This is a genomic window from Rothia similimucilaginosa (assembly GCF_029850875.1).
Lineage (GTDB): Bacteria > Actinomycetota > Actinomycetes > Actinomycetales > Micrococcaceae > Rothia.
The window spans coordinates 346,028-428,399 of record NZ_JAOVAM010000001.1 but is presented as its reverse complement, the minus strand read 5'-3'; the positions used below and the strand labels follow the sequence as shown (position 1 = coordinate 428,399).

63 protein-coding genes and 7 tRNA genes (1 of these 70 only partly in view) are annotated in these 82,372 nt (G+C 59.3%); 41 read left to right on the top strand and 29 right to left on the bottom strand.

Features of this window, described 5'->3' with window-relative positions; all coding sequences use genetic code 11:
• Window positions 1-93 precede the first annotated feature (93 nt).
• The 8 genes from QFX05_RS01645 to QFX05_RS01615 all read right to left on the bottom strand — a co-directional run bounded on the left by QFX05_RS01645 (window position 94) and on the right by QFX05_RS01615 (window position 10,058).
• Window positions 94-1,035, bottom strand: a complete 942-nt coding sequence (locus QFX05_RS01645) for an inositol monophosphatase family protein (RefSeq protein WP_279740357.1) — start codon at window positions 1,033-1,035, stop codon at window positions 94-96.
• A gap of 80 nt (window positions 1,036-1,115) precedes the next feature.
• Window positions 1,116-2,243 (bottom strand): ribosome small subunit-dependent GTPase A, encoded by a 1,128-nt coding sequence (gene rsgA / locus QFX05_RS01640; RefSeq protein WP_279740356.1) that lies wholly within the window; start codon window positions 2,241-2,243, stop codon window positions 1,116-1,118.
• Window positions 2,244-3,728 (bottom strand): 3-phosphoshikimate 1-carboxyvinyltransferase, encoded by a 1,485-nt coding sequence (gene aroA / locus QFX05_RS01635; protein ID WP_279740354.1) that lies wholly within the window; start codon window positions 3,726-3,728, stop codon window positions 2,244-2,246.
• Between the two features lie 262 nt (window positions 3,729-3,990).
• Window positions 3,991-4,314, bottom strand: a complete 324-nt coding sequence (gene rsrA, locus QFX05_RS01630; protein WP_279740352.1) for a mycothiol system anti-sigma-R factor — start codon at window positions 4,312-4,314, stop codon at window positions 3,991-3,993.
• Window positions 4,315-4,403: 89 nt separating this feature from the next.
• Window positions 4,404-5,108 (bottom strand): sigma-70 family RNA polymerase sigma factor, encoded by a 705-nt coding sequence (locus tag QFX05_RS01625; protein WP_279740350.1) that lies wholly within the window; start codon window positions 5,106-5,108, stop codon window positions 4,404-4,406.
• A 157-nt stretch (window positions 5,109-5,265) separates the two neighbouring features.
• Entirely contained in the window at window positions 5,266-5,340 is a 75-nt protein-coding gene (locus tag QFX05_RS08380; RefSeq protein WP_095343185.1) for a 50S ribosomal protein bL37, read from the bottom strand.
• Window positions 5,341-5,570: 230 nt separating this feature from the next.
• On the bottom strand, window positions 5,571-6,170 hold the full coding sequence (locus QFX05_RS01620) for a GDSL-type esterase/lipase family protein (protein ID WP_005505446.1): 600 nt from the start codon (window positions 6,168-6,170) through the stop codon (window positions 5,571-5,573).
• Between the two features lie 219 nt (window positions 6,171-6,389).
• Window positions 6,390-10,058, bottom strand: a complete 3,669-nt coding sequence (locus QFX05_RS01615) for a multifunctional oxoglutarate decarboxylase/oxoglutarate dehydrogenase thiamine pyrophosphate-binding subunit/dihydrolipoyllysine-residue succinyltransferase subunit (RefSeq protein WP_279740346.1) — start codon at window positions 10,056-10,058, stop codon at window positions 6,390-6,392.
• Between the two features lie 589 nt (window positions 10,059-10,647).
• Here QFX05_RS01615 and QFX05_RS01610 point away from each other — a divergent pair.
• The 5 genes from QFX05_RS01610 (at window position 10,648) to QFX05_RS01590 (ending at window position 16,222) form a co-directional block, all read left to right on the top strand.
• Complete coding sequence (locus tag QFX05_RS01610; RefSeq protein WP_279740344.1) at window positions 10,648-11,982, top strand: hemolysin family protein; 1,335 nt, start codon at window positions 10,648-10,650, stop codon at window positions 11,980-11,982.
• Window positions 11,979-13,061 (top strand): hemolysin family protein, encoded by a 1,083-nt coding sequence (locus tag QFX05_RS01605; RefSeq protein WP_279740342.1) that lies wholly within the window; start codon window positions 11,979-11,981, stop codon window positions 13,059-13,061. The genes QFX05_RS01610 and QFX05_RS01605 overlap by 4 nt, the downstream gene beginning before the upstream one ends.
• A gap of 339 nt (window positions 13,062-13,400) precedes the next feature.
• A complete protein-coding gene (locus QFX05_RS01600) occupies window positions 13,401-14,405 on the top strand; it encodes a metal ABC transporter solute-binding protein, Zn/Mn family (RefSeq protein WP_279740340.1) in 1,005 nt (334 codons plus the stop codon).
• Window positions 14,406-15,305: a metal ABC transporter ATP-binding protein gene (locus QFX05_RS01595; RefSeq protein ID WP_279740338.1), complete on the top strand. Its 900-nt coding sequence runs from the start codon at window positions 14,406-14,408 to the stop codon at window positions 15,303-15,305.
• Entirely contained in the window at window positions 15,302-16,222 is a 921-nt protein-coding gene (locus tag QFX05_RS01590; RefSeq protein WP_279740337.1) for a metal ABC transporter permease, read from the top strand. Before QFX05_RS01595 ends, QFX05_RS01590 begins: the two co-directional genes overlap by 4 nt.
• A 265-nt stretch (window positions 16,223-16,487) precedes the next feature.
• Here the strand turns inward: QFX05_RS01590 and QFX05_RS01585 are convergent, their stop codons facing one another.
• Window positions 16,488-16,952, bottom strand: coding sequence for a Fur family transcriptional regulator (locus QFX05_RS01585; RefSeq protein ID WP_279740336.1), 465 nt, complete (start codon window positions 16,950-16,952; stop codon window positions 16,488-16,490).
• A 157-nt stretch (window positions 16,953-17,109) separates the two neighbouring features.
• Here QFX05_RS01585 and QFX05_RS01580 point away from each other — a divergent pair, with 157 nt between their 5' ends.
• Window positions 17,110-17,787: an MBL fold metallo-hydrolase gene (locus tag QFX05_RS01580; protein ID WP_279740334.1), complete on the top strand. Its 678-nt coding sequence runs from the start codon at window positions 17,110-17,112 to the stop codon at window positions 17,785-17,787.
• A gap of 54 nt (window positions 17,788-17,841) precedes the next feature.
• Window positions 17,842-18,270 (top strand): HIT family protein, encoded by a 429-nt coding sequence (locus tag QFX05_RS01575; protein WP_279740332.1) that lies wholly within the window; start codon window positions 17,842-17,844, stop codon window positions 18,268-18,270.
• A gap of 94 nt (window positions 18,271-18,364) precedes the next feature.
• On the opposite strand, the gene budA is transcribed toward QFX05_RS01575, so the two are convergent.
• The 5 genes from budA to lipB all read right to left on the bottom strand — a co-directional run bounded on the left by budA (window position 18,365) and on the right by lipB (window position 24,366).
• Window positions 18,365-19,114 (bottom strand): acetolactate decarboxylase, encoded by a 750-nt coding sequence (gene budA, locus QFX05_RS01570; RefSeq protein ID WP_279740331.1) that lies wholly within the window; start codon window positions 19,112-19,114, stop codon window positions 18,365-18,367.
• A 660-nt stretch (window positions 19,115-19,774) separates the two neighbouring features.
• Complete coding sequence (gene glnA, locus QFX05_RS01565) at window positions 19,775-21,199, bottom strand: type I glutamate--ammonia ligase (RefSeq protein ID WP_279740329.1); 1,425 nt, start codon at window positions 21,197-21,199, stop codon at window positions 19,775-19,777.
• Between the two features lie 314 nt (window positions 21,200-21,513).
• Complete coding sequence (locus QFX05_RS01560) at window positions 21,514-22,230, bottom strand: DUF4191 domain-containing protein (RefSeq protein ID WP_279740327.1); 717 nt, start codon at window positions 22,228-22,230, stop codon at window positions 21,514-21,516.
• A 208-nt stretch (window positions 22,231-22,438) separates the two neighbouring features.
• Window positions 22,439-23,446 (bottom strand): lipoyl synthase, encoded by a 1,008-nt coding sequence (lipA, locus tag QFX05_RS01555; RefSeq protein WP_049354315.1) that lies wholly within the window; start codon window positions 23,444-23,446, stop codon window positions 22,439-22,441.
• A 164-nt stretch (window positions 23,447-23,610) separates the two neighbouring features.
• Window positions 23,611-24,366 (bottom strand): lipoyl(octanoyl) transferase LipB, encoded by a 756-nt coding sequence (gene lipB / locus QFX05_RS01550; protein WP_279740324.1) that lies wholly within the window; start codon window positions 24,364-24,366, stop codon window positions 23,611-23,613.
• A gap of 142 nt (window positions 24,367-24,508) precedes the next feature.
• Here lipB and QFX05_RS01545 point away from each other — a divergent pair, with 142 nt between their 5' ends.
• Complete coding sequence (locus QFX05_RS01545) at window positions 24,509-26,170, top strand: peptidase (RefSeq protein ID WP_279740322.1); 1,662 nt, start codon at window positions 24,509-24,511, stop codon at window positions 26,168-26,170.
• A gap of 177 nt (window positions 26,171-26,347) precedes the next feature.
• On the opposite strand, the gene sucB is transcribed toward QFX05_RS01545, so the two are convergent.
• The 3 genes from sucB to QFX05_RS01530 form a co-directional block, all read right to left on the bottom strand.
• On the bottom strand, window positions 26,348-28,003 hold the full coding sequence (gene sucB / locus QFX05_RS01540) for a 2-oxoglutarate dehydrogenase, E2 component, dihydrolipoamide succinyltransferase (protein WP_279740320.1): 1,656 nt from the start codon (window positions 28,001-28,003) through the stop codon (window positions 26,348-26,350).
• A gap of 191 nt (window positions 28,004-28,194) precedes the next feature.
• Window positions 28,195-29,580 (bottom strand): dihydrolipoyl dehydrogenase, encoded by a 1,386-nt coding sequence (gene lpdA, locus QFX05_RS01535; protein ID WP_279740318.1) that lies wholly within the window; start codon window positions 29,578-29,580, stop codon window positions 28,195-28,197.
• 432 nt (window positions 29,581-30,012) lie between these two features.
• Window positions 30,013-31,509: a leucyl aminopeptidase gene (locus tag QFX05_RS01530; RefSeq protein WP_279740317.1), complete on the bottom strand. Its 1,497-nt coding sequence runs from the start codon at window positions 31,507-31,509 to the stop codon at window positions 30,013-30,015.
• A 449-nt stretch (window positions 31,510-31,958) separates the two neighbouring features.
• Between QFX05_RS01530 and QFX05_RS01525 the strand changes: the two genes are divergently transcribed.
• The 3 genes from QFX05_RS01525 (at window position 31,959) to QFX05_RS01515 (ending at window position 36,750) form a co-directional block, all read left to right on the top strand.
• Window positions 31,959-32,864, top strand: coding sequence for a PAC2 family protein (locus tag QFX05_RS01525; RefSeq protein WP_279740316.1), 906 nt, complete (start codon window positions 31,959-31,961; stop codon window positions 32,862-32,864).
• A 281-nt stretch (window positions 32,865-33,145) separates the two neighbouring features.
• The gene (locus QFX05_RS01520; protein ID WP_279740314.1) at window positions 33,146-35,011 is read left to right on the top strand and encodes a metal-dependent hydrolase; all 1,866 of its coding nucleotides are present in this window, start codon (window positions 33,146-33,148) and stop codon (window positions 35,009-35,011) included.
• A 392-nt stretch (window positions 35,012-35,403) separates the two neighbouring features.
• Entirely contained in the window at window positions 35,404-36,750 is a 1,347-nt protein-coding gene (locus QFX05_RS01515) for an RNA polymerase sigma factor (RefSeq protein ID WP_279740312.1), read from the top strand.
• A gap of 360 nt (window positions 36,751-37,110) precedes the next feature.
• Here QFX05_RS01515 and QFX05_RS01510 read toward each other — a convergent pair whose 3' ends face one another.
• Window positions 37,111-38,256 carry an ADP-ribosylglycohydrolase family protein gene (locus QFX05_RS01510; protein ID WP_279740310.1) on the bottom strand — a complete coding sequence of 382 codons (1,146 nt, stop codon included), beginning with the start codon at window positions 38,254-38,256 and terminating at the stop codon, window positions 37,111-37,113.
• A 207-nt stretch (window positions 38,257-38,463) separates the two neighbouring features.
• Between QFX05_RS01510 and QFX05_RS01505 the strand changes: the two genes are divergently transcribed.
• From QFX05_RS01505 to QFX05_RS01495, 3 genes are all read left to right on the top strand, one after another.
• Window positions 38,464-39,669 (top strand): exonuclease SbcCD subunit D, encoded by a 1,206-nt coding sequence (locus tag QFX05_RS01505; RefSeq protein WP_279740308.1) that lies wholly within the window; start codon window positions 38,464-38,466, stop codon window positions 39,667-39,669.
• On the top strand, window positions 39,666-42,965 hold the full coding sequence (locus QFX05_RS01500) for an SMC family ATPase (RefSeq protein ID WP_279740306.1): 3,300 nt from the start codon (window positions 39,666-39,668) through the stop codon (window positions 42,963-42,965). Before QFX05_RS01505 ends, QFX05_RS01500 begins: the two co-directional genes overlap by 4 nt.
• 62 nt (window positions 42,966-43,027) lie before the next feature.
• A complete protein-coding gene (locus tag QFX05_RS01495) occupies window positions 43,028-44,617 on the top strand; it encodes an MFS transporter (protein ID WP_279740304.1) in 1,590 nt (529 codons plus the stop codon).
• 137 nt (window positions 44,618-44,754) lie between these two features.
• Here the strand turns inward: QFX05_RS01495 and QFX05_RS01490 are convergent, their stop codons facing one another.
• The 8 genes from QFX05_RS01490 to bcp all read right to left on the bottom strand — a co-directional run bounded on the left by QFX05_RS01490 (window position 44,755) and on the right by bcp (window position 54,180).
• Entirely contained in the window at window positions 44,755-45,402 is a 648-nt protein-coding gene (locus QFX05_RS01490; protein WP_279740302.1) for an MBL fold metallo-hydrolase, read from the bottom strand.
• Window positions 45,403-45,411: 9 nt separating this feature from the next.
• The gene (locus tag QFX05_RS01485) at window positions 45,412-46,503 is read right to left on the bottom strand and encodes an S-(hydroxymethyl)mycothiol dehydrogenase (protein WP_279740301.1); all 1,092 of its coding nucleotides are present in this window, start codon (window positions 46,501-46,503) and stop codon (window positions 45,412-45,414) included.
• A gap of 189 nt (window positions 46,504-46,692) precedes the next feature.
• Window positions 46,693-47,757, bottom strand: a complete 1,065-nt coding sequence (locus QFX05_RS01480; RefSeq protein ID WP_279740299.1) for an alpha/beta hydrolase — start codon at window positions 47,755-47,757, stop codon at window positions 46,693-46,695.
• Window positions 47,758-47,898: 141 nt separating this feature from the next.
• Complete coding sequence (locus QFX05_RS01475) at window positions 47,899-49,182, bottom strand: YihY/virulence factor BrkB family protein (protein ID WP_279740298.1); 1,284 nt, start codon at window positions 49,180-49,182, stop codon at window positions 47,899-47,901.
• Window positions 49,183-49,445: 263 nt separating this feature from the next.
• On the bottom strand, window positions 49,446-50,927 hold the full coding sequence (locus QFX05_RS01470) for a malate:quinone oxidoreductase (protein WP_279740297.1): 1,482 nt from the start codon (window positions 50,925-50,927) through the stop codon (window positions 49,446-49,448).
• A gap of 209 nt (window positions 50,928-51,136) precedes the next feature.
• Window positions 51,137-53,284 (bottom strand): ABC transporter substrate-binding protein, encoded by a 2,148-nt coding sequence (locus QFX05_RS01465; protein ID WP_279740296.1) that lies wholly within the window; start codon window positions 53,282-53,284, stop codon window positions 51,137-51,139.
• 152 nt (window positions 53,285-53,436) lie between these two features.
• Window positions 53,437-53,518, bottom strand: a tRNA-Leu gene (locus QFX05_RS01460).
• A gap of 185 nt (window positions 53,519-53,703) precedes the next feature.
• The gene (bcp, locus tag QFX05_RS01455; RefSeq protein WP_279740294.1) at window positions 53,704-54,180 is read right to left on the bottom strand and encodes a thioredoxin-dependent thiol peroxidase; all 477 of its coding nucleotides are present in this window, start codon (window positions 54,178-54,180) and stop codon (window positions 53,704-53,706) included.
• Window positions 54,181-54,360: 180 nt separating this feature from the next.
• Here bcp and QFX05_RS01450 point away from each other — a divergent pair.
• A tRNA-Lys gene (locus QFX05_RS01450) sits at window positions 54,361-54,433 on the top strand.
• A 438-nt stretch (window positions 54,434-54,871) separates the two neighbouring features.
• Here the strand turns inward: QFX05_RS01450 and QFX05_RS01445 are convergent.
• Window positions 54,872-55,411 (bottom strand): hypothetical protein, encoded by a 540-nt coding sequence (locus QFX05_RS01445; protein WP_279740292.1) that lies wholly within the window; start codon window positions 55,409-55,411, stop codon window positions 54,872-54,874.
• Between the two features lie 490 nt (window positions 55,412-55,901).
• On the opposite strand from QFX05_RS01445, the gene QFX05_RS01440 reads away from it, so the two are divergent.
• From QFX05_RS01440 to QFX05_RS01400, 9 genes are all read left to right on the top strand, one after another.
• Window positions 55,902-57,704 (top strand): acetolactate synthase large subunit, encoded by a 1,803-nt coding sequence (locus tag QFX05_RS01440; RefSeq protein ID WP_279740291.1) that lies wholly within the window; start codon window positions 55,902-55,904, stop codon window positions 57,702-57,704.
• Window positions 57,704-58,204: an acetolactate synthase small subunit gene (gene ilvN / locus QFX05_RS01435; RefSeq protein ID WP_279740290.1), complete on the top strand. Its 501-nt coding sequence runs from the start codon at window positions 57,704-57,706 to the stop codon at window positions 58,202-58,204. The genes QFX05_RS01440 and ilvN overlap by 1 nt, the downstream gene beginning before the upstream one ends.
• 284 nt (window positions 58,205-58,488) lie before the next feature.
• On the top strand, window positions 58,489-59,517 hold the full coding sequence (gene ilvC, locus QFX05_RS01430) for a ketol-acid reductoisomerase (RefSeq protein WP_005508646.1): 1,029 nt from the start codon (window positions 58,489-58,491) through the stop codon (window positions 59,515-59,517).
• A 212-nt stretch (window positions 59,518-59,729) separates the two neighbouring features.
• Window positions 59,730-59,802, top strand: a tRNA-Lys gene (locus tag QFX05_RS01425).
• Window positions 59,803-60,143: 341 nt separating this feature from the next.
• Entirely contained in the window at window positions 60,144-61,688 is a 1,545-nt protein-coding gene (metG, locus tag QFX05_RS01420; RefSeq protein WP_279740287.1) for a methionine--tRNA ligase, read from the top strand.
• Window positions 61,689-62,088: 400 nt separating this feature from the next.
• Window positions 62,089-62,856 carry an ABC transporter ATP-binding protein gene (locus QFX05_RS01415; protein WP_279740285.1) on the top strand — a complete coding sequence of 256 codons (768 nt, stop codon included), beginning with the start codon at window positions 62,089-62,091 and terminating at the stop codon, window positions 62,854-62,856.
• Between the two features lie 3 nt (window positions 62,857-62,859).
• Window positions 62,860-65,616, top strand: coding sequence for an ABC transporter permease (locus QFX05_RS01410; protein WP_279740282.1), 2,757 nt, complete (start codon window positions 62,860-62,862; stop codon window positions 65,614-65,616).
• Between the two features lie 157 nt (window positions 65,617-65,773).
• Window positions 65,774-66,091: a nucleotidyltransferase family protein gene (locus QFX05_RS01405; protein WP_279740281.1), complete on the top strand. Its 318-nt coding sequence runs from the start codon at window positions 65,774-65,776 to the stop codon at window positions 66,089-66,091.
• The gene (locus tag QFX05_RS01400; protein WP_279740280.1) at window positions 66,088-66,447 is read left to right on the top strand and encodes a HepT-like ribonuclease domain-containing protein; all 360 of its coding nucleotides are present in this window, start codon (window positions 66,088-66,090) and stop codon (window positions 66,445-66,447) included. Before QFX05_RS01405 ends, QFX05_RS01400 begins: the two co-directional genes overlap by 4 nt.
• 95 nt (window positions 66,448-66,542) lie before the next feature.
• Here QFX05_RS01400 and QFX05_RS01395 read toward each other — a convergent pair whose 3' ends face one another.
• Complete coding sequence (locus tag QFX05_RS01395; protein WP_279740279.1) at window positions 66,543-67,382, bottom strand: response regulator transcription factor; 840 nt, start codon at window positions 67,380-67,382, stop codon at window positions 66,543-66,545.
• A gap of 41 nt (window positions 67,383-67,423) precedes the next feature.
• The gene (locus QFX05_RS01390) at window positions 67,424-68,824 is read right to left on the bottom strand and encodes a histidine kinase (RefSeq protein ID WP_279740277.1); all 1,401 of its coding nucleotides are present in this window, start codon (window positions 68,822-68,824) and stop codon (window positions 67,424-67,426) included.
• Between the two features lie 7 nt (window positions 68,825-68,831).
• Here QFX05_RS01390 and QFX05_RS01385 point away from each other — a divergent pair, with 7 nt between their 5' ends.
• The 17 genes from QFX05_RS01385 to QFX05_RS01305 form a co-directional block, all read left to right on the top strand.
• Window positions 68,832-68,978 (top strand): hypothetical protein, encoded by a 147-nt coding sequence (locus QFX05_RS01385; protein WP_279740275.1) that lies wholly within the window; start codon window positions 68,832-68,834, stop codon window positions 68,976-68,978.
• 100 nt (window positions 68,979-69,078) lie between these two features.
• Window positions 69,079-69,210, top strand: a complete 132-nt coding sequence (locus tag QFX05_RS01380; RefSeq protein WP_279740274.1) for a hypothetical protein — start codon at window positions 69,079-69,081, stop codon at window positions 69,208-69,210.
• Window positions 69,211-69,439: 229 nt separating this feature from the next.
• Entirely contained in the window at window positions 69,440-70,495 is a 1,056-nt protein-coding gene (locus QFX05_RS01375) for a 3-isopropylmalate dehydrogenase (RefSeq protein WP_279740273.1), read from the top strand.
• 360 nt (window positions 70,496-70,855) lie between these two features.
• The gene (locus QFX05_RS01370) at window positions 70,856-71,953 is read left to right on the top strand and encodes a branched-chain amino acid aminotransferase (protein WP_279740271.1); all 1,098 of its coding nucleotides are present in this window, start codon (window positions 70,856-70,858) and stop codon (window positions 71,951-71,953) included.
• Between the two features lie 235 nt (window positions 71,954-72,188).
• On the top strand, window positions 72,189-72,941 hold the full coding sequence (locus tag QFX05_RS01365; RefSeq protein WP_279740269.1) for a fumarylacetoacetate hydrolase family protein: 753 nt from the start codon (window positions 72,189-72,191) through the stop codon (window positions 72,939-72,941).
• A 57-nt stretch (window positions 72,942-72,998) separates the two neighbouring features.
• A complete protein-coding gene (gene gltX, locus QFX05_RS01360) occupies window positions 72,999-74,510 on the top strand; it encodes a glutamate--tRNA ligase (protein ID WP_279740267.1) in 1,512 nt (503 codons plus the stop codon).
• A gap of 2 nt (window positions 74,511-74,512) precedes the next feature.
• Window positions 74,513-74,893, top strand: a complete 381-nt coding sequence (locus tag QFX05_RS01355; RefSeq protein ID WP_279740265.1) for a hypothetical protein — start codon at window positions 74,513-74,515, stop codon at window positions 74,891-74,893.
• Window positions 74,894-75,278: 385 nt separating this feature from the next.
• Window positions 75,279-75,354, top strand: a tRNA-Gly gene (locus tag QFX05_RS01350).
• Between the two features lie 518 nt (window positions 75,355-75,872).
• A tRNA-Gln gene (locus QFX05_RS01345) sits at window positions 75,873-75,944 on the top strand.
• A gap of 22 nt (window positions 75,945-75,966) precedes the next feature.
• A tRNA-Glu gene (locus tag QFX05_RS01340) sits at window positions 75,967-76,042 on the top strand.
• Between the two features lie 196 nt (window positions 76,043-76,238).
• Window positions 76,239-76,313, top strand: a tRNA-Val gene (locus QFX05_RS01335).
• A gap of 108 nt (window positions 76,314-76,421) precedes the next feature.
• Entirely contained in the window at window positions 76,422-77,270 is an 849-nt protein-coding gene (locus QFX05_RS01330; RefSeq protein WP_279740263.1) for a PD-(D/E)XK nuclease family protein, read from the top strand.
• Window positions 77,271-77,535: 265 nt separating this feature from the next.
• Complete coding sequence (gene def, locus QFX05_RS01325; RefSeq protein WP_279740262.1) at window positions 77,536-78,132, top strand: peptide deformylase; 597 nt, start codon at window positions 77,536-77,538, stop codon at window positions 78,130-78,132.
• Window positions 78,133-78,138: 6 nt separating this feature from the next.
• On the top strand, window positions 78,139-79,107 hold the full coding sequence (gene fmt / locus QFX05_RS01320) for a methionyl-tRNA formyltransferase (RefSeq protein WP_279740260.1): 969 nt from the start codon (window positions 78,139-78,141) through the stop codon (window positions 79,105-79,107).
• A complete protein-coding gene (locus QFX05_RS01315; RefSeq protein ID WP_279740258.1) occupies window positions 79,104-81,086 on the top strand; it encodes an RsmB/NOP family class I SAM-dependent RNA methyltransferase in 1,983 nt (660 codons plus the stop codon). Before fmt ends, QFX05_RS01315 begins: the two co-directional genes overlap by 4 nt.
• 54 nt (window positions 81,087-81,140) lie before the next feature.
• Complete coding sequence (gene rpe / locus QFX05_RS01310; protein ID WP_279740256.1) at window positions 81,141-81,836, top strand: ribulose-phosphate 3-epimerase; 696 nt, start codon at window positions 81,141-81,143, stop codon at window positions 81,834-81,836.
• A gap of 366 nt (window positions 81,837-82,202) precedes the next feature.
• On the top strand, window positions 82,203-82,372 hold the 5' portion of the coding sequence (locus tag QFX05_RS01305) for an iron-siderophore ABC transporter substrate-binding protein (RefSeq protein WP_279740254.1). The gene runs 904 nt beyond the window's last position; the window shows 170 of its 1,074 coding nt (coding positions 1-170); it begins with the start codon at window positions 82,203-82,205; the stop codon falls past the right edge of the window.

Sequence of the window (82,372 nt, the reverse complement as noted above, 5' to 3'; positions counted from 1 at the left end):
GGCTGGCATCTGCGAATACGAGACAGGCTTTCCACTTACCGGAAAGCCGCCGCCTCGCTATATTGTCACCACTACCGGGGAGGGGAGTGCAGACTAGGGTCGGGGTGCGAGCGCCTCCAGCACCTGCTGCTGGACCGCCGCCGTATTACTTGCCACCAGGGACACCGGGCGCACACCGGCGGCAGAAACGCCCGCATGCTCGGGCAAATCGCCCTCCAGGGTGGAGGCAACGCCACCAGCCTCACGAATCAGCGGCAGTAGCGCCGCCACCTCGTAGAAAGACAGGGATGCGTCCACGACGGTGTCCACGGCACCCTCAGCGAGCATACACGCCGCCCAGAACGAACCGTACGCGCGGGAACGACCCACACAGCCCAGAAGCTGTACGAGTTCGTCTGAGCGGTCCACAGCGCCTTCAGAGGCCGCCTTCCAGGAGGAGAGGTCGGTGTACGCGGCAGACAGCTGATCCAGCTGAATCAGCGAAGACACCTCAAGACGAGTCGCCTGCGCCAAGGACTTACCCGTGTACGCGCCCGAACCGCGAGCAGCCCACCAGCGGCGACCCAGCGCGGGTGCAGACACCACACCCACCACCGGCTCACCTTGATCCAGCAAAGCAATCAGAGTCGCCCACACCGGCACGCCGCGGCGAAAATTATCCGGCTCAGCAATCGGCGCAATCACCCACTGGCGCGCCGCCTGACCGTTATAGCCGGCATGCTCACCGGCAATACCGTCACGAGTACGCACACGCGACAGCTGCGCGCGCAGAAGCTCCTCAACCTCCTGAGCTACACCCCAGGCGTAATCGGCAGGCTCCTGCACCGGTGCCGGCGGCTCCGCGGGCTGCTGAGTAGCCTGCTGCCACGGCGCCACCGGTGCCGCAGCGGGTGCCGCCTCGGCGGACTCTACCACCTCGGATGCGGGGGAGAAGACCGGGCGGTCACGAAAACGCATGGCGCTCACACGATCGACGCTATCGGCAAGAATATGCGCAAGACGCAAATCGTCGGTGTACTGCTGGGGACGGCTCATAGTAATGCTCTTCTTCAGTATCGGTGAGGTAGTCAGCAAAAATGTGTGTGCAGTGCTGTGTGTAATGCAGGGCAGAGAACCTAGACGAGAGCGCCCAGTTCCTTCTCCGAATCGCCCTCTTCAGGAGTCAACAGCAGCAGCTTACGCAAGGACTCCAGGCGGGCGGGACCGCTCTGACCGGCATGACCGGCAGCAACGTACGCCTCCAGGCCGCACTCGGGAGCTTGTGCCGCGTGAGTACACGCCTTCGGGCAATTCGCCGCACCCGGCGCCAGATCCACGAACGCCTCCACCACGGTCTCCGGCGGCACATGCGCCAGACCGAAAGAACGAATACCCGGAGTATCAATAATCCAGGTGCCCGGCTCCATCGGATCCCCATTCGCATTCACCGGACGCAACGCCAACGCCGACGAGGAAGTGTGGCGGCCACGGCCCGTCACCGCGTTCACATGGCCGGTTGCACGCTCAGAGCCGGTCAGCGCATTCACCAGGGTCGACTTACCCACACCCGAATGGCCCAGAAGCACCGACACCTGACCCAGCAGCTCCTGCAGAAGCTCCTGAACCGGCGCCGACTCCAAACCGGCAGCGCCCTCCTGACTCGGCGCCAAACCATCCGAAGACGAAGACAGCACAATCTTCAAACCGCTCGCCGCATAGTAATCCAGCAGGTTCTGCGGGTACCGCACGTCGGTCTTCGTAATGCACAGGATCGGCTCAATCCCGGCATCAAACGCCGCCACCACGGCACGGTCAATGAAGCCGGTGCGCGGCTCCGGGTTCGCCGCAGCAACCACAATCACCAGCTGCTGAGCATTCGCCACGACCACGCGCTCCGACGGGTCGGTGTCATCGGCGCTACGGCGCAGAATCGAGGTGCGCTCGCCCAGACGCACAATGCGCGCCAGGGTATCCTTCGCACCGGAGGTGTCCCCCACCAGGTCCACAAAGTCACCGGTCACAATCGCGGTGCGGCGCAGCTCCTTAGCGCGCGCCGCAATGAGGGTACGCTCCTTCTCGGTACCCTCATCCACGACGACCGACCAGCGGCCGCGGTCCACCGTAATGACCCTGCCACGAATCGCTTCTTTGAAGGTCGGGCGGTCCTTCGTGCGGGGGCGGGAGCCCTTCTTGTTCGGGCGCACGCGCACATCCGATTCATCCCATTCGGAGAAATCGCGCACGTTCATGCGGGAAGAACCCATTTAGAAGACCTCCTGGTCGGCGGTAACGGTGGAAGCGCCGGTCTGCCATTGCACCAGCATATCCTCCCACATTGCGGTAAATTGGGGCATGGTCTTAGCCACGGTGGCCACATTCTGCACCACCACGTTGGGGCGGCGCAGACCAATAATCGCTGCGAAGGTCGCCATACGGTGATCGTCGTAGGTGCGAGCCAGAACCTGTGCAGCCTCAACGGTAGCGGGGATGGGCGCCTTAATCACCAGCGAATCGGCGGTGTCGTGGGCGCTGCCTCCCAGACGGTTAATCTCAGCGGCGAGCGCGGCAAGGCGGTCCGTCTCATGACCGCGCAGATGCGCAATACCGGTCAGCTCCACGCGACCCTTCACGAAAGCACAGGCAGCCGCCATAGTCGGCGCCAACTCACCACCGGCAGACAGGTCAAAGGAGAAATCACCCTCGGGAAGCTGCACCGGACCGGTTACGGTCAGACGGCCCTCAGAGTAGCGAACCTGTGCACCCAGTGCGGGCAGAAGCTCACGCCACATATCGCCCACCTGGGTCGTGCCCGCCGAAGAATCAGCCGCGGGTTCCGGCCAGTGGGGAATAGTTACCGACTCGCCGGTAACCACGGCAGCGGCAAGGAACGGACCGGCATTCGACAGGTCCGGCTCAATGGTCATCTCAAAGCCGGGGAAAGAACCGGGGTGAACCGTCCAACGGTACTCGCCACCTTCTGCTTCGTTGCCTTGGCTCGGGTAGTGCTCCTGAACCTCGATGCCCATCTGACGCAGTGCCTCCACGGTCATCTGAATGTGCGGGATGGACGGCACCGAAGAGCCCTCGTGCACCAGCACCATGCCCTGCGGCAGGCGAGGGGCCATCAACAGCAGAGCCGAAACGAACTGAGACGAGGTCGAAGCATCAATACGAACAACGGGCGCCTCAGAGACACCCTCCGCGCTCGCCAGACCGGGGGAGCGTAGCACGAAGGGCAGAGCGTTCTCGCCCTGCTCATAATCCACCTGCACACCCAGCTGACGCAGACCCTCTAGGACAGGACCCATCGGACGCTGACGGGCATGCAGGTCACCGTCAAAAGCAAACTCACCCGGCAGCAGTGCCGCCAGAGCGGGTACAAAACGCATCACGGTACCGGCAAGACCGCACTCAATCGACACCGCCTGCGGCTGTATGGAATCTGCCTGCGCAAAGTTGAGGGGAGTGACCTTGATATCCGGACCAAACGGCGAATCGGTCGGCACCAGCTCAATACCCGCCCCTAGCTGACGCAGCGCCTCAATCATCAGCGCCGAATCGCGCGAATGTAGAGGCGCACGAAAATACGAAGGGGAATCGGCCAAAGCAGCAAGCAGCAGATAACGGTTCGTGAGCGACTTAGAACCCGGAATATGCACCAGCGCGTTCTTGCCAGCGGTTTCGCTGGAGGCGGGCACCAGGGGAGCGGGCCAATCGCCGGGGGAAAGTTGCACTGCTGCGTCGCTCATACATCCTCTTCTGGTTCAAATCATGGGGGGCGCAGACTCAGAGACGCTGTGCCCGTTGACGTCTACCACTATTCTACCGGTTGAGGGTTTGCGAGCCGCTGAGGGCTCCAGCGCTGAGATATGCGGCCCGAACGAACCAGGTAACACGAGCTATACAGCGTGAACTAACCAATACGCGTAAAGGCGGCGCACCGTCATTGGTGCACCACCTTTACTCATCATTCGATTTCTGTACCTCAGCGGGACAACAACTTGGGGCAGTTTAGAGGTTCGCTTTGGCGCAGAAATTCTGCACATCCTGCAACAGTCTCACCTTCAACTGCTCGGGCGCCTGCTGAGCGCACGAAGAACGCATCTTCTCACGCACCATCAGCTCAAAGTCCTTTACATCCGCGCACTCGGGGCAGGCATTCAGATGCGCCTGAATTGTGTGTAGCTGCTCGGGGCTCAGCTCCCTATCGAGGAATTCGTAGAGGCGCTTGAGGGTCGATGAGCAGGGCTGGCCTCCGCAATCCTCTAGCGGCTCAGAAGCTACGGAAGCTGCAGGGGTTTGGGGGACGGAAAAATTCTTGTCTGTGCTTGACATCGGGGGTTCCTTTCACACGGAAGGTATAAAGCGTTAGGGGAAGTCTAGCCATAACCTCATGGGGCTATCTCACCGGTAGAAGAACGGAGTTAAGAATCCGCAGGCACCTCGGAACGAGAGCTCGCCGGCGGAGACTTTACGCCCTTGGCTGTGGTAGCCTTAGCCGGCTGCGCCTTAGCATGTGTCTTCGCTGCTACCTTTGCGATAGTCGAAGGGCGCAGACCATTCTCTCGCGCATAATCGAGTAGCTTTTCACGCAAAATCCGGCGGCCACGATGCAGACGAGACATCACCGTGCCCATGGGGATATCCAGAATCTCCGCAATATCCTTGTACGCGAAACCCTCCACATCGGAGTAGTACACCACCATGCGGAAATCCTCAGACAGCTCGTTCAGAGCCTCACGAACCTCGGTATTCGGCAGGGCGCTCAGCGCCTCCGCCTCAGCAGAACGCAGACCTACCGCATCATGCTCGCCGGCCTGAGCTAGCTGCCAATCCTCCACCGTCTCACCTTGAGACTGCTGTGGCTCACGTTTACGCTTACGGTACAGATTGATGTACGTATTCGTCAGGATGCGGTACAGCCACGCCTTCAGGTTCGTACCCTCGGTGAACTGGTGGTACGAGGCAAAAGCCTTCATATAGGTTTCCTGCACCAAGTCTTCAGCATCGGCAGAGTTGCGGCTCATCCGCAGGGCGGCAGCGTAGAGCTGATCCACATACTGCATAGCATCCGCGGTAAAGCGTTCGCGCAGCTCGCGGGTATCCGCCGCGGTGTTGGTTTCAGCCATGTTTCTCCTCTACAGGAACGCGCCAGGCGTTCACATCCATAACGTAGAATTCTTCTCTTTATTCCGCAGAACGCCCACAAACATCTACGGGTAAAGCAAAACCCCGGGTCCGAATAATATCCGAAACGCCGGGGTTTTAAAGTGTATACAAGATACCTTATGCGTTGGGGCGCTTACCGTGGTTTGCGCCGCCCTTACGACGGTCCTTGCGCTTACGACCGCGCTTGCTCATCAGAGCCTCCTTATAGTGTTCATGGATGCACGCCCCACCTTCGCGGTGCGCGCTCCCTATTACCTGCCCTAGCAGAGGCGGCCACCGAAAACCGGTGGCCCACGCTATAAGGGCAACGCCGTCTATTTTTTCATAGAAACGGCATGATTGCATCTTGGAACCGGGATATGAGCTAAAAAACACGAACTTTCTTCGCATCAACTCGCAGTCCCAGCCGGGGGAGCAGGCTCTTAGCCGTGCTCAGGAATGTTCAGCCAGTTGTACCAACCGCGGTGCAGAACCAGCCACGCCATCAGACCGTAACCGGACTGACCCGGGCGACCATCATTTGCAGCAAGATCGTTGCGCCACTGCTCATGGTGAAGCAGCGGGTTGAACGTATCCACGTACACGTGGTTACGGCGGGTCACCACATCCGCGTATGCCGCCGACAGGTCAGCGATACGGCGGTTACGCTCAGCGTCCAGGGTCGGCGGCGGACCAACAACCAGAACCTTAATGTTGTTCTGCGACGCCATGTCCACAATGTTTGCCAGGTTCAAACGCGAACGAGCGCTGGTCAGACCCAAATCAATGTCAAAGGTCGACGGAGCAATAATGAGGCGGTTATCAGCACCGGGAACGAAGCGGCGGCGCGCCTCCTCAAACCAGCGTGCATTCAGCTGCTCGCTACCTTCATTGGGCGCGGCAAGGTTATATGCCGCAATGGATGCAGTGGTCTGCGGGGTGCGCGCCATAACACGGCCAAACCAGCCGAGGGTACGGGGGTCGCCAACACCGGCGAGCAGGTCATCGCCGACTGCCACAATTCGAATATTGCGTTGCTCCACGGAATTCTTTCTTCAGCAGGATGCGCCCGCCGTAGAGGCGGCAAGGCACGTGAGTAATAGTCTTCATATCTAGGATAAGCGCTATTGAGCCTCTTTTCGAACTTAATATCCTCTCCGGTAAGTATCTGAGACTAAAAAACCCGTCTTCGCACCAGAAACATCTGATGGGAAGACGGGTTTTGAAGAGCTAAAACCTTAGCTGCTTAGCCGCAGAAGACCTTAGCCTTCGAAGACCTGGTTGAACAGGGCCTCAGCCTCAGCAGTGTGCAGCTTACCGGTACCAGCAGCCGGGGAAGCCGCAGCAGCACGGGAAGCAAGACGCACGCGGCGGTCCAGCAACGGCAACAGGTTCACTGCCATGAACGGCCACTGACCCTGGTTAGCGGGCTCGTCCTGAGCCCACACAATGTCGGTAGCGTTCGAGTACAGAGCCAGCTGCTCCTTGATCTCCTGCTCGGGCAGCGGGTACAGCTGCTCCACCGAGACAATAGCGGTCTTGGTGTCGCCGCGGCGCTCGCGCTCTGCCTCCAGATCGTAGTAGAGACGACCGGAAACAAAGACCAGACGCTCAACCTGAGCCGGGTTGATGCCCGAACGGTCACCAATCACCGGCTGGAACGAACCCTCAGTGAAGTCCTCAATCGAGGATGCAGCAGCCTTCAGACGCAACAGCTGCTTGGGGCTGATCACCACCAGCGGCTTGTACGGACGGTGCTGAGCATGACGACGCAGCAGGTGGAAGTGCGAAGCCGGGGTCGACGGGCAAGCCACAGTCATGTTGTTTTCAGCGCACAGCTGCAGGTAACGCTCAACACGAGCCGAGGAGTGGTCAGGACCCTGACCCTCGTAGCCGTGAGGAAGCAGCATAACCAGCGAGGAACGCTGACCCCACTTCTGCTCGGAGGAGGACACGAACTCGTCAATGATGGTCTGAGCACCGTTTGCGAAGTCACCGAACTGAGCCTCCCACACCACGAGCGAGTCGGGGCGCTCTACCGAGTAGCCGTACTCGAAGCCGAGAACGCCGTACTCAGAGAGGAAAGAGTTGTAGATACGGAACTTGCCCTGATCCTCAGAGAGGTGCTCCAGCGGCGACCATTCCTCATCAGTGATGTGGTCGTGCAGAACAGCGTGACGCTGAACGAAGGTACCGCGCTGAACATCCTGACCGCTCATACGAACGTCGGTGCCCTCCATCAGCAGCGAACCGAAGGCGAGCAGTTCGCCCATACCCCAGTTCACGTTGCCGCTACGGCCCATCTCAACGCGCTGGTCCATGAGCTTCTTTAGCTTCTTGTGGATGGTGAAGCCCTCGGGAGCCTTACCGAACGCGTCAGCGATGTGCTGCAGAGTGTCGCGGGAGATTGCAGTCTTACCGGAGTGAACGACCTCGGTATTCTGCTGGGATGCGGGCAGTTCCAGACCGGAAACATGTGCGCCAGCAGGAGCCGGTGCCGAAGACTGAGTCTCGACGAAGATAGCGTCCAGCTTCGAGTGGTAGGAGTTCAGAACTTCGTCTGCCTCTTCCTGAGAGACATCGCCACGACCGACCAAATCCTGTGCGTACAGGGTGCGGGTCGAGGGCAGGACGTCAATATCCTGGTACATCTTCGGCTGGGTCATCGACGGATCGTCAGCCTCGTTGTGACCGCGGCGGCGGTAGCAAATCAGGTCAATGACAACGTCGCAACCGAAGCGCTCACGGTACTCGAATGCCAGGCGTGCGGCGCGAACTACAGCATCTGGATCATCAGCGTTGACGTGGAAGACCGGAGCCTTGGTCATACGCGCAATGTCGGAGGCGTGGGTTGCGGTGCGGCCATCGTTCGGCAGGGTAGTGAAGCCAATCTGGTTGTTCACCACAACGTGCAGGGTGCCGCCTGTGGTGTAGGCCTTCAGACCAGCCATCTGCAGGGTCTCCATGACGATGCCCTGGCCCGCGAACGCTGCGTCACCGTGAATCAGGATCGGCAGGACCGGGTGGCCTTCAATGCCCTGCTCGCGGTAGACGTCCTGCTTAGCGCGGACGATGCCTTCGAGTACGGTATTTGCAGCCTCAAGGTGCGAGGGGTTAGCAGCCACGTACACCTGGGTCTGCTTACCGGAATCGGAGGTGAAGACACCCTCGGTACCGAGGTGGTACTTCACGTCACCGGAGCCGCCCTCGTAAGGTGCTGCGGTGCCGGAGAACTCACGGAAAATCTGAGCGTAGGACTTACCGGCAATGTTGGTCAGCACGTTCAGGCGACCGCGGTGTGCCATACCAATCGCAACGCCCTTTAGGTCGTTGTTAGCGGCCTTGTCCAGAACAGCGTCCAGCAGCGGAATCAGGGACTCGCCGCCCTCCAGGGAGAAACGCTTCTGGCCCAGGTACTTGGTCTGCAGGAAGTTTTCAAACGCCTCAGCCTCAACCAGCTTGGAAAGAACACGCAACTGCTCCTCACGGGTGGGCTTAGCGGCACCGCGCTCCAGACGTTCCTGGAACCATGCACGAACCTCGGGGTCCTCAGAGTACATGTACTCAACGGACAGAGAACCGGAGTATGCCTCGTGCAGGCGCTCCAGGATGGTGCGCAGCGGCAGACGCTCAGAACCGCCAAAGCCACCGGTCGGGTAGACGCGGTCCAGATCCCACAGGGTCAGACCGTAGTTCTCCAGCTTCAGGTCCGGGTGCGAACGCATCTTGTAACCAACGGGGTTGGTTGCTGCGGTCAGGTGGCCGTGCACACGGTAAGCGTGAATCAGCTGCTGAATACGTGCAACCTTGGAAATTTCCTGAGCGTCATCGACGTGGTTGTCGCGGGCCCAACGAACCGGCTCGAAAGGAACCTTCAGGTCGCGGAAGATTGCATCGTAGAAGTCGTCGCCGCCGAGTAGGTAGTGCTCAACCAGCTTCAGGAACTCACCGGAACCTGCACCCTGAATGACGCGGTGGTCGTAGGTGCTGGTCAGGGTGATGATCTTGGATAGGCCCTGCTGAGTGATGAGCTTCTCGGACAGGCCGCGGAACTCAGCCGGGTACTCCAAAGCACCCACACCAATGATGGCCGCCTGGCCCTTGGAGAGGCGGGGCACCGAGTGGACGGTACCAATACCACCGGGGTTGGTCAGCGAAACAGTGGTGCCGCGGAAGTCCTCAATGGTCAGCGCGCCATTACGGCCACGCTTAACGATGTCGTTGTACGCATCCCAGAACTCGCGGAAGCTCAGCTGTTCAGCACCCTTCAGGTTCGGAACAACCAGGTTGCGGGAACCATCGGGGCGGGGCAGGTCAATAGCCAGACCAAAGTTCACGTGTGCGTTGTGGATTGCAACGGGCTTGCCCTTCTCATCCACACCGTAGGTCACGTTCATCGAAGGCATCGCTGCTACCGCGCGAATTACTGCGTAACCGATGATGTGAGTGAAGGAGACCTTGCCGCCACGGGTACTTGCCAGGTACTTGTTGATGGCAGTGCGGTTCTCAATGAGCAACTTTGCGGGGACCGCACGAACGGTGGTTGCGGTGGGGACAGTCAGCGACTCTTCCATGGTCGTGACGACTGCCTTAGCAGGGCCGCGGAGGGGGACAATCTTGTCTTCAACAGGTTCCACAGGTTCAGCCTTCTTGGTAGCAGCGGGAGGGGTGGGGGTAGCAGGCGCAGCCGCAGGCTTCGGTGCCGCGGGAGCTGGAGGTGTTACAGGTGCAGCAGGTACAGCGGGTGCCGCAGCAGGAGCTGCACTAGTGGTACCGGCGCCTCCCAGCGCCTTATCGATGGTCTCAAAAATGGGCCACCATGAATGGTCCACGAGGTTCTTGTCCTTCTGGTAACGCTCGTACTGTTCTTCAACGAACCATTCGTTACCGGCAAATTCCTCAGGAACCAGATGTTCTGGCAGATTTGGCACGTTATAACGCCTCTTCCAATTAGTGTGAATTTATCCGTCGCGTCCGGGGCTCGCCCGGCATAGACGACCCGCGTCTTCGAGGGGCGAATCATCACGCTGAGCATGTGCGCATCGCCTTTGGTGGCTGTTGTGTGTGCGGGTGTGCACCGTACCAACCTGCCTAGCGTGCCGTGAACGTCGGGGTTCATCCGCTTGCATGGCGGCACACTCATGCTCCTATGTATAAGTGTAAAGAGAAGCACGGTGAACTTTCCAGCTCATCGCGCTATATCCGCAATGCAATTTTTTACTCTTGCTGATTTGCTATGAGCCGCATGCATAACAATCTCAGTCTTGCACTTGTGAGCAGGCGCTCTAAGGCGTCTGGAAGAGACGAAACCTTCGCTAAAATATGGGGTATGGATGACCCTTTGAGTAAGACTCTGACTACTAGTCAATGCAGAATACTGCCAGCACACGCTGTGCCCTATGGCATCAGCGCACCCGAAAATAGCCCCTCCTCGGGCGCTCAGCATCTGGACAAGATGCCTGTTGAATCTCTACGCCAGAACCAGCACAGCGCAAATCACCCCGCGGAGGCGGTGACTGCGTGGATCTGATACTCCTACTCATCGGTCTACTCCTCATCCTGGGTACCGGCTTCTTTGTCGCCGTAGAGTTCTCCCTCGTGGCACTCGAAACTGCGACCGTGCAGCAGGCAAAAGACTCCGGCGATAAAGCCGCAGACGCTGTCCTGCGTTGCCTCAAAACCCTCTCCACTCAGCTGTCCAGCTGCCAGATTGGCATCACCATCACCACGCTGCTGACCGGCTACACTCTCGATTCCGCCATCAAGGCGCTCACCACCGGTGTAATCAACAGCATGGGGTTGCCCAGCAGCGTGACCGATATGCTCACCCTGCTGCTGGCAATGCTCGTCGCAACCCTGCTGTCCATGATTATTGGCGAGCTGTTGCCCAAAGGCCTCGCCATTGCTGCCCCCTACACCGTGGCACGCCGAGTTGCCCCCGCACAGCTGGCATTCACCCGGGTCATGTCCCCACTCGTGCGCCTCATGAACGGCTCCGCCAACTGGATCCTCGGACGCTTCGGCATGGAAGCCAAAGAAGAACTCTCCGCGGCACGCACCCCAGAAGAGCTCTCCTCCATGGTGCGCCGCTCCGCGGAAGAAGGCACCCTTGACTCCGACACGGCACGTTTTGTGGACCGCACCCTGCGCTTCTCCGAGCTGACCGCCTCCGAAGTGATGACCTCGCGCGGGCAGGTCGCCATGCTCGAAGACACCGCCCCCGTTACCGAAGTCATCAAGCTGGCACGCTCCACCGGCCACTCCCGATTCCCCCTTTACAAGGGCGACCACGACAACATTGTGGGCGTCGTGCACGTGAAGAAGGCAGTCGGTGTGCCCCCGGAGGTCCGCGAAACCCTTGAAGCCGGCGCCCTCGCAGAAGACGTGCTGCAGGTGCCCGAAACCCTGCACCTGGACGCGCTGCTCACCCGGCTGCGCCAGGGCGCCCTGCAGCTTGCCGTGGTCCTCGACGAATACGGCGGAACCGCGGGCATCGCAACCCTTGAAGACCTCGTCGAAGAAATCGTCGGCGAAGTCTCCGACGAACACGACCGCGGCCGCACCGAACGCCCCCTACGCTACGGCAACGGCGACTGGGTGTTCTCCGGTCTGCGCCGCCCCGACGAAATCAACACCCTTATCCCCGGGCTCGAGGTTGAGGAAAGCCCCGAATATGAAACCGTCGGCGGCTTTATGATGGAACGGCTCGGTCGCATCCCCGAAGTAGGCGACAGCGTCCCCGTGCCCGGCGGCACCCTGCGCGTGGACACCCTCGAAGGCCGCCGCGTGGACCGCATCCGATTCACCCCCGCACCTAGTGCGCAGGAACAGACCGAAAAGGGAGGCAACGCATGAACGACTGGGTAGCCATAGTACTGCTCATCATCCTGCTCGCCGGAAACGCCTTCTTCGTCGCCGGTGAATTCGCCATTATGTCCACCCGACGAGCACAAATCGAACCGCTCGCCGAAGAAGGCAATAAACGAGCGCAGACCGTCATCTACGCGCTAGAAAATGTCTCGCTCATGCTCGCCACCTGCCAGCTGGGCATCACCATCTGCTCCCTGCTGATCCTGAACGTTTCAGAACCGGCGCTGCACCACATGCTGGAGGTGCCCCTGCACCTGGTCGGCTTGCCCCACACAATCGTGGATGTGCTCGCCTTCGGTATCACCCTGATCCTGGTCACCTACCTGCACGTGATTTTCGGCGAGATGGTTCCCAAGAACGCCGCCGTGACCCTCGCCGCCCGCGGTGTGGCTCTCTGGATCGTGCCGACTCTGGTGACCGTCTCCAAAATTTTCGCCCCCGTGGTTGCCCTGCTGAACAATCTGTCCAATAAGCTGTTGGCGCTCATGAAGGTCGAAGCGAAGGACGAAGTCGCCTCCACCTTCACCCTGGGTGAGCTGCAGACCATCGTGGCAACCTCAACCGCGGAAGGCACAGTGGAAGACGACGCAGGCGTGATTGAAAGCGCTCTCGAATTCACCGAGAAGGACGTCTACGAAATCATGGTGCCCGGCGATAAACTCGTCACCCTGCCCTTCGGCAGTACCCCAGCCGAGCTGGAACGTGCCGTGGCACGCAGCGGCTACTCCCGCTTCGTCATTGCCGACAGCGACGGAACTTACATGGGCTACCTGCACGTGAAGGACGCCCTCGCCATCGCCTCCGAACGGTTCGATGAGCCCTTCCCCTGGTACAAGCTGCGTTCCCTGGACACGCTCACCCCGACCACCGATATTGATGACGCGCTCGCCTCCATGCAGCGTAGCCGAACCCATATCGCGCAGGTTATGGATGAGCATGGCGTAACCCTCGGCGTGGTCTTCCTCGAAGATGTGCTGGAGGAGCTCGTCGGCGAAATCAACGACACCACCCAGGACGCGGTGCGTGAGCGTGTGCGCCGACAGCAGTCGCGTAAAGCCCAATAACCGCATCGTGAGATACCCCGAGTAAAACAGGGGAATCTTGAACACACAGCCCGCCCGGCACTCTCGTGAAGAAGAGCGCGGGGTGGGCTGTTTTACTGCCAAAAACGGTTGATGGTGGTACGTAAGAGGTAGTCTCAGGGGGCGGTATGAAGCGGCATTGGGGGAGCGGAATGGGCCTGGCTATATATCCCTGCTCCATAAGCTCCTGACAGAGAAATGAGCCGCCCAACATCACCTCAATGAGACCAATAATGAGACCAATAAAGAGTTGTTTATACGGGTGTGCTCATGATGTAGTTAAGAAACCTACAGAACAGAACGAAGCGAAAGAGAGCCCATATGTCGTACCCGAAGATTACCCGTAAGCACTTCCTCACCGCAATGGGCTCACTCGCTGCATCCTCCCTGCTGCTGGCAGGCTGCGCAACCGAGAACAACACCTCCTCCAGTTCATCCTCCTCGGCTGGTTCCAAAGGCAAGGTCAAGGTTGTCGCCTCCACCGACGTCTACGCAGATATCGCTAAGCAGATTGGCGGCGAATACATTGAGGTGACCGCGCTGATTGCCTCCACCAGCACCGACCCCCACTCCTATGAAGCCACCAGCGCCGACCGCCTTAAGGCAAAGGACGCATCCCTAATCGTCATCAACGGCGCAGGCTACGACCTGTTCCTTGAAGACCTCGCGGGCAAGGATAACACCTCCCAGAAGATTGTGAACGCGGTCAAGATCAGCGGTAAGCTCACCGACGCCGAATACACCCACCTGGTCGAGGACCACCGCGGCGGTGAACATCACGAAGACGGCGACGACCACGCCCACGCACACGAATTCAACGAGCACCTCTGGTACGACTTCGAAACCATGAAGAAGATCGCCCAGCAGATCGCTGAAGAGCTTGCAGGCCTCGACTCCGCACATGCTGAGGTGTTCCGCACCAACGCATCCACTTTCGCCAAGGAACTGGACGCACTGGATGCAGCAGCTAAGGCAATCGCCGGCGAGGGTAAGAAGTACCTGTCCACCGAGCCTGTGCCGGACTATCTGATTTCCTCCACCGGCGCAGAGAACGCAACCCCCAGCGAATTCGTTGAGGCGGCCGAAGCCGGCAACGACGTTCCCGCCCTCGTCCTGAAGGAAACCAAGGACATGGTCACCGAGAAGAAGGTCCATCTACTCGCATACAACGAGCAGACCTCTACCTCCCAGACCAATGAGGTGCTACAGGCAGCTAAGGACGCCTCGGTGAACTACGTATCCTTCACCGAAACCCTGCCGGAGAACACCAACTACCTGGCATGGATGAAGACCAACGTCAGCAACCTCGAAAAGGCGCTCTCCTAAGTGACTGGTAATAATAACGGTGCCACCCCCGCGATTTCTATTCGCGGGGGTAACCTCGCTTTCGGGGCCCGCACCCTCTGGAAAGATCTAACCCTCGACATCGGTGCAGGCGAATACTTCGCCGTGCTCGGACCCAACGGCTCCGGTAAGTCCACCTTCCTCAAAGTTGTTCTCGGTCTGACCGGACTCAACGCCGGCGAAATCTCTGTGCTCGGCAAGCCCGCACGCCTGGGCAACGCCGGAGTCGGCTACGTACCGCAACAGAAGTCCATCCCTACCTCCACCCCGATGCGCGCCCGCGACCTGGTGGGACTTGGCGTGGACGGGCCCCGCTGGGGCATCCGCCTGCACGGCCGAAAATACCGCGCCAAGGTGGACGAGCTCCTCGAAGCCGTCGGCGCGACCGAATACGCGAACGTGCCGGTGGGCCTTCTCTCCGGCGGTGAGCAGCAGCGCCTGCGTATTGCTCAGGCGCTCGCGAACGACCCGAAAATTCTGCTGGCTGACGAGGCACTCCTCTCCCTGGACCTCAACCACCAGTACGCGGTGGCTGAGCTGATTCACCGTTTCAATCGTGAACGCGGCGTGGCGGTAGTGTTCGTGACCCACGAGATTAACCCCATCATTGAGCATGTGGATCGTGTCCTCTACTTGGCGAATGGCCGTTTCACGGTCGGCTCGGTGGAAGAGGTTATGACCAGCGAGACCCTCACTTCCCTGTACGGAACTCCGGTGAGCGTGCTCAAATCCAACGGCCGCTATGTGGTGGTGGGTGAGACTCACGCCAGCGACCACTGCCATCTTGTGGGCACCGACCAGAACATTCATGGCTCTCACCTGAAGTCTGGTCTTTCTGAACCGCAGCGCACCCTACACCTTCCGGGAGGAACCACTCGATGACCATTCTTGCTTTCCTCCCTGCTCTGGCTCCGGTTGCCGTCGCGCAGAATGATTTGCTCTCCCGTATCTTCGTCTTTGACCGCTACGGTGAGCTGCTGCAGATGCTGCAGAACTCTATTTTTGCTGGCGCTGTTCTGGGCCTTATCGGCGGTTTCGTCGGTATTTTCGTGATGATGCGCGACCACGCCTTTGCGGTGCACGGCATCTCTGAAATGTCTTTCGCTGGTGCCGCCCTTGCCCTGTTGCTCGGCTATGACGTGGTGACCGGCTCCATGGTTGGTTCGATTGCCTCGGCTCTGCTGATTGCCTTTTTGGGCTCTAAGGCGAGTAACTCGAACTCGGTGATTGGTGCACTCATGCCGTTCGGCTTGGGCTTGGGTATTCTCTTCCTCTCCCTGTACCAGGGTCGTAGCGCCAATAAGTTTGGTCTGCTGACCGGTCAGATTGTGTCTGTGGATGCTGACCAGCTGCACACCATGATTATTGGTGCGGTGGTTATTATTTCCCTGCTGGTGATGGTGTGGCGTCCGCTGAGCTTCGCCTCCCTGGACCCGGAGGTCGCGCGCGCTAAGGGCGTGCCGATGCGCTTTTTGTCCCTGGTGTTCATGGTGATTCTGGGTATTGCTGTGGCGCTGTCGGTGCAGGTAGTCGGTTCGCTGCTGGTGCTAGCGCTACTGATTACTCCGGCGGCTGCGGCGATGCAGGTGACTGCCTCTCCGGTACGCACCCTGATCCTGTCGGTGCTGTTTGCGGAGGCGTCCATTGTGGGGGGTATTCTGCTGGCTCTTGCCGGTTCCCTGCCCATTAGCCCCTACGTGACCAGTATTTCCTTCCTAATTTATGTGGTGTGCCGTGTGATTGGTGGCGTGAAGCGTCGCCATAGCGCGTCGGGCCGTCAGCTGACTGAGAAGGCATAGAACCTATAAGAAAGAGCCCCGCCTCAGGAATGAGGTGGGGCTCTTTCATTGTCGTGCATGGGTGCCGCGGTGAAGGGGGGGGGGTGTCCCGGTGCGGCGGGGGCTTAGTATGTGTGGTGTTGTCTTGTACAGATGCCCTGTGTGTCGTGCTGTCGCGGCGTCAAAGATCTTTGAAGGCGCCGTTTCCTTCGTTGAGAAGGTTTTCCCTGGATGGGGATAGCTCCTCAGAATGAGGGGCTTAGAGGTTGCGGCTTAGCCTGCAACATTAGCGTGCAGCGCCGCCCTGCGATTCTTCCTGGCGACGTGCTAAAGTGCAGTCCGGGCAGTAGCCGGTCACTTCTACCACATGCTCCAGCTCCGAGAAGCCGTATTGCTTGCCCATCGCCAGCGCCCAGTCCTCGAGGGCGGGTGCTTCCAGCTCAATGGCGGTGCCGCATCGGCGGCAGAGCAGGTGGTGGTGGTGATCTTTCACCTGGCAGTGGCGGTACAGGGTCTCACCTTCAATGCCCTTGACCGAGTCGATCTCGCCGGCGTTAGCCAGCGACTGCAGTACACGGTAGGTGGTTGCGAGAGAGACCTGTTCCTTGCGGTTCGCGAGGATCAGGTGCAGATCCTGTGCTGAGATGAAATCACCGAGCTCTTCCATGGTCGCTTTGATGATGCGACGCTGGCGGGTATTTCGGGCTTCGGCGGGCTTCGTAATTCTCCGTACGGGAATATGAGTGTCCATTGCTGAACCTTTCGGGGCGGACCTCCGCCCCATTGTGTGGTCGATCTTGTCTTACGACTTTACACTAGAGGCGTTCAAAAGGTGAGTGATTTGCGCTTTATTCCAAAAGGTGAAGTCACCAACAGGCATGAATGAGAGTTAACGGTAGACTAAAACTATGAAAATGACGAAGTACACCCACTCATGTATCCGCCTTGAGAATGAGGGGCACACCCTCGTTCTTGACCCCGGTAACTTTGCTGCTGAAGGCGAACATGTCACCGTGCTGGAAGGCGCGGATTACCTGTTCGTGACTCACGCGCATCCGGACCATTTTGATGAACCGTCGGTGCTGCCGCTGATTGCTCAGCGCGCCGAGTCGCAGAACCCGTTGAAGATTTGGGCTCCCGAGGCTGTCGCCCAGGTTATTAATGAGGCTGTGCCTGCTGCCGAGGTTACCGTTGTTTCCTCTGATTCTGAGTTCAGCATCCCCGGTTTTGAGGTGAAGACCTACGGCGGTCAGCACGCCCTGATTCACCCGCTGATTCAGATGATCGCCAATGTTGGTTACCTGATTAACGGTGCCGTGTACCACCCGGGTGATTCACTGGTGGTTCCTCACCGGGTGCGTGCAAATACCGTCCTGGTGCCGATTCATGCCCCCTGGTCGAAGGTTCAGGAAGTCATCGATTTTGTGATTGCGACCGGCGCGCAGCGTGTGGTTCCGATTCACAACGGCATGATTAACCAGAACGGTACCGGCATTATTGAGGGCCTGGTGACGAATTTCGGTGCGAAGTACGGTACTGAGCTGAAGCATCTAAACCCCGGTGAGAGTATTGAGGTTCAGGCATAGAGTCTGAATTTTGAGATTCAAACGCGCTGATGACGGCGCATGAAGGAGAGTATCGTGAGCACGATTTTTACTAAGATTATTGATGGCGAAATCCCGGGTCGTTTCGTCTGGAAGGATGACCAGTGCGTGGCGTTCATGGATATCATGCCTCTGTCGGAAGGTCACCTACTGCTCGTTCCCCGCGCTGAGATTGACCGTTGGCCCGATCTGCCGGCTGAACTGGCAGCGCACCTGTTTGCTGTAGCGCACAAGATTTCTGGTGCCCTGGATCAGGCGTTTGATAAGGACCGTGTAGCTCTGATGATTGCGGGCTTCGACGTGCCGCATACCCACATCCACCTGTTCCCAGCTGACGGCATGGCTGATTACGATCCGGCTAATGCAAAGAAGGACGCAACCACTGAAGAGCTGGATGCGGCCGCCGAGAAGGTGCGTGCCGCCCTGCGCGAGCGCGGTTACGGTGAGTTCGTGCCCGAGGCGTAAGCGCCGTTTACAGTGCATATAAACACGAAGGGGCTGCCCTCTACAGATCTGTAGAGGGCAGCCCCTTCGTTGCTATATCCCGGGGGGGGGGAGCTTAGTGCTTTTCAGCCTTAGAAATCTGCTCTGCCAAATCCTCAGGGGAGAGATTAGCGGAGGAGAACTCAGAGGTCAGCGGCAGGTGCAGCTGCAGACCGGTACCGGGGCAAATCTCGACCTTTGCGGAGCGCAGCTTGAAGTCGACCACGTGGCCGCCGCGGGTGCGGTCGTCGTCGATGAAGTGAGCGTGGCAGCCCGGCACCGAAATACCCTGCTCGTAGATGGGTGTACGGAAACCAACAATCGTACCGGTCACGTTGTCAAACTGGACGATGTCTTCATTTTCGGTTGCGTCTACCATCTTCGGGTAGGGCTTTTCCTGCTTCTTCACGGTGCGGGTGCGGACCCATTCGAACTCGCCGTAAATCTTGATGGCGTACATGTAGTTCTTGGAGACGGTGAAGTCATCCAGAATCTGCGAGGCAGACTTACGGAGCAGGTTCTGCGGTAGCTCACGCTTAATCATGGGCACAAAATTAGTGACCACGGCGTAGGGGGTCTGCTGAGTCAGATCCGGCATAGATACGGAACCATCGTGACGCACCTGGTAGCAGACTCCGTCGAGGACGACCATTTCGCCGTCGAGACCGTTGAAGGTACCTACACCGAAGCTGCCGTGGCTCAGGAGTTCACCGATGGTCATCTCACCGTCGTAAATACCGTCCAGCAGCTGGGACATAAGACCGGTCTGAAAAACTTCGTTACGGAAGACAGTTTCACCGTTTAGGATGGTCGGCTGGTAAGCCATGAGAATTCTCCTTGTTGACATTGGAAGTAGCGTCAGACGGGTCGGTCGGTCATCGGCGATACTAGCTTTGGTGTATGAAAAACCCGGATACCTAGTCGAGAGAACACGGCCATGTGATGTCGCTTCTCGCGGAATTCGGAGGTGCCACCGGCCGGACGCTTGCACTTTCATTGTACGCCTGTCTGCGAAAAATTCCGGGACCTGCAAAGATAGTATCTTATAGTATGCTCTCATGCTCTTTGCGTCCGCTATGAGATTTTAGAGCTTCAACAGCATCTCCACATGCTCGATACCGACCTCTGTCCTGCCCACCTCTGCCAATATTTATTAGGTGGGAGCTGACGGCATAAAAAGACTGATGTTTCCTTCGGTTGCAGAACAAAAAAGGGAGGGACCGCCAGCATCAACAGCTTAGCCCTTAGAGCGACTCCAAGCGCAACTAAGACACACGAAGCTCATCGAGGAAGATAAATATTAGACACGAACCGTCACCAAAATGGTTCGGTGAGCCTGCACTCCACAGAATCCCTGCAGATACCCATCAGAACACACAACAATGGCCTATATGCTCCCCCAAGGGAACATATAGGCCATTGCATACTATTCGGAACGTAGCCCTATGCGGGGCCGGGCTCAGAGCTCAAATCTAGAAGCCTGGAATTAGACGCCGTAGTACAGCTGGTACTCAAGCGGGTGCGGAATCAGCGAGAGCGGCTCCAGCTCGTTCTTACGCTTGTAGTCAATCCACGCCTGAATCAGGTCCTCGGTGAAGACACCGCCCTCGAGCAGGAAGTCGTGGTCAGCCTCCAGAGCAGCCAGTGCCTCCTCCAGGTTAGCCGGAGCCTTCTTGATGTCCTTAGCCTCTTCAGCGGGCAGCTCGTACAGGTCCTTATCGATCGGTGCCGGCGGCTCAATGCGGTTACGGATACCGTCCAGACCAGCCATCAGCTGAGCAGCGAACGCGAAGTAGGGGTTAGCGGAGGGGTCCGGTGCACGGAACTCCAGACGCTTAGCCTTCGGGTTGGTACCGGTAATCGGGATGCGGATACCGGCAGAACGGTTACCCTGCGAGTACACCATGTTGATGGGAGCCTCGTAGCCGGGAACCAGACGCTTGTACGAGTTCACGGTCGGGTTAGTGAATGCCAGCACAGCGGAGGAGTGCTCAATCAGACCGCCAATGTACCAGCGTGCAGTGTCAGAGAGGTTAGCGTAGCCGCGCTCATCGTAGAAGAGAGGCTCACCGTCCTGCCACAGCGACTGATGGCAGTGCATACCGGAGCCATTATCGCCGAAGACGGGCTTAGGCATGAAGGTTACGGACTTGCCCCATGCGTCTGCGGTGCCCTTGATGACGTACTTGAACTTCAGCAAATCGTCAGCTGCCTTGGTGAGGGTATCGAACTTGTAATTGATTTCTGCCTGGCCGGCTGCGCCCACCTCGTGGTGGCTACGCTCAACCTCAAGACCAACCTCGTCCATTGCTACGCACATTGCGTCACGCAGGTCAGCCTGCTTGTCGACAGGGGAGACGGGGAAGTAGCCGCCCTTGACGGGGGTCTTGTTGCCCAGGTTGCCGCCCTCTTCCTTGCGGCCGGTGTTCCAGGGAGCCTCGTCGGAATCAATCTTGTAGAACACAGAATTCGGCTCAACCTGGTAGCGGACATCCTCGAAGACAAAGAATTCAGCCTCGGATGCGAAGAACGCGGTATCTGCAATGCCGGTGGACTGCAGGTAAGCCTCAGCGCGCTCAGCAACGCCGCGGGGGTCACGGTGGTAGGGCTCGCCGGTGCGGGGGTTCACGATGGAGCAGATGATGACCAGGGTCTTCTCAATGCGGAAGGGGTCAACGTACGCAGACTGAACATCGGGGATCAGCTGCATGTCAGACTCTGCAATGCCCTGGAAGCCGCGGATAGAGGAGCCATCAAAAAGCTGGCCGTTGATGAAGAAATCGTCATCAATTGCCTTAGCGGGCAAGTTGAAATGCTGCTGCACGCCGGGCATGTCGGTGAATCGGATATCAACGAAGACTACTTCTTCGTTCTTGATAAAGTCGAGAACTTCCTGGGGGCTGGTAAACATGAGGACTGCTCCTTGTGCGATTGAACGTAGGGGAGGGTATCTCCCGAGTAACGCGTCAATCTTTGATGTTAGTGTTGGTCGCGGGCAAAACCCTGTGACATATCCAGGATAGTGGTTATTTTTTGCGTATGCGTGACTATCGTGTTTCGGTAATGTTACAAATCTTGGAAAGCTGTTGCGTCAAAGGCAAACCCACAGTGCAAGGCACCAGATAGACACCCTGATTGCGAGAACAATCACTGGACATGGTAAAAGGCTCCGGAGTTTCCCCGAAAGGAAAAACCAGAGCCTTCACACTTACATAAAATCCTCAATTAGCGGCCGCGCATTGCACGACGGTCAGGACGAGCACGCATCGGGTCAACGCCCTTAGGCAGTCCATTCATCGGGTTACGCATCGTGTTCAGAGTGCTCAGACGACCCGAAATAACCTGCATCTCCTGCTGAGTCAGCGCCTTCGGAAGCTTGTTCATAGTCTTCACAACGTCCTTGAGCTCAACCTGACCTTCTTCGTGACCAGTCTCAATCACGTGAACCGGAACGCCGGGAGCTACACGGTTCAGGTGCTTTTTCTCGGTGTTAACCAGGGAACTCACACGGCTGTGAGGACCCTCGGTCACCAGCACAATACCGGGACGGCCCAGCGCACGGAACACTAGATCCTGGTTGCGGTTCGCAGCAACGGGCTGCTCCTCAACAATCCAGCCGCGGCGCACCGAGTTCATCGCCGCACCACTACGACCGGGCTGGTTCTCAATCTGAGCAAAAGCTGCAGTCTGCGCGCGCCGACCCAGCAGAAGCATCGCCACGATAGCGGCAACGCCCAGACCCAGAATCAGGAAAGTAATCCAGTTATTCAGGGCAATACCGATGAGGAGGAAAACCAAAAGGGTACCCAAAGCCGACAGAGTCAGAATCCAACCGATATTCGGGTCGGATTTCTTGGTCATCTGGTAGACCTGCTTCATCTGGGCGAAAGTGCCCGGAGTGCGTTCCTTCTTCTTTTTCTTCTCTTCGCGCTTATCTGCCACGATTCTTCCTCGGCTGGTTCTTCCGCGGCCCCGAGAAGCGCCTCAAACGCTCACGGAACCATAGTGACGTAACGATGCAGTGTAGCCTGCAATTTTTCTAGTTTACCGTACCCACACAAGGTACGGGGCATAAAGGGAGGCTCCTTGAACACCGAACGAACATCGGGTTCGAGGAGCCTCAACGCTCTCAGAAAGATTCTGAAAAGGCTTAGTAGCCTGCAGCCACCAGGGAGGAGGCTTCCTGCAGGGCTGCGCCCTCACTCTCAATGTGGGCAAGGTTCTCGGGGATCGGGTAGCCGTTCTTACGCATTGCACGAGCCCACAGGCGACCTGCACGGTACGAAGAACGAACCATCGGGCCCGCCATAACGCCAGCAAAACCAATCTCCTCAGCCATGTTCGCGAAGTCCACGAACTGCTGTGGCTTCACCCAACGCTCAATCGGGTGGAAGAGCGGACCGGGGCGCAGGTACTGGGTGAGGGTAATGATGTCACAGCCAGCATCGTGCAGATCGCACAGCGCCTCGTAAATCTCGTCGTCGGTCTCGCCCATACCCAGAATTAGGTTGGACTTGGTGACCATGCCGCCTTCCTTCGCCTGAGTAATAACATCCAGGGAACGCTCGTAACGGAACGCTGGGCGAATCTGACGGAAGATGCGGGGGACGGTCTCCAGGTTGTGCGCGAATACCTCAGGCTTAGCGTCAATCACCTTCTGAACATGCTCGGGAACACCCTTGAAGTCAGGGACGAGCATCTCAACGCCGGTGTTCGGGCACATCTTGTGAATCTGGCGGGTGGTCTCTGCGTACAGCCACGCGCCGCCGTCTTCCAGGTCGTCACGAGCAACACCGGTCACGGTTGCATAACGCAGACCCATGACCTTCACGTTCTTAGCAACCTTGAACGGCTCAGCGTAGTCAACAGCGACGGGCTTGCCGGTTGCAATATTGCAGAAGTCGCAACGACGGGTGCACTCGGAGCCACCAATCAGGTAGGTTGCCTCACGGTCTTCCCAGCATTCGTAAATATTGGGGCAACCAGCCTCTTCACACACGGTGTGCAGACCCTGACCGCGAGCCAGCTCGCGCATCTCGTTGTATTCGGGGCCAACAATAGCCTTGGTCTTAATCCAGTGAGGCTTCTTCTCAATGGGAACCTCAGCGTTGCGGGCTTCCACACGCAGTAGCTTGCGTCCTTCAGGTGCGGTGCTCAAAAGTCTTCTCCTTGGTCTCGGTGTGCCCTCTGTGCAGGTGGGCCACCTTTTATTTTACGCCCGCTTGGGCATAGGTGAAACTGATTGTCGTATATGACGAACAAAGCCGGACGCGTTACGTGTATGGCCCGTTCGATGCTTATTGGCTGCGTCTAACTCTGTGTTTAGTCCTGCGCCGCCACGGGTTCGAAGGACTCCGCCAAGCGGTTCTGATACTTCAGAAGCTCCGCCTCCAGCGGCACCAAAATATCGGCGGGGGTGACAGTGCGGCCCAGCTGCTCCGAAATGGTGGTAACACCAGCATCGCTAATACCGCAGGGAATGAACTGCTGGAAAGGTGCAGTGTCATTGCAGCAGTTAATTGCGAAGCCGTGCATGGTGGTGTTACGCGAAACGCGCATGCCCAGTGCCGCAATCTTCTTGTCCTGGGTGATGCCGTCGCCCAGAATCCACACGCCGCTACGGCCCTCAACGCGCTCACCCTTAATGCCCAGACCAGCCAGGACGTTAATGATGATTTCCTCGATGATACGCACATACGCCACCACGTCAATGGGCTCGGGCAGACGCAGAATCGGGTAGCCGGTCAGCTGGCCGGGGCCGTGCCAGGTCAGCTTGCCGCCGCGGTCAATCTTGACGACGGGGGTGGACTTGTCTGCGGGATACTCGTGGTCTTCCGTGCGTTTACCGGCGGTAATCACTGCCTCGTGCTCAAGTAGAAGAATCGTATTCTGGCGGGTGCGGTTAGCCACCTCATCGTGGATGCGGTACTGCTCGTCAAGGCACTCAACATAGTTCACATAGTTCGGGGCGAAGCCCACGCGTTCAATCGTCACAGACATACTTTCTACCTTAGTACTGCTAGTGGAGGGAAGAAAATTAGGGCGCCCTGAATCACGTGATGAGCGAACACCTCGCAATGTTACATGAGGGTGTGCTTAGGGGCAGGAGGGTTGAAGAGGTAGATAAATACCTGAATCCACCTATAAGATTCTTTGGAGTTCTTGAAGTATTTTAGCGTGATTAAAGATATTATTTGATATGTTTTGATAACATAATGGTATGATAAGCAAAGAAGCACACGTTCTGGAAAGCATCGCCAACCCGGCTCTACCCACTCTGCAGATTGTCGAGTACCGGGGTGAAGCTACCGAGAGTGCGCCCTCCGTAATCTCTGCGCACTCCGGACGCTACACTCTGCGCACCATTCCTCAGCCAGCCCTGTCCGCTCCCGCTCTACGGCCGGCACTCAACGGGTATGGATTCGAGGAAAACACGGATGCATCTGCTCAGGGGCACGCCCAGACCCCGCAGGTAGCCGCCGCCCTACGTAATGCGCCCGGACTCGCCAAGCTCCACGCCGTTACTGGTGACCGCGCCGATAGCACCGATCGACTGTGCCTCTGGTACGAACCCCTCGACGCGGGCACCCTCGACAAGCTCCTGCGCGCTCGCACCCTGACACCCGCCGAGATCATGACCCTGGCGCGAACCCTGCACCGGGCGCTCGGCACCCTCAAAAAGGTAGGGGAGGGGCGCGCCGAACTCAGCGCCGAATATATTGCTCTGAGCGCCTCCGGAGTGCCCAAACTTCTGCTTCCTGATGCGGCCTATCGTGCAGCGACTCCTCAAGATATGGAACAGCTCACCGCCGCTCGGGGCAACTACGCCCGCACCGCAGCAGCCCTGCTCTGGCAAGCCGCATGCGGACACACACCGGAACCCTCCGCTGCCCGCATACCCCTCTCACTGCGCATGGTGTCACTGCGGATGGGAGCCACCGGCACCGCACCCGAAGGAGCACCCAGCAGCGAGTGGATTGAGCGCCTCGGTAGAGCCCTCGAATACCTGCTTGACGCACCCGACCAGGAGGCGGCGCTCGCAGGGCTCAGCTCCGTGGTCGCCCTCGCGGAGGAGGTGCCGCCTCGTCCACTCAACGTGTACCTGAGCTGTTCAGAAAGAGCCCGCGCCCTAATTCCCGCAGCTGTGGAGCCTGCGCCGGTGCAAAAGCTCTCAAAGGCTCAGAAGGCGCAACGCTACCTGTCGGAACCTTTGCTTCGCGTGAAGAAGCTGGGGCTCGCAGCTGTCGCAGGTTCTAAACCATTGAGCTCTGCAACGAGCTCCGGGGCTAGCCTTACAAAGAACCCTGTAAAGACTACACCCGCCCCAAAGAAAGCAAATGCGACGGATGCATCCCGCCTGATGATGCTACGTGGTGCGTTCACCCGCCCCACCGAGCGATTGGGACTGGCTGCGTGGCTGGGCATCGCTGTGCTCGTGCTGGGGGCTATCATGCTGCCTCTTGGGTTTACCCTCTACGGTCAGAACGCCCCGGCAACGGCACAGCCCGTATCCTCTCAAACCATGAACGCAGCGGGGGAGCAAGCACCCGGCGGCATGGCAACACAGAATCAGAGCGCGCAGGACAAGACAACGAAGGGCGAACAAATCCTACGAGCCCTCATCGATCAGCGGAACCACGAACGGCGCATGCGAGGCGGCGCAGAACTCACCCTAGATACAGCCGAAGAACTCAGCCGCGATAGTGAGAATATCCGCGTGATAGCGGTGGTCTCCGCATCCGGCTACCGCGCCAATAAAACTGAGCAGGAAGCCCGTAAGCTCAGCGAAGAAAACGGCGTCACTCGCCAGAAAGTCATCTTCGACCTGCACCGCGGGGAGAAAGGTTGGGAGATAGCCCGTGCCGAACCCATCCAAGCATAGCTGACACCGCGTAACTGACACTGCGAGAACCGCGGACACAACAAAAGCGGCGGCCCCACCCACCGAAATGGATGGAGCCGCCGCCTTTTGCTCGCTGTCCGGCAAATCCCGGAAAGTTACGCTTGGCTACCCATCAGGGTACCCCCACAAGGAAACTTCCTTGAGTCTTTGCAGGTCTTAGAGACCCAGCTCAGACTCGAAGTTTGCCTCCTCCAGGCGGGTCTTGAGGGTGTGGAGGAAGCGACCTGCGTCTGCACCGTCGACCACACGGTGGTCGTAGGTGAGGGACAGGTAGCACATGGAGCGGATAGCGATAACGTCGTTACCGTCAACATCCTTAACAACCATGGGGCGCTTCACGATGGAACCGGTACCGAGGATTGCAACGTTCGGCTGGTTGATGATCGGGGTGTCGAACAGTGCACCGAAGGAACCAATGTTGGTGATGGTGAAGGTCGAACCCGACAGCTCCTCGGGGGAGATGTCACCGGTACGTGCGCGGCCACCCAGGTCGCCAATAGCCTTTGCCAGGCCAGCAATGCCCAGGTCAGAAGCATTCTTGATGACCGGAACCAGCAGACCCTTGGGGGTGTCCACAGCAATAGCGATGTTCTCGGAGCCGTGGTAAGTGATCTGCTTGTAGTCCTCAGTCATGGAAGCGTTCAGAGCGGGGTGCTGCTGCAGAGCCTCAGCAGTTGCCTGGACGAAGAAGGGCAGGAAGGTCAGCTTAGCGCCCTCACGAGCAGCGAAGCCGTCCTTAGCCTTTGCACGCAGCTGAACAACGCGGGTCACGTCAACCTCGGTGACCTGGGTCAGCTGAGTGGAGACGTCCAGGGACTCACGCATACGCTTTGCAATAACCTGGCGGATACGTGCGGTCTTCTCGACGGTGCCACGCTTGGGGGAAACCTCGAAGGTGTGCGGTGCCTTTGCGGAACCAGCAGCCGGAGCAGCAGCTGCAGCGGGTGCAGCAGCGGCGGGAGCAGCGGAACCCTTAGCAGCGATAGCAGCCTGAACATCCTGCTTGCGGATGCGGCCACCAACACCGGTGCCCTTGACGGTGGACAGATCGATGCCGTTGTCCTTAGCGAGCTTACGGACCAGCGGGGTCACGTATGCTTCGCCCTCAGCAGCTGCCGGAGCGGCAGGTGCAGCGGGAGCAGCAGGAGCGGCCGGAGCAGCAGTGGGTGCTGCGGGAGCCTCAGCAACCGGAGCGGGTGCAGCGGGAGCAGCCGGTGCAGCAGCAGCGGAAGCGTCGCCGATGATAGCCAGAACCTGGCCAACCTCTGCGTCCTCATCCTCGGGGATGCGAATCTCGAGCAGGGTACCTGCTACGGGGGAGGGAACCTCGGTGTCAACCTTGTCGGTGGAAACCTCAACCAGGGGCTCGTCAACCTCAACCTGCTCGCCAACTTCCTTCAGCCAGCGGGTAACGGTGCCCTCGGTGACGGACTCGCCCAGTGCGGGCAGCAGAACCTCGGTGCCTGCAGCAGCAGCTGCGGGAGCAGCCGGTGCAGCAGCGGGTGCTGCGGGAGCTTCAGCAGCCGGAGCGGGAGCAGCAGCAGCTGCGGGAGCAGCCGGTGCAGCAGCGCCGGAACCGTCGCCAATGATAGCCAGAGCAGCGCCGACCTCGACGTCCTCATCCTCGGGGACGAGAATCTGCTCAACAACGCCTGCTACGGGGGAGGGAACCTCGGTATCAACCTTGTCAGTGGAAACCTCAACCAGGGGTGCGTCAACCTCAATGGTGTCGCCGACCTCTACGAGCCAGCGGGTAACGGTACCCTCGGTCACGGACTCGCCCAGTGCGGGCAGTACTACGGTGTGGGACATAATCTTTCCCGTTCTCCTTGTGAATGCTTGAACTAGAAAAATGTGAGCGGCGACCCGGATGCGCGCCGTATGCATCGAAGCACGTCGACGCGCATCTGGATAGGGGGCGTTGTTCAGCGGATACGCCCGCAACCGCTAACGACCAACGGTCGTCAATACTAAGCTGACGCGCTAACGCCAGTCAGCAAAATTTATGCGCTGTGCAGCGGGGTGCCGTTCAGGACCATTGCTGCCTCACCCAGGGACTCGTTCTGAGTCGGGTGTGCGTGGATGAACTTAGCGACGTCCTCGGGGAATGCTTCCCAAGCAACCCACATCTGAGCCTCACCAATCTGCTCACCCATGCGCTTACCAATAGCGTGAACACCAACGATGGGGCCGTCCTTCTGGCGGACAACCTTCACGATGCCGGTAGCACCGAGGATAGCGGACTTACCGTTACCAGCCAGGTTGTACTCAGCGGTCTCAACGTTCTCAGCGCCGAACTTCTCCTTAGCCTTGGGCTCGGAGTAACCAACGGAAGCGATCTCCGGGTCACAGAAGGTGACCTTGGGGATGTTGACATCTTCAACGATGGTGGGGTTCAGGCCAGCGATCTCTTCTGCAACGAAGATACCCTGCTGGTAACCGCGGTGAGCCAGCTGAACGCCGGGGACGATGTCGCCAACAGCGTAGATGTTGCCAACACCGGTGTGCAGGCGCTCGTTAGCCAAGACGAAGCCGCGATCCATGGGGATGCCCTGCTCCTCGTAGCCCATGTTTGCAGTGTTCGGGCCACGACCAACAGCGACCAGGACAATCTCTGCCTCGAAGACCTTGCCGTCAGCCAGGGTGACCTTAGCACCGTTAGCGTCCTGCTCAACCTTCTCGAAGAGGGTGCCGGTGTTGAACTTGATGCCGCGCTTCTTGAACGCACGCTCCAGAACCTTGATGATGGCTGGATCCTCGTTGGGAACCAGGTTCGGCAGGCCCTCGATGATGGTGACGTCAACACCCATAGCGTTCCACATGGATGCGAACTCGCAACCAATCACGCCGCCACCGAGCACGATAGCGCTCTTGGGCAGGTAGTCCATCTCCAGCGCCTCAGTGGAGGTCAGAACGCGACCCTCAATGGGCAGACCAAAGGTCTTGGAGACCGAGCCGGATGCCAGGATAATGTTCTTACCCTTGTACTCAACACCACCGACGGTAATGGTGTCCTGAGCGGTCAGCTTACCCTCGCCGGGGATAACCTCTACGCCCTTCATCTTCAGCAGGCCCGCAAGACCCTTGAACTTACCGGAGACGATGCCGTCCTTGTAATCGCGAACCTTGCCCATCTCGATGGACTGCAGTACAGCGTTAACGCCAACCTTGGACGCCTCGCGTGCCTCTTCAGCCAGTTCAGCAGCGTGCAGGTACGCCTTGGTGGGGATACAGCCGGTGTGCAGGCAGGTGCCGCCGACCTTTTCCTTCTCGATCAGACCGACGGTGAAGCCTAGCTGGCGTGCGCGAATAGCTGCCGAGTAGCCAGCGGAACCGCCGCCGAGGATGAGGATGTCGAATTCTTGAGCCACGATATTGCTCCCTTGCATAGTTGTTGGGGCTGAAACCCCTGCAATGAGTTCTTTACCAATTTACTGGTAGGTTCCTCAGCATGCGCGAAAGGCCCGCGAGCTCGAAAAACTTGCGCGCCTCTCCGCGCACGCAGAAAAACACTTAATACAACAATACCCCCGTTGAGGGTCGTTTAAGTTCACTCAGGGCGGTTTTAGCCGATTAATCGCCTAAACACCGCAAATTTTTCACCACGCAAGAAAAGGGCGGGTCATAAAACAGTCAGATGACAGCACCACCACAGTCGGAACATATAACGCAGTCAAGAACAAGACAAAACAAAGAGGAGGGCTCCCCGATAGAAATACAGGAAAGCCCTCCTCAGATCTGCTCTATGCTGTGCGGCCGTGCACCAGATAAGGAGCACCAGTTAGGATGCGCCAGCTAGGAGCCACGCCTAGCCAAGCAGACTACCTAGCGTACGACTCGATGAAGTTCACCAGGGTAGCGGTACCGAAACCGGTGCCTTCCTTCGGAGTGAAGCCGTACGGGGACTCCTCATTGAACGCGGGGCCTGCAATATCCAGATGAGCCCAGGGGATGCCCTCGCCCACAAACTCCTTCAGGAACAGGCCCGCAGTCAGCGCGCCACCGTAGCGGGAACCAATGTTCTTCAGGTCGGCAACAGGGGACTCCAGGCTCTTTCGCAGATAGGACTCTAGCGGCATCGGCCAGTAAGACTCACCCGCAGCAGCGCCGGCTGCAATCACGCGGCCACGAATCTCCTCGTCACCGAGCAGAGCAGCAGTGCGCAGACCCAGAGCAGCCATAGCGGCACCGGTCAGGGTAGCGATGTCCAGGATGACGTCCGGGTTCGACTCAGAAGCCAGAGCGATACCATCAGCCATGACCAGGCGACCCTCAGCGTCAGTGTTCAGCACCTCAACGGTGCGACCATCACGCATGGTGATAATGTCCTCCGGGCGCAGTGCATGACCGCCGGGCATATTCTCAGCCAAGCACAGGTAACCGGTCACAGCAACCGGAATATCCAGCTCCGCGGAAGCAACCACAGCGCTCAGAACCGATGCGGCACCAGCCATATCACACTTCATGGTCATCATCGAAGCGGCAGGCTTCAGCGAGTTACCACCGGTATCGAAGGTGATGCCCTTACCAACCAGAGCAACGTGAGCCTTCGGGTTCTCCGGGGTGTACTTTACAACGGCAAGAACCGGCTTGCGCGGTGAACCCTGACCAACACCGGAAATGCCGCCAAAGCCCTCCTCGGCCAGGCGGTCGTGGTGGAAAAGCTCAATCTCAATGTTCGAGTAATCCTCAGCAACCTCAGCAGCGAACTCAGCGAAAGTCTCCGGGTACAGGTGCGACGGAGGCAGGTTCACCAGTCGGCGAGCGTCCTTAGCGGTCTCGCCCAGAACTAGGCCGTGCACCAGAGCCTCTTCAGCCTCATCCTGATCAATCGACGAAACAATCAGAATGGAATCGAGCTCTTCCTTGACCGAATCCTTAGTCTTGCCGCGCAGACCCTCCTCAACGAAGTTACCCAGCACAGCGCCGTGAGCAATAGCCTCAATTTCCTCTACCGAAGAAACACCGAAATCAAAAGCAATCTCCTCAGCAGAACCAACCAGCTGACGAGCCGCAGAACCGGCAGCATAACGCAGAGCATCCAGGCGCTCCTGACCCTCAGCAGCATCAGAGCCCAGGCCCGCCAGCGCCACAATGCCGGCCCCGGTGTCCTCAAGGCCGGGCAGACGCAGCAGCTGATCGGGGGCACCCGAAGCGCCCAGCGCCTCCAACAGCTCGTTAATACCCTCAAAAGAGTCCTCAGACAGGGAGCTCGGCGCCAGGTACGGGCCGTCCGAACCCTTCAGAACGCCCAGAACCAGAACGTCTGCTTCAAGCGCCTCAAGGTCAGTGCTGTGAATAGACAGAGACAGAGACATCGTTACTCCTTTGCGTATGTCTTCTCAAAATAATGGGGGGACACATCCTCGCGCCCGAATCCTCGCGCCCGAAAAACTCAACTGTAGGCCCGCGACGAGTGAGGATGAATACCGCCGCGCAAAGCCGCGCGGACTACTGCTTCTACTCTACACGGATATGTAGGAGGGTGTGAGGTTCAGCTCTCACCCTGAACAGCTGGCAGAACAGAAAAATGCACAAGAAGCGGAGCTGCGGCGCTTTAAGAACGTCGACGAGACACCAAACAAGTTCACCTACTGCGAGAAAAGTCCGCACACTGTCGAGACAGGGCGGTAGTGGCATAAAATGAAAGACTACGGAAAGCGTCAGATAACAGAAGACGCCCCTTCGCCCCAATACCTCGGGTGCCGGCAGAAACACTAACCCCACCCCGAACACGGTGCGAACTAGACAGAAGTGAGGAGGCGTAATGCTCAACCCCGAAGATCTCTACTTAGCCAACACCAAAATATTGGACGACCCCAGGATGCACGGGCTAACCCTCATCATCGCCCTTTCCAGCCCGCAAGACGCAGGCTCCACGGCAGGCCAGCTCGGACAGGTGCTGCTCAGCGAACTCAAAAATATTGAAATCGTCGAGTTCGACAGCGATCAGTTGCACAACTACCGTGCCCGCCGCCCCTACATCCGCTACGAAAAAGACCACTTCGAAAAGCCGCAATACCCGCAGCTGAAGCTCTACGCCGCAGAAGATAGCCTCGACAAGCCGTTCCTGTTGCTCACCGGCGCCGAACCGGATCTGCAGTGGCAGCGCTTCGAAAAGGCGGTGCTGACCATCGCCCAGCGGGTCAAGCCCTCCCTGGTCGTGCTGGTCTCCGCATTCCCCATGCCGGTGCCGCACACCCGCCCCTTCCCGATTACCGCGCACGGCTCCCGCAAGGACCTGATTCGCGGCATCTCCCCGTGGAAGCCCAGCGCGGACGTACACGCAACCGTCACCAACCTGCTGGAAGTGCTCTTCACTGAAAACGGAATCGACACCGTCGGCTTCGGAGTGAACATTCCCCAGTACATTTCGGAGGCGGACCTGCCGCAGGGCACCCTAACTGCCCTCGAACACGTGGGTATGGCAGCGCACCTCTCCCTACCCACCGAGAACCTGCGCGAAGCCGCACGCCACGTACATAGTCAGATCAACGATCAGGTCAAGCAGAACCCCGAAATCGGTCGGATGATTACGACCATGGAAGAGAACTACGACGAGAACTTCCGCACCTCCGACATTGCGGTTCCCCTCTCGCGACGCGATGCGCACAACGTGCCCAGCCGCGATGAGATTGGTGCGCTCTTCGAACGGTTCCTCGACGAACAATAGGTGCGTCCAGTAGGGGAGACTGCGGGGGCGCGAGTCATAGGGGAGTGGAGGGGTACCCGCCACGAACCTGGCTCAGGGCTACCATCTGGCCCTTCGAATACCGCCCGTCAGATAGTGTGTGACAGATTATGACGCGGCACCCCGCACCGCTGTGGACAAACCTCGGTGCACAAACGAACAATACGAATAAATCTGTGGAACCTTCGGACACATGAACCGAAGTATCCACAGAATTATTTGTATGATCTGCGCACCCACGTAAACCATGCCACCGTGAAAGCATGAACGCAAACAACATCTCCAGCGGCAATACCCCTAACAACAACCACCTCCACGGCAGCTACGACACGCCCCCGCCCATCCGCAACGAATACGATGTGCTCAGCTGCGCCCTCCACCAGCACGGCTACTGGCCCGACCGCTCACTCATCATCCTCACCGCAACCGACAACACCCTCGGCCCCAGCCTGCGCGTCAACCTACCCGACGAACCCTGCCCCCACAGTGAACGCGCCGACTTCCTGCACGAAACCTTCACCAAACTCCCCACCTGTCACAACGGCGAAACCCTCACCCGCTTCTACGCCATCATTATCGACGGCGACAACACTGTACGCCAACGGCAACTGCACTCCAAGACCGCACAACTGGCCGCCATTGAAGAAATCCAACAGGACGTCGACACACAAACCCCCATCAATGCATGGCTCCACCTGCTCCACGACCCTCGCATCGTCAGCGAACTACGCTGCGAAGACGTCATCTACGCAGGCGGCGCCAGTATCTGGGCGCTTAACCCCGAACAGCAAGCGCTCACCCTCCTCGCACCCATCGAAGAAATCCGCCACAGCAACTACTACACCTGGCTCACCCGCCACGGCGACACCATCGCAGACACCGCCCAACACAACTACGCCCACAGCCCTTGGGATACCGACCCCACAACCAACCCTGAAACCCGCCACGACTGGGAAAACGCCGTAGAACTCTGGGACCAGACCCACACCACCCGCCATGACGAAGCCCGCCAGAGCATCCGCACCATCTACCGCCAAGCCCAAATCGACCTGTGCTACTGGGACGCCGCCATCAACGCCGCCGCGCATCTGCTCGCCACCCACCCGGTCGATAACACCGGCAACCCCACCACCAGTGACGTGCCCACCATCGGTGATACACTCCGTGAACTCATCCCCGCCGAAGTCGCCGGGCACCTACGCGCCTCCATCGCACCGGTAACTCTCAACCCCATCACCGCCGAAATGCTCACCTACCTCGCCAGCTACAGGCTGAACCACGCCCAAAAAGCGCTCGCCTACCTGCACTACTCCGCCCAATACACCTACCACGCCTTCGGCGGCGAATACCCCAGCACTAGCCCCAACCCCGCGCCGCTCGAACCACCCCACTACGGCACCCGCATCACCCGCAAAACCTATATACCCGCCAGCTTCACCCATGCACTCAGCACCGCCCCCGGCATCGAACAGGCATACGTACGCGCCGTGCCCGAAAAATGCGTGCAATGGCAAGACTGGATCCGCCGCACCCACCGTACTATCCAACAGAGCGGCACCATTCAGCAGAACCGCAGCATCAAGCACACCAACCTCAACGACTGGGCACTCGAAAACCTCACCCCCGCCGACCACGCCAGCGCCGCCAAACTCAACGCCATCAGCCGCGACGTGCTCCCGCGCCTCGACGAACACCCCAACGACCACAACAAACTCGAAAACCTCCAACAACGAATCGACGAAAGCTGCACCACCAGCGAATACCTCACCAAACACCACGCCGCCTACACCCACTACCTCAATGCCCTCAAAGGAAAACTAGACAGCCCCTACTGGGCACGCCTCAACGCACTCGAACTACTAACCAGCCTGCTCACACCCCACAGCACCGACGGAGAATACGCCGCACTACGCAACACTCAAGCCTGGACCAACTGGTACAAGGGCTACAGCACCTACGCCCGCCTACTCCGCCATGAAGCTTGCCGCCACACATTCGGAAAGGACCTCAATATCCTCGATGTACACCTCAACGCAGGAAACCTACCAGACTGGATCAAACACACCATCTGCGGCGAACCCGGAACACGACGCGAACCTATCAGTGCCCTCAAACCCCGAAAACCCTAAAGCTGGTACCTAAAAGCGAGGTGCAAACAGGGGAGGGGCGCGCCACCGGGCACGCCCCTCCTATTGATTCCTCCCTCCCACAACCGCACCCACCCAAAACCAGGTCCACAAGCCACCCAAACAGCGCGTCAAGTTGAAAGCCACCAAAAATCTGCAATACTTATATATTGACCCCGTACAGTCAATGCGCTACAACGCGCCCTCAAACCGCTCTACACAACGAGCAACGGAACCCTGCAAACCGCCCAACGCACGCGGAATAAAACCCGCCCCCACAGCGTTAAACCGGACAAACGCAGCAAACACCCTGACCGAGGACGCCAGCGCAGACTTGACAGGGTCTTAGGTGTTTTGCAGACAAAGCACCCCACCACAAGCCAGAAAGGGTTCTAGTGGCACCTGCAACCAGCAAGAAGACCGCGACCGGCGACGCAACCGAAGAAACTGTCGCAAAAACCACCACCAAGACCACCCGCACCAAGAAGGCAACCACCAAAGCCGCAGCGGCAACCGAAGACACCACCGGTGCAACCGCCGAAACCGAGGCAGACAAGCCCAAGCGCACCCGCAAAACTACCACCAAAACCGCAACCAAGCGAAAGACCGGTGGCCGCCGCAAAAAGAGCGACGATGACGAATTCGACCTCGGACTCGACGAAGAACTCGAAACCACCGACGGCGAAGACGAAATCGACGAAGAAGACGAAGAAACCGCAGCCAAAATAGAAGAAAAGAAGGCCGCAGAAGCAGTAGCAGCCAAGGGCTCGGGCTTCGTCCTCACCGCAAACGACGAAGACGACGCACCCGCACAGCGCGTCGTCACCCCCGGCGCAACCGCTGACCCCGTCAAGGACTACCTCAAGCAAATCGGCAAAGTCTCCCTGCTCAACGCACAGCAGGAAGTCGACCTCGCCATGCGAATCGAAGCAGGCCTCTACGCCGAACACAAGCTAGCCGAAAACCCCGACATGGACAAAGACCTCCAAAAAGCCCTGCGCTGGGTCATCCACGACGGCAAGCGAGCCAAAAACCACCTGCTAGAAGCCAACCTGCGACTCGTTGTCTCCCTCGCCAAGCGCTACACCGGCCGCGGCATGCTCTTCCTCGACCTCATCCAGGAAGGCAACCTCGGCCTCATCCGCGCTGTCGAAAAGTTCGACTACTCCAAGGGCTTCAAGTTCTCCACCTACGCAACCTGGTGGATCCGTCAGGCCATCACCCGCGCAATGGCAGACCAGGCTCGCACCATCCGCATCCCCGTGCACATGGTAGAGGTCATCAACAAGCTCGCCCGCGTGCAGCGCCAGATGCTCCAGGACCTCGGCCGCGAACCCACCCCCGAAGAACTCGGCAAGGAACTCGATATGACCCCCGAAAAGGTCATCGAAGTCCAGAAGTACGGCCGCGAACCTATCTCCCTGCATACCCCCCTCGGTGAAGACGGCGACTCCGAATTCGGCGACCTCATCGAAGACTCCGAAGCAGTCGTACCCGCAGACGCAGTGTCCTTCACTCTGTTGCAGGAACAGCTCCACTCCGTGCTCGACACCCTCTCTGAGCGTGAAGCCGGCGTGGTCGCAATGCGCTTCGGCATGACCGACGGCCAGCCCAAGACCCTCGACGAAATCGGCAAGGTCTACGGCGTGACCCGCGAACGAATCCGTCAGATTGAGTCCAAGACCATGTCTAAGCTCCGTCACCCGTCGCGTTCGCAGGTACTGCGCGACTACCTGGACTAGTACTCCGATAACGGTGCACAGGTTCCCGCTCGCGGTACAGCTCCGCATGACCGGCACGCGGACGATGCTCGTCTTCAGCGACTGGAGGCGCTTCGAGGACGGAGCCCCCGCTATGCATGCCCGCTATGCCGTCTAGGTTCAGGTTCGCTAGTTCTAACACATACAGAAAGGGCTCTCCGATATACCGGAGAGCCCTTTCTATGTCTACATTAGGTCGCGAAGGATATTCGTGCGGGTAGGGTTCATAAGACAGCTTGCGGACAATGCTCGCGGAGGAGTGCCCCCTCTGCGGCGCTGAGCGCCTTGAGGACGGAGCCCCCGCGCTGCGCATGTCCGCTACGCCGTTGAGGTTTAGCGCCGCTACAGTCCCAGCTGGTGCAGATAGCGTTCTGCCACCGCCTCCACCTGATCCAAACCACGCACACGACCCAGCGCCTCCGACCAAGCATCAGCCTCATCGCCCCCCACCGGGAAACCAGCCGCCGCCCACAACGCCGCCGTCATCGCACCCACCGAATCAGAATCGGAATCCACCGACACCGCACGGCACAACCCGTCAAACAGGGCACCACGCACCGTCGCATCGTCAGCATCAGCTGGTAGACTCTTCGCGGCATCCGCCGAGCACCAGAACGCCACCCCCAACAGCTCAGGCGCTGTCCACCCCGTACCAAAATACTCCGCCACAGCCTCCGGAACCGGTACCGTACCGCCCTCCAGCAGCTCGATGGCACGACTCAACGCCGCCGCCGTACGCGAAGCATCACCCGGAATCGAATCATCCGCCGCCACTGAACCACACCACGAAACCACACGGCGCGCCGCCTCCAATAACGCACCAAATGTGCCAGACGGAGACGCCAACAGGTCACGAACCAGCAACGCATACGCCGCCGCCGAAGCCAACGCCTCCGGATGCCCATGTGTCAATGCTGCCGCACGCACCGCCAACAAAACCACCGTACGCTCCTGCGCTACCGGCAACACACCCAACGCCGCCGAACGTACCAATGCGCCACTACCCAAAGCATCAGGATTCAACGACTTTGATACCAACTGCATCTCACCCGAACCCAACGCCCGCAACGTCGCCGCACCCGGACCACGATGAGCCGTCAGCTCCGACGAACCATCGATTTCACGATCCAACGAAAACGGTGCAGACTCCGGCAGAGCCCCACCAATACCGCGGAACCACCGCAAATATGCCAACCACAGACACGCTAACTCATCCGCCGCCGCACCCTCATTATTCCACTCCAAAACCTCTGTCAAAGCGTCCAGAGTGAAACAGGTCAGCTGTGTATCATCACTGACCAGTAACTCACCAAACGCCGAATCCCACGGCTTAGGGTCGTGCTCCGCAACCTGCTCCGCCGACAACAACTCCAACGGGTACCCCAACGCATCACCCAACGCAGACGCATACAACAAACCACGCACTCTGCCCCCAAATTTAGCCGAAACCTCAGGTGCATGTGTGAACTCAACAGAAGAAAAACTCATAGGGTGATTATCCCACGGGTAGCTAGGATGCACTGGGGGATGTATCGGGCGGTTTCGTGCTTACGCTCGCGGGGGAGTGTCCCCTCTGCGGCGCGGGATGTCTTGCGGACGGAGCCCCCGCTCCGCATGAGCACCTACGCCGTGGATTGAGTACCAGCGCCGTTGTGGGGCTCTGACCCCTGAATGACGAACTGTGAGGCGCAAAACATGATGCAGTGCGATACTGAAACCATGAAGATTCTGCACACCTCCGACTGGCACCTCGGCCGCACCTTCCACCGCAGCCCCCTTACCCGCGAACACCAGCAGTTCATCGACGAACTGCTCAACTACGTGCACGCCGCAGGCGTTGATACTCTCCTCATCAGCGGCGATGTCTATGACAGCACTATCCCCACCGCCGAAAGCACCACTCTGCTCGACCAAGCACTCACCCGCCTCATGCGCGCCGGCGTGCAAGTCATCCTCAGCTCCGGCAACCACGACTCCTTCCGCCGGCTTAGCTACGGCGCCGCCTTCTTTGAAGCCTCCGGCGTGCACCTGCGCACCACCCTCGAAGACGCCACCCGCCCCGTCGAACTCACTGACGGCACCTTGCGCGTACACGTCTACGCCATCCCCTACCTCGCGCCGCGCCTCCATGCCACCGCCCTCGGCGTAGACCCCACCCATCACGCCGTCCTCGGTGCCGTCACCGACGCCATCCGCACCGACGCCGCAGAACGTCACGCCCGCGGTGAAGGCGCCGACCGCATCATCGTCATGAGCCACGCAACCGTCAGCGACACCACCGGCAGCGCAGACACCACACCCCGCAGTGACTCCGAACGTGACATCAGCGTCGGTGGCATCGACTGGGTACCCGCCTCCCTCTTCGACGGCTTCGACTACGTAGCCCTCGGCCACATCCATAAGCGCTACCCCGTCACCCATACCATCCGCTACAGCGGCTCCCCGCTCGGCTTCTCATTCAGCGAAGAACACAACCGCAACGGCGCCTACCTCATCGAACTCAACCCCGGTGAAGAACCCACAATCAGCAGTCACGAATGGGCAACCCGCGTACACATGAAAACCCTGCGCGGCACCATGGAACAGCTACTCAATAGCCCAGAACACACCGACTACGAGCAGGGCTACTACTGCCGCATCGAACTCACCGACGACACCCTACCCGTCGGTGCCGTCGACCGCCTACGCAGCCGCTACGAAACTATCTCCCACTTCAGCTACCGCAGCACACAACCCGCCGCCGACAAACCCGCCGCCGCACCACCCACCCGCGACGACAACCCCGTGGACGTCTTCGACCAATTCCACCAATACGTACGCAACCGCTCCCTCACCAACGAAGAACGCGACGTCATCACCACCCTCAACGACCACATCACAAGCCACAAGGACAACGCATGATCCTGCACAGCCTCGAATTCGAAGCCTTCATGGCATACCCCAATCGCCAAGAAATCAACTTCGACACCCTCAACAACGCCGGTGTATTCCTACTCAATGGCCCCACCGGTGCCGGTAAAACCACCATCCTCGACGCCATCTGCTACGCCCTCTACGGCGAAACCAGCAGCGACCGTGAATCCGCCAAGCTGCACTCCACCTACGCCGCACACAGCGGCGCCAAACCGCGCGTGCTAGTCGACGTCACCCTCCACGGCAAGCGCCTGCGCATCGACCGCACCCCCGCCTACAACAAGCCCATCACCCGAGGCGCCCGCAAAGGCCAGATGCGTGAAGAAAGCGCCAAAGCAACCCTTGCCGAACTCGCACCCGGCGCCGACCCCGCTGACGAAAAAGCCTGGACCCCCATCTCTAGCAGCGTCGCCGAAGTCAACCGCACCATCGCCGAACGCACCCACCTGACCAAAGAACAATTTCTCAAAGTTGTGCTCCTCCCGCAGGGTCAGTTCGCGCAATTCCTCAAGTCCAAGCCCAAAGAACGCAAAGAACTGCTCAAAAAGATGTTCCCCGTCGAACACTACGAGCAGCTCTTCACCGCGCTCACGGAAGAAGCGAAAACCGCCCAGCAGGAAGTCGCCCAGGACGAAAATACCCAGCGCGGCTACCTTGAACGTGCGCGTGTAGAAATGCTTGCCCTGCAGGCGCTACTGGATGCTGCGGATCCGGATGCTGAAGATGCTGCAGGGGAGGGTGCCGCTACCGAAGGCTCAGCGGATACCGAAGGCTCAGCGGAGGTGGAGACTACCGAACAGCTCACCGCTGAGAACATCACCGCCGAAACCCTCGACGCATGGGTCGCCGGCGGGGTAGAACGCGCCCGAGAAACCTCCGCGCGCGAAAAGCAGGAACAGCAGCGCCTCACCGACGAAGCCGACCGGAACACCCGCCTGCTCGTCGAACGCGCCCAGCTACGGGCCGACTGGCGTGAATACGAGCAGCTCTGCGAGCGCCGCATCCGCCTGACCGAACGCGCTGACGAGTACAAGGCGCAGCGTGAAGAGCTGGCGCAGGCACGTGCCGCCGCACCCCTGTACACACAGTACGCGCAGGTCCATGCCGAATCTCAGGCGCTCGCCGCCCGCCAGCAGGAGCAGACAACCTGTGCTGCCGTGCTGGAGGAGAACGGCAACGCCCTGCTTGCGGCACTGCGCGACCATGACATTTCGCCGGAGGTAAACTTCCCCGAGGAGACGATCTTCGCTGCACTCCCTTCCCTTGAGCCCGCCGAACAGGAACCCAAGCTCGAGGCGCTCCTCGACACCCTGCGCGCCCTGCAGCAGAAGGACGCGCAGCTTACCGAGGAGGAAGCCGCCGCAGCCGCCCTGCTGAAGCAAGCTAACTCCCTCGAACAGGACAAGTCGCGTGCCGAAAAGACACTGAGTGACCTCACCGCCCAAGCCGGGCAGCTCGCCGAAGAACTCGCGGGATACAGCACCGCCGACCAGGAACACACCCTCGCTGCGCACCTGGTCACCGAGACGCAGCAAAAGCATGACGCCGCTCAGCAGATGCAGCAAAAGCTGGATGCCGCCTCTGCCGCGGTCGCCGCGGCCCAGAAACAGATCAACCGCACCGCCGCCGCTGAGCAGAAGGCACTGGAAAAGTGGCAGGCTTCGGCTCAGCAGGCGCTCGCCGTGACGGAGGAGTTCAAGAACCTGCAGGTGCTGCGCCTTGCCCAGGCATCCTCGCTGCTAGCGCGCGAGCTCAAGGACGGTGAACCCTGCGCGGTCTGCGGCTCGGTGGAGCACCCTGCCCCAGCGCAGATTGCCGAGGGCGAGCAGCTGGTTGAGCGCGCCGACCTGGATGCCGCCAAGGAACGTGAAGACAAGGCCCACAAGCAGGCGCGCACCCACGAACTGGCTAAGAACCGGGCGAGCAGGACACACCAGGAAGCCTCCGAGGCGCTTGCCGCCGCCCGCACCCAGTACGAGACCCTGGTTGCTCAGGGCGAGTGCGATATTGAGCAGACTGCCACCCAGCTGCAGCAGGCACAGACCCGCCTCGCGCAGGCTCAGTCACGTGTGACCGCGCGTGACGGCGTGCTGGTGAGGGTAGAGCGGGTGCGGGCCGAGCAGCAGAAGGCTCAGGAGGCGCTACGCACCATCGAGGGTGCGGCGGTTGAGGCTCAGACTCGTCACCGTGACGCTGTGGCGCGCTGTGAGGCAGCTGCGGTTGAGTTGCTGCCTGCTCGTGCGGCGGTGGGTTTTGCGCAGCGTGTTGAGGCTGTGGAAAGCTACCGTGCGGTGCATCAGCGTCTTGCTCGTGCGGTGTTGCTGTTGGGCCAGGACCGTGAGCGTCATGCTTTGACTGCGGCGCAGGCTGAGCGTCTGCTGGCTGAGTCTTCGTTTGAGAGCGCTGAGCTGGTGCAGGCAGCGGTGCGTACTCCCGAGCGTGTTGATGCGCTGGAGCAGGCTGTTGCCACGTATGAGTTGGAGCATGCCTGCCTCCTTGAGGGCTTTGGTCGAGAGGCGATTGTTGCGGTGGTGGCGCGTGTTGCCGCTGGTGAGCAGGCTCCGGATGATCTGCAGGGTGTGCGTGAGCAGGTTCAGCAGTTGCGTGCGGCGGCGCACCGTTTGACTCTTCGTGAGGGTGAACGGGAGAGCGTGATGCGTTCTTTGCAGGTGCTTCGTGGCGAGTATGCGGCGTTCCGTGCGCAAACGGCGCAGCGTTATGACCGTGCGCAGATGCTGGCTAATCTGGCGGCGGCTGCCCGCGGTGACACTCTGGGTGGTTATGAGCATCAGGTTGACCTGGTCAGCTATGTGCTGGGTGCTGAGTTTGAGCGTATTCTGCAGTCGGCGTCGCTGCATCTGGATCGTATGAGTGAGGGCCGCTACGGTATGGTGTTTAGTGATCACCGTGCGAAGGGTAGCCGTTCCGGTGGGGGCCTGAACCTTGAGATTACTGACACTTGGACGGGTGAGCCGCGTGAGGCGTCCTCGCTGTCCGGTGGTGAGTCGTTCTTGGCATCGCTGTCGTTGGCATTGGGTTTGGCTGAGGTTGTTCAAGCGAATAATGGCGGTATCGAGTTGGATACCCTCTTCATTGATGAGGGTTTTGGAACGCTTGATGCTGAAACCTTGGACCTGGTGATGGGCACGATCGAGTCCCTGCGTGATAGTGGACGCACTATTGGCCTGATTTCGCATGTGGAGGAGATGAAGAACCGTATTCCCGCCCAGATTGTGGTTGAAAAGGGTCAGAACGGCTCGTCGGTGAGGGTAAACTCCTATTAGGCATAAATTCGCTTCCGGGTTGCTGTTGTAGCATGTCCGGCGGTTTATTCGTGAAAGAGATGATGACCTCGACATCTCAGGGTAGGGACCCGAGCTCAACGTATCGTGTGGAACCTTCGGCTGATGCGCGCGCTAAGGCATCTGCGCCGGAGGTTCCTCCGCGCACCATGAAGGTGACACCCGCCTCCGATTTGCCGGATAAGTTGCGTGCTTCGGGTACGGGTATTCCTACGGTTCCGGGTACGTCCCTGACGGATGTGGTGCGCAGTAACGACCACGTGTTGCAGGAGTTGCCGCCGCGACCGGTGGCGGCTACGGATGAGGTTAATACGAACGCCTCGTTGCCGGATATTTTGCGTCAGCATTGGGCGTTGTTCCTGCGTGACGGTAAGGAGCAGCGTTACCATCTGCGCGGTGTGCTCCGTGATGAGGGTTTTCCCCGTAATGTGTTGACGATTCTGTTGCACATTCCGGCGGCTTCTTCGGCGTTTGCGCTGTATATTCTGTTGGCGAGCCACCTGGGTAGTGTGCATGATGGAGGCTATGCGGTGGCGGCGTTTGCTAGTGCGTATTCGGTCCAGGTTATGCTCGGCCCGATGCTGGTGCGTGCCCTGGGTTTGAGGGCGTTGCTGGCGATTACGTCGGTGCTGAATATTGCTGCGGTGCTGAATATGTTGGTCATTGGTTGGCGTTTGACGGTTGACCCGAATAACGTGAGTACGATGTACACTGCGCTCTCTTGCGTGGCGATGGGTTTTACGACTCCGCCGTGGACGCCGTTTGCGTTGGAGTCGCTGTACCGCCGCAACTATAAGTACACTGATGTTCGCTTGTCGACAGCTACTTCTTGGGGTACGACGGCGACCCTGTCGATGCACCCGCTGGCTGCTCTGCTGGTGTGGCTGGGCGATGCATATATCACCCCGAATCATGAGTATGCGGGCTTCTGGATCACTATGATTCTGGATGCGCTGCTGTTCACTGTGGTTCTGGCTGCGCCGAGGTGGATGCCGGATATTTCGCGTATTCGCATGTCTTCGCCAAAGAACCTGGTCCGCCCGAATAAGCAGACGGTGGTGCTGATCCTGGGTCTGGTGCTGCTGGGCGCGAATATGGGTGCGGTCGGTTCGGGTCTGCTGGGCTTCTCGCTGATTCATGGTTCGATGAACCTGTTCATGGCGATGGTTGCGACCGGTACCGGCGCGATGGCGCTCGTGTCTTTGCCCGTGGCTTTGGGCGCCCGTTCGATAAACCCGTGGCATGGTTGGTTGGTGAGCGGCGTTCTGCTCATTATGGGTGCCCTGTATCTGCCGGCGAGTGATGATACGTCCACGATTTTCTATGCTTTGGTGTTCTGCGGTGTGGCGCTGGGTGTGGCTTTTGCCGGTCAGGAGCTGTCGTTGAACCGTTCGATCAAGCATATTTCGGATGCTCAGGCGAGCTTCTTTACCCGTTCGATGCTGGGCATTGGTATGGCGTTGGGTAGCATGTGGGGCGGCTATATGGGCGATGCTCCGTATTACCGTAATGCGTTTATGGTTCCGGTGATTATTGCGACTCTGTATTTTGCCTTGGGCCATTTGTTTGGCTATTTGTGGCGTAAGGAGCGTGAGGAGCAGCTGGCTCCTTGGGATCAGCTGGAACGCAATTAGAGCATGTGTAAAGGCGGATGCCCCGCCACCTTCTGCAGGTGGTGGGGCATCCGCCTTGTGCGTACTGCACTCGGTTTGTGGTGAGGAGCCTCAGCCTGAGAGTCTCCGCGCGAGAACCTCAGCGTGAGGCTACCGGTTTAGTGACCGCGCTTAATCCATGCCGGAAGCTCGGGTGCCTCCAGTCCGATGCCGGTGCTGTCGCCGTGGCCGGTGAGGACCGCAGTGGACTCGGGCAGGGTCAGCAGACGGGTCGAAATCGACTCGATGATGGTGTCGAAGTCGCTGTAGGAGCGTCCGGTTGCGCCGGGGCCGCCGTTGAAGAGGGTGTCGCCGGAGAAGACGACGCCTTCGCTGTTCTCCCAGCCGAGGGTGGGGGCGTAGAAGCACACGGAGCCGGGGGAGTGGCCGGGGGTGGTGAGGATCTTCAGCTCGGTATCGCCGATGCGTACTACATCGCCGTCAGCCAGTTCGTGGTCGAAGTCCCAGGAGGGATACACCATTTCCCAGAGCACACGGTCCGCGGGGTTTAGGTAGACGGGTGCGCCGAAGCGTTCTGCCGCTTCCTTTGCGCTGCGGATGTGGTCGTCGTGGGCGTGGGTCAGCAGAATCTTCTCTACGGTGCGGCCTGCGACGGTACGGGAAATCTTGTCGACGTCGTGGGCGGGGTCAATGATGATCACCGAGGAGTCATTGCCGATAATCCAGACGTTGTTGTCGACGTCCCAGCAGCCGCCGTCTAGCGAGAAGGTACCGGAGGTGACGACTCGTTCAATACGTTCGCTCACACTACGCTCCTAGAGTTCCACGACCGAGCGCAGCACGCGGCCGGTCTTCATGGTTTCGAATGCTTCGTTGACGTCTTCGAGGCGGATACGCTCGGAGACGAAGCCGTCCAGGTCGAGGCGGCCGAGCAGGTACTGGTCCACGAATTCGGGGAAGTCGCGGGAGGGCAGAGTGTCGCCGTACCATGCGCTCTTGATGGAGCCGCCGCGGCCGAAGATCTCATCCAGAGGGATGTCCCAGGTGGTGCCGGGGGCGGGCACACCGACGAGGACGACGCGGCCAGCAAGGTCGCGTGCTTCGAATGCCTGCTTGAAGGTGGGGGCGATGCCGACAGCGTCAATGACGAGGTCTGCACCAAAGCCGCCGGTGAGTTCCTTGACAGCCTCGACGGGATCGACCTTGGAGGAGTTCACGGTGTGGGTTGCGCCGTGCTTGCGTGCGCGTGCCAGCTTATCTTCGTCGATGTCGACGGCGATGATGGTGGTTGCGCCACCGAGCTGTGCGCCTGCGATTGCTGCGGTGCCGACGCCGCCGCAGCCGATGACTGCGACGGACTCGCCGCGCTTGAGTTCACCGGTGTTCAGCACAGCGCCCAGACCTGCGGTGACGCCGCAGCCGAGCAGACCGATTGCTGCGTACTGTTCAGGGCTGATGTCAGCGGTGATCTTGGTGCACTGACCTGCTGCGACGAGGGTCTTTTCCGCGAAGGAGCCGATACCCAGTGCGGGGGTGAGCTCGGTACCGTCCTCGAGGGTCATCTTCTGGGTTGCGTTGTGGGTTGCGAAGCAGTACTGCGGCTGACCCTTGCGGCATGCGCGGCATTCACCGCAGACTGCACGCCAGTTGAGGATGACCAGGTCGCCGGGGGCGATGTCGGTGACGTCATCGCCGACAGCCTCGACGATACCTGCAGATTCGTGGCCGAGCAGGTAGGGGAAGTCCTGGCCGACGCCGCCGGTGACGTAGTGGTGATCGGTCTGGCAGACACCACAGGTGAGGACCTTGACGAGTGCTTCGCCCTTGCCCGGGTCAGGTACGTTGATGGTGGTGACGGTGACGGGTGCGTCCTGGGAGAGGGCTACAACAGCCTTAACCTTGTGCATGGTGCTCCTTTGCTGAGGTGCGGTTGAAGCCCAACCGCAGATAAAGGTTTTTTGATACGTTCCCATTCTACGAGCATTGGCGTACCTGGTGCACGATAAAGCTGATAGTGAAGCCCCCATGCGAATTTGACGTTTTATGACGTTGTTGGATACTCCGCCCGGAGCCCGGATACCGTAGCCTGCGGCTGCTTACTCTGCCGTTTCTACCTCTGCCGCCTCCACCTCAGCAGCAAAGGCGAGCGCACCGCGTCGGAACGCACCCGAGGTCAGTGCGTTCACGTGGTCCCGGCCGGGTAGGGGAATAAAACGGTTGAGCGGGTCATCCTCGCGCACCATATCGTAGAGTTCCGCACCGTCGGCGGCGATGGTATCCGCGTCACCGAGTACGACCGCAACGGGTACACGCGGATGTGCGCCGGGGTGGCCCGCCGGCAAGTCCGGGGAACCAGCACGCAGGGCGGGCACGTCGAAGAACGGGCCGAAGGGAATCCGAACGAACTTCAGCAGCGCGTCGGGCTGAATGGGGGACCCGTCAATAATCGAGGTGAAGGAGGCGATCGCCTCATCAGTGGAGTCTGCCGCCGGGGTTTCACTATCCGCCGTGACGCTGGTACCCTCGTGCGCTTCGAGCATGGCGCGCAGGGTGATGAGGTGGTCGTGCAGAGGCAGACCGCCCAGAGTGAGTGATGCGACCGCTTCCGGGTGGGTGAGGGCGAGTTCCCAGCCAACGCGGGCACCGAAGGAGAAACCGATAACGTGTGCGCGGGGCTCCAGTTCAACGCCGAGGTCGTTCTCGGTGGCGACTGTTTGCAGCAACTGGGCGAGCAGGTTGGTGAACAGGTGCATGGGGGGCAGCGGCTGACCTGCAGCATCGACGGAAAGCACCGAATTGAACGGAATTGTGTGGCTGCGCACGCCCGTGTGGTTGGGGAGCTTGCAGTCGATGGCCTGCATGGACTCGGGGTCTTTGAGGTATTCGTCTGAGTGGTAGGGCAGGCCAACGATCAGTACGGGGTATCCGGCGCGCAGATATTGGCGGATCCAGCTGGTGCCGCCGTAGAGCTGTTCGCCGCGGGTGGCGAAGCCGTGAATCATGAGGGTGGGGATACGGCTTTTAAGCTGCTGCGGCTGGTAGAGGGTGTACTCGAGGTCGGGGAGAACAATGGCGGGCGCGGCGGCATTGGGTGCATCAACATTGGACGCAGAGGCGTTGGGTACAGCAAAGGGCGCGGGAGAGAAATCTGCACTGGTCATATGTCTATCTTAGTGACCAGCGCAGGGTTTCTGTCCCACGCCCTTGAAAGATTGAGGTGATATGCGCTTAGCTGAGCTGCCGCTTAGTTCTTCTGTGCCGCACCGGTGGACTTATCGGTGCCCGAGGTCGAAGAGCGCCTGCTACTGAGAGTCAGTCTTCGCCTTATATTCGGTAGCTTCCGCCGTGGTGTCTGCCTCCGCATGCTTGGGCTGCTTCTTACCGCCGGCAAAGAACGTGCGAATCTTGGTGGTGCTGGTGCCCACTGCCTTCTTCACGCGAGCCACAATGGAGGGGCCCTTCGGCTTGGGGAGCATGCCCTGGCCTGCCGCCTGCTGTTGCAGTTCGTGTCCGGCGTACATGAGGCGTTCGCGCTGTTCTTCCAGCGTACGGGACGCGGAGGTGCTGCGCGGCTGAACCTTCAGGCGCCCCTGATCGTCTTCACCGGCGAGGACCTGACGCATGAGCATGATTTCTGCGTCCAAGTGCGCTCCAAAGAGGAGCATATTGTTCATAATCCAGATGAACAGTAGCATCACAATCACACCACCGATGAGGCCGTAGGTGGCGTTGTACTTGCTGAAGTTATTGGTGTAGAGGGTGAAGCCGAAACCGCCCAGGCTCATACCGAAGAGCGCCAGCGCCGCACCGGGGGAGAGCTTCCACTGGTTGAAGTGGCGTACGTTCGGGGTGGCGGCGTAGAGCAGAGTGATCAGGGCGATTGCCATGAACAGGATGAGCACCCAGCGGCCGTTGAGCCAGATGAGCTTGATGAGCTCCATATTGACGGTTTCGGGTAGGTACTGACCAATCAAATCGAGGACGGTTACGCCCAGCAGTATCATGAGGATCATGAGTACCACGAGGATGATAAGCACGGTGGTGACGAAGACATTCAGCGGCTTGAGAATCCAGCCGGGGCGGCCTTCACGTACGTTGTAGACCGTGTTGAGAGCTCGGCCGAATGAGCCGGTGTACCCGGAGGCTGACCAGAGCGCACTGAGGATACCGGTCAACAGCACCAGGCCTGCGCCTTGGTCGCCGGTAAGCTGTTTGATGGGGTCTTCCATAATGGCGTACATCTGGGCGGGCGCGTTGTCCTTGAGGAATGCGAGGATGACTGCGGCGCTTTCCTCACCGTGACCGAATACGCCCAGGAGGGAGACAATCGCCAGCAGGGCAGGGAAGATGGACAGCACGGTGAAGTAAGTGAGCGCTGCCGCCATGTCGCTTGCGCCGTTTGCACCGAATGTGAAGATAGCACGGCGCAGAATGTAGAGGACGCTGCCCTTAGGAAAGTCACGCAGTTTCACGCTTGCGTACTTGGGGGCTGCGGGCTTCTTCTTACGGGAGAAGAGTCCGCGTCGAGCTCCGGCGGATACCTTGGTTGAGGAGGTATCAGTGGAAGAGCCAGTGTGTGCAGACAATAGGGCTCCTTGAATGAGTGGGGTGTACACAGTGGTGCGCCTAGTAGCTTCAGCGTGTGGGGCGCACAGAAGGGACGAGGAGAATAATGAGCTGTCCTTCCCGCCCCTGCGGTGACATTATAGGGTTTTCTAACCCTCCCGCATTTTTCTGCGAGTGCAGATAGCTGACCTGTCGGTCAGTTAGAGAGGGTAACCGCCCCGAAAAGCCTCAAAAAAGGCTTGTCAGCTAGGGTATAAAGCTACCTGCTGAGCCTAACTGAAAACTAGTTGTGAATACCCAGAACCTTAGCGGTGTGAGCCATCAGCTCATCAGCCAGGTCAGGGTTATCGTTGAGCTTCACACCGTAACCGGGGATGAGCTCCTTCAGGTGGGGCTCCCAACTAGCAATCTTGGAGGGGAAGCACTTCGCCAGCAGGTTCAGCATAATCGAAGCCACAGTAGAAGCACCGGGGGAAGCGCCCAGCAAAGCCGCAATGGAGCCGTCCGCTGCAGAAACAACCTCGGTACCGAACTGCAGGATGCCGCCCTTCTTCGGGTCCTTCTTCATAATCTGGACGCGCTGACCCGCCTCGATGAGCTCCCACTCGTCGCCGATAGCCTCGGGGTAGTACTGGTGCAGGGTCTCCAGGCGAGCGTTCTTGTTCTGCAACAGCTCGGTGAGCAGGTACTTGACCAAGGAGACGTTATCCAGACCTGCACGGGTCATGGGGTACAGGTTGTGCAGGCGTAGGGACTTCGGTAGATCCAGTACGGAACCCTGCTTCAAGAAGTTCGTCTTGAAACCGGCGTAGGGTCCGAAGAGCAGGGCACGCTTGCCGTCCACGTAGCGGGTGTCCAGGTGAGGCACAGACATGGGAGGTGCACCCACCGAAGCCTGACCGTACACCTTAGCGTTGTGCTGGTTTGCGGTCGCCTCGTGGGTGTTGCGCAGGAATAGGCCGGAAACGGGGAAGCCGCCGTAGCCCTTACCCTCTTCAATGCCGGACTTCTGCAACAGGTTCAGGGCGCCACCACCGGCTCCGAGGAAGACAAACTTTGCGTTGATGCTCAGGGGCTCATTCTTGTTGATGCGGTTAATCGCTTCAACCTGCCAGGAGCCGTTCGATTCACGGTTCAGGTTGGTGACCTGATATCCATAGCGAACCTCAACACCCTTGGTCTGCAGGTAAGCGACCAGCTGCTCGGTGAGGAAACCGAAGTTCACGTCAGTACCCTCGGGGGACCAGGTTGCTGCCATCGGCTCGTTCTCCTTACGACCCTTGACAGTCAGCGGAGCCCACTCAGCAATCTTCTCGCGGTCGGTGGAGAACTGCATACGCTCAAAGAGTTTCTCCTTGCGGAAAGAGTCGTAGCGTGCTGCGAGGTACTTGGAGTGGTCCTCACCGAAGACCAGGGACATATGGGGGACCGGGTTGACGAAGCTGGTGTCTGTCAGGATATTCTTCTCCACCAGGGATGCCCAGAACTGACGAGAAATCTGGAACTGTTCGTTAATGTTTAGCGCCTTGGCAGCGGAGACAGTACCGTCAGGACCAGCGGGAGCGTAGTTGAGCTCGCACAGTGCCGAGTGGCCGGTACCTGCGTTATTCCAGGGGTTGGAGGATTCCTGAGCAACCTTGTCGAGGCGTTCGAGCAGGATAATATTCCAGGTCGGTTCGAGTTCCTTGAGGAACACACCGAGGGTGGCGCTCATGATGCCGCCGCCGACCAGGACGACGTCGGTTCGTTCAGTACGTGCTACCACTGAATTCTCCCTTAGGGTGAGGGTGCCCGTCCTTGGGCACAATGACTGTGGGGTACATCATCTAGCCTACTCCTTTTAGCGGGGGAGGCATAGCTAGAATCAGCAAATAACAGGAGGGTGTTACAGTTCACACACTAGTTTCTTTGGGGGCATAGACCCTTCAAGGCATGCCAAACACGCGCACAATGCAACACTCAAACCTGAACTGTCTACAACTTACGCAGTTTTCCAAACAGCTCAATCGCATTCTGCTCCGTCTGATAACCCTGAACCTCACGGCTCACAGCCACTTTAGACGTCACATTCAACAACGGAACAGCCGGCATAAACTGACCCAACTGAGACACAACCTTCGCATACAACTCACGCTGCGAATCCACCGAAACAGCAGAATCCGCAGTACGAATCGCCTCCATTACCTCAGTAAAACGAGGCGACGGCGCCACCGCTGCAGCAGTAGGCGACGGTGAAGGAGTCGCCGAAAGGCTCGGTGAAGCAGAAACCTCCTCCGGAGACAACGGATCCGGCGAATAACTCGGCTGCGGGCTCGGAGTCGCAGAAATCTGCACATTCGAATCCGCACCATGTGACGACGGAAAATCAGAATTCTTCTTCGTCAAACCTGTCGTCATATCCGTCGGCGCATTCGTAATCAACGAACGCACCTGATGCTCCGCAATCAACTGCGCCAACACCGGACCAAAGAACGCATACGGGTCACGGTACATGCCGTAGAAACCAGCCAACGTAATACCGCGCTCAGAAGAAACATCACGGCTCTTCTCCAAATACTCAGCCCACGGCAACGGCACCGGTTTAATATTCAGACCCACCTCAATCAGCGAACCCACCATCTCCGAATACACCTTCTGCGGAGTATCCATCCACGGCAGAGAAACATCGGCAGGGTAGTAGCACTCAATTATCTGATTGTCATAACCAGCAGCCGCTAACAGTGAGCGCGCCATATTCTGATTGCGGTCCGTGTAATCCTTCGCATCATTAGCCTTAATACGGAATGACGGCGAAATCAGCGTCTGTGCATCCGAGGTGCCCTGCGGATAATACTGATGTAACGCACCACGATCCACCGCATGCGAAATAGCGCGCCGCACCGAAATATTCTTCAACACCGGATGCGCCGTATTCAACCCCAAATACACCAGCGAGAACGGGTCACGACCAGGAGTCTGATAACCATCACGCGCCAACTGACCCAGATCAGAAGAATTCACCTGATCACACGCATCAATATGACCCTCCATCAGCGCAAAATAACGCTTATCCGACGAAGTGAGGGTCGAAATCTGAATCTCATCCAGCTCAGGTACCGGACCGTCAAAATGGGTGTTCTTCAGCAGGCGCACCATGCCAGCCTCGAATGACTCCACACGGAACGCACCCGTACCCACCGGGTTGCCCGTCAGCTTCTGATCAGCACCAAAAAGCGAAGGATCAATAATGCCGAATGCCTGCTGCGTCAAAATACGCGGGAACGCCAACGAAGGACGCGACAGGGTTACCACCACAGAGTTGCCCTTCGCTACCACCGACGAAACCAACGGCAAAAACGACTGCACCGCAGGCGACTGAGCGGCATTCGCCTTCTGTGCGCTCTTCTTATCATCCGGCAGTGCAGGCTCAGGAACCGATGGAGTAGCGTGCGGAGAATCAGCCGCGGAAGCACTTGGAGAAACAGACGCGCTAGCAGAAGCAGACGGAGTAGTCGCACCCGACGGAGACGCCTGAACAGGCGCAGGCTCCACTGCCGAAGAATCAATAGAACCTGGCTTTGGCACACCAAAACCCCATGCAAATAAAGGCTGAGCAGGCACCGCATGAGCAGAAGTATCCTGCCCCGTAGCTAACGCCTGCCATCTCTGGAAATTCTGCACTACAGCATCCGCAGTCAATGCAACGCCACTACTAAAATGCGCCTCACGCAGCACAAACGTATGCACCAAACGGTCATCAGAAACCGTCCACTCAGCACACAAAGAATCCTGAACCTCAGGATCGCCCGTGTAATGATTCGCCACCAATAACGTCTGCAAAACCTGCGCCGTCACCTGATACGTACTCGCCACAGGAAACAATGCCGGATCCAAACCCAATGGCGCCGCACCCTGTGCAAAACGGAACATACGACGAACATCAGCAGGCGACGCACTCGCCAATGAACTAGCAGACGAACCAGTAGAAGACTGACCAGAACACGCAGAAAGTGCTAAACCAGCACTAAAAAGCGCGCCAAAACGCAAAACGGCGCGTCGACTCAAGCCGCTCGAGCCGACAGTGGCTCGAAGCAGTGCGCCAGAATTGCCAACAGCTGATGATGCATAAGGCTGATGCTGCACGGGAGCGTCCTCTCTTCCGTCGCGGATGCTTACCTCTCAGGATAACGGTTCAACACCCAACCGGGCGAGACACACTCACCCCGGCAAGGCACATACAAGAAAACCCGCCGCCACGAAAACCGTGACGGCGGACCCAACGTAAAATGTGTTTGTGCGCGAGGGGGGACTTGAACCCCCACGCCATAAGGCACAGGAACCTAAATCCTGCGTGTCTGCCAATTTCACCACTCGCGCGTAGCGTCACCCCACATCCGAAGATGTATGCGTCTGAGGCAACAAAAAATTAGTGTACACCAGGAACCAAGGTTCTCCAAGCCGTAAAAGAAGCCCCTATAGGGAAAAAGCCCGAAAATACGCCGAACAGCAGCCCCCTTAAGAAGCATCAGAATGGCGATATGCAAGCTCTAGGAAACATGCCCCTACTTCGGGTCAATACCCAAATCACGACGCAGCTTCGCCACATGACCTGTCGCACGCACATTGTACTGAGCCACAGAAACAATACCCCGCTCATCAATCACAAACGTCGAACGAATCAGACCCTCGTACACCCTGCCGTAATTCTTCTTCTCACCCCAAGCGCCATACGCCTCGGCAACCGCATGATCAGCATCAGATAGCAGTGGGAACGTCAACGATTCCTTTTCCACAAAACGTGCAATAGCCGCCGGCGAATCCGGAGAAACACCCAACACTACGTAACCCAACGACTTCAACGATGCCAAATTATCGCGGAAATCGCACGCCTCCTTAGTACAACCCGGAGTCGACGCCTTCGGATAAAAATACAAAATCACCTTACTGCCCGCATAGTCACCTAGACTATGAGTAATACCAGCCGAATCAACCAACGAAAAAGCAGGCGCCGGAGCACCCGGCTCAAGACGAACACTCATAATAACTCCTCAAAACAACAGGGGAGGGGTGCGGACGCGCCCCACACAGTGTACACACTAGTGTCTCACACACCTCACCCAAACAATGTGTCCAGCCTCACTGTAAATCAACTTGCGTGCACCATGAAAACTCGCGTATAGTATTTTTCTGTTGCAAGGGAGACCTTGAAAAATAAATAAGCGCCTCTAGCTCAATTGGCAGAGCAATTGACTCTTAATCAATGGGTTCTGGGTTCGAGTCCCAGGGGGCGCACATCAAAGAAAATCCCGCTGATTCTTCGGAATCGGCGGGATTTTTGCGTTCCCCTTGAAATACAGTCTTCATGGCTTGAGGTGCATATTATCTTCTTTGCTCCTGCAGGGGACCTGTCCTCGCAGAGCTCGGACACCCTGATGTCGCGACAGAGGATATATGCACCTCCGCGTGTATCGGTATTTGAGGTACGCTCGGTCCCGCCGGGGTTGCGGCAGGTACGCGGTGGTTCACCATGTGCGCCCCGTGCCTAGCAAACTTGGGAGGGGGAGGGCTGTCGCGGTTTGGCGTGTTGCGTGGCGGTTGGGAGTTTTGCATGCGGGGCGGGGGAAGGCTGTCGTGGTTTAGTGTGCTGCCTGGCGGCTTGGCGTTTGGGTATAGGAAAGCCCGCCGCAAACCCAGAGGGGTGCGGTGGGCTTTCCATACGAAAAGTCTTGACTACAGGACCGGCCAAATCCGCGTCACAAACTCACGGAAATCCTCAACATCGCGACCCTGCTCCAAAAGTCCAGTGCCAAAGCGAGTCGAAAGCTCAGCATTATCCTCAAAAGACAAGAAGAATGAGCTACCATTCACCGACTCGATTGTCACCGCATCGTCACCCACACGATACGCATGCAGCGCATTCGTATTATCAATCGTCGTAGCAGTACCCGCAGGCGTCAACGCCGGCAAATTCACCGGAGCAATAATCACCTCATCAGGCGCATCCTGATACCCCACAATAAAATGCTCCTGATCAGGATGCTGATGCAACGCCAAATCAGGATTACGGTACACCGCGCGGCCAGATGCATACACCAAATTGTATGCACCGTAGTTAATAATCTGCTCGTCAAAAACCGGGTGCAGAACCCGAATGAGTTCCTCGCCCGTCAAAAACTCGCTACTCTCAATAGAGTTACGGGGGTCGATAACCTCTGCGTACTTACTTGCTTCGGTCAGCTCATCAGCGACCGTGATAATCGGTTCGGTCATAGAAATCAGTCTACCGGGGCAAAGGAAGAAGGTCACGAGTATTCGCACATATTACGCGCCATGACATCCAAAAAAGCGAGTTTTTCTCACCTGTTCAAAAACCTGCGCTAAAATCCACGTACACACGCAAAGTGTCCACATCATGAAAGAAGAAGAAAGTGTCCACATCATGAAAGAAGAAGGTTGACTTGGGGGTTTCCGTGCAGAAACCGCCACGATACCCCATAGAGATTTGACTCACCCCCGCCCAGGGCTTCATCATGGAAGGGTGAAGACAGCAATGCACCAGCGAATTATCAACCTTGTATTCGTCTCCTAGGGCGAGTGGCAGGGTCTATTCACTGCGACTGAGCGCCCCTACCGCTACCACCAACAGCGAGGGGCATTTTTTATAGCTTGGTACCCCCGGGCATAGGATGCGTGAGGACCACACAATCCTCCTGCAGAACATTGAATATAACGAAGAACCATTAAGACACGAGGCATTTCCATGACCATGGGATTTTCCACTTCTGATGACGCGGTAAACGCTCCCGCAGAACGCATGACCGGTTCTCAGGCAATCGTCCGCACCCTCGAAGATTTGGGTGTGACTGACGTATTCGGCCTGCCTGGTGGAGCTATTCTGCCGACCTATGACCCACTGTATGACTCTAAGAAGGTTCGCCACATCCTGGTCCGCCATGAGCAGGGTGCAGGCCACGCAGCTCAGGGCTACGCGGTGTCCAGCGGCAAGACCGGCGTGTGCATCGCAACCTCCGGCCCCGGTGCAACCAACCTGCTGACCGCAATCGCCGACGCAAACATGGACTCCATCCCGCTGGTCGCAATCACCGGCCAGGTGTCCACCGCGTTGCTTGGCTCCGACGCATTCCAGGAAGCTGACATTGTCGGCATGGCAATGCCCATCTCCAAGCACTCCTTCATGATTACCGACCCGCAAGACATCCCCCGTGCGCTCGCAGCAGCATTCCATATCGCATCTACCGGCCGCCCCGGCCCCGTGCTCGTGGACGTCACCAAGGATGCACAGGTTGGCATGATGGAATACCGCGGTATTCCTGAGGACCTCGAATTGCGCGGCTACACCCCCGTCACTCGCGGCCACTCCAAGCAGATCCACGAAGCCGCAAAGTACATTACCGAGTCCAAGCACCCCGTCTTCTACGTTGGCGGTGGCCTGGTCCGTGCAGGTGCTTCCGAAGAGTTCCACAAGCTGGCTAAGCTCATCGGTGCACCCGTCGTCACTACCCTGAACGCTATTGGCGTGTTCCCCGACTCGGACCCCCAGAATCTCGGTATGCCCGGTATGCACGGTACCGTCCCCGCCGTCGCAGCAATGCAGAAGTCTGACCTGCTGATTACCCTCGGTGCACGCTTCGATGACCGCGTTACCGGTAAGCTTGACTCTTTCGCTCCCGAGGCTAAGGTCATCCACATTGACGTTGACCCGGCAGAAATCTCGAAGATTCGCTTCGCGGATGTTCCGATTGTCGGCGACCTCAAGTATGTCCTGCCTGAGCTGACCGACCTGCTCTCCACCGAATTCGCAGACCAGCTGCCGAACCTCACCGAGTGGTGGAACGAGCTGAATGTTATCCGCAAGGATTACCCGCTCGGCTACCAGAAGCCCACCGACGGTCTCGGCTCGCCCGAATACGTCCTCGAGCGTATTAGCGCTCTGACCGGTCCTGACGCATACTACGTCACCGGCGTTGGTCAGCACCAGATGTGGGGTGCACACTACATTCAGCAGGAGAACCCCCGCCACTTCATTAGCTCCGCTGGTCTGGGCACCATGGGCTACGGCGTTCCTGCAGGTATGGGTGCTAAGGTTGCGCACCCCGAATCCACCGTGTGGATTATTGACGGTGACGGTTGCTTCCAGATGACCAACCAGGAACTGGTCACTTGCGCACATAACAACATTCCCGTGAAGGTTGCCATCATCAACAACTCCTCCCTCGGTATGGTGCGTCAGTGGCAGACTCTGTTCTACAACGAGCGCTATTCCAACACCGACCTGAAGGACGGTCACGGCACCGTACGTATCCCCGACTTCGTCAAGCTTGGTGAAGCATATGGCTGTGCAACTTTCCGTTGCGAGCGCGACGAGGATGTGGATGCCACCATTAAGGCTGCCCTGGAAATCAACGACCGCCCTGTCGTCATTGACTTCACTGTCAGCCCCCACGCCCTCGTCTGGCCCATGGTCCCGGCAGGCGTATCTAATGACAAGATTTGGATTGCGAAGAACACTTCGCCCGAGTTCGATCGTGAGGGAGAGAACTAATGGCTCTGCACACTCTGTCCGTTCTGGTAGAAGATAAGCCGGGCGTTCTCACCCGCGTCTCCGGTCTGTTCTCCCGCCGTCTGTTCAACATCCTCTCCCTGGCTGTGGGCCCCACCGAAAACCCCGGTGTTTCCCGTATCACCGTCGTGACCGAGGGTGACGCCCATACCATCGAGCAGATTACCAAGCAGCTGAACAAGCTCGTTCACGTGCTGAAGGTTGTCGAGCTTCCCGCCGAATCCTCCACCCAGCGCGGCCACATCCTGATTAAGGTTAAGGCGGATGCAGTGGCACGTCTGCAGATCGTCCAGGCGGCAGACCTGTTCCGTGCATCTGTGATTGACGTTTCCCCCGAGTCTGTTGTGATCGAGGCAACCGGTTCTGCGGAGAAGCTCAACGCACTGCTGGACGTTCTGGAACCCTATGGTGTTCGCGAAATTGTTCGCGCAGGCACCATCGCCCTGGCACGCGGCCCGCGCGCCATGAGCGAACGTATCTAGCACGAGTGCATCTAGTGCTCCCCACGCTACCCTTGTAGCAGTCCCGCCCGCACCACCGAAACACACCAGTTCACAGTGCGGGCGGGGGAGTGCCAGGTACTGAAAAGCTCGGTACAGAAAATCCGGCACCGAAAACCCCGGCCCCCCCGATAAAGCAGGGTACAAATACTTTCAGCCAAAATCTGAGAAGCACTCTCGTAAGCCTGCATCCCAAAAGCTATCAAGTAGAATAGTCAATGTTGAGCCCAGCCTGGGCCGCATACCAAACTTACTGAGGAGAAGAAATGGCAGCAACCATTTTCTACAACGACGACGCAGACCTCTCCCTGATTCAGGGTCGCACTGTAGCAGTTATCGGCTACGGCTCCCAGGGCCACGCACACGCACTGAACCTGCGTGACTCCGGCGTGAAGGTCATCGTCGGTCTGTCCGAGGGCTCCAAGTCCCGTGCCAAGGCTGAGGCAGAAGGCCTGCGAGTCGCAACCGTTGCAGAAGCAGCAGCAGAAGCAGACGTCATTATGATTCTGACCCCGGACCAGGTCCAGGCAAAGGTCTACGCAGAAAGCATCGAACCTCACCTGAAGCCCGGCAACGCACTGTTCTTCGCACACGGCTTCAATATCCGCTTCGGCTACATCACCGCACCTGAGGGTGTCGACGTGGCAATGGTTGCTCCCAAGGGTCCCGGCCACACCGTCCGCCGAGAATTTGAAGCAGGCCGCGGCGTTCCCGCCCTGGTCGCAGTTGAGAAGGATGCATCCGGCGAAGCACTCGCACTGGCGCTGTCTTACGCAAAGGGCCTCGGCGCAACCCGCGCAGGCGTCATCAAGACCACCTTCACCGAAGAGACCGAGTCCGACCTGTTCGGCGAGCAGGCAGTCCTCTGCGGCTCCACCTCTCAGCTTGTCCAGTACGGCTTCGAGGTCCTCACCGAAGCTGGCTACCAGCCCGAAATCGCATACTTCGAGGTTCTGCACGAGCTCAAGCTCATCGTTGACCTGATGATTGAGGGTGGCATCGCTAAGCAGCGTTGGTCCATCTCCGACACCGCAGAGTACGGCGACTACGTCTCCGGCCCCCGCGTGATTTCCCCCGAGGTCAAGGAAAACATGAAGGCTGTCCTGGCAGACATCCAGAATGGCAACTTTGCAAAGCGCTTCATGGAAGACCAGGCTGCAGGCGCACCCGAGTTCAAGGAACTGCGCGCAAAGGGCGAGGCACACCCCATCGAGGCAACCGGCCGCAAGCTGCGCGAGCTGTTCTCCTGGAACTCCGTTGACGACGACTACACCGAAGGTTCCGTCGCTCGCTAAACGGTAGCTCAGCAATAGCTTTCTAAGAATCCGGCGTTTCACCTCTCGCCCCACATAGAGGAGGGGTGGAGCGCCGGATTCTTTGCTATTTCAAGCTGAAAAGCACCACCTGGCAAATGTGTGATGCAGTTCATTATTAATTGAGTTGCAGGCATTCATAAAATGCCGTATAGTATTTAATCGTTGCAAGGGAGACCTTGAAAAATAAATAAGCGCCTCTAGCTCAATTGGCAGAGCAATTGACTCTTAATCAATGGGTTCTGGGTTCGAGTCCCAGGGGGCGCACATCAAAGAAAATCCCGCTGATTCTTCGGAATTGGCGGGATTTTTGCGTTCTCCTTGTTCCTACAGGGGGACCTGTCCTCGCAGAGCTCGGACACCCTGATGTCACTACGGACGACACCGATTCCTCAGGTGGTTTCTGCAGGTTGGGCAGGGGCGCGTTATCCCGCCGGTTTGTTGGGGTGCACGGTAGTTTCGTGTGCACCCCGTGCCTAGCGAACCGGGTGGGGAGGGTTGTCACGGTTTGGTCTGTTGCTTGGCGGCTTGGTGTTTGGGCCGTCGCATTTCAGACTATACATAACCAGGGTGAGAGCCTAGCCTAAGACTGCGGTAAACTGAAAGTTATGACTGCAACTCCGTTCTACATCACCACCGCCATCTCCTACCCTAATGGCAACCCGCACATCGGCCACGCCTACGAAACCATCGCAGCCGACGTGCTAGCCCGCTTCAAGCGCCTCGACGGCTTCGACGTGCGCTTCATGACCGGCACCGACGAGCACGGCCAGAAGATGCAGACCACCGCAGAGAAGCTCGGTAAGACCGCTAAGGAACTTGCCGACGAGAACTCCGCACGCTTCAAAGCAATGAACGATGCGTTGAACATTAGCTATGACCGCTTCATCCGCACCACCGACCCCGACCACTACACCGCATCCCAGGCCATCTGGAAGCGCATGGAAGAAAACGGCGACATCTACCTTGACAAGTACGCCGGCTGGTACTCCGTACGCGACGAAGCCTACTACGCAGAAGATGAAACTGAAGTGCGCGACGGCCAGCGCTACGCCATCACCACCGGCACCGAAGTCGAATGGACCGAAGAAGAGTCCTACTTCTTCCGCCTCTCCAAGTACGGTGACAAGCTCCTTGAACTCTACGCTAACGAAGGCTACGTCTACCCCGAATCGCGCCGTAACGAGCTGATCTCCTTCGTCAAGGGCGGCCTCAACGACCTGTCCATCTCCCGCACCACCTTCGACTGGGGCGTACCCGTACCCGGCAACGACAAGCACGTCATGTACGTGTGGGTTGACGCCCTCACCAACTACCTCACCGGCCTCGGCTACCCCGATACCGACAACGAACTGTTCACCAAGTACTGGCCGGCCGACCTGCACCTCATCGGTAAGGACATCACCCGATTCCACTCCATCTACTGGCCTGCATTCCTGTGGTCTGCCGGCCTGGAGCTACCCAAGCGCGTCTTCGGCCACGGCTTCCTGCTCGTGAACGGCGAAAAGATGTCCAAGTCCGTCGGCAACGTCGTCGACCCCGCAAACCTCGTCGACGCATTCGGCCTGGACGCCGTACGTTTCTTCCTCATGCGCGAGGTATCCTTCGGCCAGGATGGCTCCTACTCCGAAGAGTCCATCATCAACCGCATCAACTCCGACCTGGCAAACAACCTCGGCAACCTCGCCCAGCGTTCCCTGTCCATGGTCGCCAAGAACTGCGGCGGAGCGGTGCCCACCCACGGCGAATTCACCGAAGCCGACCGCAAGATCCTCGACGAGGCGGCAGCCCTCTACGAGCCGGTCCGTGCAGACTTCGACGAGCAGGCATTCCACCGCGCTTTGGAACGCATCTGGACTGTGCTCGCAGACACCAACGCCTACTTCGCAGAGCAGGAACCCTGGACCTTGCGCAAGAACGGCGAACTCGACCGCATGAACACCGTACTGTACGTAACCCTCGAAGTCGTACGCAAGGTCGCCCTGCTGCTGCAGCCCGTCATGCCCGACGCAACCGCCAAGCTGCTGACCCTGCTCGGCGTACCCGAAGGCGACGCACGCCAGTTCGCAGCCATCGGTACCGCGCTCGTGCCCGGCACGGAACTGCCCGCACCCGCACCGGTGTTCCCCCGCTACGAAGCGCCCAAGGCATAACAACTGCCTGAACACTAGTGGACAGCGCCTGAGATAGCGCTGCAATGATAGCGCTATAACGGATAGTCTATGAAAGCCTCCGGCTTCCCCGCCCCAGACGGGGGAGGAGCCGGGGGTTTTCGCATATATAGGTGTAGGCGCGGGCAGAGATGGGAGGCAGAGAAGCAGGGCAATGATGCGGGGTAAGGGATGCGGGGCGAGAACGCAGATTGCGCCGCCACTCATCCTTAAGGATGAGGCCAGTACCCCGCCCAGCCCTCCTCAAGCTCATTTCAGCCCGTGGAATGAGTGGGGAACCTTCGCATCCGCAGGTCAAGACCCGGTGAACACCCGCCAAAATCAACCTGGAGGATGAGAAAAACCCTGTAGTCAGCGCCACGCTACGTGAAATAATTGAACTATGACTACGACAACTCATCACGCACAGACGGCACAGCCTGCCGTCTCCGCACGAAACCTTTCCAAAACTTACGGCATCGGTGAAGCCACTGTCCATGCCCTCAACAACGTCTCCGTCGACTTTGAGCAGGGCAAGTTCACCGCCATTATGGGTCCCTCCGGCTCGGGTAAGTCCACGCTGATGCAGACCATCGCAACCCTGGATACCCCCGACCCGAACCCGGCAACCTCGATTCGTATCGGCGGTACCGAGCTCTTCGGCCTGAAGGACAACGCCCTCACCGAATTCCGCCGCGAACACATCGGTTTCATCTTCCAGGCGTTCAACCTGGTCCCCACCCTCACCGCGGGCCAGAACATTGATCTGCCTCTGGGCCTTGCCGGTAAGAAGCCGGACCCGCAGTGGCGCGACTACCTGGTCAAGACCCTCGGCCTGGAAACCCGACTCGACCACCGCCCCGAACAGCTCTCCGGCGGTCAGCAGCAGCGTGTCGCCATCGTGCGTGCCCTGCTTGCACGCCCCGAAGTGGTCTTCGCCGACGAACCAACCGGTAACCTCGACTCCAACTCCGGTGCCGAGGTGCTACGCCTGTTGCGTGCCGCCGCAACCGACCACGCACAGACCATCCTCATGGTTACCCACGACGCAAACGCCGCCTCCTACGCAGACCGCGTGGTCTTCATCAAGGACGGCATGGTCGCCGGTGAAATGATCGAACCCACCTACGACGCCGTCCTTGGCGCAATGGCACAGCTGGAAGGTCGATAAGCCGTGGCAACCACATTGAACACGGTGGCGCGCTCCAACCTGCGCGCTTCCAAAGGAAAATACGTCCTCACGGGCATAGGCATCGCGATCTCATCCTTCTTCATCGCCGCCATTATGATGCTCACCAACTCGCTGCAGGCGACCGTCAACTCCTCCATTGGTGACGTGCTCTCCCGCGCCGAGGCGGTCGTCGCCTCCGCCGCTACAACCAGCGACGGTAAAGACAGCAACGCCATCTTCCTGACCCGTGAGCAGATTATGAAGGTGGAGCAGAGCGACTTGCTCTCCGGCTACTGGGTACAGTATGCCGTTACCGGTACGCTCGGCACTGGTGACCAGAAAACCCAGATGCAGTACAACCAGCTGCCCTCCGATTCTAGCCTCTTCCCGTACAAAGTGCAGGGCAAAATCCCCAGCAGCGACCGTGAAATCATGGTCTCTACCTACTTCGCGAAGGAGCACAACCTTTCGCTGAACGGCAAGGTCACCGGCACCGACGTTGTAGAATCCGTTAGTGCTCCCGGTACTGACAAGACCGCCGAATACACCATCGTCGGTATCTTCGACACCGGATTTGAAGGCTCCACCACTAACCGGGCTGTCTTCGTGGGCGGCACCAGCCTCGGCGAAGCCACCCTGAAAGCAGCCGAGACAGAAAACAGTAGCTCGGCGGCAGGCTACCGTAGCATGGCTGGCGCGAACCTCATCTACCTCAAGTTCAAGGACGGCATAACCGACGCCAAACTCAAGAGCCTGCAGGACTCCCTCAGCAGCGGCGACACTAAGAACGACCCGCGCGTTATGACCGGTCAGAAGCTGCTGGAAGACTTCCAGAAGAGCATCTCTGAGGTTTTCACCTCCATTAGCGTGATCCTGGGTGCCTTCGCGGCCCTGGCGCTGCTGGTTTCCTCCTTCGTCATCTCCAACACCTTTGCGGTGCTGGTCGGCCAGCGCATCCGCGAGCTCGCCCTGCTGCGCACCCTCGGTGCCCGCGGCGGCTCCCTCGTACGGATGCTGCTCGTCGAATCCATTACCGTGGGCGTGGTGTTCTCCCTCATCGGTGCTCTGCTGACCTTCCCGGTCGGCATGCTGGTGGGAAGCATGGTTCCGACCATCATGATTTCGTACTCGATCACCCCGGTGATTATTAGTACCCTGCTGTGCACCATTGTGACGGTGCTGGCGTCGCTCTCCCCGGCACGAAGTGCCCTGCGCATCTCGCCCATTAGCGCAATGAGCGAACACACCAACCGCGAAGTCAGCAAGCCCGGTAAGGTCGGCCCGATCATCGGTGTACTCTTCGCCATCGGTGGCGTGGTCGCTGTTGTGACTGCTCTCGATAAGGCAACCAGCACGAACCGTGACGGTAACTCCGCAATCTTCCTCGGTATGATCGCAGCACTGCTGCTCGGTATTGCGATCTTCCTCATCACCCCGCTGATGCTACCTCCGCTGGTACGCGCCCTCGGCATGGTCACCCGCACCCAGACCGGTAAGCTTGCGCTCGCCAACGCTCTGCGTTCGCCCAAGCGCACCGTCTCCACCGGCCGTGCTGTGCTTGTCGGCACCCTGGTCGTGTCGATTGTGCTGACCGGCTACACGGTTCTGAGCGCATCGTTCGTCAAGGCGCTGGATCAGCAGTACCCGATTTCTGCGCAGGCGAAGTACAGCTCGTATGACCAGTCTGAGGCGGCTTCTACCGTGACCAAGGCGGAGGGAATTGCCTCCAAGGTCAAGGGCATTAAGAACGTTCAGGCATCCGCTGTTGGTTACGCCGCTGGCGTGGTTGACTACACCGTCGAGTACGAAGGCCAGAGTGTCAACCAGAACGCTGACCTGGTGGCGTTGAGCTCCTCCGATCTGAAGGCAATCCTGCCGAACGAAAACTCGAACCTTGCTGACGACACCGTGCTCGTACCTCAGGGACTCTGGAAGTCCGCTGGATTGAATGAGTCCAGCCGTCTGAAGGCGCGCGGCCCGCTCGGCGAACTGGAACTCAAGCCCGTCAAGTCCGAAACCAAGCAGCACCTGCTGATTGTCAACCCTGCCACCGCTGCCAAGCTGCAGGACGCCAAGACCCCGCAGGCAGTTGCCAACCCCGCCGCTGAGGAAGCTCAGAAGCGACTGGAAGAAGCAATCGCGAGCGGCGATCAGGAAGCTCAGACAAAGGCATCACATCTGACCGTCACCAGCCAGGCACGCGGTAACGACACCGTCATTCTGGTGCGTGCGGTATCCCCGCTGACCAGTAGCGAGAACGTGACCCTGCAGACTGAACTGAACCGTGCCAGCCCTGACAGCTCCTTCACCGGTGGCTTGCAGGAACGCCAGACGTTTGACCAGCTGCTGACCGTCATGCTGACCTTCACCCTGGTGATGCTCATGCTCGCAGTGGTTATCTCCATCATTGGTGTGGCGAACACGATGACCCTGTCGGTCAACGAACGCCGCCGTGAGAATGCGATGCTCCGCTCGCTGGGTCTGTCCCGCAAGCAGCTGCGCCGCATGATCTCCATTGAGGCGATTCTGATTACGCTCGCCGCAGTGGTGCTCGGCATGATTGCCGGTACGGTCATCGGTGCGGTCTCCGCGAAGATTGTGATGGCTGCCGTAAGCTCCAGCGCCCCGCTCGTGCTTGACCTGCCGTACATCTGGTACGTGGTCATCCTCATTGTGGGTGTACTCGCCGCGATGCTCGCTTCGGCGCTGCCTGCGGCTCGTTCGGCTCGCATGTCCCCGGTTGAGGGTATGCGCGGCTAACCCGGCATAGTCACAGTACCCGGCAAACCCGGATACTCAGCGTGAGATAGTAAAGCCCCGGAGGGTACCTCGATTAGGAGGCGCCCGCCGGGGCTTTACTGTGCTCTCAGGCGCTTGGAGCAGACCTGTAGCCTGGCTTTGCGCGTATGATGGGTGTATGAGCACTAGCCACCCCAATCTGCGTCGCGGGTACACGCTACCCCATGAAGCGGAGGTTCTTCAGATCCTCCGTGATGCCGGTGTGCGCCGTGCCCGACTCTTCGGCAGCGCTGCCCGCGGTGAGCTGACCGAAACCAGCGACCTGGATTTTCTGGTGCAGATGCCGGGTGTAGCCCCTTTTGATGAGTTCATGCAGATGGTGGATGCTCAGCACCGCATTGAACAACTGACCGGCCGTAGCGTTGATATGGCTACCCAATTGCGCCCCGGCATCTATGCGGAAGCAGAACCGGACATGGTGGAGCTGCCGCTATGAAAAGCTCGCTTGATGACTTCTCTCTGATTCTTGAGTCAGCTCAGCGTATCTACGCTTTTACGCCCGAGCGATATGAAGACCTGATAGACGGCTCAAACGGGGTGGTCCAGGACGCGCTCTGCATGCGCTTTCAGGTCATTGGCGAAACCCTCAATAGAATTCGTTCAAAATACCCAGAAGATTATGAACGGTATGAACGGGCTGAGTGGCAGTACCTCATTGCTATTCGTAACATCATTTCTCACAGCTATGTGAGTGTTGATTTTGCTGTCCTATGGGACGTCGCCCGGAATAAGTTGCCTGATCTGATGAGCGACTTTGAACGAATCATCGACGCGATACAAGAAATCACCTAACTAATAGAGCCCCGGAGGGAGCCTCGATTAGGAGGCGCCCGCCGGGGCTTTGCTGTGTCCTCTAGCTTGCCGTATTCCTATATATTAGGGAACGGCTACTGGGCAATACCCGCCTCATACGCCATAATGACCGTCTGCACACGATCACGCGCACCCAGCTTCGCCAATACATGCGACACATGCGTCTTCACCGTCGCTTCCGAAAGTACCAACTCCCGCGTAATCTCCGCATTCGATAAGCCGCGCGCAATCAGACCCAGCACTTCAAACTCACGCGGTGACAACTGTTCAATCAACTCGCGATGCGGATAATCCGCAACAGGCTCAAAGCGCGCAGAATCAGCCGGAATAAACGTCGCCTTAGGAATCTCAGGACCAGCAGCCGGGGGAGTAGCCTGCACAGACTCGGCGGCAGGATCGGGAGAATCCAGCACCGGAATCATCTGCTCCAACAGGCGGCGAGTCGCAGACGGCGCAATCACCGCATCGCCGCGGTGCACCGTACGAATCGCCTCCAGCAGCTGCTCCGGCGGGGTGTCCTTCAACAAGAAACCGCTCGCACCCGCACGCACCGCCGAATACACGTACTCATCAATATCGAAGGTCGTGAGCATAATAATGCGCACCCGCTCATCCTCGGAAACTTCACGCTCGCCGTCACGCTCCAGGATGCGGCGCGCCGCCTCCAGGCCGTCGCAGTGCGGCATGCGCACATCCATGAGGATGACCTGCGGCGCCTGCCCCTCAGACACCATGCGGTCAAAAACGTCAATCGCCGCCAGGCCGTCATCAGCTTCCATGACGACCTGCAGGTCCGGCTGGGAGTTGACGAGCATGCTCAAGCCGCCACGCACTAGGCGCTGGTCGTCAACGAGCATCACGCGGATTGGCTGGGTGGTCTGTGGTGCAGAAGTCTGTGGTGCAGAAGAGTACATAGTTTCAATCCTAGATCACGAGGTAGTAGAGGGCACGGGTATTAGAGATCGCGGTAGGGCAGCGCCGCCTCAACGAGCCAGCCGCCGTCAGGCTGCAGACCGTAGGTGAGGGTGCCGTGGTAGAGGGCGATGCGCTCGCTCATGCCGCGCAGACCGTTGCCGCTGCCGGGTACCGGGCGGGCAATGTGCTGAGCCGCGGCAGAGGAAACCGGGTCGTTCTGCACCTGCAACTGCAGACCGTCCTTACCCCAGTGAATGGTGACGGTGGTTGCCGCGCCGGGGGAGTGCTTGAGCGCGTTGGTGAGCGCCTCCTGCACGGTGCGGTACGCCGCGAGTTCTGCGCCCTGCGGTAGGGTGCGCGCCATGGTGCCGGTGATTCCGGTGAAGGTGACGGGTAGCCCGGCTCGGCGGCTCTGCTCCACGAGGGAAGGCACATCGCTGAGGGTGGGCACGGGTGCGTAGGCGGTTGCCTCGTCTGTGCGCAGTAGCCCGAGTAGGGAGCGCATCTGAGTGAGGGAGTCGCGCGCCGTGTCTGCAATGAGTTCAAGGGTCTGCTCTGCAATATCCGGTTCGCTCTGCTGAGCCTGACCCGGCTGCTCTGCCTGCTGGGCGCGTGCGGTGCGGGCGCTCGCCGCGGCGTAGCATGCCCCGTCCGCCTGGGAAATAATGCTGGAGAGCGAGTGCGCCACAATATCGTGCATTTCACGGGCGATGCGGGTGCGTTCGTCCTGCGCGGCGAGGCGGCGTTCCTGCTCCTGCTCGTATTCGAGGCGGCGGGCGCGTTCTTTGAACTCTTCGCTGCGCAGTTCGCGCATGCGGCGGGAGTCGCCGAGGAACCAGAAGACGGTGAAGATGGATCCGCAGAGCACGCCGAGCATCAGGGAGATGAAGATGCGGGCGGGCATGTCGTCCCAGTGGTAGAGGAACGAGAGCGAGGCCTGCACGGTAACGGCGAGTGCGCCGACCCAGCCGAGAATGAGGGCGCGGAAGCGGGCGCGGCGGGTCCAGTGCCTGCCGGTGTGGTAGGCGGCGAGGCTGACCGGCGGGTAGCAGGTGATGACGAGTGAATCGGGGAAGGGGGTCACGAGGGTGAGGCAGAGCGCCGCGATGACCACGTAGATGCTGCCGTAGGGGAAGCGGTAGCGGAAGTAGAGCGCGGTGGTGCTGCAGAGCGCGGAGATGAGCGGGATCCAGCCGTAGCCGTTGATGAAGGCAACGGAGAGCACGCAGCAGAAGAACTGCATGTGCGCGACGACGATGAAGTTCATCCAGCCGCGTTTGTCTCTGAGGTAGGTTTGCACGCGGCTGGAGGCGGTGATGGCGTCGGCGGGTAGGTCGCTGTTTTCTGAGCTGCCGCGGGTATTCGTTACGGCGTAGCCGGGTTCGGCTGTTGCTGTGCTGTGTTGTGGGTTCTGCTGGGATTCGGTGTACTTGAGGGGCATATTTCCAGTGTATCGAGGTGGTGTAGCTTACCTGGCGTCCGAGCCCTGCATTGATAGCACAGCGATTTGGCAGACTCGCCCCGCAACCGGCGGTATGGACTACGGCAACGGCGGCGTCGGTGGCGAGCAGCCCCTGCTGTACAGCAAGGGCTAACATCTACGGTGTTCTGAGCTTTACCAGCAGAACAAGCAGGAGCCCTTCAGCTCCTCCACCGCTGGCGATAAGGGTGGCTCCGGCTTCGCACAGTTCGGTGGTGCTGGTGGCTCCTACGTGGCTCCCGGTGTTTTCCGGCGGTACTATCGAGTCCGCAGGCAACGCTCCGACCGCTCGTGGCGCACGTGGTAACGGCTACGTCAAGGTCTCCCTCTGCAAGCGCACCGCGTAATTGCATAGACCCTTAGGGCTCTCACACTGAGTGAGAAATCATAACGATATTCCCCGGCTGATTATTCAGTCGAGGAATATCGTTTTAACCGGTGGGATCTGAACGCCACAAAATCCAGAACCCCCAGAATTCAGGAGGTGTTGCCGGGCAGGGATAGGGATTAGCCCAGAGTCTGAGACCCCGCCCGTACACTCTACCGCCCACCCGCGGCGCGTATTACGGTAGAGGCATGACTGAAGCACGTAGCATCGACCTCGCCGTTATCCCCGGTGACGGCATCGGCCCCGAAATCATTACCGAAGCCCAGCGCATCCTCGCCCGCGCCTGCGAGCTCGAAAATATCACCGTGACCCCCACCCACTACAAGCTCGGTGCTGAGCACTGGCTGGAAACTGGTGAAACTCTGCCCGACTCCACCATGGACGCCCTCAAGCAGCACGACGCGATCCTCTTTGGTGCCATCGGTGCAGACCCGCGCAGCGGCAAGATTCCCTCCGGTCTCATCGAACGCGAAATGCTCCTGAAGCTGCGCTTCGCCTTTGACCACTACATCAACCTGCGCCCCTCCCGCCTGTACCCCGGTGCAGTTTCTCCGCTTGCCAACCCCGGAAACATCGACTTCGTCGTCGTGCGTGAAGGCACTGAAGGGCCCTACATCGGCAACGGCGGCGTTATCCGCGGCGGCACCCCCCATGAAATCGCCACCGAAGTCTCCCTTAACACCGCACACGGTGTGGAGCGCCTAGTGCGCTACGCCTTCGAGCTGGCTTCCACCCGCCGCAAGAAGGTCACCCTCGTGCACAAGACCAACGTGCTCACCCACGCAGGCCGCCTCTACAACCGCTACTTCACCGAAATCGCGGCTGAATTCCCCGAGGTTGAGACCGACTACCTGCATATTGACGCCACCACCATCTTCATGGTCACCGACCCTGCCCGATTCGACGTGATTGTCACCGATAACCTCTTCGGCGACATCATAACTGACCTCGCCGGTGCAGTGACCGGTGGTATCGGCTACGCGGCAAGCGGCAATATTAACGCCGTCGGCGAGTTTCCCTCCATGTTCGAGCCCGTACACGGCTCCGCACCGGATATCGCCCGCCAGAACAAAGCAAACCCCACCGCCGCAATCCTCGCCGGCGCGATGCTGCTGCGTCACCTTGGTCACGATGCTGCCGCAGCCCGCATTGAGGACGCTGTCGAAGCAGATATGCGCGAAAACGGCGCGAGCATGCGCGGAACCGATCAGGTCGGTGCAGACGTGCTCGCACGCCTCGGTTAAAATCCACGCGGCTAAAACTTATCAGCCGTAGCAGCTGAATGCGAAACACCCGTGAAGCCCGGAAGGAACATACCTTCCGGGCTTCACCTGTTCATATCCTGAATGGGAGAAAAGGCGCACATGCGGCAAACGCATCTTTCCGGTACTCTAAAACAGGTCAGGCACACCCGCCCGGCACCTCGGCGGTGGACACCATCCACCACTAGCTTTGATGCATCCGACTAGCACAGACCGCTAGATGCACCATCTGCCCCGTACGACAACGCGCCCGGCGGCACACACTGGTCCCTCGCCCCGCCGCGAGAACCGCCACTCAAAGAACGCCCACAGAGGCAACTAGACGAAGAGGAACGCAGAACGATGGCCATCGAATTCAGCCACGAAGCAAACCAGTCACCCGCCACCGCCGAACGCCGCACTGAAATCCTTGCAAACCCCGGCTTCGGCGACTACTTCAGCGACCACATGGTCACCATCGACTGGGAAGGCGACTACAAGACCGGCGGCACCTGGTACGACGCACGAGTTCATCCCTACGGCCCGCTCGTCCTTGACCCCGCAGCATCCGTCTTCCACTACGGTCAGGAAATCTTCGAAGGCATTAAGGGCTACCGCCACGCTGACGGCTCCGTATGGACCTTCCGTCCCGAGAAGAATGCGGCACGTTTCGCGAACTCCGCACGCCGCCTCTCCCTGCCCGAACTGCCCGAAGAACTGTTCATCAAATCCCTGCGTGAACTCGTGAAGGTCGACGAAAACTGGGTACCCACCGGCGACGGTGAAGCCTTCTACTTCCGACCCTTCATGATCGCAACCGAAGCGTACCTCGGCGTGCGCCCTGCAAAGCACGTGCAGTACCACGTCATCGGCTCGCCCGCAGGTAACTACTTTGGCACCCCCGAACCCGTAGACATCTGGCTCTCCACCACTTACGCCCGCGCAGGCGAAGGCGGCACCGGTGCGGCAAAATGCGGCGGTAACTACGCAGCATCCATGATTGCCCAGACCGAAGGCGAAAAACACGGCTGCAAGCAGGTCATCTTCAAGGACCCACACCGCGGCGACGCCATCGAAGAGCTCGGCGGCATGAACGTCTTCTTCGTCTTCGGCAAGGAAAACAAGATCGTCACCCCCGAACTGACCGGCACCATCCTCGAAGGCGTGACCCGCTCCTCGCTGATTCAGCTCGCCAAGGACCGCGGCATGACCGTCGAAGAGCGCGCCATCACCCTCACCGAATGGCGTGAAGGCGTGGCAAACGGCGACATCACCGAAATCTTCGCCTGCGGCACAGCGGCAGTGGTCGCCCCCATCGGCAAGCTCAAGGCTGAAGACTTCGAAATCCCGGCACCCACCGAGCACTTCGGCGAAATCTCCAAGAGCCTGCGCGAAGAGCTCGTCGGTATTCAGCTGGGCACCGTTGAGGACCGCCACGGCTGGATGACCCGCCTCATCTAAACGTTCAACAAACGTAACCCGCGAAATCCCCGCAGGATGCCCCGCCCGACCCCGCACGTCGCGCGGCGAGTAGCCCGCGGGGATTCGCTGTACCCGGTAAATGCTGTGCCCGGTCAATAGTGCGTGCGGCGTTGCTACCCCGAAGATAGGGGAGGGGAGGCGAACCCCACCGCCGCCCCGCCTCGCTCAGACCCCACCCGCCGCCCCGCCCTCGAAGGCTGGTACCCTAGAAGGTATGCGTATTGCACGATTTACCGTAAATAATGAGCTCCACTTCGGGCTGGTAGAAGGCGATGCAGGCGAAGAAACCCTGCGCGTGCTCGCCGGAGACCCCTTCTACTCGGGTATCGAACCGACCGGCACCACCTACCGCATCGACCAGGTGCGCCTGCTCGCCCCGATCATCCCCCGATCCAAGGTGATTGGAGCGATCGCAAACTGGGCAGGAACCGAAGCACCTGCCTCCCCGCAGTTCTTTCTCAAGCCCAACACCACCGTCATTGGTCCCGGTGACCCCGTGACCCTGCCCGAGTATTCCGAAGCTGTCAGCGCAGAAGGTGAACTCGCCGTCATTATCGGTCGTATCGCCAAGTCTGTGCCTCTTGAGCGCGTGCACGAAGTCATCTTCGGCTACACCGTAGCCAACGACCTCACCGCCCGAGACCTGCTCGAAGACCGCCAGTGGACCCGCGCCAAGGGCTTCGACGGCTCCACCCCGCTCGGCCCCTGGATCGAAACCGACCTGGACACCGACTCGCTGAATATTACCACCTGGGTTGACGGCGACGTCGTGCAGGAAGGCAACACCTCCGAAATGCACTACTCTGTAGCCGAACAGGTTGCCGCAGCCTCCGAAATCTTCACCCTGCTGCCCGGCGACGTACTGCTCACCGGCACCCCCGCCGGCATCAGCGTACTGCGCGACGGCAACGAAGTAGAGGTCGAAGTCGAAGGCATCGGCTCTCTCGTCACCCGCGTGCGCGACTAAGCTGACCGCGCCCAAAAACGTAACGTACATCCTGAAACACACCGTTAAGGAGACATCATGACCGAATACCACGGTCCCGTACTCAACAGCCCCGCAGACACCCGCGTCCGCTTCTGCCCCTCGCCCACCGGCACCCCGCACGTGGGCATGGTCCGTACCGCCCTCTTCAACTGGGCGTACGCGCGCCACACCGGCGGCAAGCTAATCTTCCGCATCGAAGACACCGACGCGGCACGTGACTCCGAAGAGTCGTTCAACCAGGTGCTCGAATCCCTGCACTGGCTCGGCATCAACTGGGATGAAGGCGTTGGCGTCGGTGGTCCCCACGAGCCCTACCGCCAGTCCGAGCGTAAGACCGCAAGCATCTACAACGAGATCTTCGCAAAGCTCGTTGAAGGCGGCTACGTGTACGAAGACTTCTCCACCCCCGACGAGGTGAAGGAACGCCGCAAGGCAGCCGGTCAGGACCCGCAGCTCGGCTACGACAACTACGACCGCAACCTCACCGAAGAGCAGAAGGAAGCCTACCGCGCAGAAGGCCGCAAGCCCGTGTGGCGTCTGCGCATGCCCGATGAGGACATCACCTTCAAGGACCTCGTTCGCGGCGAAATCACCTTCAAGGCAGGCACCGTACCCGACTACGTGGTCGTCCGCTCCAACGGCGACCCGCTGTACACCTTCGTGAACCCCGTCGACGACGCACTCATGGGCATCACCCACGTGCTGCGTGGCGAAGACCTGCTCTCCTCTACCCCGCGCCAGATCGCGCTATACCGCGCGCTCATCGACACCGGCGTGACCAGCTTCATCCCCGAATTCGGCCACCTACCCTACGTCATGGGCCAGGGTAACAAGAAGCTCTCCAAGCGTGACCCCGAGTCGAACCTCTTCCTGCTGCGCGACTCCGGCTTCATCAAGGAAGGCCTGCTGAACTACCTGTCGCTGCTGGGCTGGTCCCTCTCCGCAGACCAGGACGTCTTCAGCATCGACGAGCTCGTCGAGCACTTCGACGTGCACGACGTTGTTGCCAACCCCGCACGCTTCGATGTGAAGAAGGCAGAGTCTATCAACGGCGATCACATCCGTGCGCTCGATCCCAAGGACTTCCGCGACCGACTCATCCCGTATCTGCAGGCCGCAGGCGTACTCGGCGAAACCCTCACTGAGCGTGAAGAGCAGGTCCTCACCGAAGCTGCCCCCCTCGTTCAGGAGCGTATGCAGCTGCTTGGCGAAGCACCCGGCCTGCTCGCATTCCTCTTTAAAGCTGACGAAGAAATCAGCACCGCAGACGATGCACGCAAGCAGCTCAAGGAATCCGCACCGCAGGTTCTTGCCGCCGCTATCGAGGCTCTGGAGCCCCTCGAGGACTTCACCGCAGCCAACATTGAGGGAGCCCTGCGCGCCGCAATCGTCGACGGCCTGGCAATCAAGCCACGCCTCGCATTCGGCCCCGTGCGTATCGCAGTGTCCGGTGAGCGCATCTCCCCGCCTTTGTTCGAATCCATGGAAATCCTGGGCAAGGAATCCTCCCTCGCACGCCTGCGCAAGCTTGCCGCTGAACTGAGCTAACCATGAAACAGTCGATCATGGGGAGGGCGCTGCTGAAGGGCTCCATCATGGCGCTCACCAACGCCTGCATTATCTGGCTGTTCGCCTATATTGCTGGCTTAGACCGCTCCGTGTGGATGGTCGTCATCATTATTGCCGCTGCGGCGCTCGCCTACGTGACCGCATTCCTGGAGGCACGCGCCATGCAGAACGCGGTTCACGGCGGCGACGTAAGCACCTCCTCGTCTGTTGTTGATTCTTCGGACCCTTCGGACGAAGAAGAGGAAGAGAACGACGACTTCGTGGACCCGGGCCCCGACCCGGAGGCGGGCGACTTCGACGCTGGAAGCTCCAGTAGCTCCGACTACTCTGGCGGAGGCGACTCCGGTGGAGGCAGCGACTAAGCTCTAGCTACTCTTGATGCAGCTACTCTCTGCGTAGCTACATGGCGTAGTTACTCATGGCGCGCTCGCAGGCACCTCAGGTGTCTGTGGCGCGTACTGTGAGAGTCCGGCGAGAACCCACGTTTCAAGAGAATCCCCTTATCCAGCGGGAATCAGAGGACCGAAAAGTCTGAAGAAACCCGGTGGATAAGGGGATTTTTTATAAATTTGAGAATATTTTTTGTGATGGGTATTTCCTGCAAGACTGCTAGTCAGTATATTTTATGGGGGTTAATCTGGTTCTATCTGGGGGAGTGCGGCAAGAATTTGGTTTGCGTACCCCAGTAAAGACTCGTATAGTAGTACCTGTTGTTGCGACGAACTGAAAAGTTCAAAGCGAAAACATGCGGTTGTAGCTCAGTTGGTAGAGCACCACCTTGCCAAGGTGGATGTCGCGAGTTCAAGTCTCGTCAACCGCTCCACTGAAGCCCCGAGGTTCGCCTCGGGGCTTTTTCGTTGTCTCTGGGTTTTGTTGTCTGCAGAAGTTTTAGCTTTTGAAGGCGTGGGTTGGGAGTGAGATAGAGGTCTTGTGATCTTCTCGAGGTGACTGCTTGGGTGAGCTGACTGTCTGGCTATCTGATTTTCTGCCTGACTGACTGTTCGAATACCCGGCTGTCGGGAGGTGGTGCAGAAAGAAAAAATCTTCAAAAAATTTGAGATGCAAAATGTGCGGGGGAGAGACTAAAGCTGCTCTCTGAGCTCCCTTGAAGCTGCTTTGAGGGGTGAAAAGTGGCCCCAAAACCTTCTTTTTGAAGAAATTTAAAAAACTTTTTAGCCCTAAAAACCCCGGAAATACGCGGAATTGGCGGGCGTAAAACTGTGAATGTGAGGCGTCTCTCCAGGTTTCGGCTTGCACGCCTCCAGAAAGACCCGTATAGTTATTACTCGTTCCGGTGAAAAGCCGAAAGGCAAGAAGCGGAACGGTAACTCAATAGAGTAATGGGATATGGTGTAATTGGCAACACGAAGGTTTCTGGTTCCTTTGTTCTAGGTTCGAGTCCTGGTATCCCAGCTAACCTCCTGTTGGAGGTTGCGGCCCCATCGTATAGCGGCCTAGTACTCCGCCCTCTCACGGCGGCAACACCGGTTCAAATCCGGTTGGGGTCACCACTAGGAAATAAGCCCTCAGTCTTCTGACTGAGGGCTTATTTATTTATTCGGCGAAACTGGTTTTAGATTCTATGGTGTCGCCGTGTACTCATCGAAACTCAAGGGGCTTCTCGGCGGGGAGCAACACAGGAATAAAAAGGGGGTGGCGCGCAAAATTTGACCTTCATGCCAAGCCCCGGTATAGTCTTATCCGTAAGCGTGATTGGCGCAGTGGTAGCGCGCTTCGTTCACACCGAAGAGGTCACTGGTTCGAACCCAGTATCACGCACCAATAACCCCCGTTTCAAGGAACGGGGGTTTTATTATGCCCACCGGTATTTGTGCCCACAGACAGTACAAACTCAGCCGCGGACACAACCACCCGAGAATGAGGTACCCCGTGACAACACCCGAACTCGCCGCAGCCACCGACTACGGACGCATGTACGCACGCGTCCGCGGAGGAGAACCCCTCGTCCCCTCCATCACCACTGTCATCGGGCAGCACACCAGTGATCTCAGTGGCTGGCACGGGTATATGGCAGCCAAAGCCGCCCTCGAAGACCAGCGCGCATACCGCGCCACCGGATCTCACGGCCTCAAATTCGCCATCATCCGCGACGCAGCCAGCGCCTCCGAACGATACCGCGACGTAGCTGCTGCCCGAGGCGACCGCGTCCACAACTACGCCGAAGCAGTCGCCCTACGCACCATGGGACGCGAACACAACCTCGATGAAAGCCGTGAACAACTCATCATCAACGGGGAACAAGCCTACGCTGACCGCTTCGACGAATGGTGGGAAGCCTTCAAGCCCCGACCCCTCGCCGCCGAAGTTACCATCTGGAACGAAACCGTCGGCTACGCGGGCACCCTCGACCTCGTCGCAGAGATCGCAGGTCGAACCTGCATTATCGACTACAAAACCAAGGGCACCGACAAACGCGGTCGCGTCAAAGCACTTGACGAAAAAGTCGTTATGCAACTCGTCGCCGGACTCAAAGCCGAAGAATCCCTCCTCGACCCCGACGAAGGCACCTGGGAACCCTGGAAATACGGCGACGCACCCGTCCTCATGGGCGTGGCACTCGGCGAAACGCAGGTGTTGCCGCAGCAGGCAAACCCCGCCGTACTCGAACGCAACTGGTACAAGTTCTGCGCCCTGCGCCGGGTCTGGGAATTCGATCGCCAGGTCCAAGAATTTGAAGACCCCGTGCTCATGCCCGTAGTACCTCCGCCCGCGGCATAGATCAGTACCTCCGCCCGCGGCATAGATCAGTACCCCCGCCCGCGGTATAGGGGAGAGGCTGTAACCCCCGGGAGGTGAGGCTCAGTCCTCACTCCAATGCCTCGATTCGTTCTAGATTCGCGCTACTGAATCGGCGACAATAGAACAATAGGCAGAACGGCACGCTCCCACTGGGAAAAACCTGCTGGGAAAACCGTCAGCGCAGTTCTGCCACCATTTTGAAATCCGTAAGCACATTCCCGGCACCCGCCGGCAAAGGAGAATCATGACCATCCTGAGCATCCGCACCGTAGGCGACCCTGTGCTACGCAGCGTCTGCGACCCCATCACCGTCTTCGACGACGACCTGGCACGACTCATCGACGACATGCTAGAAACCATGTACGACGTGGGTGGCGTGGGCCTTGCTGGCCCGCAGGTTGGCATCTCCAAGCAGATTTTCACCTTCGGAGGCATTGACGACCGCGAGGGCTACATCATCAACCCCGTGCTTGAGGTCGGCGAAGAAAATCAGGAAGGTGGCGAAGGTTGTCTGTCCGTGCCCGGTCAGAAATCCGCGACCCCACGCAAGAACTGGGCGCGCGTGACCGGCGTGGACCGACACGGTGAACCCCTCGTGCTGGAGGGGGAGGGCCTGTTCGCGCGCATGCTGCAGCACGAGACTGACCACCTGCATGGCAAGCTCTTCATCGACCGTCTCGTGGGTGAAGACCGGCAGCGCGTGATGCGTGCCCTGCGCGCCGCAGACTACAACACGGTCGCAGCTAAGACCGTGACCGAGCGTGCAACCCGCGTGGGCGGTGCCTTCGGTGGTGGTGGCGCCTTCGGTGCCGGTTCCTCCCTCGGTAGCTTCGGAAAGTAGGCTCACATGCTCAACATTATTTACGCAGGCACTCCAGATGTTGCCGTGCCCCCGCTCGACTACCTGGCGAACTCCGATAAGGTGCGCGTGGTCGGCGTGCTCACCCGCGAAGACGCCCCCGTGGGCCGCAAGCGCGTGCTCACCCCCTCCCCGGTGGCACAGCGTGCCGAAGAGCTCGGTCTGCCCATCGTGAAAGCAAATCGTTGGAACGACGAAGCCGCCGCGGCCATTGCCGAACTGAACGCTGACGCAGCCGCCGTGGTTGCCTACGGTGCCCTGCTGCCGCTGCCCGCGCTTGAATCCCTGCGCTACGGTTGGGTCAACCTGCACTTCTCCAAGCTACCCGCATGGCGCGGTGCAGCCCCCGTACAGCGCGCTCTCATCGCCGGTGAGCAGGAAATTTTCTCCACCACCTTCCTGCTTGAAGAAGGCCTGGACACCGGCCCCACCTTCGAACAGGAATCCACACCCGTAGCCGCCGACGACACCGCAGGCACCGTGCTGATGCGCCTCGCCACCAGCGGTGGCGCACTGCTTGAACGCACCTTCGAACGCCTCGAAGCGGGCGAGAGCGGCACCGTGCAGGTCGAGGACGAGTCGGTCAGCTACGCCTCCAAGATGAGCATTGCCGACGGCCGCCTCACCTGGACCGAACCCGCCGAGCAGATCCTGGCACGCTTCCGCGGCGTGACCCCCGAGCCCGGCGCATGGTGCGAACTGGGAGAAAACCGCTTCAAGATCGGTGGTCTGGCGGTTGCCGACGAGCGCCTGGTACAGTCCCTGACCGAGGCGAACAGCGGCCCCCTCGCACCCGGTGCGGTGCGTCTGCACGCGAAGAAGGTACTGGTCGGCACCGGTACCGAACCGCTGATGCTGCTGCAGGTTCAGCCTGCCGGTAAGAAAATGATGGATGCGCCCGCGTGGGCTCGCGGCGCTGGCAAGGACATGGCGGAAGGCCTGGTGGTACTCGCATGAGCAACGAAAAGCGCCCCTACAAGGGTGGACACGGCAAGTCCGGTCACTCCGGTAACGGCAAGTTCAACCAGGGCAAGCCCAATCAGGGTGGCGGCCAGGGTTACGGCCAGGGTGAGGGCGGTGCGAAGCGTAAGCGTCGCCGCCGCTCCGGTGCAGGTACCGGCTCTGGTGTGAGTGAGCAGAACCGCCAGCAGTCTCAGAACTCCGAGCGTTCGCAGAATCAGCGCTCGCAGAATCACCGCTCTCAGAGCCGCCCGCAGAAGTGGGATGACAACTCCCGCCCCGAATCGCGCACCGGTCGCCGCTTTGACGGCCTGACCAGCGTCGAACGCGCCGCACGCCGCGCCAAGACCGAGCACGACGACACCAAACGCGGTGGCGGCGGCACCTCCCAGCGCAATAAGAGCGGCCACGAACGCAACCGCCGCTCCATGTCTGCCCGCGAATTCTCCGCTGCGGCACCCTCTGCACGCGCGCGTACCGCAGACATCGCACGCGCAACCGTCTTCGACGTACTGCGCTCCGTGGCGGAATCTGACGCCTACGCGAACCTCGTGCTACCCAAGACGATTCGTAGCTACCGTCTAGACCACCGAGACGCAGGCTTCGCAACCGAACTAACCTACGGCACGCTACGCCACCAAGGCACCTACGACGCAATCCTCAGCCGCTGTGTAGATCGCTCCATCGAGAAGGTCGGCACCACCACCCTTATCGTGCTGCGCATGGGCGTGCACCAGTTGCTGAACATGCGCGTTCCCGCCCACGCGGCACTGAACCAGAGTGTGTCCCTGGCACGCGAAAAGATTGGTGCGGGCCCGGCAAGCTTCATCAACGCGGTGCTGCGCCGAGTCTCTGAACGCACCCCTGAAGAGTGGTACGAACTCATCATTGAGGACGCGAAAGACGACACCGAGCGCATGGCACTGCTCGCCTCGCACCCCGGCTGGATTGTGCGTTCCATGCGCCAGGCACTCGTCGCGCATGGCCGCCCCGCCTCCGAAATTGAGCAGCTGCTCGAAGCGGACAACCTCGCCCCCGTGGTCAACCTGGTTGCACTGCCCGGTCTGGGTACCCTCGACGAGGCACGCGACCAGGGCGCCGTCGACGGCGAACTGGTTGACGGGTCGGCACTGTACGCCTCCGGCGACTTAGCGCGCCTGGAATCCGTACGTGAAGGCACCGTCCGCGCCCAGGATGCCGGTTCCCAGCTGGTAGCACGCGCGCTCGCCGCAGCACCCCTGGACGGCGCCGACACCGCCTGGCTCGACCTGTGCGCAGGCCCCGGCGGTAAAGCGGCGCTGCTCGGCGCGCTCGGTATTCAGCGCGGCGCATCCCTGGTCGCCAACGAGGCGGCACCGCACCGCGCTCAGCTTGTGGAATCCTCTATGCGCCCTCTTCCCGAGGACAGCTACACGGTACTTACCGGCGACGGCCGCCAGATCCGTGAGACCCTGCGCAGGAACACCTCCGACCTGCCCGGCTCCATTGAACCCGGTCAGCTGTTCGACCGCGTCATGGTGGATGTGCCCTGCTCCGGCCTGGGTGCCCTGCGCCGCCGCCCCGAAGCACGTTGGCGCAAGTCCCCGCGCGATATTGCAGAGCTGCTGCCCCTGCAGCGTCAGCTCTTGGATGCAGCGATTGAGACGACCCGCCCCGGCGGCGTCATCGCGTACGTGACCTGTTCCCCGCACGCGGCAGAAACTCAGAACATTGTGGCTGAGGTGCTCGAAAGCGGCGCGGTCAGCCTGCTCGACTCCGCCGCCGCACTGCGTGAAGTTGCCCAGCACACTGAAGGCGCGAAAGGCGAACCCGTGAGCGTACTAGTGGGGGAGAAGGACCCCGGCCACACCCCCGAGATCAAGGTCAAGAAGGGTGCCCCGGACGTGAAGGCTTCTCAGAACCCGACCACGGCACAGCTGTGGCCGCATGTGCATGGAACCGACGCAATGTTCCTCGCCCTGCTGCGCAAGAACTAGCCGCTTCACCGCCTAGCATCATTCGCCATACGGCACGGATTTGAAAGGAACCCCATGGGTATTGCCATTAACCCGTCGATTCTCTCGGCGGATTTCGCGAACCTGCAACGCGAGCTGGAGCGCATTTCCACCGCAGACGCCGCGCATATTGACGTGATGGACAACCACTTCGTCCCCAACCTCACCTGGGGCCCACCGGTGGTCAAGCGTCTGCGCGAAATCTCCCCGGTGCCGTTCGATGTGCACCTGATGATTGACGAGGCCGACCGCTGGGCACCCGAATACGCCAGCATGGGCTGCGAATCGGTGACCTTCCACGCGGAGGCGGCTATCGCACCCATCAAGCTGGCGCGAACCCTGCGTGCTGAGGGTGCGAAGGCAGGTATGGCGCTACGCCCGGCAACCGCCGTGGAACCCTACTTGGACATGCTCAGCGAACTGGACATGCTGCTGATTATGACCGTGGAACCGGGCTTCGGCGGCCAGGCGTTCCTGGACGTAACCCTGCCGAAGATTGCCCGTGCTGCCAAGGCGATTGAGGGCGCGAACCTGCCGGTGACCGTACAGGTGGACGGCGGCATCACCGAAGAGACCATTCTGCGTGCTGCGGAGGCGGGCGCAACCTGCTTCGTTGCCGGCAGCTCGGTCTACGGTGTGGACGAGGCGCTCGGCGGTCCGGAGGCGGCCATCGCCTCCCTGCGTGCGGCGGCCGCATCGGTCAAGCGCTCTGGCACCGGTTGTGGCTGCTAGCGGTACTCGCCGATAACGGTGTACGCCAGTAATGGCGCCCGGCATCTATAAAACCCCGCACCTATAAAACCTCAACGCCCCGTTGCGAAGACTGCACCCCGTCGCGGTTCTTTGCAACGGGGCGTTTTGCATGTCTTGCTTTTTGCCCACCGTGGTTTTATAACGAGATAACGGTGAGGGAGAGACACTCATTTAAGCGACATAGTGTCAGCAAGACAGTGACAAAGAGTGAAATATGTTAACCCGCCGAATTCCGCGGCAAACCTGGGCATCCTGACGGTCGGAGAATGCAAACTGAATACGTCTTGATGTAACACTCAGATATCTGTAAGGTTAGGTATAGTTTAGTTATATCTAGGGGGAACTATGCCTTTCAACCAAACCGATCTGACCGACACCGAAAACCACGGCGCATCGGGCGTTAACCGCCGCGCCTTCTTCGGCTTGGCGCTTGCCTCCTCGGCTGCTCTCGCCCTCGCGGCATGCAGCAGCGAGACCACCACGACCACCACTTCCGGCGGTTCCACCTCGGGCGG

Bases quoted from the DNA above. Each gene is read 5' to 3' on its own strand.
- QFX05_RS01645 (WP_279740357.1), bottom strand. From the start codon at position 1,035: ATGAGCCGTCCCCAGCAGTACACCGACGATTTGCGTCTTGCGCATATT.
- rsgA (WP_279740356.1), bottom strand. From the start codon at position 2,243: ATGGGTTCTTCCCGCATGAACGTGCGCGATTTCTCCGAATGGGATGAA.
- aroA (WP_279740354.1), bottom strand. From the start codon at position 3,728: ATGAGCGACGCAGCAGTGCAACTTTCCCCCGGCGATTGGCCCGCTCCC.
- rsrA (WP_279740352.1), bottom strand. From the start codon at position 4,314: ATGTCAAGCACAGACAAGAATTTTTCCGTCCCCCAAACCCCTGCAGCT.
- QFX05_RS01625 (WP_279740350.1), bottom strand. From the start codon at position 5,108: ATGGCTGAAACCAACACCGCGGCGGATACCCGCGAGCTGCGCGAACGC.
- QFX05_RS01605 (WP_279740342.1), top strand. From the start codon at position 11,979: ATGAACGACTGGGTAGCCATAGTACTGCTCATCATCCTGCTCGCCGGA.
- QFX05_RS01600 (WP_279740340.1), top strand. From the start codon at position 13,401: ATGTCGTACCCGAAGATTACCCGTAAGCACTTCCTCACCGCAATGGGC.
- QFX05_RS01590 (WP_279740337.1), top strand. From the start codon at position 15,302: ATGACCATTCTTGCTTTCCTCCCTGCTCTGGCTCCGGTTGCCGTCGCG.
- QFX05_RS01585 (WP_279740336.1), bottom strand. From the start codon at position 16,952: ATGGACACTCATATTCCCGTACGGAGAATTACGAAGCCCGCCGAAGCC.
- QFX05_RS01580 (WP_279740334.1), top strand. From the start codon at position 17,110: ATGAAAATGACGAAGTACACCCACTCATGTATCCGCCTTGAGAATGAG.
- budA (WP_279740331.1), bottom strand. From the start codon at position 19,114: ATGGCTTACCAGCCGACCATCCTAAACGGTGAAACTGTCTTCCGTAAC.
- glnA (WP_279740329.1), bottom strand. From the start codon at position 21,199: ATGTTTACCAGCCCCCAGGAAGTTCTCGACTTTATCAAGAACGAAGAA.
- QFX05_RS01545 (WP_279740322.1), top strand. From the start codon at position 24,509: ATGATAAGCAAAGAAGCACACGTTCTGGAAAGCATCGCCAACCCGGCT.
- sucB (WP_279740320.1), bottom strand. From the start codon at position 28,003: ATGTCCCACACCGTAGTACTGCCCGCACTGGGCGAGTCCGTGACCGAG.
- lpdA (WP_279740318.1), bottom strand. From the start codon at position 29,580: ATGCAAGGGAGCAATATCGTGGCTCAAGAATTCGACATCCTCATCCTC.
- QFX05_RS01530 (WP_279740317.1), bottom strand. From the start codon at position 31,509: ATGTCTCTGTCTCTGTCTATTCACAGCACTGACCTTGAGGCGCTTGAA.
- QFX05_RS01525 (WP_279740316.1), top strand. From the start codon at position 31,959: ATGCTCAACCCCGAAGATCTCTACTTAGCCAACACCAAAATATTGGAC.
- QFX05_RS01520 (WP_279740314.1), top strand. From the start codon at position 33,146: ATGAACGCAAACAACATCTCCAGCGGCAATACCCCTAACAACAACCAC.
- QFX05_RS01510 (WP_279740310.1), bottom strand. From the start codon at position 38,256: ATGAGTTTTTCTTCTGTTGAGTTCACACATGCACCTGAGGTTTCGGCT.
- QFX05_RS01505 (WP_279740308.1), top strand. From the start codon at position 38,464: ATGATGCAGTGCGATACTGAAACCATGAAGATTCTGCACACCTCCGAC.
- QFX05_RS01500 (WP_279740306.1), top strand. From the start codon at position 39,666: ATGATCCTGCACAGCCTCGAATTCGAAGCCTTCATGGCATACCCCAAT.
- QFX05_RS01495 (WP_279740304.1), top strand. From the start codon at position 43,028: ATGACCTCGACATCTCAGGGTAGGGACCCGAGCTCAACGTATCGTGTG.
- QFX05_RS01485 (WP_279740301.1), bottom strand. From the start codon at position 46,503: ATGCACAAGGTTAAGGCTGTTGTAGCCCTCTCCCAGGACGCACCCGTC.
- QFX05_RS01480 (WP_279740299.1), bottom strand. From the start codon at position 47,757: ATGACCAGTGCAGATTTCTCTCCCGCGCCCTTTGCTGTACCCAACGCC.
- bcp (WP_279740294.1), bottom strand. From the start codon at position 54,180: ATGAGTGTTCGTCTTGAGCCGGGTGCTCCGGCGCCTGCTTTTTCGTTG.
- QFX05_RS01445 (WP_279740292.1), bottom strand. From the start codon at position 55,411: ATGACCGAACCGATTATCACGGTCGCTGATGAGCTGACCGAAGCAAGT.
- QFX05_RS01440 (WP_279740291.1), top strand. From the start codon at position 55,902: ATGACCATGGGATTTTCCACTTCTGATGACGCGGTAAACGCTCCCGCA.
- ilvN (WP_279740290.1), top strand. From the start codon at position 57,704: ATGGCTCTGCACACTCTGTCCGTTCTGGTAGAAGATAAGCCGGGCGTT.
- ilvC (WP_005508646.1), top strand. From the start codon at position 58,489: ATGGCAGCAACCATTTTCTACAACGACGACGCAGACCTCTCCCTGATT.
- metG (WP_279740287.1), top strand. From the start codon at position 60,144: ATGACTGCAACTCCGTTCTACATCACCACCGCCATCTCCTACCCTAAT.
- QFX05_RS01415 (WP_279740285.1), top strand. From the start codon at position 62,089: ATGACTACGACAACTCATCACGCACAGACGGCACAGCCTGCCGTCTCC.
- QFX05_RS01405 (WP_279740281.1), top strand. From the start codon at position 65,774: ATGAGCACTAGCCACCCCAATCTGCGTCGCGGGTACACGCTACCCCAT.
- QFX05_RS01400 (WP_279740280.1), top strand. From the start codon at position 66,088: ATGAAAAGCTCGCTTGATGACTTCTCTCTGATTCTTGAGTCAGCTCAG.
- QFX05_RS01395 (WP_279740279.1), bottom strand. From the start codon at position 67,382: ATGTACTCTTCTGCACCACAGACTTCTGCACCACAGACCACCCAGCCA.
- QFX05_RS01390 (WP_279740277.1), bottom strand. From the start codon at position 68,824: ATGCCCCTCAAGTACACCGAATCCCAGCAGAACCCACAACACAGCACA.
- QFX05_RS01375 (WP_279740273.1), top strand. From the start codon at position 69,440: ATGACTGAAGCACGTAGCATCGACCTCGCCGTTATCCCCGGTGACGGC.
- QFX05_RS01370 (WP_279740271.1), top strand. From the start codon at position 70,856: ATGGCCATCGAATTCAGCCACGAAGCAAACCAGTCACCCGCCACCGCC.
- QFX05_RS01365 (WP_279740269.1), top strand. From the start codon at position 72,189: ATGCGTATTGCACGATTTACCGTAAATAATGAGCTCCACTTCGGGCTG.
- gltX (WP_279740267.1), top strand. From the start codon at position 72,999: ATGACCGAATACCACGGTCCCGTACTCAACAGCCCCGCAGACACCCGC.
- QFX05_RS01355 (WP_279740265.1), top strand. From the start codon at position 74,513: ATGAAACAGTCGATCATGGGGAGGGCGCTGCTGAAGGGCTCCATCATG.
- def (WP_279740262.1), top strand. From the start codon at position 77,536: ATGACCATCCTGAGCATCCGCACCGTAGGCGACCCTGTGCTACGCAGC.
- fmt (WP_279740260.1), top strand. From the start codon at position 78,139: ATGCTCAACATTATTTACGCAGGCACTCCAGATGTTGCCGTGCCCCCG.
- QFX05_RS01315 (WP_279740258.1), top strand. From the start codon at position 79,104: ATGAGCAACGAAAAGCGCCCCTACAAGGGTGGACACGGCAAGTCCGGT.
- rpe (WP_279740256.1), top strand. From the start codon at position 81,141: ATGGGTATTGCCATTAACCCGTCGATTCTCTCGGCGGATTTCGCGAAC.